At 41.3% G+C, this 115,343-nt stretch carries 100 protein-coding genes and 1 tRNA gene (2 of these 101 cut by a window edge); 32 read left to right on the top strand and 69 right to left on the bottom strand.

Going from position 1 to position 115,343, the window contains the following annotated elements; genetic code table 11:
- The 6 genes in view from G529_RS0103320 to G529_RS0103295 are tightly spaced (at most 6 nt apart) and all read left to right on the top strand, a layout consistent with a single transcriptional unit that may run on beyond the window.
- On the top strand, positions 1 to 578 hold the 3' portion of the coding sequence (locus tag G529_RS0103320) for a M23 family metallopeptidase (RefSeq protein ID WP_026914190.1). It extends 400 nt beyond the left edge of the window; only the last 578 of its 978 coding nucleotides appear in the window; its start codon lies off the left edge, out of view; it ends in the stop codon at positions 576 to 578.
- The gene (locus G529_RS0103315; RefSeq protein WP_026914189.1) at positions 578 to 907 is read left to right on the top strand and encodes a MerR family transcriptional regulator; all 330 of its coding nucleotides are present in this window, start codon (positions 578 to 580) and stop codon (positions 905 to 907) included. The genes G529_RS0103320 and G529_RS0103315 overlap by 1 nt, the downstream gene beginning before the upstream one ends.
- A gap of 1 nt (position 908) precedes the next feature.
- Complete coding sequence (locus tag G529_RS0103310) at positions 909 to 1,502, top strand: LemA family protein (RefSeq protein ID WP_026914188.1); 594 nt, start codon at positions 909 to 911, stop codon at positions 1,500 to 1,502.
- A 4-nt stretch (positions 1,503 to 1,506) separates the two neighbouring features.
- Positions 1,507 to 1,950, top strand: a complete 444-nt coding sequence (locus G529_RS0103305) for a TPM domain-containing protein (RefSeq protein WP_026914187.1) — start codon at positions 1,507 to 1,509, stop codon at positions 1,948 to 1,950.
- Complete coding sequence (locus G529_RS0103300) at positions 1,904 to 2,743, top strand: TPM domain-containing protein (RefSeq protein ID WP_051201326.1); 840 nt, start codon at positions 1,904 to 1,906, stop codon at positions 2,741 to 2,743. The genes G529_RS0103305 and G529_RS0103300 overlap by 47 nt, the downstream gene beginning before the upstream one ends.
- Positions 2,744 to 2,749: 6 nt before the next feature.
- Positions 2,750 to 3,328 (top strand): pentapeptide repeat-containing protein, encoded by a 579-nt coding sequence (locus G529_RS0103295; RefSeq protein WP_051201325.1) that lies wholly within the window; start codon positions 2,750 to 2,752, stop codon positions 3,326 to 3,328.
- A gap of 52 nt (positions 3,329 to 3,380) precedes the next feature.
- On the opposite strand, the gene clpX is transcribed toward G529_RS0103295, so the two are convergent.
- From clpX to G529_RS0103255, 8 genes are all read right to left on the bottom strand, one after another.
- Positions 3,381 to 4,613, bottom strand: a complete 1,233-nt coding sequence (gene clpX / locus G529_RS0103290; RefSeq protein ID WP_026914184.1) for an ATP-dependent Clp protease ATP-binding subunit ClpX — start codon at positions 4,611 to 4,613, stop codon at positions 3,381 to 3,383.
- A gap of 44 nt (positions 4,614 to 4,657) precedes the next feature.
- Complete coding sequence (gene clpP / locus G529_RS0103285) at positions 4,658 to 5,335, bottom strand: ATP-dependent Clp endopeptidase proteolytic subunit ClpP (RefSeq protein WP_026914183.1); 678 nt, start codon at positions 5,333 to 5,335, stop codon at positions 4,658 to 4,660.
- Between the two features lie 110 nt (positions 5,336 to 5,445).
- A complete protein-coding gene (gene tig, locus G529_RS0103280; protein WP_026914182.1) occupies positions 5,446 to 6,768 on the bottom strand; it encodes a trigger factor in 1,323 nt (440 codons plus the stop codon).
- 85 nt (positions 6,769 to 6,853) lie between these two features.
- Positions 6,854 to 7,195 carry a phage holin family protein gene (locus G529_RS0103275; protein WP_026914181.1) on the bottom strand — a complete coding sequence of 114 codons (342 nt, stop codon included), beginning with the start codon at positions 7,193 to 7,195 and terminating at the stop codon, positions 6,854 to 6,856.
- A gap of 86 nt (positions 7,196 to 7,281) precedes the next feature.
- A complete protein-coding gene (locus G529_RS0103270) occupies positions 7,282 to 8,841 on the bottom strand; it encodes an SGNH/GDSL hydrolase family protein (protein ID WP_026914180.1) in 1,560 nt (519 codons plus the stop codon).
- A gap of 8 nt (positions 8,842 to 8,849) precedes the next feature.
- A complete protein-coding gene (locus G529_RS0103265) occupies positions 8,850 to 10,109 on the bottom strand; it encodes an OmpP1/FadL family transporter (protein WP_026914179.1) in 1,260 nt (419 codons plus the stop codon).
- Positions 10,110 to 10,229: 120 nt separating this feature from the next.
- A complete protein-coding gene (locus G529_RS0103260; protein ID WP_026914178.1) occupies positions 10,230 to 10,991 on the bottom strand; it encodes an alpha/beta fold hydrolase in 762 nt (253 codons plus the stop codon).
- A 1-nt stretch (position 10,992) separates the two neighbouring features.
- A complete protein-coding gene (locus tag G529_RS0103255; RefSeq protein WP_026914177.1) occupies positions 10,993 to 11,706 on the bottom strand; it encodes a pyridoxine 5'-phosphate synthase in 714 nt (237 codons plus the stop codon).
- An 89-nt stretch (positions 11,707 to 11,795) separates the two neighbouring features.
- Here G529_RS0103255 and G529_RS0103250 point away from each other — a divergent pair, with 89 nt between their 5' ends.
- The 8 genes from G529_RS0103250 to murI all read left to right on the top strand — a co-directional run bounded on the left by G529_RS0103250 (position 11,796) and on the right by murI (position 19,758).
- Positions 11,796 to 12,452, top strand: coding sequence for a CBS domain-containing protein (locus G529_RS0103250; protein ID WP_026914176.1), 657 nt, complete (start codon positions 11,796 to 11,798; stop codon positions 12,450 to 12,452).
- 4 nt (positions 12,453 to 12,456) lie between these two features.
- A complete protein-coding gene (locus G529_RS0103245) occupies positions 12,457 to 13,341 on the top strand; it encodes an NAD kinase (RefSeq protein ID WP_026914175.1) in 885 nt (294 codons plus the stop codon).
- A gap of 100 nt (positions 13,342 to 13,441) precedes the next feature.
- The gene (porG, locus tag G529_RS0103240; RefSeq protein ID WP_026914174.1) at positions 13,442 to 14,140 is read left to right on the top strand and encodes a type IX secretion system protein PorG; all 699 of its coding nucleotides are present in this window, start codon (positions 13,442 to 13,444) and stop codon (positions 14,138 to 14,140) included.
- Positions 14,141 to 14,881 (top strand): isoprenyl transferase, encoded by a 741-nt coding sequence (locus tag G529_RS0103235; RefSeq protein WP_026914173.1) that lies wholly within the window; start codon positions 14,141 to 14,143, stop codon positions 14,879 to 14,881.
- A 7-nt stretch (positions 14,882 to 14,888) separates the two neighbouring features.
- A complete protein-coding gene (locus tag G529_RS0103230) occupies positions 14,889 to 17,513 on the top strand; it encodes a BamA/OMP85 family outer membrane protein (protein WP_211220648.1) in 2,625 nt (874 codons plus the stop codon).
- Positions 17,514 to 17,545: 32 nt separating this feature from the next.
- Complete coding sequence (locus G529_RS0103225; RefSeq protein WP_026914171.1) at positions 17,546 to 18,355, top strand: OmpH/Skp family outer membrane protein; 810 nt, start codon at positions 17,546 to 17,548, stop codon at positions 18,353 to 18,355.
- 31 nt (positions 18,356 to 18,386) lie between these two features.
- The gene (locus tag G529_RS0103220) at positions 18,387 to 18,896 is read left to right on the top strand and encodes an OmpH/Skp family outer membrane protein (protein ID WP_026914170.1); all 510 of its coding nucleotides are present in this window, start codon (positions 18,387 to 18,389) and stop codon (positions 18,894 to 18,896) included.
- A gap of 70 nt (positions 18,897 to 18,966) precedes the next feature.
- A complete protein-coding gene (gene murI / locus G529_RS0103215; RefSeq protein WP_026914169.1) occupies positions 18,967 to 19,758 on the top strand; it encodes a glutamate racemase in 792 nt (263 codons plus the stop codon).
- On the opposite strand, the gene G529_RS0103210 is transcribed toward murI, so the two are convergent.
- Complete coding sequence (locus tag G529_RS0103210; RefSeq protein WP_340139870.1) at positions 19,755 to 20,852, bottom strand: PorP/SprF family type IX secretion system membrane protein; 1,098 nt, start codon at positions 20,850 to 20,852, stop codon at positions 19,755 to 19,757. The two genes, murI and G529_RS0103210, sit on opposite strands and share 4 nt — an antisense overlap.
- Before the next feature lie 10 nt (positions 20,853 to 20,862).
- Between G529_RS0103210 and G529_RS0103205 the strand changes: the two genes are divergently transcribed.
- On the top strand, positions 20,863 to 21,777 hold the full coding sequence (locus G529_RS0103205) for a NifU family protein (protein ID WP_026914167.1): 915 nt from the start codon (positions 20,863 to 20,865) through the stop codon (positions 21,775 to 21,777).
- A gap of 59 nt (positions 21,778 to 21,836) precedes the next feature.
- Here G529_RS0103205 and G529_RS0103200 read toward each other — a convergent pair whose 3' ends face one another.
- A complete protein-coding gene (locus G529_RS0103200) occupies positions 21,837 to 24,107 on the bottom strand; it encodes an inorganic phosphate transporter (RefSeq protein WP_026914166.1) in 2,271 nt (756 codons plus the stop codon).
- A 152-nt stretch (positions 24,108 to 24,259) separates the two neighbouring features.
- Between G529_RS0103200 and G529_RS0103195 the strand changes: the two genes are divergently transcribed.
- Together G529_RS0103195 and G529_RS0103190 are read left to right on the top strand one after the other, a co-directional pair.
- Entirely contained in the window at positions 24,260 to 26,296 is a 2,037-nt protein-coding gene (locus tag G529_RS0103195; RefSeq protein WP_026914165.1) for a thioredoxin domain-containing protein, read from the top strand.
- A 77-nt stretch (positions 26,297 to 26,373) separates the two neighbouring features.
- Positions 26,374 to 27,240 carry a mechanosensitive ion channel family protein gene (locus G529_RS0103190; RefSeq protein WP_026914164.1) on the top strand — a complete coding sequence of 289 codons (867 nt, stop codon included), beginning with the start codon at positions 26,374 to 26,376 and terminating at the stop codon, positions 27,238 to 27,240.
- On the opposite strand, the gene tsaB is transcribed toward G529_RS0103190, so the two are convergent.
- The 23 genes from tsaB to G529_RS0103075 all read right to left on the bottom strand — a co-directional run bounded on the left by tsaB (position 27,241) and on the right by G529_RS0103075 (position 55,164).
- Positions 27,241 to 27,900 carry a tRNA (adenosine(37)-N6)-threonylcarbamoyltransferase complex dimerization subunit type 1 TsaB gene (gene tsaB, locus G529_RS0103185; protein ID WP_026914163.1) on the bottom strand — a complete coding sequence of 220 codons (660 nt, stop codon included), beginning with the start codon at positions 27,898 to 27,900 and terminating at the stop codon, positions 27,241 to 27,243.
- Between the two features lie 11 nt (positions 27,901 to 27,911).
- Positions 27,912 to 29,195: an efflux RND transporter periplasmic adaptor subunit gene (locus tag G529_RS0103180; protein ID WP_026914162.1), complete on the bottom strand. Its 1,284-nt coding sequence runs from the start codon at positions 29,193 to 29,195 to the stop codon at positions 27,912 to 27,914.
- Between the two features lie 3 nt (positions 29,196 to 29,198).
- A complete protein-coding gene (locus G529_RS0103175; protein WP_026914161.1) occupies positions 29,199 to 30,635 on the bottom strand; it encodes a TolC family protein in 1,437 nt (478 codons plus the stop codon).
- A gap of 61 nt (positions 30,636 to 30,696) precedes the next feature.
- Positions 30,697 to 31,815, bottom strand: a complete 1,119-nt coding sequence (locus G529_RS0103170) for an efflux RND transporter periplasmic adaptor subunit (protein ID WP_026914160.1) — start codon at positions 31,813 to 31,815, stop codon at positions 30,697 to 30,699.
- Between the two features lie 26 nt (positions 31,816 to 31,841).
- Positions 31,842 to 33,104: an ABC transporter permease gene (locus G529_RS0103165; protein ID WP_026914159.1), complete on the bottom strand. Its 1,263-nt coding sequence runs from the start codon at positions 33,102 to 33,104 to the stop codon at positions 31,842 to 31,844.
- 1 nt (position 33,105) lies between these two features.
- Complete coding sequence (locus G529_RS0103160) at positions 33,106 to 34,350, bottom strand: ABC transporter permease (protein ID WP_026914158.1); 1,245 nt, start codon at positions 34,348 to 34,350, stop codon at positions 33,106 to 33,108.
- Positions 34,343 to 35,044: an ABC transporter ATP-binding protein gene (locus G529_RS0103155; RefSeq protein WP_026914157.1), complete on the bottom strand. Its 702-nt coding sequence runs from the start codon at positions 35,042 to 35,044 to the stop codon at positions 34,343 to 34,345. The genes G529_RS0103160 and G529_RS0103155 overlap by 8 nt, the downstream gene beginning before the upstream one ends.
- A 123-nt stretch (positions 35,045 to 35,167) precedes the next feature.
- On the bottom strand, positions 35,168 to 35,404 hold the full coding sequence (locus tag G529_RS0103150; RefSeq protein WP_026914156.1) for a hypothetical protein: 237 nt from the start codon (positions 35,402 to 35,404) through the stop codon (positions 35,168 to 35,170).
- Positions 35,405 to 35,445: 41 nt separating this feature from the next.
- Positions 35,446 to 35,973 carry a DUF420 domain-containing protein gene (locus G529_RS0103145; RefSeq protein ID WP_422678722.1) on the bottom strand — a complete coding sequence of 176 codons (528 nt, stop codon included), beginning with the start codon at positions 35,971 to 35,973 and terminating at the stop codon, positions 35,446 to 35,448.
- 8 nt (positions 35,974 to 35,981) lie between these two features.
- Positions 35,982 to 36,716, bottom strand: coding sequence for an SCO family protein (locus G529_RS0103140; RefSeq protein WP_026914154.1), 735 nt, complete (start codon positions 36,714 to 36,716; stop codon positions 35,982 to 35,984).
- Positions 36,716 to 37,360: a hypothetical protein gene (locus G529_RS0103135; RefSeq protein WP_026914153.1), complete on the bottom strand. Its 645-nt coding sequence runs from the start codon at positions 37,358 to 37,360 to the stop codon at positions 36,716 to 36,718. The genes G529_RS0103140 and G529_RS0103135 overlap by 1 nt, the downstream gene beginning before the upstream one ends.
- A gap of 82 nt (positions 37,361 to 37,442) precedes the next feature.
- Positions 37,443 to 37,802 (bottom strand): cytochrome C oxidase subunit IV family protein, encoded by a 360-nt coding sequence (locus tag G529_RS0103130; protein ID WP_026914152.1) that lies wholly within the window; start codon positions 37,800 to 37,802, stop codon positions 37,443 to 37,445.
- A gap of 17 nt (positions 37,803 to 37,819) precedes the next feature.
- On the bottom strand, positions 37,820 to 38,800 hold the full coding sequence (locus tag G529_RS0103125) for a cytochrome c oxidase subunit 3 (RefSeq protein ID WP_026914151.1): 981 nt from the start codon (positions 38,798 to 38,800) through the stop codon (positions 37,820 to 37,822).
- Positions 38,801 to 38,845: 45 nt separating this feature from the next.
- Complete coding sequence (locus G529_RS0103120) at positions 38,846 to 39,427, bottom strand: cytochrome c oxidase subunit 3 (RefSeq protein ID WP_026914150.1); 582 nt, start codon at positions 39,425 to 39,427, stop codon at positions 38,846 to 38,848.
- A complete protein-coding gene (gene cyoE / locus G529_RS0103115; RefSeq protein ID WP_026914149.1) occupies positions 39,418 to 40,320 on the bottom strand; it encodes a heme o synthase in 903 nt (300 codons plus the stop codon). The genes G529_RS0103120 and cyoE overlap by 10 nt, the downstream gene beginning before the upstream one ends.
- Before the next feature lie 88 nt (positions 40,321 to 40,408).
- Positions 40,409 to 42,532, bottom strand: coding sequence for a gliding motility protein RemB (locus G529_RS0103110; RefSeq protein ID WP_026914148.1), 2,124 nt, complete (start codon positions 42,530 to 42,532; stop codon positions 40,409 to 40,411).
- 105 nt (positions 42,533 to 42,637) lie between these two features.
- Positions 42,638 to 43,360 (bottom strand): energy transducer TonB, encoded by a 723-nt coding sequence (locus G529_RS0103105; RefSeq protein WP_026914147.1) that lies wholly within the window; start codon positions 43,358 to 43,360, stop codon positions 42,638 to 42,640.
- A gap of 111 nt (positions 43,361 to 43,471) precedes the next feature.
- A complete protein-coding gene (locus G529_RS0103100) occupies positions 43,472 to 44,185 on the bottom strand; it encodes an energy transducer TonB (RefSeq protein WP_026914146.1) in 714 nt (237 codons plus the stop codon).
- 25 nt (positions 44,186 to 44,210) lie between these two features.
- A complete protein-coding gene (locus G529_RS0103095; RefSeq protein WP_245566884.1) occupies positions 44,211 to 44,609 on the bottom strand; it encodes a VanZ family protein in 399 nt (132 codons plus the stop codon).
- Positions 44,602 to 44,982: a glycine cleavage system protein GcvH gene (gene gcvH / locus G529_RS0103090; RefSeq protein ID WP_026914144.1), complete on the bottom strand. Its 381-nt coding sequence runs from the start codon at positions 44,980 to 44,982 to the stop codon at positions 44,602 to 44,604. The genes G529_RS0103095 and gcvH overlap by 8 nt, the downstream gene beginning before the upstream one ends.
- Before the next feature lie 61 nt (positions 44,983 to 45,043).
- Positions 45,044 to 52,198: a T9SS outer membrane translocon Sov/SprA gene (gene sov / locus G529_RS0103085; RefSeq protein ID WP_051201324.1), complete on the bottom strand. Its 7,155-nt coding sequence runs from the start codon at positions 52,196 to 52,198 to the stop codon at positions 45,044 to 45,046.
- A gap of 5 nt (positions 52,199 to 52,203) precedes the next feature.
- Complete coding sequence (gene ruvA / locus G529_RS0103080) at positions 52,204 to 52,785, bottom strand: Holliday junction branch migration protein RuvA (RefSeq protein WP_026914142.1); 582 nt, start codon at positions 52,783 to 52,785, stop codon at positions 52,204 to 52,206.
- 84 nt (positions 52,786 to 52,869) lie between these two features.
- Entirely contained in the window at positions 52,870 to 55,164 is a 2,295-nt protein-coding gene (locus G529_RS0103075) for an NADP-dependent malic enzyme (protein WP_026914141.1), read from the bottom strand.
- A 122-nt stretch (positions 55,165 to 55,286) separates the two neighbouring features.
- Between G529_RS0103075 and G529_RS0103070 the strand changes: the two genes are divergently transcribed.
- The gene (locus G529_RS0103070) at positions 55,287 to 56,057 is read left to right on the top strand and encodes an energy transducer TonB (RefSeq protein ID WP_026914140.1); all 771 of its coding nucleotides are present in this window, start codon (positions 55,287 to 55,289) and stop codon (positions 56,055 to 56,057) included.
- Here G529_RS0103070 and queG read toward each other — a convergent pair.
- The 3 genes from queG to G529_RS0103055 are packed head-to-tail and all read right to left on the bottom strand — an operon-like array spanning position 56,054 to position 58,028.
- A complete protein-coding gene (gene queG, locus G529_RS0103065) occupies positions 56,054 to 56,983 on the bottom strand; it encodes a tRNA epoxyqueuosine(34) reductase QueG (protein ID WP_026914139.1) in 930 nt (309 codons plus the stop codon). The genes G529_RS0103070 and queG overlap by 4 nt on opposite strands.
- A 44-nt stretch (positions 56,984 to 57,027) precedes the next feature.
- Entirely contained in the window at positions 57,028 to 57,570 is a 543-nt protein-coding gene (locus G529_RS15405) for a hypothetical protein (protein WP_026914138.1), read from the bottom strand.
- Positions 57,571 to 57,590: 20 nt separating this feature from the next.
- Positions 57,591 to 58,028 carry a cupin domain-containing protein gene (locus tag G529_RS0103055; RefSeq protein ID WP_026914137.1) on the bottom strand — a complete coding sequence of 146 codons (438 nt, stop codon included), beginning with the start codon at positions 58,026 to 58,028 and terminating at the stop codon, positions 57,591 to 57,593.
- A 72-nt stretch (positions 58,029 to 58,100) separates the two neighbouring features.
- Between G529_RS0103055 and G529_RS0103050 the strand changes: the two genes are divergently transcribed.
- Entirely contained in the window at positions 58,101 to 58,691 is a 591-nt protein-coding gene (locus tag G529_RS0103050) for a TetR/AcrR family transcriptional regulator (RefSeq protein ID WP_026914136.1), read from the top strand.
- Here the strand turns inward: G529_RS0103050 and G529_RS0103045 are convergent, their stop codons facing one another.
- From G529_RS0103045 to G529_RS0102995, 11 genes are all read right to left on the bottom strand, one after another.
- Entirely contained in the window at positions 58,692 to 60,026 is a 1,335-nt protein-coding gene (locus tag G529_RS0103045; protein ID WP_026914135.1) for a cytochrome P450, read from the bottom strand.
- Positions 60,027 to 60,035: 9 nt separating this feature from the next.
- Entirely contained in the window at positions 60,036 to 61,058 is a 1,023-nt protein-coding gene (gene ruvB, locus G529_RS0103040; RefSeq protein ID WP_026914134.1) for a Holliday junction branch migration DNA helicase RuvB, read from the bottom strand.
- 3 nt (positions 61,059 to 61,061) lie between these two features.
- A complete protein-coding gene (locus G529_RS0103035) occupies positions 61,062 to 62,243 on the bottom strand; it encodes a S41 family peptidase (RefSeq protein WP_026914133.1) in 1,182 nt (393 codons plus the stop codon).
- A 110-nt stretch (positions 62,244 to 62,353) separates the two neighbouring features.
- Positions 62,354 to 64,177: a cytochrome c oxidase subunit I gene (locus G529_RS0103030; protein ID WP_026914132.1), complete on the bottom strand. Its 1,824-nt coding sequence runs from the start codon at positions 64,175 to 64,177 to the stop codon at positions 62,354 to 62,356.
- A 38-nt stretch (positions 64,178 to 64,215) separates the two neighbouring features.
- Positions 64,216 to 65,409, bottom strand: a complete 1,194-nt coding sequence (locus G529_RS0103025; protein ID WP_026914131.1) for a cytochrome c oxidase subunit II — start codon at positions 65,407 to 65,409, stop codon at positions 64,216 to 64,218.
- Between the two features lie 33 nt (positions 65,410 to 65,442).
- Positions 65,443 to 66,849, bottom strand: coding sequence for a hypothetical protein (locus tag G529_RS0103020; protein WP_026914130.1), 1,407 nt, complete (start codon positions 66,847 to 66,849; stop codon positions 65,443 to 65,445).
- An 18-nt stretch (positions 66,850 to 66,867) separates the two neighbouring features.
- Positions 66,868 to 67,560, bottom strand: coding sequence for a c-type cytochrome (locus G529_RS0103015; protein ID WP_026914129.1), 693 nt, complete (start codon positions 67,558 to 67,560; stop codon positions 66,868 to 66,870).
- 5 nt (positions 67,561 to 67,565) lie between these two features.
- A complete protein-coding gene (locus G529_RS0103010; protein WP_026914128.1) occupies positions 67,566 to 68,093 on the bottom strand; it encodes a DUF3341 domain-containing protein in 528 nt (175 codons plus the stop codon).
- Between the two features lie 5 nt (positions 68,094 to 68,098).
- On the bottom strand, positions 68,099 to 69,913 hold the full coding sequence (gene nrfD, locus G529_RS15400) for an NrfD/PsrC family molybdoenzyme membrane anchor subunit (RefSeq protein WP_084509728.1): 1,815 nt from the start codon (positions 69,911 to 69,913) through the stop codon (positions 68,099 to 68,101).
- A 33-nt stretch (positions 69,914 to 69,946) separates the two neighbouring features.
- Positions 69,947 to 73,006, bottom strand: a complete 3,060-nt coding sequence (locus G529_RS0103000; protein WP_026914127.1) for a TAT-variant-translocated molybdopterin oxidoreductase — start codon at positions 73,004 to 73,006, stop codon at positions 69,947 to 69,949.
- A 48-nt stretch (positions 73,007 to 73,054) separates the two neighbouring features.
- A complete protein-coding gene (locus G529_RS0102995) occupies positions 73,055 to 74,410 on the bottom strand; it encodes a c-type cytochrome (RefSeq protein ID WP_026914126.1) in 1,356 nt (451 codons plus the stop codon).
- A gap of 225 nt (positions 74,411 to 74,635) precedes the next feature.
- Here G529_RS0102995 and G529_RS0102990 point away from each other — a divergent pair, with 225 nt between their 5' ends.
- Positions 74,636 to 75,025 carry an SPOR domain-containing protein gene (locus G529_RS0102990; RefSeq protein WP_035695415.1) on the top strand — a complete coding sequence of 130 codons (390 nt, stop codon included), beginning with the start codon at positions 74,636 to 74,638 and terminating at the stop codon, positions 75,023 to 75,025.
- A 630-nt stretch (positions 75,026 to 75,655) separates the two neighbouring features.
- Here the strand turns inward: G529_RS0102990 and infB are convergent.
- The 3 genes from infB to rimP are packed head-to-tail and all read right to left on the bottom strand — an operon-like array spanning position 75,656 to position 80,233.
- Positions 75,656 to 78,475, bottom strand: coding sequence for a translation initiation factor IF-2 (gene infB, locus G529_RS0102985; protein WP_026914124.1), 2,820 nt, complete (start codon positions 78,473 to 78,475; stop codon positions 75,656 to 75,658).
- A gap of 51 nt (positions 78,476 to 78,526) precedes the next feature.
- Positions 78,527 to 79,759 carry a transcription termination factor NusA gene (gene nusA / locus G529_RS0102980; protein WP_026914123.1) on the bottom strand — a complete coding sequence of 411 codons (1,233 nt, stop codon included), beginning with the start codon at positions 79,757 to 79,759 and terminating at the stop codon, positions 78,527 to 78,529.
- A 12-nt stretch (positions 79,760 to 79,771) separates the two neighbouring features.
- On the bottom strand, positions 79,772 to 80,233 hold the full coding sequence (gene rimP, locus G529_RS0102975) for a ribosome assembly cofactor RimP (RefSeq protein ID WP_026914122.1): 462 nt from the start codon (positions 80,231 to 80,233) through the stop codon (positions 79,772 to 79,774).
- 162 nt (positions 80,234 to 80,395) lie between these two features.
- On the opposite strand from rimP, the gene G529_RS0102970 reads away from it, so the two are divergent.
- Positions 80,396 to 81,223, top strand: coding sequence for a universal stress protein (locus G529_RS0102970; RefSeq protein WP_026914121.1), 828 nt, complete (start codon positions 80,396 to 80,398; stop codon positions 81,221 to 81,223).
- Here G529_RS0102970 and G529_RS0102965 read toward each other — a convergent pair.
- Positions 81,220 to 82,779 (bottom strand): hypothetical protein, encoded by a 1,560-nt coding sequence (locus G529_RS0102965; RefSeq protein WP_026914120.1) that lies wholly within the window; start codon positions 82,777 to 82,779, stop codon positions 81,220 to 81,222. The genes G529_RS0102970 and G529_RS0102965 overlap by 4 nt on opposite strands.
- A gap of 148 nt (positions 82,780 to 82,927) precedes the next feature.
- On the opposite strand from G529_RS0102965, the gene G529_RS0102960 reads away from it, so the two are divergent.
- The 3 genes from G529_RS0102960 to G529_RS0102950 all read left to right on the top strand — a co-directional run bounded on the left by G529_RS0102960 (position 82,928) and on the right by G529_RS0102950 (position 84,315).
- Positions 82,928 to 83,140, top strand: coding sequence for a hypothetical protein (locus G529_RS0102960; RefSeq protein WP_026914119.1), 213 nt, complete (start codon positions 82,928 to 82,930; stop codon positions 83,138 to 83,140).
- Positions 83,141 to 83,219: 79 nt separating this feature from the next.
- Positions 83,220 to 83,837, top strand: coding sequence for a metallophosphatase domain-containing protein (locus G529_RS0102955; protein ID WP_026914118.1), 618 nt, complete (start codon positions 83,220 to 83,222; stop codon positions 83,835 to 83,837).
- Positions 83,838 to 83,985: 148 nt separating this feature from the next.
- Positions 83,986 to 84,315, top strand: coding sequence for a hypothetical protein (locus G529_RS0102950; protein ID WP_026914117.1), 330 nt, complete (start codon positions 83,986 to 83,988; stop codon positions 84,313 to 84,315).
- A 48-nt stretch (positions 84,316 to 84,363) separates the two neighbouring features.
- Here G529_RS0102950 and G529_RS0102945 read toward each other — a convergent pair whose 3' ends face one another.
- The 8 genes from G529_RS0102945 to G529_RS0102910 form a co-directional block, all read right to left on the bottom strand.
- Positions 84,364 to 84,750, bottom strand: a complete 387-nt coding sequence (locus tag G529_RS0102945; RefSeq protein WP_026914116.1) for a response regulator — start codon at positions 84,748 to 84,750, stop codon at positions 84,364 to 84,366.
- The gene (locus G529_RS0102940) at positions 84,747 to 87,098 is read right to left on the bottom strand and encodes a PAS domain S-box protein (protein ID WP_026914115.1); all 2,352 of its coding nucleotides are present in this window, start codon (positions 87,096 to 87,098) and stop codon (positions 84,747 to 84,749) included. Before G529_RS0102940 ends, G529_RS0102945 begins: the two co-directional genes overlap by 4 nt.
- Positions 87,099 to 87,194: 96 nt before the next feature.
- Positions 87,195 to 88,211 carry a dTDP-glucose 4,6-dehydratase gene (gene rfbB / locus G529_RS0102935; protein WP_026914114.1) on the bottom strand — a complete coding sequence of 339 codons (1,017 nt, stop codon included), beginning with the start codon at positions 88,209 to 88,211 and terminating at the stop codon, positions 87,195 to 87,197.
- A complete protein-coding gene (gene rfbA, locus G529_RS0102930; protein ID WP_026914113.1) occupies positions 88,208 to 89,083 on the bottom strand; it encodes a glucose-1-phosphate thymidylyltransferase RfbA in 876 nt (291 codons plus the stop codon). Before rfbA ends, rfbB begins: the two co-directional genes overlap by 4 nt.
- A gap of 35 nt (positions 89,084 to 89,118) precedes the next feature.
- A complete protein-coding gene (gene cysQ / locus G529_RS0102925; protein ID WP_026914112.1) occupies positions 89,119 to 89,907 on the bottom strand; it encodes a 3'(2'),5'-bisphosphate nucleotidase CysQ in 789 nt (262 codons plus the stop codon).
- 20 nt (positions 89,908 to 89,927) lie between these two features.
- On the bottom strand, positions 89,928 to 90,944 hold the full coding sequence (locus G529_RS0102920) for an NAD-dependent epimerase/dehydratase family protein (RefSeq protein WP_026914111.1): 1,017 nt from the start codon (positions 90,942 to 90,944) through the stop codon (positions 89,928 to 89,930).
- A 114-nt stretch (positions 90,945 to 91,058) separates the two neighbouring features.
- Positions 91,059 to 91,532: a UpxY family transcription antiterminator gene (locus G529_RS0102915; protein WP_026914110.1), complete on the bottom strand. Its 474-nt coding sequence runs from the start codon at positions 91,530 to 91,532 to the stop codon at positions 91,059 to 91,061.
- 1,017 nt (positions 91,533 to 92,549) lie between these two features.
- A tRNA-Gln gene (locus G529_RS0102910) sits at positions 92,550 to 92,622 on the bottom strand.
- Between the two features lie 212 nt (positions 92,623 to 92,834).
- Between G529_RS0102910 and G529_RS0102905 the strand changes: the two genes are divergently transcribed.
- Both G529_RS0102905 and G529_RS0102900 read left to right on the top strand, forming a co-directional pair.
- The gene (locus tag G529_RS0102905; RefSeq protein ID WP_026914109.1) at positions 92,835 to 96,143 is read left to right on the top strand and encodes a glycosyltransferase family 117 protein; all 3,309 of its coding nucleotides are present in this window, start codon (positions 92,835 to 92,837) and stop codon (positions 96,141 to 96,143) included.
- A gap of 46 nt (positions 96,144 to 96,189) precedes the next feature.
- The gene (locus G529_RS0102900; protein ID WP_026914108.1) at positions 96,190 to 96,849 is read left to right on the top strand and encodes a polysaccharide deacetylase family protein; all 660 of its coding nucleotides are present in this window, start codon (positions 96,190 to 96,192) and stop codon (positions 96,847 to 96,849) included.
- Here the strand turns inward: G529_RS0102900 and G529_RS0102895 are convergent.
- From G529_RS0102895 to G529_RS0102855, 9 genes are all read right to left on the bottom strand, one after another.
- Entirely contained in the window at positions 96,821 to 97,117 is a 297-nt protein-coding gene (locus tag G529_RS0102895; protein ID WP_026914107.1) for a thioredoxin family protein, read from the bottom strand. The genes G529_RS0102900 and G529_RS0102895 overlap by 29 nt on opposite strands.
- 69 nt (positions 97,118 to 97,186) lie before the next feature.
- Positions 97,187 to 98,413, bottom strand: coding sequence for a metallophosphoesterase (locus tag G529_RS0102890; RefSeq protein WP_026914106.1), 1,227 nt, complete (start codon positions 98,411 to 98,413; stop codon positions 97,187 to 97,189).
- 124 nt (positions 98,414 to 98,537) lie between these two features.
- Positions 98,538 to 99,308, bottom strand: a complete 771-nt coding sequence (locus G529_RS0102885; RefSeq protein WP_026914105.1) for a 3-hydroxybutyrate dehydrogenase — start codon at positions 99,306 to 99,308, stop codon at positions 98,538 to 98,540.
- Positions 99,305 to 100,096: an alpha/beta fold hydrolase gene (locus G529_RS0102880; RefSeq protein WP_051201322.1), complete on the bottom strand. Its 792-nt coding sequence runs from the start codon at positions 100,094 to 100,096 to the stop codon at positions 99,305 to 99,307. The genes G529_RS0102885 and G529_RS0102880 overlap by 4 nt, the downstream gene beginning before the upstream one ends.
- A 20-nt stretch (positions 100,097 to 100,116) precedes the next feature.
- A complete protein-coding gene (locus G529_RS0102875; protein ID WP_026914103.1) occupies positions 100,117 to 102,594 on the bottom strand; it encodes a TonB-dependent receptor in 2,478 nt (825 codons plus the stop codon).
- A gap of 130 nt (positions 102,595 to 102,724) precedes the next feature.
- Positions 102,725 to 104,161 (bottom strand): hypothetical protein, encoded by a 1,437-nt coding sequence (locus tag G529_RS0102870; RefSeq protein WP_026914102.1) that lies wholly within the window; start codon positions 104,159 to 104,161, stop codon positions 102,725 to 102,727.
- Positions 104,161 to 105,087, bottom strand: a complete 927-nt coding sequence (locus G529_RS0102865) for an alpha/beta fold hydrolase (RefSeq protein WP_035695413.1) — start codon at positions 105,085 to 105,087, stop codon at positions 104,161 to 104,163. The genes G529_RS0102870 and G529_RS0102865 overlap by 1 nt, the downstream gene beginning before the upstream one ends.
- Positions 105,065 to 106,582: a class I adenylate-forming enzyme family protein gene (locus G529_RS0102860; RefSeq protein WP_026914100.1), complete on the bottom strand. Its 1,518-nt coding sequence runs from the start codon at positions 106,580 to 106,582 to the stop codon at positions 105,065 to 105,067. Before G529_RS0102860 ends, G529_RS0102865 begins: the two co-directional genes overlap by 23 nt.
- Positions 106,579 to 108,060: a sodium/pantothenate symporter gene (locus G529_RS0102855; protein WP_026914099.1), complete on the bottom strand. Its 1,482-nt coding sequence runs from the start codon at positions 108,058 to 108,060 to the stop codon at positions 106,579 to 106,581. Before G529_RS0102855 ends, G529_RS0102860 begins: the two co-directional genes overlap by 4 nt.
- Before the next feature lie 206 nt (positions 108,061 to 108,266).
- Between G529_RS0102855 and G529_RS0102850 the strand changes: the two genes are divergently transcribed.
- Both G529_RS0102850 and polA read left to right on the top strand, forming a co-directional pair.
- Complete coding sequence (locus G529_RS0102850) at positions 108,267 to 109,241, top strand: glycosylasparaginase (RefSeq protein ID WP_026914098.1); 975 nt, start codon at positions 108,267 to 108,269, stop codon at positions 109,239 to 109,241.
- Positions 109,242 to 109,315: 74 nt separating this feature from the next.
- Positions 109,316 to 112,141, top strand: coding sequence for a DNA polymerase I (gene polA / locus G529_RS0102845; RefSeq protein WP_026914097.1), 2,826 nt, complete (start codon positions 109,316 to 109,318; stop codon positions 112,139 to 112,141).
- 85 nt (positions 112,142 to 112,226) lie between these two features.
- On the opposite strand, the gene G529_RS0102840 is transcribed toward polA, so the two are convergent.
- Positions 112,227 to 112,796, bottom strand: coding sequence for a DUF5004 domain-containing protein (locus G529_RS0102840; protein WP_084509727.1), 570 nt, complete (start codon positions 112,794 to 112,796; stop codon positions 112,227 to 112,229).
- A 349-nt stretch (positions 112,797 to 113,145) separates the two neighbouring features.
- On the opposite strand from G529_RS0102840, the gene rplM reads away from it, so the two are divergent.
- The 4 genes from rplM to tsf form a co-directional block, all read left to right on the top strand.
- The gene (gene rplM, locus G529_RS0102835; RefSeq protein ID WP_026914095.1) at positions 113,146 to 113,601 is read left to right on the top strand and encodes a 50S ribosomal protein L13; all 456 of its coding nucleotides are present in this window, start codon (positions 113,146 to 113,148) and stop codon (positions 113,599 to 113,601) included.
- Complete coding sequence (gene rpsI / locus G529_RS0102830; protein WP_026914094.1) at positions 113,601 to 113,987, top strand: 30S ribosomal protein S9; 387 nt, start codon at positions 113,601 to 113,603, stop codon at positions 113,985 to 113,987. Before rplM ends, rpsI begins: the two co-directional genes overlap by 1 nt.
- Positions 113,988 to 114,153: 166 nt before the next feature.
- Positions 114,154 to 115,050 (top strand): 30S ribosomal protein S2, encoded by an 897-nt coding sequence (gene rpsB, locus G529_RS0102825; protein ID WP_026914093.1) that lies wholly within the window; start codon positions 114,154 to 114,156, stop codon positions 115,048 to 115,050.
- Between the two features lie 89 nt (positions 115,051 to 115,139).
- Positions 115,140 to 115,343, top strand: partial view of a translation elongation factor Ts gene (gene tsf, locus G529_RS0102820; protein WP_026914092.1) — the 5' portion only. It continues 621 nt past the right edge of the window; only the first 204 of its 825 coding nucleotides appear in the window; its start codon is at positions 115,140 to 115,142; its stop codon lies beyond the right edge, outside the window.

Raw genomic sequence — 115,343 nt, 5'->3', positions numbered from 1 at the left:
CCGAAACTACTAAGAGGATGGATATCCTTACGAAAAGACTGGTGGTTCAATCAAAATCGCTGGACGAGATCGCTGAACTGGCAAAAGAAAAAGGGGAGTTATTAGAAGCTATTCCCGCCATTCAACCAGTTAAGAACCAGGATTTAAGCAGGATCGCTTCCGGATACGGCTGGAGGAATGATCCATTTACCAAGGTTAGAAAATTCCACTATGGCATGGATTTCACTGCTCCCAGGGGAACTCCTGTGTATGCCACGGGTGATGGCAAGGTTGTACGAGCAGATAGCAGGTCTACCGGCTATGGAAATCATATAAGAATAGATCACGGCTATGGCTATACCAGTCTTTATGCCCACCTGTATAAATACAATGTACGCCGGGGACAAACCGTAAAAAGAGGGGATGTGATTGGATTTGTAGGCAGCACCGGAAGATCTGAAGCGCCACATTTACATTACGAGATCTTTAAAGATGAAGACAGGATCAATCCCATCAATTTTTACTACGGAAATTTATCTCCTGAAGAATTTGGTGAAGTACTGGAAAGAGCTCAACGCGAAAACCAATCCCTGGATTAATGCATATCGAACTTCCTGAAAAACGTTATTATGGAATTGGTGAGGTCGCCAAGGCATTCAACGTCAATACTTCCCTGATTAGATTTTGGGAAAAAGAATTTGATGCGATTAAACCTAAGAAAAATGCCAAGGGAAATCGTAAATTTACCCCTGAAGACATTAAAAATCTGGAGCTGATCTACCACCTGGTAAAAGAAAGGGGTTTTACACTGGAAGGTGCCAAAATCCATCTGAAAGAAGAAAAAAATAAAACCCTAAGCAACTTTGATATCATTCGAAAATTAGAAACCATAAAAGCTGAACTAGTTAACCTAAAAAACCAATTATAACATGAAAAAGTGGCTTCCGATAGCAATCATAGTAATTCTTGTAATCATCGTGTGGCAGGTAACTGCGGGATTTAATAACACGGCAGTTACCAAAGAGGAAAATGCCAAATTAGCCTGGTCCAATGTTGAAAGCAGTTACCAGAGAAGAAACGATCTTATTGGTAACCTGGTGAAAACCGTGGAAGGCGCAGCAGACTTTGAGAGAGGAACTTTGAAAGATGTGATAGAAGCCAGGTCCAAAGCAACTTCAGTAAATGTAGATGCTGAAAATCTTAGCGCTGCACAAATTGAACAATTCCAGCAGGCGCAACAGGGAGTTACTTCCGCCTTATCACGATTACTTGTAACCGTAGAAAGATACCCTGAACTAAAAGCGAATCAAAACTTCTTACAGCTACAATCCCAGCTGGAAGGAACCGAAAACCGAATTAATGTAGCCAGAGACCGCTATAACGCCGCGGTGACTGACTTTAACACCTATATTAGAACATTCCCAAATACACTATTTGCCGGAATGTTCGGTTTTGAGAAAATGGAGCGCTTCCAGGCAGACGCCGGAGCAGAAAATGCGCCAGACGTGGAATTCGATTTTTAGACCTATGAATAAGGATGTAGAATCTTTCCTCAGCAAAAGGGAAGAAGAAGAAATCGTGGAAGCCATAAGGAAAGCTGAAAGAAAAACCAGTGGTGAGATTCGGGTTCATATCGAACCAAGCGCTGGTAAACTGGATATCTTCGACCGGGCAATGGAAGTATTTCATGCTCTTAAAATGGATAACACCAAACAGGCGAATGGCGTCCTCATCTATGTGGCAGTGGAAGATCGAAATTTTGTAATCTACGGCGATAAGGGAATCAATGATGTAGTGCCGGATAAATTCTGGGAAAGCACTAAGGATATGATTGTTGCTCAATTCAAAAAGGGCGATTTCAAGCAGGGTCTCGTTGATGGAGTTCTAAAGGCCGGCGAAGAACTACAAAAACATTTCCCATGGGATGAGATGGATACGAACGAACTTTCAGATCAAATTTCAAAAGGTTAGACTTATCAAACAACTACTACTTTTACTCGGCTTCATTTGCACATTCACTATACAGGCCCAGCGGGAAATACCCCCAAAGCCAGCAGTGGAAACCAGTGTTTTTGATGAAGCTGATATGCTAAATGCTTCTGAAGAAAAAGCCCTTGAGCAGAAGCTTATCAATTATGCAGATACCACAAGTACCCAAATAGTAGTGGCTACGATTGAAAGCCTGCAGGGAGAGTATATTGGAACGTATGCGGCAGATTGGGCCCATGAATGGGGTATTGGAACAAAAGGGAAAGATAACGGACTTCTAGTACTGGTAGCTGAACAGGACCGAAAAATCTGGATCACTACGGGCTATGGCGTAGAAGGATATATGACCGATGCCAAGTCCAAGGAAATTGTTGAATTAATCATACTACCAGAATTTCGAAATAACAATATCTATGCTGGCCTTGATAAGGGAACCAACGCTATGTTTCAGGTACTTGCCGGCAGCTATGAAGGTGTTCCCCAAACTAGTAACAACGGTGGCGGCATCCCTATTCGAGCAATCGTCTTCCTTGTGTTGTTCGTGATTGTGATCATCTCCATGTTCAATAAACGTGGCGGTGGACGCAACGGCGGGCGCAGAAATGGCGGCAGTCTTCTTTGGGACGCGATCATTCTAAGTAGTCTTGGAAGAGGCAGCTTTGGTGGCGGTGGCAGTTTTGGAGGTGGCTCTGGTGGAGGATTCGGCGGTGGCGGATTTGGAGGCGGCTTCGGCGGCGGTGGATTTGGTGGAGGCGGTGCTGGTGGTAGCTGGTAAAGCTTAATGATGGAACATCGAATATTTTTTGAGCAGACTTTCGAGAATGCCACATTTTACAAAAAAGACCTCCTGGACGCTGAATTCGAACAATGTCGGTTTATAAACTGTAACTTTCCCGATAGCGACCTGTCTCATGTACGCTTTATTGAATGTGACTTTGATCAAATTGATCATAGCAACTGCAGGATTTTTAAAACGTCCTTTCAGGAGTGTACATTTATCACCTGCAAATTGATGGGATTGTCTTTCGATCAATGTGAAATGTTTGGTCTTAATATTAAAGCACAAGATTGTATTTTTGATCACGCCAGTTTCTACCAGGTCAAACTACCAGGTTTCCAGGGAGAGAAATGTAGCTTCAAAAATGTTGATTTTACTGAAGCCATTCTGAAAAGCGCCAATTTCAATGGTTCAGATTTCAGCAATGCAATTTTTGAACGCACAGAGCTTCAGAAAGCAGATTTTTTAAACACAACCAATCTTAGCCTTGATCCTGAGAATAACCTTATAAAGGAAGCTAGAATAAATTTAGAAGCGCTGCCAGGCTTACTTACGAAGTTCAGCCTACATATAAAACAATAAAAAAACCGCCAAACAGGCGGTTTTTTTATTTTATCTAATCATTTCAAATTACCTACGAAACAGCTTTAAGCTTACTCATGGTAGACTTATTCAATTTATCTTCAGCATATTCCCTGGTGACGGTAAAATGATCCTGATCACTTTCCGGCATCTCGAACATGGCGTCGGTCAGGATAGCTTCGCATAAAGACCGAAGTCCACGAGCACCCAGTTTATACTCTACTGCCTTATTCACGATATAGTCAAGAGCATCTGAAGTAACATCAAATTCGATATCATCCATCTCGAACAATTTCTTGTACTGCTTGATAATGGCGTTCTTAGGTTCCGTTAAAATCGCTCTAAGCGTTTCACGATCCAGCGGATTCATATAAGTAAGAGCCGGCAGTCTACCAATGATCTCAGGTATCAAACCAAATTCCTTCAAATCCTTTGGAATAATGTACTTTAACAGATTCTCGCGCTCGATCTTATCTTCACTCTTAGAAGCACTGAAACCAACAGCCTGCATGTTCAAACGCTTGCTAATGATCTTATCGATGCCATCAAAAGCACCTCCGGCGATAAAAAGGATATTCTCTGTATCTACCTCGATGAATTTTTGATCTGGATGCTTTCTACCACCTTTAGGCGGCACGTTTACCGTTGTTCCTTCCAGCAATTTAAGTAACGCCTGTTGAACACCTTCCCCAGAAACATCTCTGGTAATAGAAGGATTATCACTTTTACGGGCGATCTTGTCTATCTCATCGATAAACACGATTCCGCGCTGAGCTTTCTCTGTATTGTAATCTGCTGCCTGTAAAAGCCTGGTAAGTATTCCTTCCACATCCTCCCCTACATAACCTGCTTCGGTAAGGACTGTAGCATCCACGATGGCCAGCGGCACATTCAGCATTTTCGCAATAGTTCTGGCCATCAGGGTTTTACCTGTACCGGTTTCCCCAACCATTACTATATTACTTTTCTGAATCTCTACATCATCATTCTTCTCCGGTTGTAAAAGCCTTTTGTAGTGATTATAAACTGCAACAGACATCACCTTCTTCGTCTCCTCCTGCCCTATGATATATTCATCCAGAAAGGATTTGATCTTCTTAGGTTTACTAAGCATAAGATCTGAAGAAAGTTCTTTTGCCTCTCCCTGTTTCGACTCCTCGATTACGATCCCATGAGCCTGCTCGATACATCTGTCACAGATGTGCGCATCAAGGCCTGCGATCAAAAGATTGGTCTCAGGTTTTTTTCTACCACAAAAGGAACATTCTAAATCTTCTTTCGCCATTATTTAAATTTTCAGATTTTGACTTCTAAGGAAGTTGTGCACAATTATGCGTCTCTTTTTAGTACTTCGTCGATCATCCCGTATTCCTTCGCTCTTTCAGCTTTCATCCAGTAATCACGGTCACTATCCTCGTGGACCTTCTCATAAGATTGTCCTGAATGCTTTGCAATGATCTTATATAATTCTTCTTTTAAGGTTACGATCTCTCGTGCTGTAATTTCAATATCACTTGCCTGACCTTGTGCGCCACCCATAGGCTGGTGAATCATCACCCGGCTGTGAGGCAAACCACTTCGCTTGCCAGCCTCACCTGCACATAATAGAACAGCCCCCATACTCGCAGCCATTCCAGTACAAATCGTCGCCACATCAGGCTTTATAAATTGCATGGTATCGTAAATCCCCAATCCGGCATACACACTACCTCCCGGCGAGTTAATATATATCTGTATATCCTTGGAAGCATCTGTACTCTCCAAAAACAACAACTGGGCCTGTACAATATTGGCAACCTGCTCATTGATTCCTGTTCCTAAAAAGATAATTCTGTCCATCATCAATCTGGAAAAAACATCCATTGCTACGGCATTCATTTGTCGCTCTTCAATGATATTAGGAGTCATCCCCACAGGAAGCATACTGCTTACTATTTTATCGTAATAATTGCTGTTGATGTTATGATCTGAAACAGCATATTTCTGAAATTCCTTTCCGTAGTCCATCAATTTTTTTGAATTTTTCTAATCTTAAACAATTTCCCGTATAAAACCAAAAAAGGCGTTACTCGGGTTGAGTTAACGCCTTAAAGATAATTAATATATCCTAAAAAGGCTTACTTATAGATTGCTTTCACAAATTCTTCGTAAGTCACTTCCTTTTCGTCAAATTTCATGTTTTCCTTATAAAATTTGAGAAGTTTCTCGTTCATTAACTGCTCTGAAAGTCTTTTAACCTCATCCTGGTTAGAAAGAATTCTTGCAGCGATATCGTCGAGCTCTTTTTCTGAAGGATCCATTTGACCAAATTGCGCCATTTGCTCTTTGATCTTCTGAGTAGCAAAAGCTTTCAGATCATTGAAGTCCACACTAAGATCGTTATCGTTCACCACTTTACCTTCGATTAACTGGTAACGTAGACCTTTCTCACTTTTTTCGTACTCTTCAGCAGCTTCCTCATCTGTTAGTGGTTTCTCACCAACTGTCTGTATCCATTTCTGAAGAAATTCCTTCGGAAGTTCGAAATTCGTGTTCTCGATCAATTTTTCAGTAATGTCATTCATTAATTGCTGATCGCTCTGCTGCTCGAATTGCTTCGCTGCATCTTCCTTGATCTTATCTTTTAACTCAGTCACTGAAGTTACCTTGTCCTTACCAAAAAGTTTGTCGAACAATTCCTGGTCAAGATCTGCAAGTTCTCTTTCGTTGATTTCTGAAATGGTAAATTTCACTTCGGTATCAAGATCCTTCGCTTTTTCCTGGTCTATGTTAAGATGGTTTACAAGAGCATGCTCATCTTCGAATAGATTTTTAGTTTTCAGGCTTAGAGTATCTCCAACTTTCGCTCCTACAAATTTTCCAAGATTTCTTTTTCCTTTGATAGCTGTAAGTTCGATAGTGGTATCATTCTCAATACCTTCTTCTTCATTTTTAAAGGTTCCCGCAACGGTATCCCCTTCCTCTACTTCATCTTTGGTTTTAAGCTTACCATATTGCTTCTGAATATTTTCTACCTGATCGTTCACCATTTTATCATCAGCAACAATATTGTACTTTGTTACCGGATCTTTCAGATCAAGGTCTACTGAAAATTCAGGAGCAAGTCCCAATTCGAACTCAAAAGAATAGTTATCACGATCCCAGTCGAAATTCTCCTGTTCCTTCGGAAGTGGATTTCCAAGAACATCCAACTTTTCTTCCGTAAGGTATTTATTCAAACTATCCTGAAGAAGTTTGTTCACCTCATCCACCAAAACAGCCTGCCCGTATTGCTTTTTGACCATTCCCATTGGCACATGACCTTTTCTAAAACCGGGAATATTGGCATTCTTACGGTAATCTTTTAAAATCTTATCTACTTTACCGGCGTAATCTTCTTTTGCGATATCAACTTTTACTACCGCATTTAATTCATCAATATTCTCTCTGGTAATATTCATTTTGATCTTATATAAAAATTGGAGTGCAAAATTACGCTTTTTCTTAAAGTCTGCAAACTTTCAATTTGTTGAAATTCAGTTAAATCTAATCTGATTTCAGAATAGAAAATAGTACCGACTGGAACAGGGAAAGCAATAAACTGAAAATTATCGCCATAAACCATCCACTTACATCAAAGCCGTCAATAAATCCATCTGCCATAAATATGATGATCGCATTGATGATTAGAAGAAATAAGCCCAGAGTTAATATGGTAACAGGCAATGTAAAAAGCACCAGGATTGGCTTTACTATAAAGTTAAGCAAAGAAAGGACTATTGCAACGATGATTGCCGTCCAGTAACTATCTACAGAAACACCTGGTAAAATCTTGGCCAATATGACCACAGCAACAGCTGTAAGTAAAAGTCTTAATAATAATTTCATGGTTTTGTTGATTGATTTGCTGGTAAAATTGCAAAAAAAAGACCGGGCAAAACCCGGTCTCTTTAATATTTATGTCAATTTTAATATTACTGCACGTCCTGGCTTAGGGTTACAGTTCCATAAGCTCCAACATTGGCCTTAGGCACGTTAGAACCATAAGTTGCATTAATTTCATCAATGATTGCATTGGCGATGATCGCATAACCTCTTGGTGTAAGGTGCACACCATCCAGGGAAAATGCTCCACCTGTTACAAAATTAGAATTCACACTACCACCATCGAAAGAAATGCCTCCGTTATCCAATTGCGTTAGCAATGCATTTGCGTCTACATAACCTAGACCAAATTGATCTGCGTAGGTTTGGATCGAGTTATTGAATTTAGTGGTTGCATCCTTAATGTTTGCAAGCTCTTCACTATCCAGCACATCCTTGTCATCGATACCGCTTACCGCACCAAATAATGTGTTCACCTGAGCTTCAGTTGGCATTCCACCAGCTTGTAGCACCGCAATTACTTCACCTACAGCCTGAGTGAACTGTACAGATCCATAACCACTTGCAAGAGCGCCCTGATCAATGGTTAGGACTAATAATTCTTCTTCAGTCATTTGACGGAATCCCAAAGGATTTGTTTGAGTCACAGGAGTATCGATCAAAAATCTGTTAGGTCCTTCATTGAAAGTGATCGCATACTGTCCTGCTAATGCTTGAGCCTGTGGAGCAGGAACACCCTGACCAATTAGCACCTGAGTTAAAACTCCAGATACAGCCTGGAAATACTGAGTTAATTGTGTTGCTGTTGCAGCGTCTAATGCCAACGCATTGTTAGGCACTGTTGTAAAAAATGGAACTGAAGTCACATCTGGTATATTAATGAGTACACCATCAGCCGTTTCAGCTAAAGAGCTCGCTAATTGACCATATACTGCATTAAAGATTACTGGGTTTGTGATATCCCCATCTGCATAAAGTGCAGGATTGGTTTCAGTTTCCTGGTATTCTCCTACACCACCCGAGGTCGCATATCCTAATACATCATTGTTTCCTATCCACAATGTAAAAAATGTTGGATCCTGAGCAAGAGCATCCTGAAGAACCGTAGCACTTTCAGAACTTGAAAATCTTGCAAAGTATGGATTTGCAGTACCCGCAGCAACTCCGGCTACGCTACCATAATTTGGCGCTCCAAGGTGATAGGATTTAGCTCCAGGCACACCCATGTTATTGAAAGGCCCTGATAGCTTATTACTTACTTCGGTTGTAGGCTGAGCTCCAGTGTATCTTGCTGGAGATGGACCATTTGCTCCTACCGCTAATACAAATCTATTTTGAGTAATCTGGTTTCCACCCAAAAGCAAACCTCCTGTATTATCGTTTACGAGAGGCTGAAGGAATTCACCTGTTTCCTGTACCATGCTAAACTTCTCAGCAAGAATGTTCGGAAAAGAGTTTTGCTGCCCGGTGACATAAAGTCCGCCATCAGCATATCCTGCAGTTAACGAATTTCCAAGTGCAACATAGTTGGAGAAATCTGCTTCGCCATTCGTATAAACATCTCCGTCCTCAATAGAATTTTCTAGTTCTGGCTCACAGGAAACGATTCCCAGTGCCAGAATTGCCATATATTTAAAATAGTTCTTCATTTTATCAATTAAATTTTAATAGTTACACCAAGACCTGGTACAAATGCGCTAGACTTATAAGTTCCTCCAAAAGGTGCTCCTTCATAATCAGGAAATTCAGATGGATCTGGAGAATAAGTAGCGTCTATTTCTTTAAACCTGCTATATAGGAATGCCGCATCAATAGCCACATTATCGGTTACATTAATGGAAAGACCTCCTGTAAAGTTGTTGGAATCATTACGCGGAGTTTCTGGCGCGAAATATCCATCCTGTACTGGAGAACCATCGAAATAGTACCCTGCTCTCAAAGTAAAAGTTTCATTTGCCGTATACTGAACTCCAAATCTATAATTGTTGGAATCTTCATAAGCTCTTGGGTTAAATGAATCTGGAATATTTGGGTTTGCAAAATCTACGTCCAGTGAATTGTATACATCCCAAAAAGTTCTGTTATAATCGAAAGCGAATAACCACTGCTCGTTCAATTGATAAGAAACACCAATGCTCAACTCTGCTGGAAGCGGTAAGGTCGCATCAAATTGTGTGTCACTAAAAGGAGTTAAAGGAGAATTTGGAACATTTTCAAAATCTGCATCACCATCTTCAGCTTCCACCAATATTTCTGAGCGGTAGTTTACTCCAATTCGAAGGCTGTCTACCGGACTCCACATAGCTCCTGCAGACCATCCAAATGCACTCACATTAGAAGCATCTATTGTAACATTCGTACGGTTTCCTTCAAAGTCACTTAATGTTCTGTCCAGGTTTCTGTTAAAGTTTACAGAGCCGCTAACATAGATTGGTCCTCCACCTACAGCTAAATTATCTGTGATTTTAAAAGAAGCTAACGCCTGCACATAAATAGCAGCCAGTTCAATATCATTCACAAGGTGAGATCCTGCCCAATCCTTATCCCACTCAACCGCACTTCCATAAGGGGTATAGGCAGCAAGTCCAAGACTAAGCCTGTCATTCAACTTATAAGAAAAATACGCATAAAAAGGCGTTCCAACAGGGCTATCTGTTCTTTCTACCTGCCCGAATTCATCATTTTGCCATACTACATCAGAGAATACGGCACTTACACCAACAGAGGCATTGATCTTGTTCTCAAGGAAAACCAGTCCGGCAGGGTTAAAGAACGCAAGTTCTGCGTTGTTAACAACTGCAACTCCGGTGTGCCCCATAGCGAGACCACGCTGACCCTGTAGACTTACCCTGTAACCTCCGGCATAGGTTGTAGCCGCCGCCAACATAAACAGGCTAAGTAAAAATAGTCTTTTCATAATTTAAGTAGGATTATATTTAATATATCTTAAAATGCTCTTGCCAAAAATAGCATAAAATAGATATTATGCAACAATACATTTAATTTTATTATGCATACATAATAAAATACCGCAGATTTAAAGAAATTCTGATACCCTTACATAAAAGTCTTTCATATTCTCAGCATGCACCCAATGGCCCGCTCCAGATATCGTGGAAACTTCAGCTTCTGGAAAATGCTCCTTGATCAACTGCTGATCTGCCTCCGTGATATAATCAGACTTCTCTCCATCTATGAACAAAACTGGCCCTTTGTACATGGCTCCAGAGTATAAGGCTTCACCTAAATTATTAATTTTATCCTTCAGAACATCGAGATTCATTCGTAGTGAAAGTTTTTCCCTGGTTTTCCAGTACAGATTCTTCAGAAGAAATAATTTCACTCCAGGCTCCTTAATGTATGCTCCCAAAAAGTCTTCGGCATCTCCACGGGAGCTAAGTTGTGCCTGATCCAGAGCCGTTAAGCCTTTCAGAATTTGTTGATGATGCGGCGCATAATATTTAGGTGCAATATCCACTACAACCAGTTTCTTTACGAGTTCCTCATTTTCACAAGCTGTAAGCATTGCGGTCTTCCCTCCCATGGAATGCCCCATTAGATATATATCCTTAAGACCATGCTGCCCGCAGTATTCCACAATATCCTGCGCCATGGAACTATATGAAAACTCATCACTATGCGGTGACTTTCCATGATTCCTCTGGTCAATCAAATGAACCTGAAAGCCGTCGTCGGCAAATTTTTTACCCAGAGTTTTCCAATTGTCAGACATTCCCAGAAATCCATGCAATATTAATAAGGGTTGCCCTTCTCCCAGTATAACCGAATGTAATTTCATCTTAGCGCAGTAATTTTAAATATTGCTGAATCGTTTTTTCCAGACCCATATATAATGCTTCGGAAATCAAAGCATGACCTATGGACACTTCATCCAGATGTGGCACGTTTTTACTGAAGTACCCGATGTTCTCCAGCGAGAGATCATGACCCGCGTTAACTCCCAGCTGAAGCTCATGAGCCAGCCTGGAACAGGCAGCGTAAGATTTTGCGGGATCTTTCACTCCTTTAGCGTAATCTAAGGCAAATTGCTCTGTATAAAGTTCGATTCTGTCTGCACCGGTTTTAGAAGCACCTTCAATGATCTTTAGTTCTGGATCTACAAAGATCGAAGTACGTATTCCATGTTGTTTAAATTCTGAAATTACTTCACGCAAATAATCCCGATGCTTTATCGTATCCCATCCCGCATTGGAAGTAATGGCATCCTCAGCATCTGGAACCAGGGTGACCTGTGCAGGCTTTACCTCCAGGACAAGATCTATAAACTGCTGAATTGGTTTTCCTTCAATATTAAATTCTGTAGTAAGTACAGGATTCAACTCCCTCACATCTGCATATCGAATGTGACGCTCATCTGGTCTGGGATGAACCGTGATCCCTTCAGCCCCGAACTTTTCGATATTTTTCGCTGCCTCCAGCACGTTGGGAACATCCCCTCCTCGTGCATTTCTTAAGGTGGCGATCTTGTTGATATTTACACTTAATTGCGTCATTTTCGCTTATTTTTATTAACAAAAATACAAAGTGCAGCCTGCTTCATTGAATATTATTTTGATTAATTTGCACAAAAGGAATGGAGCATATGAGTTTGCAGGAATACATTTTAAATGATGTGGAGATCTTAAGCCTTTCAGAAAAGATTGGAGATGTTCACAGATTGTTTAATCAGCTTACCTACACACATCTTCCCGTAGCGGAAAACGGTATTTATATTGGTTGCATTTCAGAAAATGATGTTCGTTGTTTCGATAATGAAAAGACACTTGGCGATTATCGTTACGCGCTCGAAGGATTTTTTGCCAGGGAAAGCAATTACTGGCTGGACAGCCTGGAAGCCTTTGCCCAGAACAATTCCAACATATTACCTGTACTCAACGATGAGAATCTTTATATTGGTTATGTAGAGTTGAACGAAATGATTTCCTTGTTCAAGGAAACACCTTTCTTACATGAGCCCGGGAATATTCTGGTGGTTGAAAAAGCATTTAAAGACTACACACTTGGGGAGGTTAGCCAGATCGTAGAATCCAATAACGCATATTTACTGGGAACATTTGTTTCCAAAATAGAAAACGATATGGCCCAGATCACCATGAAAATATCACCTTCGGGAATGACAGAGATCATTCAATCATTTAGAAGGTACGGGTATATTATAATTTCGGAACATCAGGAAGACACCTTTAATAAGAATTTAAAGGACAGGTCAAAATATCTTGACAAATACCTGAATATATAAGTTTATGAAAATAGGTATTTACGGCCAGTTCTATCATGAAAATGCAGGCTACTATATAGGACAACTGCTTAATTTGCTTGATGAGAAGAATGTAGAGGTTTTGATCGAAGAAAACTTTCTTCAAATGATCCACGATCATAATTCCATCGAAAAGGAGTACCGACAATTTAGCGCATTTGAAGAACTGGACAATTCCTTTGATCTTTTCTTTTCCATAGGTGGAGACGGTACCATACTAAAATCCATTAACTACATTAGAAATCTGAATATTCCCATTGTGGGAATAAACACTGGAAGACTCGGTTTTCTGGCTACCATCCAGAAAGAACAAATAGAAAGCACGCTAAACGAGATCCTGGAAAAGAAATTTACATTGTCACCGCGCTCTGTACTCACGATCAAAACCAATACTAAAGATCAGGATCCGGTTTTTTCCCAGATTGCATTGAATGAAATTGCTGTAAGCAGAAGAAACACCACTTCCATGATCACGGTAGACACCTGGTTGAATGACCAGTATCTTACTTCTTACTGGGCAGATGGTCTCATTATTGCAACTCCCACTGGCTCCACCGGATATTCTCTTAGCTGTGGTGGCCCGGTGATCACACCAGACGCAGACTCCCTGGTGATCACGCCCATTGCACCACATAATCTGAATGCGCGCCCCCTGGTCATTAAGGATGGCACCAGGATCAAATTAAAAGTATCCGGCCGTGAGAAAACACACCTGGTATCTATGGATTCCCGTATCGCCACCCTGGAAAATGATACTGAAATAGAAATTTCAAAAGCACCCTACTGCATTAATTTCGTAGAATTAACCGAAGACAGCTTCCTTAATACACTGCGAAAAAAATTATTATGGGGCGAAGACAAACGGAATTAAGCAATAAAAAAAATCATTTGTTGTTTATACGTATGTACAAATCTGCTCAAATTATTGCAGGGCAAGTAGAATTGTTATATTTGCAAACTTTTGAAAACCTATGAGGTACCTGATCGCATTTATCATAATGGCTTTTATTACCGGAAATTCCTACTCTCAAAAATATGAAGTTGGAGTTTTTGCAGGTGGTGCCAATTTTATAGGTGATGTTGGAAAAACAACTTTTATACTCCCAAATACTCCTGTTGGTGGTTTTATGGCTAAGTGGAATGGCAGTCCCAGACACGCCTGGAGATTATCCTTATTATATGCCAAAATTTCTGCAGATGATGCAGAATCCAATGACACCAGGAGACAGCAGCGAGGTTATTCTTTTGACAATACCATTGCTGAAGCTTCGCTGGGACTGGAATTTAATTTCTGGGATTTCGACCTCTCTGAGCCACTCCCACAAAAAACACCTTATATATACACCGGTATCACTTATTTCAAGGCAGATCATGTCTACCTGAAAGATGGCCGAGCTGGTAATTTATCTAATGAGGGTACAAACTGGGAATTTGCTATTCCAATGGTATTTGGCTATAAAGAGGCTATTACTGAGCATATTATAGGCGCGCTGGAAATTGGTGCGCGCTACACATTAACCGATAATCTGGATGGAAGCTGGCCTGAAGAATATTTAGACCGAAGAGAGCCTGCACTGGAATTTGGTAATAGAAACACGAACGACTGGTATGTATTTACCGGTTTGTCATTCACATTTACTTTTGGGCGCAAGCCATGTTACTGCTTTTAGATGAACTATAAAGACAAATTAAACCTTGACAAATTACCCGCACACGTGGCCATTATTATGGATGGCAACGGTAGATGGGCGAAACAAAAAGGTTTTCTGAGAGCTTCAGGTCACAAAGAAGGCACCAAAGCTGTTAGGGATACTGTAGAAGGCTGTGCTGAAATTGGCGTAAAAAATCTTACGCTCTATGCATTTTCTACGGAAAACTGGAACAGGCCAAAATTGGAAGTTGATACCCTTATGAAACTGCTGGTTTCATCCCTTAAAAAGGAAATTAAAACACTTCAGGACAACAATATTCGCCTGAATTGTATAGGGAATATTTCCAATCTTCCGAAGAAAGCGAAAAAAGAATTACTGGATGTCATAGAAAAAACATCATCCAACACAAGAATGACCCTTACTTTGGCGTTAAGCTACGGAAGCAGAGAAGAAATCACCAGCTGTTTCAAACAAATTGCTGAGAAGGTAAGCAAGCGGGAATTATCCATTGAAGCTATTGACGAATCAGTTATAAATAAGCATCTTTACACCCAAAATTTACCAGACGTTGATCTATTAATCAGGACCAGCGGCGAGCAACGCATTAGTAATTTCCTTTTATGGCAAATTGCTTATGCTGAATTGTATTTTACGAAAATCTTATGGCCAGATTACAGAAGGGAAGACCTTTTTGAAGCCATATACAACTATCAAAACAGAGAAAGACGATTTGGAAAAACAAGTGAGCAACTCAGTTAGTGCATCCATGACAAAAAAGATTTTTACACTTTTCGCATTTTTTTTCATTTTCAGTATAGCTGCCAAAGCACAGGACCTGCCACTGGGAGATTCTAAAAAATACACCATTGGAGAAATAAAAGTTACCGGAACCACCACCTACAACGAAAAGACGGTCCTTACCTATACCGGCCTAAAATCTGGACAGGAGATCTATATTCCGGGTGAAAAGTTGAGAAATGTCATCAATAAGCTCTGGTCTCTGGATCTGTTTAGTGATATCAACTTCTATATCACCAATGTTGAGGGCAACGTAGCAGATCTCGAACTGGAGATCAAGGAAGTTCCTGTTCTTAATCAAACAACATTCACAGGTTTAAAGAAGAAAAGTGACCGTGACGAACTTATAGATGAAAACAGCCTTAAACCCGGCGCCAAAGTAACAGAAAACCTAATTACCACAACCAGGAATTATATTCAGAATAAATATAAGAAAGAAGGTTATTTTAATACCGATGTTTACATACAAACAAAACCTGTAGATGATACTACCGGCGCCAACAAGGTGAATATGCTTGTAAATGTAAACAAGGGAGATCGTGTTAAGATCAAGAGTATCGACTTCACAGGCAATGATGAGCTATCAGACGCCAAGCTGAAGAGAAACATGAAAAACACAAAACAAAAGAACATTATCAGGTTCTGGAAGCGATCCAAGTTTGTTCGCGCAGATTACCAGGAAGACAAGACTTCTCTTATTAACAAGTACAAAGAAGAAGGCTTTCGGGATGCTCGAATTCTATCAGACACCCTTATCAAGAACGACAAAGAAACCATCAGCCTTAAGCTCGATATTGAGGAAGGGAATCGTTATTATGTTGGCAATATTGATTTCCTGGGGAATGCTGCTTATACAGATGAACAGCTTAGTAAGGCTTTGGGAGTTGAAAAAGGCGATGTTTACAACGGAGTGCTTATTGATGAAAGAATTCAAAGTAGAGAACCAAACAAAACGTCTATCGCCAATATCTACCAGAATAATGGATACTTATTCTCTAATATCGATCTTGTAGAAACGAATGTCTATAATGATACGATCGATTTTGAAGTAAGGATCCTTGAAGGAAAAGAAGCTTTTTTCGATGAGATTAGAGTTACTGGAAATAACAAGACCAAAGATCATGTGATCTATCGGGAGATGAGAACCAAGCCAGGACAGAAATATAGTCAGCAGGCTGTGGTTTCCACCATTCGTGAATTGGGTGCACTGGGATTCTTTGATGCAGAACAATTAAATCCTGAATTTGTAGATCCAGATCCAAGGGAAGGAACTTTAAGCCTGGAATACCAGGTGGTGGAATCGGGAGCCAGCCAGATCGAACTACAAGGTGGTTACGGAGGTGGTGGTTTTATTGGAACCCTGGGATTATCCTTCAACAACTTCAGCATTCAAGGCTTGTTTGACAAAGATGCTTACGACCCTATCCCCATGGGAGATGGACAGACCTTATCTTTAAGGGCACAGGCCAGTACATTCTACCAGACTTACAGCTTATCCTTCAGAGAGCCGTGGTTAGGTGGTGAAGAGCCGGTTAGTTTATCTACTTCCTTCAGCTATACCAGACAGTTTCTATTCGATTATGTGGAGAGAGAAGCAGATAAGACCAGAAGTTTCGATATTCTTGGGGTAAGCATAGGTCTTGGAAAAAGACTTAGAGAGCCAGACCAGTACGCTACGATCTCAAACGTAGTTGGTTTTCAGAGATACGATCTTAACAATTACAATACTGGACTTTTTACCTTTGGGGATGGTCACTCAAATAACCTTTATTACCAGTTGGGAATTACAAGGGACAATACAGCCTTTAACCCAATATTCCCAACACAGGGATCTAAATTCGACTTTACCGCGAAATTCACTCCTCCTTACTCTCTTTGGAATGGTGTAGACTACGGAAACCTTGAAAATGATCCGGAATACCAGTTGAGAGACGACAACGGCAACCTGATCGATAACAACGGAAACAGGGTGACTTCTGAAAACTCTGTTCCAGACCAGGAGAAAGTAGATCAAAAGAAATATAACTGGCTGGAGTTCTATAAAATTAAACTTGCTGGAAGCTGGTATGAGACTTTGGCTAACTTTGGTCCAAGCAGTGATCTTGTACTTCGTACGCATGCTGAATTTGGATTCCTTGGAGCTTACAATAGTGAGAGAGGTATTCCGCCATTTGAACGTTACTATCTAGGTGGTGATGGTCTTGGAGCCTTCAGTCTTGATGGAAGGGAAACCATACAGTTAAGAGGATATCCAAACCAGTCGGTTGTGCCAATCGATAGAGGTATCAATGATAGAGATGATGGAGCTGTGATCTATAACAAATTTTCGCTTGAACTTAGATTCCCCATTACCTTGAAACCAGCTGCTTCCATCTATGCATTGTCATTCCTTGAAGCAGGTGCGACGTATGATAACTTCAGAGACTACAACCCATTCCAGTTGAACAGATCTGCCGGAGTTGGACTACGAGTATTCATGCCAACCTTTGGATTACTAGGGATTGACTTTGGATATGGTTTCGACGAGATCGTAGGTGGTCAGCCTGGTCCTAATGGATGGGAAACACACTTTATCATAGGTCAACAATTTTAAAATTGGCACGATATTTTCTATATTCGATCTGAATGAAAAAAAGAATACAATTCATACTGATATTTCTGTTGATAGGTCTTACTACAGCGACGGCTCAAAAGACCATTCGATTAGGCTATATCGATATGGAATATATTCTTGAAAACGTTCCGGAATATCAGGAAGCTTCAAAGCAACTGGAAAGCCGTGTTCAGGAATGGAAAGCGGAAGCAGAAACTAAAATGCGCGCTGTTGAGGCCATGCGTTCCAAACTTGACAATGAGAAAGCTCTTTTAACCAGAGAACTGATCGAAGAGCGTGAAGATGAAATTTCTTATATGGAGCAACAGGTCCTTGACTATCAGCAAAAGCGATTTGGTCCCAATGGTGATTATATGATTCAAAAGAAGCAATTGGTAAGACCAATTCAGGATCAGGTTTTCACAGCGGTCCAGCAAATTGCTGAAAACAGAAATTTTGATTTTATCTTCGACCGGACTTCAGACGTTGGAATGATCTATGCAGACAGGCAGTATGATGTAAGCGAAACGGTATTACGAACCATTAAACGTACCGCAAATCGTGAGCAGTTACAGGGCCGTAACGAAGTAGAGCAGTTTGAACGTGAAGAGAACAGAACAGTGGAACAGGATGCAGAAATTACTGAACGTGAAGAACTGGTTAAAGAACGCCAGACTGAACGTGAAGCCCTGATCGAAGCCAGAAAAAAAGAACGGGATTCTTTAAAGCTTGCCAGGCAAAAGGAATTTGAAGAAAGACGTGCAAAAATTTTGGCCGAGAGAGAACGTAAAAGGGATTCTTTGCTGAAAGCACGCGAAACTAAGAATGATACTATAAACTAAATTTAAACTTTAATTTTTAACGACGATTACAATGAAACAATTCAGAACACTTTTTATAGCTTTAGCTTTAATGATTGGCGCTACTGCTTTTACAAACGCACAGTCTAAAGTTGCTCATATCGCTACTCAGGAGTTGGTACAGTCACTCCCGGAATACAAGAGTGCAATGGATCAACTTCAGAAACTTGAGAAAACGTATGATGCTGAGATCAAGGATATGTTATCTGAAGCTCAAAGTACCATGCAGCGTTACGAAGCTGAAGCTAACACAAAATCTGATGAAGAGAATCAGAAAAGAGGAGCTGAGATTCAGGCTGCTCAAAGAAGAATCCAGGAACATAGCGCAAAAGCAAGACAGGATCTTCAGAAAAAAGAAACTGATCTTCTAAGACCAGTTCTTGAAAAAGTTCGTGCCAGCATTCAGAAAGTAGCAAGAGCGAAAGGATACGATTACGTACTGGACTCTACAACTGGAACAGGTGTGCTTCTAGCTGATGGGTATGATCTAACTACAGATGTAAAGAAAGATTTAGGACTGTAATTGAATTACATTTCAATAAAATTTTTGAACTGCGTACACTTAGTGCGCAGTTTTTTTATTTTAGAAGTCTATGAATAAGATGCAGCCTATAGGTATATTTGATTCGGGAGTTGGAGGAACTTCCATCTGGAAAGAGATACACGAACTCCTTCCCTATGAGAATACCATCTATTTATCTGATAGCAAAAACGCTCCTTATGGATTAAAAACCCAGGAAGAAATCATAGCTCTTTCCGTCAAAAACACGGAAAAACTTCTGGAGCTCGATTGCAAACTTATTGTCGTTGCCTGCAACACTGCCACTACCAATGCTATTAAAGTTCTTAGAAACTCCTACAAAGTTCCATTTATAGGCATCGAACCGGCGATTAAACCTGCCGCATTAAAGAGCACCAATAAGGCCATAGGGATTCTGGCAACCAGGGGAACTCTTTCCAGTGAACTTTTCGCACAGACCAGTGAATTATATACCAAAGATATACAGGTAGTCGAAGTGGAGGGAAACGGACTCGTGGAACTTATCGAAGCCGGAGAAACGAATAGCCCGGAGATGAAAGATCTTCTGCTCTATTTACTACAACCAATGCTTGAAGCCAGAATAGATCATCTCGTTCTAGGCTGCAGCCATTACCCTTATCTTATTCCAGTGCTGCGAGAAATATTACCCAATTCGGTACAGATCATAGATTCTGGAGAAGCAGTGGCAAAACAAACCAAAAGTATTCTTGCTGCTCAAGATTTGTTAAATGAAACATCAGCAAACAGCAGTAACCTGTTCTATTCGAATGCTAACCCACTGGTGCTCGCTTCCATTATTTCTTCGGAAGTGCACAATTACAAGGTAGATACCCTGGATTTCTAATTATTGATTGCCGGGCATTTACAGTCATAACGCTGACGGCTTTTTCCGAAGTTATAGCCCAGAGTGATCTGATGGAATCCTGTGTTGCTTAGCACGAGAGAATTTAGCTGGTAACTGAAGGTGTAGCCAAAGACAAACTTTTTATAATCTATTCCAACAAACGGGCTAATGTAACGCAATTGCTGATTGGCAATGGCCTCCCCATCTCCTGTAATCTCAGCACTCTCGAAACTGTTCCGGTAAGAAACTCCACCCCACAACCTGCTATTATCAAGTTGATAGTAGGCTTTGATATTTGCATCTATTGCCATTTCCTCGGTAGCTTCCCTGGCCTGAAACAGGATCGAAGGCTCATAACTCCAGTCACTATTACGGTCGAAGCTAAAAACATATCCGGCAGAGAATAAATACTTTCTCATATTACTAGGCACCGCATCTGAATAAAACAGATCTCTGCTAACCGATAGTATATTTTTTGCAGCAAGGTGAAAATATAGGTCATTAACGTAATAGGAAGCTCCAACATCTATGTTCCCGAATAGGTCAGACTGGTTATTGCCAACCAGAGGATCGAACGTTGTAAAACCGCTGGTATCCAGTCTATGCTGAATAACACCTGCACTAATTCCAAAAGACAATTGGTTTAGATCGACGGTACTACGCGAAAACATCAAATGATAGGCAAAAGTAGCATAGGCACCCAGTTTTGAATAGTTCCCGTTTTCATCTCTGAACATGATTCCTCCAAGACCTATTTTATCGGTAGCACGCATATTAATTGCGGCGGTCTGTAAGTTGGGAGCGTCCTGTACGTCGAACCATTGCGTTCTACCGGTGATGCGCAGTTGATCATAGTTTGAAGCGCCAGCCATGCTGGGATGAATAAGGTAAAGATTATCGGTTAAATAATCTGAATAGGTGGGGATCACTTCCTGGGCATTCAGCTTCGTGGAATTCCACAATGCAAATGAAGCAAAAGTGCATAAAATCATTTGATAAGAGAGCCGTAAAAGACCTCTTGTAAGAGTTCCCCAATTCGCCATAAAGGCTGTAAATATATGTATTACGTAGTTTTTCTTTAGTATTTTTGCCAAAAATTTTGAGATGAAAGATTTTAATATCAACATAGTCCCTACAACCACGGCTTCCATTGTAAAATTTGAAGCCAACAGGTTCCTGACGCGTCATGAAAATTTCGAATTTAAGAATATCGACGAGGCGAAGCGTTCTCCCCTAGCCCAGCAATTATTCTATCTTCCATTTGTTAAAACGGTATATATCGCGCAAAATTTTATTGCTATTGAAAAATATGATATCGTGGAGTGGAGCGATGTACAGCAGGAAGTAGCAGATCAAATTGAAGAATACCTCAACAAAGGTGGTGAAGTGATCAGAGAAGAAAAGACCTCCACCGGTAAAGTCCCAGTAACAGTCTATGCTGAAAGCACGCCCAATCCGGCAGTAATGAAATTTGTTGCGAACAAGAAACTTGTATTAAAGTCGGTTGAATTTAAAAACATCGACGACGCGAAGAATGCGCCTTTAGTTCAAAAATTATTTCATTTTCCTTTCGTAAAGGAAGTCTTTATCGACGAGAACTATGTTTCAGTCCATAAGTACGATATTGCGGGATGGGATGAGATTACCATGGAACTGCGTGAGTTTATTCGAAATTACATTGAAGATGGAAATGAGGTTCTCACTGCAGAGACTATTAAAACGCAGGAGACTGAGAAGGTGCAGGAAGAAAATGATGATGCTGCCTACAAGGAACTGGACGATACCAGCCAGCAGATTATCGCAATTCTTGACGAATACATCAAACCTGCGGTCGCCAGTGATGGAGGAAATATCCTTTTTGACAGCTATAATGAAGAGAATAAGACCGTAAAAGTGATCCTGCAGGGTGCGTGTAGTGGATGTCCATCTTCTACCATGACCCTTAAAAGCGGAATTGAAACAATGCTTAGAGATATGCTTCGGGATAAAGTGCAATACGTGGAGGCCATCAATGGCTAGAACGTTTTTACACTATCCAGTAATATTTAAAAATCCCTTCAGTTGAAGGGATTTTTATTTTAGTAACTGGTTTTTCTTGCCTCCTGATAAAATTCCTGAAAGAGCTGTAGCAAATTCATCGTGGAACCAATAAGATCTTTTGTTTCCAGTAATATCCCAAAGTAAAGCTTGGTATTTCTTGGACTGGACTCAGAAGTTCTTATTCTTTCGATCTGCTTCTGAATAAGGTCACTTACATAATCCAGCAATTCCTGTTTTTCATCCAGCAATGCATCGATTTTATCAAACTCATTATGATTAAAAGTCACCATAAGCTCATCGAAAAGAACCTGCAGACGATCGTCTACCTTTTTAAGGTCTCGAATCTGGTTAAACTTAAGGTTCTTATGATTGTTATGTACGTGGTTGTAACTGTTCCTGGCGATAAAGCTAATCGACTGAACCATATCCTGAAGGTAATCCAGCGTTAGGATATAAAACTTACTGGCTTCAATAGAATTTTCATCAAGAGATTTAATGAAGTAAAAAATATTGTCTTTCAGCTCATCCACTTCCACTTCCAGTTTCTCGATTCGCTTGTAATTCTTCTTCAGTTTACCCAGATCATAATAGCCCAGATGATCCACACTTTTAGAATACACTTTATCGATACCGCCAATCACCCTGGAAATATTTTCTGAAGTTTCCGCAGTGATTTCATTGATCGTAATGATGTCGCTTTTATTAAATTTCTTTTTCTCGTTCTCTTTCTTCGTTTCCCTGGAATGCAGAATACTGCTTCTTACCACCACCACGAGAGCTGCGATGATCAGGACCACCAGGGCGATTGTACCTCCATAGAAAATAATAGAGGCAAAAATTGCGGCGGCGGTAAAAGCAACGATCGCGGTTACAAACCAGCCACCAATAACGTTAAGTACTCCAGCCACACGATAAACGGCGCTTTCCCTATCCCATGCTCTATCTGCAAGCGAAGTACCCATGGCGACCATAAAGGTGACATAAGTTGTGGAAAGCGGCAGTTTCATGTTGGTTCCAATAGAAATAAGCACACTGGCGACTACAAGGTTCACTGAAGCTCGAACCATATCAAAAGCGGGGGCATCCACCCTCCTGCTACGTAAATGTGAAGCCGGTTTGCTGAATTTATTCTCGATCTTGTTTTTCAATTCGCTGGGTAAAATGGCACTTACCCCGCCACCAATCATTACAGAATATCTTACGATTCCTCTGGAAAGCCAGTTTGGCTCAAACCTTTCTACTGAATCTCCCTGCCTGGATAAATTGATTCCTGTATCTACCACTGTTTTGGCTTTACTGGAAAACCATAATGTGATGACCATAACAGCTCCGGCACAGACTAATAACAACTCTGGCGTATTGACCTTTCCTGAAAGGCCGGTCATCAAAAATTCTGATGGCATGGCACCGGTGGCATTGTAAGCCGACTGCCAAAGATCGAAAGACTGCCATGCGGCAATGGGAACTCCAATAAAATTCACGAGATCATTTCCAGCAAAGGCCAAAGCCAGCGCAAAGGTTCCAATGATGATAATGATTCGTAGAATATTCAGTTTAAGAATACTCATTAAAAATTGTGAGATCAGCGTGAAGATTATGAAGCCAATCAGGACAATCAGCCAGGTATTCTCATTGATAAAAGCCAGCGTTTCGGGAGCAATGAATGAAACACTTTTCAAGCCTTTGATCACAATAAAATACAGAATTGCCGTAAGTGAAAACCCGCCAAATGCAGCTCCCACGTATTTCACCTTCTTCTCGAACTGAAAGGAGAATATGAGTCGGGAAATATACTGGACAAAAGCTCCAACGATAAATGCGATGACAACAGCGAGCAGAATTCCTAGAATAATCTCGGTTGCCTTGGATGAATTTATATAATTCTGAAGTAAGCCCAAGTCTCCATTATCCTGGGTATAGATCTTGATCACCGCCATACAAACCGCGGCACCTAGTAATTCAAAAACGATCGAAACCGTGGTGGAGGTTGGCAATCCCAGGGAATTGAAAAAGTCGAGTAGCAACACGTCTGTGATCATCACTGCCATAAAAATGATCATGATCTCTTCAAAATAGAATTGGCCCGGCATGAAGATCCCTTTTCGGGCAACTTCCATGAGTCCGCTTGAAAATATCGCTCCCACGGCAACTCCTATACTTGCAATGATCATGATCGTACGCATAGAGACCGCTTTGGATCCTATAGCTGAATTCAGGAAGTTTACAGCATCGTTGCTAACTCCTACTACAAGATCTGTAATGGCGAGGGCGAAAAGCGCCACAAGCATTACGATATAAATGTCCTCCATATGATAGATCTGTTTTCAGTCTGCAAAACTCCAACAATTTGCTGGAATTACAGAGGTGTTAAAGTTATTAAAAGATTAAGAATAAGCGGCATCTGCCGCCACAATCGTCTTAATTTTAGCTTTTTGTAGATCAAATCTATCCTCACACAATTATGAAAAACCATAAGCATACCAATCAGCTTATCGATGAAAGCAGTCCATATCTCCTGCAGCATGCACATAACCCTGTAGACTGGCGTCCCTGGAACGATCGCTCTCTGGAGGAAGCTGTAGAGAAGAATAAACTGCTTTTAATAAGTGTAGGATACTCAGCCTGTCACTGGTGTCATGTAATGGAGCATGAGAGTTTTGAAGATCCCGAAGTAGCTGCCATCATGAATGAAAATTACATCTCTGTAAAGGTAGATCGCGAGGAGAGACCCGATGTAGACCAGGTTTACATGAACGCGGTACAGGCAATGACCGGGATGGGAGGCTGGCCAATGAATGTGGTCGCCTTGCCCGATGGAAGACCGGTATGGGGCGGTACTTATTTCCAAAAGGAGCAATGGAAATCTGCGCTTACTCAAATCGCCCGATTGTTTGAGCAGCAACCAGAGAAACTTCTGGAATATGCCGCCAAACTTGAGGACGGGATGTCTCAAATGCAGATCATCAATACGCCTGAAGTACAGAAAAATCTGGATAGCTCTCTTTTTGAGGGGATTCTATCAAAATGGAAATCTGTCATGGATCATCAAAATGGCGGGTACAACAGGAGTCCTAAGTTCATGATGCCATCCAACTATGATTTTTTATTAAGATTTGCCCGTCAGGAAAAGGACTCAGAACTTCTAGGATATGTGCAGCATACTTTTAATAAAATATCCTGGGGAGGCGTTTACGATCCCCTAGATGGAGGTTTCTCGAGGTACTCTGTAGATGAAAAATGGCACGTACCGCATTTCGAGAAAATGCTTTACGATAATGCGCAACTGGTAAGCTCCTATGCAAATTTGTATAAAATCACGAATAACAGGTGGTATGCTCAGGTGGTTGAAAACACACTCAAGTTTGTAGAAAATGATCTTCAGGATGAATCTGGAGCATTTTACTCTGCGCTGGATGCCGATAGTGAAAATGGTGATGGACGATCTGAAGAAGGTGCTTTTTATGTTTGGACCAAAGAACAACTAAAGGAAATTCTTCAGGATGATTTTGAATTCTTCTCCCAGGTTTACCGTATTGATTCCTTCGGAATCTGGGAAAAAGATCAGTACGTCCTTATTCGAACTCAGAGCCTCGAGGAACTTTCAGCCCAACTCCAACTAAGTTGGGATGATCTGAACATCAATCTGGAAGAGCTTCAGAAAAAATTAAGGTCTGAAAGATCTAAACGGTCGAAACCCGGACTTGACGATAAATCCATTACTTCGTGGAATGCGATGATGATTAGTGGATATTGTCATGCTTTTCAGGCACTTCAGAAGAAAGAGTATCTTAAAAAAGCTGAAGCCGCCATAAAGTTTATTCTGGAAAACCTCGTTCAGGAAGATAACCGACTCTTCCATACCTATAAAAACGGCACTAGCAGGATCAACGGGTATCTTGAGGATTATGCTTTTGTGATTCAGGCGCTACTGGATCTTTACGAGGCTGGCTTCGATGAAAAATTTCTCGACGTAGCGAAAACTTTGCTTGGCATAGTGGAGCAGGATTTTAATGACGATAAAACCGGGTTATTTTATTTTACCTCCTCCAGAGATCGGGCGTTGATCAACAGGCTCATCGATGTACAGGATAATGTAATTCCCGCAGCCAACTCGGTTATGGCGCATAATTACTACAGGCTGGGTAAACTTACTGGCAATACAGCCTATGTTAACCGGGCCGAACAAATGTTGCAGGCGGTACTACCAGAGATCAAGGATTATGCACAATCCTACTCCAACTGGCTGATGTTATTACTGAATTTTACTCATCCTTTTTACGAGATCGCGATCACTGGAAACAATGCAGAAAAATTGAGTGAAAATTTCCAGCAGTATTATGTACCAAATAAAGTGCTCGCTGCTACCAAAAAAGAGTCTGAGCTTGGCATTTTAAAAGAACGGTTAAAAAGCGGCGAATCATTGATCTATATTTGTGAAGAGGGTAAATGCCAGCTTCCAGTTCGTAGCTTCAGGGATGCTTTGGAACAGATGATTTAATTTTTAACAAAAAATAAACAGGATATGCCCTCTAATTTTTTAGAATAGGGGCTTGAACTTAAATTAGATAAAAAAGAATGGACAAGTTGAACAACTACGGCGAAATCGCGAAAGAATACGCTAACAAATTTATCGATTATCTCCCTACGCTAATCGGTGCGATCGTGCTGCTGCTTGTAGGACTTTGGGTGATTAAACTCATTGTAAAATATTTAAAGAAACTATTCGACAAGAAGGATTATGATCCTACACTTGAAAAATTTACTGTAAATGCAGCTAGCTGGGGTCTAAAAGTACTTTTATTCGTACTGGTGATCACGCAGCTTGGAGTGGAGAGCGCTTCTCTTGTCGCCGCAATTGGTGCCGCAGGTCTTGCCATTGGTCTGGCCTTGCAGGGTTCGCTGTCAAATCTCGCTGGTGGAGTGCTTATCATCGTTTTAAAACCCTTTAAGGTTGGAGATTGGATCGAAGCACAGGGAGTTTCTGGAAGCGTTGTGGAAATCTCCTTGTTTTATACCAAACTGGATACCTTCGGGAATCAGAGAGTTGTGATCCCAAATGGAGAACTAAGCAATGATAATATTACGAATTACAGCTTCAATAAAACTCGTAAAGAAAACCTAAGCTTCGGGATTTCTTACGATGATGATATTAAGAAAGCGAAAGAAGTCCTTACCAATATGGTGATGGAACAGGAAAAAATTCTGAAAGATCCGGCACCACAGATCATTGTTTCTGAACTTGGTGACAGTTCAGTAAACTTCTCTGTACGTTATTTTGCTGAATTACCAGATTTCTGGGATCTGCACTGGTATATGATCGAAGAAGGTAAAATAAGACTCGAGGAAGCCGGAATGACCATTCCTTATCCACAAAGAGATGTTTACCTGTATGATCAAACGAAAATGAGAGGAACTGAAAGAGACAGGAGATCGGCAGAATAATTAGCCAATCAAAAAATCCTTGAGGTAATAAGGCTCAAAATATGCGACATCTTCGGTGTCGCTTTTTTTGTACTTACTCTCTGCGATTTCTGCCATTTCTGAAGCTGAAGGGAATTTTTGTTCGTGGAATACAGCATTTTCAGAAGAGATGATCTCGCGGAACTTCGCCACGCCATTCCCAATGAAATGCACCCTGGACTTCTGAAGGTAATCTGCAAAAGAATTTTCATCCAGGATTTCAGCATTCGTATCGCGTACCTGCGTTAGATCTTCAGAAAAAACAGCAGCATAGACTTCCATTCTTCTGGCATCCAGCATGGCGATCTTCATTCCAGGTTCGCTCTTTAATTGTTGTGCCAGTAAATCCAGGGTTGGCACAGAGATCATTGGAATGTTAAGAGAAAAACATAAACCCTTGGCAGCTGATACTCCTATTCTCAAACCTGTATACGATCCCGGACCTTTGCTAATAGCGATGGCGTCTAGATCCTGAAGCGTTTTCCCAGAATCCTTTAATACATCCTGAATAAACAGATGTAGTTTTTCAGCATGGGAATACCCTTTGGTATTGTCTTCTTTGAGGCTAATTAGTTTTCCATCCAGAGAAAGACCACCTGAACAGTTGGTCGTAGCCGTTTCAAGACATAAAATAGTTGCCAAATCTTAAAAGTTTATTCGGCCTCTTCTTCCTCCGTTTGTTGCTTTTTCACCTCGATATCATCTCCGGTATTAAGACTTTTGGTAACGGTATTGTAAGGGCCGGTGATTACTACATCACCTTTCTTCAGGCCTTTGGTGATCTCGATCTGAGCATCGTCCTGAATGCCGGTTTCCACGACGCGAAGTTTAGCTTTTTGTCCGTCTTTTACAAACACACATTCAAATTTTTCACTTCCTTCGCTGGCAGGTGCCGTTCCATAAGTTTTCTTGGTTGCCGTAGTATCAGATTTGATCACGATCGAACTAATAGGCACTCCTATTACTTTCATTCGTTTATTCGTGATAATATCTACAGTTGCAGTCATTCCCGGTCGAAATGGTGAATAACTCTCTGGCTTTCCTTCCATCAGGTCCTCGTATGATTCCTTGAGAATACGAACTTTAACCTTAAAGTTTGTAACCTGATCTGTGGTAAGAGTATTATCTGCAGTATTGCTAATTTCAGTAACGATTCCTTTGAAATCCTTGCCTAGATATGCATCAACCTCCACCATTGTGGAATCTCCCACGCTTACTTTAACGATATCATTTTCATTTACATCTACCTCAACTTCCATGTTGTCAAGATTCGCCACACGAAGAATTTCGGTTCCCGCCATCTGCTGAGTACCTACAACCCTTTCTCCAAGCTCGGCATCCAGTTTAGAAATCGTACCGCTCATTGGAGCATAAATATTGGTACGCCCAAGGTTATCTGTCGCCTCGGTCACCGTAGCAGCACTACTTTGCATGCTGTAATAGGCAGATTCTTTGTTAGCCTCCGCCATTTCATAATTGGAAACAACACCATCCCATTCAGCTTTTGAGATCACTCCTTTTTCAAACAGGGTTTTGTTACGATTAAAGTCGGCTTCAGCCTGCTTCAAATTCGCCTGCGTCTGTGCATAATTCGCTTTGGAGTTTGAATAACTTGCTCTGGCTCTCTGTACGCTGGACTGGTAAATATCAGGATTTACTTTTACCAGCAGATCTCCTTTTTCCACAAGCTGACCTTCAACTACCGGTAGTTCAATGATCTCTCCGGAAACTTCAGAAGAAAGTTTAACTTCCACCTCCGGCTGAATTTTTCCTGTCGCCGAAACGGTTTCGATAATGTCTACCGGTTCAATTTCAGTGATCTCCACTTCTTTGATATTGGCTGAGCTACCAAACCAACCGGCTTTCTTACCAGCTACTAAGACAACGATTAAAACGATGATGATCCCAAGGATGATGAAAAGCTTCTTCTTATTCATTATTTACAGTTTTAAATCCCTAACCGGAATTCCAAAATAAAGTTCTACAACTTTCAGTTTAAAAATATAATCGTATTTGGCTCTTAACGCCTCTCTTTGCGTATTCTCAAAACGGATCTTAGCCTGGCTAAAATCAAATGCGTTGGTAAGACCAACATCGTAACGCTCTGTAGCATATTCAAAAGCTTTTTCCTGCGCTTCGGAAGCTACTAAAGCAGCCTCATAGGCTTCAAAAGCTCCTTTAGCATCTGTATACGCCTGGTACACATTAGCTTCCAGATCAAGTTCTGCCTGCTCCAACTGGAACTCGGCTCTTTTTACATTGATCTCGTTTCTTTTTACTGCATTTCGTGTGGAAAACCCGTTTAAGAACGGAATACTCAACTGAAACCCATAACTAATCCCGTCATTTCTGTATAACTGATCGAAAAATGGCAGCGGACTTCCAAGTGTTGGTATCGTATTGGGGGCAACCACAATTTGTTCTGTATCCTGCACCAAACCAATTTGTCTTGTAGGCTCTGTAGGATCCAGTACTGCCCCGGTGATTCTACCCTGTCCTGTTTCCCTGGTATTATAGTTAAAGAAAGCTCCTAAAGTTGGCAGGTAAGCTCCTTTCGCCAGAGCAACATCCTGTTCTGCCAGGTCTCGGTTAGCTTCAGCTATTTTTAATTCTGATCGTTCCTCCTTAGCCTTTTCAATCACATCATACACAGAGTTCGCCAGGATCTCGTTTCCGAAGACCGCATAATCACGATCTACAATATCAAAATTCTGATAATCTCTAAAACCTAAGGTTTGAGCCAGGCTGATAAGAGAAATCTGGATCTGGTTTTCTGCAAGAATGATTCGCTGTTTCTCATCTGCCATGGTAGCCCTGATTTCCAGTAGATCACCCTGCGGCAACACACCGGCTTCCACCAGGTCTTCAGTACGCTGTAATTGTTCTCTGGTCACTTCATTCTGTGCCTGTAGTACATCAAGGTTTTGTTTACTGAATAATACCTGCAAATACGCATCTGCCACAAACAGGGCGATATCATCCTCCATCTTATCCAGCGAATACTGGCTGGCCAGTCTTGAAATCTTAGCTCTTTGAAGTTGTTTGAAATTTCGTAGTCCGTCGAAAATAGTAAGACCCGCAGTTAAATTTGCAGAGAAGTTTCTTACCGTTTGATTCTGAAGAATTCCAGTGGTCACGTTCTGAGTAAGACCGGTATTCCATGCATTGGTGGCCTGCCCGTTGATACTTGGAATGAAATTGCCCAAAGCATCCAGCTTCTCTATTTCAGAGAGTTCCAGATCAAGTTCAGATTGTTTAACCTGAATGTTATTCTGCAATGCGTACTCCACACATTCTTCCAGTGTCCACTCTTTCTGCTGCGCGCTCATCATTCCGCAGAAAAGAAAAAAGCTAACAAGTAAACTATAATTTTTCATAATATAATTCTGTATGATATGTCTTTAAAAGGTACAGGTTGTTACACCTAAAAATTAAATTCTAGTTTTGAGCAAGATTTTGGGGAGCTTTAAGCTGATTCCATACCTTGATTTTATCATTCATTTCCAGTCCCTGGGTAACCTCCACATGAATACCGTCGCTTACCCCAAGTTCAATTTCCCTGCGTTCAAATTCCTGATCTCCGGTCATGATCTCCACAAAAGGTTTCTTGGTCTCATCATCAAACTGAACCAGAGCCTCCTTAATGGCCAGTACATCTGTGGCCTTTGCCAGAATAATAGAGGCATTGGCGCTGAGTCCGGCTCTAATAAAGGTTGTATCTGCTTTGTTCAGGGTTCCTTTGATCTCAAACTGGATGGCACCGTTCTCCTCTACTCCTTTGGGAGCAATGTAGTCCAGTACTGCATCGAAAGATTTATTCTCGATGGCACCAACGGTTACTTCAAGAGGGAGATCTTCTTTGATCTTTCCAACTTCACTTTCATCCACTTTCCCTTCAAAGATCATTTCATTCACATCTGCCAGAGTAGCAATGGTAGTACCATCATTAAAATTGTTGCTTTCGATCACCTGGTTTCCGGTCTTCACCGGAACATCCAGCACCATTCCTTCAACCGTGGAACGTATGAGGGTATTCGCCGCACTACCTATACCACTGGTGGTTCCGGTTTTGACGATCTCGTAATTTTGCTGTGCTGAGCGAAAATTCTGCTGACTTCTTTGATAAGAAACTTCAGCAGCATCATAATCATTTGCAGAGATCACGCCTTTATCGTACAGTTCCTTCTGTCTTTGATATACTTTCTTTTCGTTATCAAGGTTGATACGGGCAGTGGCCACGTTATCTTTCGCGCTTTGTAGTGATGAAACATTTGGTATAACGCGAATTTTGGCAATTAGATCCCCTTGTTTGATCTTATCTCCAGCCTCGATATATATTTCATCGATAATTCCTGAAATATTTGGCTTGATGAGCACTTCTTCCTTCGGAACGATCTTCCCGGTTGCTACGGTTTTCTTGATAATAGTTTGTTCTGAAGGTTCTTCGGTCTGGTAGACAACTGGAGCTTCTTCACTTTTTTGATAGAGATAATAAAGCGCCCCAACGAAGGTCACCGCTATTAACACTAAAATTCCGATGGTTACAAATTTTTTCATTTCTTGATTGTGTTTCTATTTACTAACTATTCAGTACGCAGCGCATCCACAGGTTTTACCTTGATGGCGTGCTGTGCAGGTATAAGGCCGGCCAGAAGACCAGAGATTATTAAAATACTAAGGGCGACGATTACCACTCCCAGGTCTACGGAAGGGTTTAAAAACATCATTTCTGAAGTATCCATCTGCTCCAGTTGGAAATTGACCAGCCAGATCACCCCGGTAGCCAGAATGATTCCACTCATACCTGAAATGATGGTAAGAAAGATGGACTCCATTAGGATCTGCCCTCTTATAGACCACGGAGTTGCTCCAAGCGCTCTTCGCACACCAATTTCATTGGTTCGCTCTTTCACTACGATGAGCATAATATTACTAATCCCGATAATTCCTGAAAGTAATACCAGCACACCTACGAAATATGCCACAGCTTTGAGCGCTACGAACAGTCCGTTTACTTTAGAAAACTCCTGGTATAGATCGAAATTGCCTACGGCACGATCATCCTCTGGATGAATTTTATGACGTTCCTTGACCAAATCGATGATATCTCCTTTTAGTGCGGTTATACTATTATTGTCCTGGGCAGTAATGGCCATCCAGCCTACTTTATTCCCGCGATTGAAAGCCTGAGAAAATGCGGTAAAAGGAACAAAAATTTCTTTCTGTCCTTCCTCGGCATCACCACCCCGACTTTTCTTTTTGTAAGTTCCAATAACCATGAAATTCACTCCGCTAATCTTGATATAAGTTCCTAGCGGATCTTCACCCTTATCGTAAAGCGCAGCCTGTACCCCGGTTCCTATAACCGCAACCTTCCTTTTCTGTTCGATATCTGAATGATTCACGAACCTGCCAGAAGTAATATCCATGGGTTCCTGCTGAATGATTTCCGGATAATCACCATAAACATTGAAAGCTCCGGTATTCAAGCCACGTACCACATTATTCTCTCCACCAAAACCACCCAGCTGATTCCTGGGAGAAACAAACCTGAGATCTGGTATTTCCCGCTCGATGGCTGCCACATCTTCTACTTCAAAGCTGTAGAATCTACCTTTCGGCATACCCTTATAAGGTCTTGACGCTACTTGTGTCCACATGAACATGGTATTGGTGGCAATACCGCCAAATCCCTGTTTTACGCCGTTTTCAAGTCCCTTCCCGGCAGCAAGCAGAATTACCAGTATGAATATCCCCCACAGGACTCCAAACGCGGTCATTAAGGTTCTAAACCAGTTCGAGGTTAACGCTTCTATAATCTCATTCCAACGATCTCTACTAAACATACTATTCGTCTCTTAGTGCTACAATTGGTTTGATCCTGGCTGCTCTCCAGGCCGGGAAGAATCCCGCCAGTGCTCCTGCAATTACCAGGATAAACACCGTATTGATCGCTACCGTAAAATTAACGGTTGGGTTATAAATATATTGAGTTTCGATCATGGGCCCTACAAACTCCAGTAAGGCGAGACTAAATATGAGCCCCAGGAAACCGGCAATGGCCGTCACAAAAATCGATTCATGAAGCACCATTCCAATAATTGAAAGTGGCTGAGCTCCCAAAGCTTTCCTTACGCCAATTTCACGGGTGCGCTCTTTTACGATAATAAGCATGATGTTACTTACCCCCACTACACCCGCGATGATCGTGCAAACACCAACACCCCAGAAGAACAATTTGATCATGTCCATCAAAGTGAAAAAGCGTTTTGCATTTTCAAGAGAGTTATTGACGTAGATCGCACTGTTATCATCTGGCGCAACAGTATGTCGTTCCTTTAAGAATTGGTCCAGTTCTGCTGTAAACTGCGTGGAAGCGGCTACAGACTTGTCAAAATTGTCTTCAGGTTTAAGTGTAAGATACATTCGGGCTATATCATTTCCACCTCCAAAAGCTTTTTGCGCAGTAGTAATGGGAATGATGGCACGGGATTCTTCACGTTCCCCGCCAGGATCGGTATAAACTCCAACAATTTTAAAGTTCACTCCAGAGACCTGAACGTATTTGCCAATAGGATCTTCATCTTTAAAAAGATCAAGCTTTATACGCTGGCCTATCACCATATTCTTTTCTGAATTGTCCAGGTCTGAAATATTGATAAATCGTCCTGTAGTCAAGGTGTTATTCTCCAGAACCTGGTAGCTGGGAAAACTTCCGTAGACCTGGTAGGAACCAGACTCTTTACCATAAGTAAGCACCTGTCCCCACTGCTGGTATAAGGAGGCGCTTTTATCAAGTTTATCCCCATATAGTCGCAGGATTTGATCATAGTCTTCATTCTTAAACTGAATGCGCCTTCCCGGGTTCAATCCCTTATACTCCTTGGAGGTCATTCCAGGATACACCAGCATCAAATTTGAAGCATCCTGCTCAAATTCACGGGCAATTCCATTTCTCATCCCTTCTCCAATTCCAAGTAGAATCACCAGGATAAAAATTCCCGATGCGACTGAAAGTCCCGTGAGAAAAGTTCGAAGTTTATTTTTACGGATGGTCTCGAAGATCTCATCCCAACGATCCAGATCAAACATGGTCTAATGCTCTTACTTGTGAAACCGGGCTATCTTCGATAATTAAACCGTCTTTTAAATTCACGATCCTTTTGGTCATCTGGGCGATGTCATTTTCATGCGTCACTACCAGTATGGTTCTCCCTTCGTCATTAATCTTCTGGATCAAATCCATCACTTCGTAAGATGTTTTAGTGTCCAGTGCACCGGTTGGCTCATCTGCCAGTAATACTTTGGGGTCACTCGCCAAGGCCCTTGCAATGGCCACACGTTGTTTCTGTCCACCTGAAAGTTCATTTGGTAAATGTCCCGACCACTTGGCCAGACCAACTTTCTCGAGGTAGCTCATCGCCCTGTCCATACGTTCGCCTCGGGCAAGTCCCTGGTAATACAAAGGAAGAGCGACATTGTCCAGAGCAGATTTGTAGCTGATCAAATTGAATGACTGGAAGATAAAACCCAGAAATTTATTTCGGTATTTGGCTGCCTGTTTTTCACTCAGCCCTTTTATGGGTACTCCGTCAAGCATATAGGAGCCTTCATCAGCTTCATCCAGCATACCCAGGATATTCAATAGTGTAGATTTTCCGGATCCTGAAGAACCCATGATGGAAACGAGTTCACCTTCAGCAACATCGAAATTGATCCCTTTGAGTACGTGCAATGAATTCGCACCCATTTTATAGGATTTGTGAAGATTGGTAATATTGATCATGATTGATGGTTATTAAACAGAAGAACCTGTCTTCCATTCAATAAGACTATCAAAAAAATGAATTGTTACAAAAACGTTAGGGAAATTGTAATTCTTAAACTTAAGTTTACATGAGGTTGTAACCTAGACCTGCTCTTTGTCTTTGCGTTTCCAGCTGCGGTAAATAAAATATCCAATGCCACCTATAAGCAAATAAGGAAATACCATTAGATACAGGATCCCATCATTAATCCCTTTTGCGGTGCTTTGATCACCTTCACTTTCCAGCACAGCTCTGCACATGGAACATTGTGCTTCCGCATTATCAGGAACCAGGAAAAATATTGTGAGCAGTATGCTAAAAATAAATATCTTCTTCATCTTCAGTCCTTTGACTCTAACGGAAAAGATTTCCGTAGCGATTAATAATATGGCATCATAAAAAGGAATACCAGAACTCCGGTAACAGCAACATAGAGCCAGATAGGAAAGGTCCATCTCGCGATCTTCGCATGCTTGCCATATTCCCCACTCAAACCCCGGTACATGGTAAACAGAACCAAGGGTACAATGATACCAGACAAAATTATATGGGAGATCAATATGAAAAAATAAACATACCGAAGAACCCCTTCTCCACCATAAGGCACCGGCTCATTGCTAATCTTCGAGAGCACATAGCTTACCAGAAATACAGCCGACAAACCAAATGCTGCGATCATGGTATTTCTATGGGCAATGAAATTATTGGCTTTCATGAAGTAATACCCAACTACCAGTAAAATAGCAGTTAAAAAATTCAGTACTCCGTGAAAAAGCGGAAAAGTGATCGAATCGGTCCCAAAAATATTATACCGCTCCGGTAGCAGCATAAGAATTACTACAATGGCAGGGACAGCTATAGACAGCCCTATGATAACAGGAACAGCGATCTTGTCGGAACTATTCATGGTAGTTTTCAAAGTAAATTATTTATGTCTTCAATTAGTATTTCTATCTGCGGTTCTTCCTGGTCGCCAGTAACCGACTTGTTACGTTCCACAGAACCCCGGTAATAAATGATTGGATTTCCAAAATCATCGGTTCTTGAGCGAATATAACCTTCCTGATCCACCAGCGCGAACCATCCCTGGTGAGCGAACCCCCCGGCAACAGAGGCATCTTCACCGGCATATATACCAAAACCTTTATTGGCCACCTCGTAGATCTTCTCACGATCTCCTGTAAGCAAGTTCCAGTCTGGATCTGTGATCCCATACTTCTCTGCATACTCAGTGAGCACTTGCGGGGTATCATGCTCTGGGTCTATAGAAAATGAAGCGATTCCAAAATTAGTAGCATTCTTAAATTCATTCTGAATTTCTACCAGATTTTTATTCATGATCGGGCAGATGGTTGGGCAGGTTGTAAAAAAGAATTCTGCCACATAAACCTTTCCGGCGTAATCCCTGTTGGTGATCGTATCCCCGTTCTGGTTTATAAATTTAAACTCAGGTGCTTTCTTTCGCTCTCCGTCAATCTCCAGATACACTAGAGGAACATCTGTTTTAGAACGCTTTTTATTCGTCGGTTTATTCAAACGATCAGCTTTAACGATCTCATTGTCGCTAATCCGGTCTATGATCTTTGGAATGAAAATGATCCCGAAAACCAGGATGATCAGTGAAATTCCTATATATGAGTAATTTTTCATTAGATCTTGTTATCGCGATTGTTACGTTTTAAAGCCAGCCGGTATTCAGCAAGAATGACCTTCACATCATCATTCATCTTATTATTGAGCTCTGCGACATCACGGGAATCGTAGCCATACAGTTCCCCATGATCTTCATCATCGTCCCGTCCACGAAGATTGCGATCTTTATCTACAATATAAACATATGGAGTATACTGGTCCTGATCAAGTTGGTGCGGGCTCTCAAAACTCTCAAATACAGTTTCTATTTCTTCGGAAGTTGCGTAAGCAATTTTCCATTTTGAGGATTCACTGATCTTTTTAAATTCTTCAATGAAATTGCCAGTCTCTTCTTTGGTTTCAGAAGGAAGTATTAACACAAACTGGAAGTCATCAAAATCGTAGTATTTCTCGAGGATCTTTTTGTCAAGATTAAAAGTGTTGCCTTTGATCTTCTCCAGGTCTGAACCAAAAAAAGCAACCACGGTAATATGTTCATTAAAACTAAGTGTAGTATCGGTATTGGTTTCCATACCATCGATATCGCGTACGTTTTCTGTGAGTACAGGTAGCCGTGCGAAATTATTCTTACCAGAGGCAAAGAACAAATATGCGGTAATTGGAAGAGCGAATAATATACCAAGAACTAGAAACTTCTTCATAGCAATGAAATGCTTTACAGACGGGTACAAAAATAAAAAGACGGTTTTATAAAACCGCCTTTTCAATTGCTTTTAACTTTTGTTAGAAGTCCCAGGCTACATGCCCGTTCTTATACACTTCGTAGATATATCCACCCTCGGTAAGAAGGATGAAAATAAGGTAGGAAATAAGAAATATAGACGTCCATACAATCGCTCTTCTAAGTCCTTTGGTTTCATGCTCCAGGTGCATGAATGACCAGGCGATATAGTACGCCTTATAAATTGTAAGTATGATAAAGATCCAGTTAAGCAACCTCATCCCAAGAAACATAGTATCGGTTAAGAAAGCAGGTTTAATAATTCCCAGAATTACTTCTGCGATTGTTACTACTGAAAGGATTCCAAAAACAAACCAGATCCTTTTAGTTGCAGATCCTTCGTGCGTGGTATTGTGAGCCATAATAATTTATTTCAGAATTAAACCAGGTAAAAGAATGTAAATACAAATACCCAAACTAAATCTACAAAGTGCCAGTAAAGACCAACCTTTTCTACCATTTCATAACTTCCTCTTCGTTCATAGGTTCCAATAACCACGTTGAAGAAAATGATAATGTTGATAATGATTCCGGAAAGTACGTGAAAACCGTGGAAACCAGTGATAAAGAAAAAGAAATCTGCGAAAAGTGGCGGCCCGTACTCATTATGAGTAAGGTTAGCACCTTCTACAGTTCCCACAGCATCAGCGTTAAGCTTAGCCAGCGACTCATCTCTGCTTAAAATGGTTTTCTCATTTTCTTCGTTGAAAACCTGTGTCCTGATAAGAAGATCTTCATTAGCTGCAAAGCCAGCTTTGATCTCATCCAGAGAATATTTTGGCAGCTCTGCGCCAGAATCAAACCAGATCCCATTGTTCGCTTCGTGCTCTACTCTATCTCCCTGCATAGGAATAGCAACTTCAGATAAAGCCACACGATGTCCTTCACCATCAACAAACTGAAGAATGTTTCCTCCTTTAGTAGTTACTGCTCCATATTCCCCACTAATAAAATTTTTCCACTCCCAGGCTTGAGATCCCACGAAGATGATTCCACCAATAATGGTAAGAAACATATACAAAGTAACTTTCGCCTTATTCATATGATGTCCTGCATCTACAGCAAGTACCATAGTTACAGAAGAAAAGATAAGAATAAAGGTCATTAAAGCCACATAATACATTGGAGCGTCTACTCCATGTAAGAACGGGAAGTGATTGAAAACCTCATCGGCTATTGGCCAGGATTCAATAAATTTAAAGCGTGAAAAACCATAAGCGGCAAGAAACCCTGAAAATGTTAAAGCATCAGATAGGATGAAGAACCACATCATCATCTTACCATAACTAGCTTTTAGTGGATCATTACCACCACCCCAGGTTTTTCCTTCAGTGCCTGTTCTAACAACAGTAGCCTCCATAGAAGTGTTTTAATGTTAAAGGATGCGCAAAAATACGCAATTTTATTATTTAAAGAAATATAAAAAGATAATCAGGTAAATCCACAGGAAATCAACAAAGTGCCAGAATGTTGCACCAAGCTCAAATCCAAGCATTTGACCTTTATTATAACGTTGTTTAAAATGGTTATAAATTAATACCAAAAGCACGATCAATCCTATGGCCAGGTGGGCCAAGTGAGCCAGTACCAGGACATAGATAAACGAGGTTGTAATCGTACTCTCACTACCCGTGAAATAATACCCGGATTCCACAATTTCTGAAAAGCTATAAAATTGAAAAACAACAAATAAAATTGCAAGAATCAGTGTCCCTATGAGGAATGCCGAAGCGTTCTTTCGATCACCAGATTTGATTGCCTTTTTAGCTAGCCAAAGCGTAATACTACTCCCTACGATAACGAGTGTGCTCCATAGAAATGAAACAGGAAGCTCAAAATCTGTCAACCAGTCTGGCCTGTTCTTACTTACTACATAAGCACTGGTCAAGCCAGCGAAGGTCATAACCATGCTTATGATCCCAAACCAAAGCATCATTTTCTTTGCCCTGGCCTGTTTAATTTCGTCTGATCCCTGTGTTAAATCCATTGTCTAATAAATTTATCAAGTACATATACAATTTGAAGCAGCGTGATGTAAGACACACTGGCAAACATTAATTTTTTTGCCGCTTCCGCGGTTTTTTCTCTGAAAAGCCTGATGGCATAATACATCATACCAAGTCCCAGCAGCAAAATGATTACTCCAGAAACCGGAGTTAGATATAACTTACCTGTAACACCGAATACCGGGATCAACGAAACCATGATCGTCCAGCAGGTATACAGGATGATCTGCACCGCCGTACCCCGATCACGTTTTCCGGTAGGAAGCATGAAGAATCCACCTTTTTTATAGTCGTCATACAGCCACCAACCAATTGCCCAGAAATGCGGGAACTGCCAGAAGAACTGGATCATAAACAAAGTTCCAGGCTCAATACTAAAGCTTCCTGAAGCCGCTACCCAACCCAGCATAAAAGGAATTGCTCCCGGAAATGCTCCAACGAATACCGCCAGAGGAGTTTTTGTTTTCAAAGGCGTGTATAAGCTCACATACATGAAAATGCTGATTGCGCCAAACATAGCCGTTTTTGGGTTGATGACGTATAAAACAACCAATCCCAAAACCGTAAAAATACTTGCAATGCTAAAGGCCGTGGTAACAGACATTCTTCCTGCTGGCAGTGGACGGTTTTTCGTACGGTCCATAAGGCTGTCCAGGTTTCTTTCAATGATCTGGTTATAAGCATTACTTGCTCCCACCATGAGGTAACCACCAATCGCAAGCAAGGTAACGGTAACAAAGTCTATGGAATCGGCACCTAAAAAATAACCCGCCACAGAGGAAAAAACCACACTAATGGCCAGCCTCATCTTAGTAATTTCCTTAAAATCTGAGAGTATGGAAGCGCTGGAATTATGTACGCGAGTGTTGCTCAAAAAAGCTTTTTTTTAACTTGTGCAAAGATACTCCTTAATTAGGTTTTGGCAAGGCTGGCAATGTGTTAATTTTCAGGCGTAAAAAAGCCTAGTAATCAAAATACCAGTTGAATATATCTGTACGTAATCCAAAGTTGATCCAGGTCGTGGAAATTTCAGAATTTAAAGCAGTATTCACCTGTGGATTAAAGTCCCTGTATATAAAACTGGCGAACAGTTTTAAGTTCGTGGTTGGGTTTACGATATATCCTGCTTCCAGTTCGGAATAGAAAGAATTTGTAGTGTTCCCCTGCCCTATTTCCACACCGGTTTCAAAGGGCCGGGCCTCTTCACTCCTGTAAAGATCCTGGCCGTAGTACGCTCCATCTTCAGAAAAATCAAAACCGCGTTTCCCCAGAATCAGCTTCGCACTGCCATAATAGCGATCCTTTCGATAACGGGCGATCCCGACGAATTCCCGAAAGTTCGCACCCCATAAATGAGACATTGACTGGTTATTGTGAGCATAATTCAGCGTAATGGAATTATGGGAGTACGTATATGGACGAACCTGATTATATTCAGCCTGAAGGTAAAGATCATCTACCTTAAAAGCATCAAAGTATTTTAAACCCAGCTGAAAACCGAGCTTATTCTTCCAGCTTCCTTCCCCTCCAAAGACATCTGTTGAAGAAAATTCGTCAATCAGCCATTGCCCATACGTATACATCTGGTTAGAGATTTTATATTTTCCTGTTAACCCAATAATCGCATTTCCGCCATCGGCACCAGTAGCAAATTCTATCGCGCGATAGAAAATTACCGGATTCAGATAATTAAGATCAAAACCGCGATCATTGTCATTTTCCCACATGACCGACTCAAAAAAGCCAAGATTTAAACGTTTGGTGAGATTAAGACTCAAGTAATGATTAGCTATGTATTTTGTACGGAAAGAACCACTGTTGGTTACCTCGGGACGAACATCCCTTAAAGACATCCAGGTGTTTGTATATTTTATCTTCCAGAACTTCGTATTCAGCTTTAAATATGGATAAGGAGAAGGATTATCACTCAGCAGGAGGGATCGGTAGCCATCACCTATAAAATTGTTACCATGCCCGAATTGTATATTGATAAATTCTGAAGGAGTAAATGACAGATAACCTTCTGCAACCGGGTAGTCATACCCATCATTCATAAAAGTTTTGGCGATCCCTCTACCCGGTACGATCGCCGGATCACCTCCTGCAGGTCGTATGGATTCTGCAAAATCATTATAATACTGCGCAAACCTTCCCTGGCTCTCATAAATGACCGAATAAAAATTGAACTTTTTACCCAGACCACCCTGAATGATGAATTCCCGGGTATTGTTATAGGTAAATTCATGCTCTATCTGCTCGAAATCCTTTCCAATTTGCAGGTCAAATCCTGGATCTATGGTAAACCAGTATTTATCTGTCTGGAACCTGACGAGGTGTTCATTCCATAATTTTCGCCCGGCATAGGTACTTCGATCCTGAAGCAAATTCTTGCGTTCAGCATCAAAATCGTAATAGTCGCCAATCTCTGAGAACATGAGTGGTTTGGAAGCCGAGTGAGAATTGAGACCTATTTGGTTGATCTCAGCATCAAACCGGCTATAATACTCATGAGATAACGGGATATTGATCTGGCTGCTATATCGTGGTTGTGTAAAATCATCAGATTGTATGCTTTCATATTCATCAAGTATATTGGACTCTACTTCCTCTTTTCGGTCCCGTACTACTACATCCTGTTTCTTTTCTTCGGAAATTTCTTCGACCGGATATAATGCGGGATTGGAACCTAACGGAAGTTGCAAAGGCATTTTAAATTGCATATGGATCGCCCGGCCATTGTAGGTAGCCGGTTTCAATTGCGGCAGCTCATTAAAAACCCTTCTCACTTCTGTCTTCAATTCTTCGTATGCGGCATCCAGATAGATCACCTGAAACAGTCCGTCTTCATCAACCTCAAAAACTATGGTGATCTTCCCGGTGTAGTTTTCCTGCTCGAAAGACTCCGGCAATCTGAATTCATCTTTAAATTTTTCGAGCAACGTGTTTTTAAAGCAATTTTCCTGGTTTGTGTAACTAACATTGGAGCATTCGTCAAATTCCGGATAGATTTCAGAAACCGAACTCGCATCCTGAGCTGTCACGTTGAAACATAGAATTGCAAAAATCAGAAGCAGGCAGTACCTCATAGGTAAGTAGCAGGTTAGTTGGTGCCGTAATATACACAAAACAGAAGTATCCTAAAATAAAAAATCCCGGCCATGGCCGGGATTTAAATGATATTGAGAGAAAACTTAGTCCTGTACTTTGAAAGCAATAGGAAGGGAGTACATAACACCTACCGGCTTTCCTCGCTGCTTACCAGGCTTCATTTTAGGAAGACTGTTAATTACTCTGGCAGCTTCTTTCTCAAGTCTAGGGTGTGGAGCACGAGCTCTTACCTGACCAATATTCCCTTTTTCATCGATTCTAAACTGAACAATCACACGGTTGATACCAGAAAGGCCTAACTCAGATCCAAGATCTGTATCGAACTCCTTGTTCACGTACTTGCTGATCTTTTCACTCATACAAGCTTTACGCTCATTATTGTTTTTTAGATTTTCACATCCAGGGAAGATTGGCACATCTTCAATAACCGCGAAAGGTACATCCGCTACCTCTTCTTCTTCAACAGCCTCAACAACTTCTTCTACTTCCACGATCTCATCAAGATTGGTCTCTGTAGACTGGATTTCATCCTCTTCTACTTCTTCCTCATCTTCAACAACCTCGATCACTTCCGGTGCCGGTGGTGGCGGTGGAGGTGGTGGAGGTGTGTTCATCATTTCTGTAATTGGCACATCCTCTTCATCAAGTTCGTCCATATTTAACTGCCCGATATCTACAGCTTCAGGATCATATGTCTTCCACTCTATTGCCTGCCAGGTAATTAGCAGAACAAGAATAAGACCTAGCTGCAAATAAAGAGTTCTGTTTCTATTTAAATCAGCTTTTGGATTTTTCTTAGGTTCCATAATGCGTTTAGTTGTTAAGGGTTGCTAAAATAAAGATTTTTTCTAAAAAACTAAATTAATCTGACAGAATAAGTAATTAATCTACCGCTAATTTTCAGTTTAAGCTCAAAACTATTGAACTTTAAATCGTATCGGGATGGCATAGGAGACGGGCACAGCCTTCCCTCTCTGCTTTCCAGGTTTCATTTTCGGTAATTTCGAGATCACACGTTTGGCCTCTTCTTCAAGCTTAGGATGAGGAGCCCTTGCCTGCACCTGCTCGATCTCACCTTGCGTATTCACAACGAACAATACCGTGACCAGGTTTACACCGGTAAGGCCCAGTTTCTCTCCCAGCCTGGTGTCAAATTCTTTTCCAACAAAACTGCTTATCTTCTCACTCATGCAGCTTTTTCTTTCTGAATTATCGTCAAGATTTTCACAACCGGGAAATAAAGGCACATCTTCGATAAATTTGAATGGTACTGTCACCTCTTCATCGGGTTCAGCATCTATGATCTCTTCTGGTTCCACGATATCGTCCAGATCTACTTCAGTGGATGCAATATTATCTTCTTCAACATCCTCATCATCCGGAGCAATTTTAATTTCTGGCGGATCTACGGGTGGCGGAGGTGGCGGTGGTGTTTGATCGTGTATGGTAACGGGCACATCTTCCTCCTGCAGGTTGTCTATTGCCATAGTTTCACGACTTGCCTGCTCGGGATTGTAGGATTTCCACTGGAATGCCTGCAGGGTAATGAATAAGGTAACAATGAGTCCAATTTGGAGAAAAAGGACCCAGCTCCGACGAAGGTCGGCTTTCGGGTTTTTTTTCGGTTTCATAAAAAGCGAGGTTAATAAAGGTTAATTACAAAGAATACCTGCTTTTCAACTTTTTAAAGGTTGGCGCCATAACCAGGAAAAAGATGACTGCAAGCATCACACCAGTTGAATTTGCCAGGCCATCCCACCAATCGGGTGTCCTGTAACTGGTTAGAGTTCCCTGTAAAACCTCAATTAACATACCAAACAGAAAACAGGCGAACGCAACCCCGTAAAGATTGGGACGGTAACGCCTAAAATCAGCACTTTTCAGAATAAAAAATAATTTCCACAATAGGGTCAAAAACAAATATGCTCCGGCATGGAGCATTTTGTCTGTAGGATCGAAACCACCTACACTTACTTTAAAGTTCATCACGATCAAGGAAAAATACGTGATGGCAGCAGTATAAAGAAGCGCTAAAACTAAAACTATTTTATGCACCTACTACTTCCTGATATTCTTCAGCAGAAAGAAGACCTTCAACTTCAGACGGATCTGATAATTTGATCTTGATCATCCATCCATCACCGTAAGGATCATTGTTTACCTTTTCTGGCTCATCTTCAAGACTATCATTAAATTCGATGATCTCTCCTGAAACTGGCATGTAAAGATCTGAAACTGTCTTAACAGCTTCCACGGTTCCAAAAACCTCTTCTTTTTCCAGAGTTTCATCGAGTGTCTCCACCTCAACATATACGATATCCCCAAGCTCACCCTGGGCAAAATCTGTAACTCCGATAGTCGCAGTATCTCCTTCAATTTTAACCCACTCGTGGTCTTTTGTGTACTTTAATTCTTGTGGAATATTCATGTGCTTATTTTATCTTTTGACAAAGTTAATTTTTTCGCTGAATTGTTCAAATATGGCCTCGTTAATTTCCGAAATTATAGATAAGTGTAAAACCAGATCGAATCGTTGTTTGCGGGAAGGCTGTAGAGACAGCATATTCCGAGAATGTATGGTCATAATAGAACCTCGCCGTTAAGTTCCTGGTAAACGCATAATCTGCCTTAAAATTGACAGACCAGATATCCTGTCCCGAGATTGTCTGGTTGTTGGCAAGATCCAGATATCTTACGATCGTACGGTTTTTACGGTAACTAACATCGGTCCTGAAATTAAGATCACTGCTAAGCACCCTTCTTCTTCCTCCAAGCGCCGTGGCTATCTTTAAATCCCTTAACCTGTAACCGAGTCCAAGAGTATATTCATTCCCACTGTATTCTGTAAGCAGGTTATTATCAAAGCTGAATGCAAGCGAGCGATCTTTCTCCATTTTCGCCATGATCTGTATACTGTTCTTGGTTTCAAAATCGATAAGCGCAAGCGGAGTAAATAATTCGGTCAACACCAGATTTGAGAATAGAACAGGATTCTTAAAGTCACCTGCCTGGTTCAATGCTTCAGGATCTGCAGGATCATAATCCAGGTTTGTCTGATACTGATTCAAGGTATAATCTGCACGATACCCGTGATTTATGGAAAATCTTCGGAAGTTATCACGAAACCATTCCAGGCGCATCAAACCGGTATACTTGAGATTCCAGTTTGGAACAGGGACGTTTCTGAAGGCGCCAAGTTTCACTGAACCTGCATCCTGTCCTGAATAAGCTGCAATAAATGCCGGCAAAAGTACTGCCTGGTTTGTTTTTCCAATACCTCTGGGAAAACCTTCCTCGTCGACATCTGTAGGATCCAGACCTCGTTCGCTGGCAATTCTTCTGGCTACCTCAATCCTGTTTGCTCTAAAATTCTGAAAGGCTTCAGAACTCGCTTCATTGGATTGCTGGAAACTGGTAGCGATCAATAAAGTTGAAATATTGAAGTTTCCGTAGCTGTATGGAGTAAGTGACTGGTACTCCAGGCTCACAGGATCAACCCTGAAATTTTCAGAATAATTCTCAGCCTCATTCTTTCTACCGGTAAGCTCGATGGTGAGATCTGGTATAAAACTGAAGCCGGCCTGGTAATCCAGCTGCTCATTCTTCACTGCGGAAAACTGCTGATTAAAGTTCTGAAATAAAGTAAGCCAGCCTCTCTCTGCCGCCATCTGCCTGATATCATCCTGGAAACCAAACGTAAATCCTGCAGTTGGCCTGAAAGTTCCCATAAAGCCAACACTTTCTGTATAACCTGGAAGGAAAATCCCGCGGCTATTGCGATAATTGACCTGGAAAGTTTTGAATCCTGTAGCGATCCCGATAAGTGTATTATAACCTTTATTAGATTTTGGCTTCGGTTTTTCCTCTACGACTTCATCTTCTTCGGAAGGTGGGCCCAGTGTTGGAATTCCTCTGCTTCGTTCCTGAATAGTTTTCCAGGCACTATTGTTCTTCTTCTGAACCAGTCCTACATAATTGTAAAGATCCTGAAGATTTAAACTGGCATTGATCTGGTGCGTATTGGAATTCTGAACGCTGTTTCCTATCTCTGGAATATCTTCCAATTGCTGAAAACGCTGCGAACCCCGTTGCCATTGAAAATCTCCGGTATAGGAGTAGGTTGTATTCACAAATTTTAGAACTGGAATCTTTTCAAATGGCAGGTCATAATTTACCTGAAGGGTTTGAAAATGCTGATTTGGCTCTCCAATATTGAAGAAGTCGTCCCACACTCCTATAGAATCATCTGCAAAACCTTCATCATCTATATAATTTCTTATGATCCTGTTGTTGCTGGCGTTAAAAGCAAAGTTTAGGGATCGAGTAAGGTTATAATTGATACCATACTGCCAGTCGAACAAAAAGTTTCGCTGGTATAGTGTTGGTATCCCTATATCGCTGTCACTAAGATCCAGAGATCGAAACCTTTGCTGATTGTACTGCCGGAAAATATTGGAACTCGCATTGATATTTGTTGGCAGGTAATTGATGTTGAAATCTCTAAAAATCGCCAGGTAATCGCTGCTATCCAATACTGCCAGATTCTTTAAAGGCTCCAGGCTTTTCTGCGGGAAACTGAATTCATAGGTTCCTCCTACCCGTACACTTTGATCGATGCTTTCCTCGATCTCGAAATCCCGATGGTCTACCTGGTTATAGGAAGTGGCGAAAGCAAAATTCTCAATATCATAAGGCATGGGCGTTCGTTCCCCGGTACGCTCTTTCCTTAATCCTATGACGTTAATGCTTTGTCTTTTAGTATAGGATTGCGATTGCTTTTTTACAGCATCCCGCTGGGCAGGATCCTCAATATTATCAAGTCGTGTATCCAGCTCCACATCCAGAAATTCCTGGTCATATTTGGGAGTGATCAACTCTTCGCCCCTGCTATAGTTTACCGGGATTTTTACGCCCCACTTTTCGGGTAGCAACTGCCCCATATTAAGGTTGGTCACCACATCGTATTGTTGCAGATCTTCCCTGCTTCTCTGGTTAGGACCCTGTCCAAGTGCACCAAAACCTACCGTACTTCGTCGTCCCGTGGCAGATATATTTGCAAAATCGGCAAGGTTACTATCCATACTTACCACTCCGGCCCATCCACCTTCATTTTTCAGGTCTGATAGTCTTAATTCATTAAACCATACTTCCCCGCAAAGATCGGTCACGCCGTCTTCCCTGGTGCCATTCTTCACTCCCACCATTAATAACCTGATGTTTCCAAAACTTGGATTTCCTTTTACTCCAATACGCAGTCTGCCCATATCGTAAGGAGCTTCAGCATCTACTTCCTGCAGGTCTTCAGTAAAGAAATTTAAGTCGGTTGAATTTAAAGTTGGATCTCCCAGTACAGAAGTTTTCACCTGTTGCAGCAGGTCTAGTTCCAGGTTCATTCTATTGACTTCAGGCCAGATCTCTTCTGCAGTGGTAGCTCCAAAAAGCGTAGGTGATAAGGGAATTTCTATCTGGTAAAAGTTGTCACTAAAATCTGTTCCCATTCTAACGAATGCAACTAATTGACCCTCTTTAAGCGGCTGGCGATTAATGACAGATTCTGCATGTAAAAACATTTCAAGATTCTTATACTGTCGCATATCGATCTGGAAATTTTTGTAAACCGCACGGGCATCCTGAGGCTCGAGATCACAAACACTTAAAGAAAGCGATTGTTCGTTCTGGCGTAAGCTGGTATTATTTTGATACAGCTGCTCTCTTTGAACTCCTGGAGGTAGTCGATATGGGATAGGCTGTCTATTTTCATTTTCTTCAATATTCACAGCGTTTACCTCGAAAGAAGTGTTTGGATTTTCCAGTTGACCGGAATCTTCGAATAAACTTTGGTTATACCTCCTGTAATCTCCTCTTACCAGGTCCATCGTCCCGAACCTCAGGATGGTTTCATCCTCAAAGTCACTAAGGAACATTCGTATAAATCGAATGGATCTAAAATCTGCAATACCACCAATGGCATTGGTAGGCTCAAATATTGGCACTTTAAACTGTACCCAACGTACCGGCAGATCCTGGCCGTTTCTAAGAGTAGTCGTTAATTCCTTAACATCGGTAATATACTGGTTGTTATCAATATTCATCCCACGGAAAAACGGAATCTTATACTCGAAATAACTATTGATGGTATTCATCGTGTTATCCCTGTTAATATCTTCAGTAGTAGGCAGCGTGGTATTTCCGCGATTGGTATCTGTCACATCTGTGGGCGAGTTACCTTCTGTTCCATTATAATCCAGGTAACGATCCAGCAGACTGCCGTCACGATTGAGAAAATACTGGTAATTATCTGCGGAAGGATCGGCAAGGTTTCCATAATCAGGAAATTTCAAAGCTTCATCAGCATCAAGCAGTCCATCGAATCCTGCATCCTGCAGCGTTCTAGCTGCTCCTTCAGAATCGAATGCGTACACCAGCGAATTATCTGCCGGAGTATTTCCATAGGCAGACGTGATCACGTTGGCTTCTCCTTCACCTTCCGGAAGTCCGTTCTCATATTGTTTTCGCCCGTCCTTCAGCACATCCTCAGAAATATTCCCAAGGTTGAAGTTGATGAGTCCGTCACTTTTACCGGCATTTTCAGCATAGATATAAGGATCCATTACCCAGAACTGTATGTACTCGACATTGGTTTGCTCGAAATTGGTCGTATTGATAGGCCTTGTAATTCCGGCGAAATTATTCCCTGGTACAGGAAGCGTATTTCCACCAGCCGCCGCAGGATTATAATTGTATGGTCCTCGTACCGATGGTTTATAATTAACGTCCATGGTATAGATCACCTGTGGCTGCCCCTGGACTACATCAGTATTGGGGAAGATCTCGTTGATGGCTACTCTCCTGGTTGCATAACTTGAAATATCTGAATCGCTGATCCCATCTGGACGGTTATTGCTATAGAAAATAGGATCTATGGTATACCAGCTCATTTTAGCCCTTCTGTAGCCGGCACTCAGATCTCCGTTGGCAAGCTCACCGCCAAAACCAATCGGAACACTGGACAGTTCCCAGGCCAAAGGATTATTGATATCAATAGCGGTTTGTGCTGCTTCAAAATCATCTATATACGTGGTAGCCTCACCATCAAAATCATTGGAATTAGGCGAGCCAGGTAACAAATAGGCAAATTCTCCCCGCACAGAAACGTTGGACATCACATCTGTATCAATATTAGGAAGTTTGTTTACCAGCCTGGTCAAAAATGGAACTTCTGTGCTATAATTCAGATTCAAACCAAGAATGGTATTGTTGATTGGCTCGTAACTATAATTCGCTTTCTGGGTTAAAGGGCGTTCTTTTAGATTGATAAAAGTACCTCCTATAAGGAAGTTTTCATTGAACTGATGTTCTACATTTAATCCTGTAAATCGTTTGGTTTGCTGACCGAATAAGGCATTGTTTTCAGTATTTACCTGGATTGGAATATTGGAAGCCAGCAAGCCTTCATCCAGGATCTGCACTCTTCCCAGCTCGTAGTTCACCACGTAGTCCACACCTTCCTGAAGGATCCTTCCCCCCGCCGTGACGGTGACCGATCCCGGTGGCAAATTGAAACCAATTGGAATCCCCTCTACCTCAGCGCTTTTATATCTACCCTTTAACTGGAACTTGTTCTTATCTGCCTCTTCCTGTTCAGCCTGGGTCTTCGTTGTACGATACATGGCACGAAAAACATATTTTTTCTGGTTAGGGTTCCAGGTTTCAGGAATATTATAATTCTCACTCCCGGCATTGGGATTGTCATCCAGCTTTCGGAAAAGGTGCTCCCCAAAAGGTTCCACGGTTGTAAATATGATATTTCCGTTTTGAGGATCTATCGTGATCTGTGGGACATAATCAAAGAAACCGTCTCCGTCATTGATGGGATCATTATTCACATTCAATTCATCCAGCCTGAAGACTCTTAATAGTGGCGTTTCGTTCACATCTGCAGGCAGTGTGGTTCCTTCAACAGGTTTGATATAATTTAATGGCTGAGGGTCTGTATACAAAATGTTCATTCTAAAATCTTCACGTTCCAGCTGGTACGCGTTTAGACTATAGATGTTTTTCATCATCAGGTCCCAGATAGGCTCCTGTACATTGGTGATCGTACTTTTCAACAATTTTACCACAAGATTCTGGCTGGCCCTGGAATTGGTTCCGGTTGCTGGCTCACTGGTTCCGGGATCATTGGTAGCATTCACGCCATCATTCGCAAATTCACCTACCTGGTAAACCTCGCCGTTGATCGTATATTGAAAGGCAACCCCAAGTACCTCATCGTTGCTTAAACGTTGATTCAGGCTAATATATCCAAGTTGGGTATTAACGGTATATTCTGAAGGTTTTAGTTGTCGCGCGTTTTCGAGCTTTGCATAATCGGTTCCTTCGGAAACTGTTACTGCTCCAAAGCCCTGGTCTACTGTAGCAATGTCCCTGATAGCCGGATTTAGCACAGATTCACCGTTACCGTTTATTCCGAAGGGATTGAAGTCATTCACCAGGTTATCTGGAAAAGCTCCTGCTGGCTGGTTAAAAAATCCACCCGGCGGCGTATCCAGTCCTATATTTCCCGGAATATTGGATTCTCCAAGATCCTGGATCGCCACGATATTGCGTGTATCCTGAATATTCTGAATATTATTGGTTCTGTTCGTTACCCAAACCTGTATTCGCTTGATCTGGATATTGGTATTGATAAAAGGATAATTTCTCAGCGCTTCATCATAAGTATCACGAAAGTAATGGGCGAGGAAAAAGTGGCGGTCTGCATCGTAATCGAGCGCGAACTTTGCGAATTCCTCTACGGTCGCTCCTCCCTCGACATTTACCGTACGCCGCTCAGACTGCTGTTCTGAAAATACTCCGGTGATCCTTGTTTTTCCAAACTGCAGTTCGGTTTTAAAACCAAAAAGACTTTGCGCACCTTGAATAAGAGCATTGTTCAAAGGCATATTCACGTTACCTACTTCAATTTTCTGAACAATATCATCCTCATTGGGTGTATACTCCAGTTTTAACTGATTTTGAAAATCGAATGTGGATTCGGTATCGTAATTGGCGGTGACCTGAAGGCGCTCCCCAATTTGCCCCAGCATGGAGAGGCTGATTCGCTGGTCAAAATCAAAGGAAAGATTGCTTCTGTTCCTTGGAGAAAATGCCGGGTTGTCCTGTTTGGTATACAGCAGTCCCAGGTCGATCTCCACCGATCCCTGCGGAACGATATTGATCTCAGATCCACCGAAAATACTTTCAAATAAATTGTTGTTGACGTAGAAATCTGGCAATAAATCCCGCTGAATGTCTTCAGTGCCTTCCTTTCTACCTGATAGCGCATCATTCTTCAGTTTAAAATAATTGCGCATTTCCTCTTCCAGCACAAGGTCTTCATATTCCTGCGGAGTAAGCACCAAAGGCAGTCCTATATTGATCTGGCCTACTCGTTCCCTGTAGAAGTAACGGTTGAGGATAGGATCATATTCGTAACTGGACTCTATGGATTGTGGATCGGGAAGCTGAAGCTCTCCTAGAGCATAGCCCGCCTGGATGGTGTCCTGAGGAGTCTCCTGAGAAATGGCGTCTATGGAATACACCATTAAAAAGAGAATAGTCAGTCGTACCGGTAAAGACAATTTCAGGTAATTGTTCTTCAATTTAATTACAGCTTTTTAAGAGCCATTTTTATAATAGATTCTACGGTGGATTCAGGTTCATCCTTCAGAATCTTTTCTACAACCTTGCCAGCCTGGCGTCTATTGTAACCCAAGATCTCTAAAGCTGATAACGCTTCTTCCTTGTTAGTATTGTTCGGAGTCATTAAAACTTCGTCGTCGCCCATTACCTTAAGCACTTTGTCCTTGAGGTCAAGAATAACTCTTTGAGCCGTCTTGGCTCCTATTCCTTTCACACTCTGTATGGTAAGGACATCGCCGGTCGCGATCGCATTGATCACTTCTTTTGGCTGTAACGAGGACAACATGACCCTGGCTGTGCTCGTGCCTACACCAGATACGGAAATAAGCAATTTAAAGATCTCTCTTTCAGATTTTTCTTTAAATCCATACAAAGTATGCGAGTCTTCTTTTACCTGTAAATAGGTATAAAGGCTAATCGCTTCAGATTCAGGAATGAGTGAAAAAGTATGAAGGGAAATATTTACGGTATAGCCTACGCCATTACAATCAATAACCACATACGTGGGATTTTTTTCTATTAACTGACCCTTTAGGTGATGAATCATGAAAGAAAGTTGTGTTGAGTTCCAAATGTAGTAAAATAAAGCAAAGGCGGAAATCATCCTTCCGCCCTTTACTTCAATGCAATATTAAGCTTTTTTCTTCGCCCTTTTTTCCTTTTCCTGTGCATCTATGACCGCAACTGCTGCCATATTCACCATTTCCTCCACGCTTGCTCCAAGCTGAAGAATGTGAACAGGTTTTCTCATTCCCATCATGATTGGCCCAATTGAATCCACATTGTTCAGTTCCTTGATGAGTTTATAAGTGCTGTTTGCCGAGTCCAGGTCTGGATAGATGAGGGTGTTCACCTTTTTACCGGCAAGTTTGGAAAACGGGAATTTATTCTGAAGCATCTCCCTGTTAAGCGCAAAATCTGCCTGTAATTCACCGTCTACACTAAGATCTGGATGAGTTCTATGTAAATAAGACACCGCGTCTTTAACTTTTTTAGCCCTTGGATCTTTTGAAGAACCGAAATTGGCATAAGAAACCATAGCGATCACAGGTTCCATCCCGAACAATTGTACCGTACGAGCCGTCATTTGCGCGATCTTGGCCAGATCTTTCGCAGATGGATCGATATTGATAGAGGTATCACTAATAAATAACGGACCTCTGGAAGTATTCATTACATTCGTCGCGGCTACCCTGGAGACACCATCGGCCAGTCCAATAAGTTCCAGCATAGGTTTGACCACTGTTGGATATGCCCTGGAATATCCTGAAAGCAATGCATCAGCATCGCCTTCATTCACCATCATCGCGGCAAAATAGTTACGTTCTCTCAGTAATTTTTCTGCATCATATTTAGTGACGCCACTTCTATGCCTGGTCGTCCAGTATTTGTAAGCATAGTTTTTACGATGCATCTCTTCCTCATCAGATTTTGGATCGATGATGACCACGTCTTCCTCCTGAAAATCGATTTCTGCCATTAATTCCCTGATCACTTCACGGCGACCTAAAAGAATAGGAAAACCAATCCCTTCGTCATGTACGATTTGTGCTGCTTTAAGAACATCAAGATGATCTGCTTCAGCAAAAACGATTCGCTTAGGATTTGTCTTGGCTCGATTTTGTAAAAGGCGAGTAATCTTGTTTTCATTACCCATTCTTTCCAGCAACTCTTCTTCATAACGTTGCCAGTCATCGATCCCTTCCCGGGCGACACCACTCTCCATGGCAGCTTTGGCCACTGCAGGTGGAACTTTAGCGATCAATCTTGGGTCGAATGGCTTCGGAATGATATAATCTGCCCCAAAATTAAGCCTGGTTTCACCATATGCGATATTTACCTGTTCCGGCACCGCTTCCTTGGCAAGTTCTGCCAGTGCCTTTACCGCAGCTTTTTTCATTTCTTCATTGATCTTGGTAGCTCTTACATCCAGTGCACCACGGAAGATGAATGGAAAACCAAGAACATTGTTCACCTGGTTTGGGTGATCACTTCTACCAGTCGCCATGATGATATCCTTTCTCGTATCCATGGCCAGGTTATAATCTATTTCCGGGTTTGGGTTGGCCATGGCAAAAACGATAGGTCTCTTGGCCATGCTCATTAACATTGCCGGGCTAACGATATTTGCGATTGAAAGACCCACGAAGACATCGGCGTCTTTCATCGCTTCCTCCAAAGTATCGATCTTACGCGCGGTTGCAAACTCTGCTTTTTCTTCGGAAAGATTAGGTCTATCCTTTCTAATGACGCCTTTGCTGTCCAGCATAACGATATTTTCAGCCTTGGCCCCAAAAGCTTTGTAGAGTTTCGTACAGGAAACGGCAGCCGCTCCAGCGCCGCTTATTACGATCTTGACTTTACCAATCTTCTTTTTAGCCAGTTCCAGGGCATTCAGCAGTGCTGCTGCTGAAATGATCGCAGTCCCATGCTGGTCATCATGCATTACCGGGATGTCCAGCTCTGCTTTTAAACGTTGTTCAATTTCAAATGCTTCAGGAGCTTTGATATCTTCCAGGTTGATTCCGCCGAAAGTAGGCGCAATATTTTTTACCGTTTCTATGAATTTATCTACGTCTTTGGTATCTACTTCAATATCAAAAACATCAATATCTGCAAAGATCTTGAACAACAGGCCTTTTCCCTCCATTACCGGTTTGGATGCTTCGGGACCTATATCCCCAAGACCCAGAACGGCAGTACCATTGGAAATCACTGCAACCAGGTTTCCTTTAGTAGTATATTTGTAAACATTCTCCCTATCTTTTTCGATCTCTAGACATGGCTCAGCTACACCTGGAGAATAAGCCAGAGACAGATCTCTTTGGGTGGCATATTTCTTGGTTGGTACAACTTCAATTTTCCCGGGCTTCGGTTTAGCGTGGTAAACCAGTGCCTCTCTTCTTTTTCTGGAAGTGTTACTCATAATTTTAAGTTTGCGCTAATCAGCAAAGTTAAGAAGGCTGCTGTCCTTAGAGAAATAAAAAGAACAAAAGCTTCGACGGTGTCTCTAAGATAATTTATACTTTGGAAACCTAAATTAAATTGATGATCAAAAGTCTCATTCTAGCAGTATTCCTGATGCCTGTATATACGGTTGCGCAAAACTTATCTATAAACGAGGTAGATAGTCCTCCAATAATAAAGGGTTTTTGTGAAGGAGACCCTTCCGAAGAATGCTTCAGTATTTCTATTAGTCAGTTTATGAATAGTAATGTGAATATCGCAGATATCATCAAATCGAAAGAATCTGGAAAGGCGTACATACAGTTTACGGTAAGCGAAAAAGGGGAAGTCATCAATGTACGATCACGATCTAAATTTGCGACAATTGCAAGGGTAGCCGAAGACGCAATTAAAGAATTGACGATCGCCGAGCCGGCAATGTTAAACGACCAACCCGTAGCGATCACTTATACCCTGCCGTTTAAATTTAGAAGCCTTGAAATTGGGAATGATAGCGCCAGGATTTCAGGAGAAGGTGATTTCGCGAACATTAGTGATGTAAAGGAGGTTGCAACGCCTCCTGAGTTTCAAGGTTACGAGACGGGAATTAGAAATATAGTTGATCGTTATAAGTATGATCTTGGAATGAAGCTCAGACAAATGAATTATACAGACAAGCAAATTGACCTGCTGAAAATTTCATTGATCGTCGCAGCGAATGGAGAGATCTCCAGGAAAATGGTAATTCATCCTGATCGTAAACTTCAGAATATTGTAAAAGCCGAAGTAGATAAGATCGTGATCAAGGAGCCAGCGAAAAATAAGAAGGGAGAGAATGAGAAAGTGATCATTTCGTATGATTTCTCCAGTTAGTCGGGCATTAAAAACTCTATATTTCGTTTTAAACCTTCATATTTAGTCCGTTTTACGGCAGATTTTCTAAAAATCTCATTGAAAGTTTCCCTGGTAATCTCCTCCCAGTCTTTTTTTGAGTTCTCCAGAAGTCCAGGATGAGGATTGAATAGCGGCTCCTGGTGAGGTTTGGAAAATCGATTCCACGGGCATACATCCTGGCAGACATCGCAGCCAAACATCCAGTCATCAAAATTGTTCTTCATACTCTGTGGAAGCTCATCCTTCAGTTCAATAGTAAAATAGGAAATGCATTTACTACCATCTACCTTATAAGGTTCCACGATCGCTTCTGTAGGACAGGCATCTATACAGGCGGTACAGCTTCCGCAGTGATCGGTCACCGGAGTATCGTATTCCAGATCAAGATCGACGATCAATTCAGCAATAAAATAAAAAGAGCCGGTTTTTTTTGATAGCAGATTGGAATGTTTTCCAATCCAACCGAGTCCGCTTTTTGCTGCCCAGGCTTTGTCCAGTACCGGTGCCGAATCCACGAAAGCTCGACCGTGAAAATCGCCGATTTCGTCCTGTAGCGTGGTAATCATTTGCTTCAATTTATTTTTGATCACAAAATGATAATCTCTACCATAAGCGTATTTACTGATCTTATAAGATTCTGAATTTTGAGTTTCTGAAGGATAATAGTTCAGCAACAACGAAATGACACTTTTAGAACCCGGAACCAGCAAGGTAGGATCCAGACGCTTATCGAAATAATTTTCCATATAGCGCATTTCTCCGTGCATGTTATTCTGAAGCCATTTTTCAAGTCTTGGTGCTTCCTCTTCCAGAAATTCAGCTTTTGAAATTCCGCATGACAAAAAGCCGAGGCGTTTTGCTTCGGCTTTAATTAGTTGTGAATATTTTGCTGCTGAAGGATTCAAAGAATGACTTTAGAGCAGCTAATGTAAAAATTAATTGGCTGAGATCATTGAAGTCTGGGATTAAATGGAGCGAAAACTCCATCTGGGTTTTCGAGTCCCACCCAGGCGTGTAGCGTCCATCCACCGGCATCGCAATTTATTTTCCAGTAATCATTGTTCCCTATAAAACCTTCATTTGGCTGGGGAAGATCGGCATCCGGCTCACAACCTGGGATTGGTATCAAATATTCTGCAGCTACAAATTGCATTTCCCCGTTTTCATCTGGATGGTACACCAGGATCTCAGGTTTAAGCAAATCGAATTTCGCGTCTACATACTCTGGTTTGGCATAATGATAACCCATACCGGTTACTAGCGGACTCACCTGTACATAGCCCTGGTCAACAGCCACATCAAAATTGTGGAATCTTCGCATTGCTTTGGTAAGCATTTCCAGCTGATCCTCCAGCGTCTCTGCCTTCTCAAGCTTAAAATCATAGCTGCTGAGGGTCTCTTCTTCCAGGGAATCTGAACTACAGGAGCTAATAAGCATCCCGGTAAACACGATCCCGAGCAGGTAAATTTTCCCTAATAATGTCGTTTTCATATGTTTTGATTTATTGGTTACTACTCCATTTTGATGATCATATCATAATCGCCTGCAGTTTCTAAGACCTGCTGAATGATTTCTGGCGAAACCGACTTCTGCATCGCATTTTCTTCGCTGGCAGGAATTCCATAATTATGAAAGAATTCCCCGAATCTTTTAGGGCTGTGTATATTGACCCACTGGCAATCTGCATCTTGAGAATTCACAAACGTATGCAGCGTTTTAGGGGGAATATCTATGGACTCCCCCGCTTTTACTTTTCTCTGTTCGCCATTGATGATGAAATCCATTTCTCCAGTCACGATATAAAAAGATTCGTGAAGATTTTCGTGGTAATGTGGTGGTGGTCCTGGAACCTGGCTAAGAGATTCGCCAATAGTAAGATCGTAGTCCCCGGAAAGATTCTGGACCGAAACCTTGTGACCTAACACCCATGTTTCTAGTTTTTTACACATCTTATGAGATTTTAGTCTCGTAAATATATAATTCAATTTTGGATAATCAAAGTTTTATAAGATATTTGTCTCATGAGCAGGCAATACATACAGAGAGGAAGAAAGACACAAAAACTCAAAACACGGGACAAAATTCTTAGAAGCACACAGAAATTACTGGAAAGAAATAAAGATCTAAGCCTCGAGGATGTAGCCAAAGAAGCAGAGATTTCCAGGGCAACGATCTATCGCTATTATTCCAGTATCGATGTGCTGGCTGCAGAGGCCGTTCTGGACCTGAACACAAAAAGCTCAGAAGATCTTTATGAGGAAGTTGCCGGGAAGGGCCTGGAAGATGCGATTTTTAGTATACAGGACTATTACAACCAGCTAACCATAGACAATGAATCTGGCTTTCGAAAATATATGAGTGTAATCCTTAACAATGAACATAGCGATAAAATGCGTGGTGCCCGCCGTAAAAAATCCCTGATGATGTTGCTCGAGAACAAAGCTGAGCACATGAGCGCTCAGGAAAAAGAAAACCTGGCCAACATTGCGACCTTACTTATGGGTGTGGAAGCTTTCGTAGTCACTAAAGATGTATGTGGTTTAGATAATGAGGCTTCTAAGAAACTATTAAACTGGGGAATGGAGAAATTACTGCAATCAATTTTGAAATGATTATCGCTTCATAAACTTAAGGATCGCTTGGTCGGGCTTCAGAGTAATCAGCGGTTTGATCTCGATTTGATTGTTGACCGGCTGTAACTTGTAATCGTTCATCATTTCTGCCACAGCTATGATCATTTCAAACATCGCAAAATTATTACCAATACATTTACGAGGACCCGCACCAAATGGGAAATATTGCGAGCTGTATTGTCTACCGCCATCTGCAAACCTTTCCGGCTTAAAATCATCTGGATCTTCCCATAAATCTGGGTGCCTGTGCACCTCATGCAGCGAAAACAGCAAATTGGAACCCGGCTCAAAATACTTGCCGTCAAATTCAAATTCTTCAATGTTCACCCGATCGATAAAATATGCCGGTGGATACATGCGCATGGATTCTTCCAGGACCATTTGAGTAAACGGCGCATTGGTCACCAGATGCATAAGATCATCACTTTCTTTCTTTAATGCGGAAACCTCCTCATAAATCTTTTCCTGCCACTCAGGGTGAAATGCAAGTAACTGAGCAGTAAATGTGAGTGAATTCGAGGTGGTTTCATGTCCTGCGGTAAAAAGGATCAAAATTTCATCGATGAGCTGTTCTTCATCCATAAAATTACCGTCATCATACTTCGCGTCCAGAAGCATATCCAGAAGATCGTCATATCGATCTCCTGAAGCCTGTCGTTCGTGGACAATGGTTCGCAAGATACTTCTGGCTTCCTCGGTAAGTTTTAGATAACTATCAATTTTACCACTAAGGCTAAACCACCAGCCCAGGTAAGGTTGTCGTAATTCTTTTACCAGCATTTGCTGAGTAGCTTCAGTAATATACTGGAGCCGGTTGATCTCCGTTTGATTAGCGGCGCTGCTAAAAAGTGATTTTACGACCGTCTGGAAGGCAAGATCGTTCATGATGGGAAAAATATCGATCTCTTTCCCGGTCTCTATATGCTCATATTCGGCACAAATGGCTTCCTTAATAGAATCGAGTAAATTGGCCAGCTGTTTTTTGTGGAAGGCCGGCTGGATCAATTTTCGCTGTTTTTTCCAGTGTTCTCCTTCTGAAGTAAGCAAACCTTCTCCAACATACTTTACCAGGTCTTTAGTTTGTATCTCAGACTTTACAAAGTTCTTCTGGTTCTTCTGAAGTACATATTCAACCAGGGCAGCCTCCCGTGAAAATATGACCGACTTGTTAAAACCTATTTTCAATCGAAAAGTATCGCCTTTTTCCTCGAAGTTCTTTTTATGAAAGGGTAACGGGTTCTTTAAAATATTGGCGGAATGTTTTAAAAATTTAACCAGTGATACTTCAGGTATACTCTGCTCTTTTTCCTGCATGATTTCTTCTTAAAACAATTCGTTCTGGCCTGGAGTCTTGGTTCTTCCAAGATGGCGATAGGCATGTTCGGTCACTTCTCTTCCTCGAGGCGTGCGATATATAAATCCCTGCTGAATCAAGAATGGTTCATAAACCTCCTCGATGGTCTCAGCGCTTTCACTTACTGCAGTCGCCAGTGTCGTAATTCCTACCGGACCGCCTTTGAATTTATCGATAATGGTTTCCAGGATCTTGTTATCCATTTCATCCAATCCATGAGCATCTACGTTCAGTGCCTTTAAGCTATACTTCGCAATTTCGATATCGATTTTCCCATTCCCTTTGATCTGTGCAAAATCCCTAACTCTTCTTAGCAAAGCATTCGCAATTCTGGGCGTACCACGGCTTCTGCCTGCGATCTCGATAGCGGCGTCCTGTGAAATTGGAACCTGAAGAATTTCTGAACTTCTTTCCACGATCCCAGACAACAATTCTGTTGAATAATACTGTAGCCTGCTGGAAATACCAAATCGCGCACGCATGGGTGCCGTGAGCAGGCCTGAGCGGGTCGTAGCACCAATCAGGGTAAATGGATTTAAATTGATCTGTACCGTTCTGGCATTAGGACCGGTTTCCAGCATGATATCGATACGATAATCTTCCATGGCTGAATACAGGTATTCTTCCACTATTGGACTCAACCTATGAATTTCATCTATAAAAAGAATGTCGCGTTCATCAAGATTGGTAAGCAAACCAGCAAGATCTCCGGGTTTATCCAGGACGGGACCTGAAGTGATCTTAATCCCTACGTTAAGTTCATTGGCAAGTATATGCGCCAGGGTGGTTTTCCCCAACCCGGGAGGGCCATGAAAAAGGGTATGATCCAGGGCATCTCCACGCATATTTGCAGCCTGTACGAAGATTTGTAAATTCTCCAGTACCTGTTCCTGCCCCGCAAAATCATTAAAGCTTAATGGCCTTAACGCTCTTTCTATGTCAAATTCTTCAGGAGAAAAGTTGTCCCCGCTGGCATCCAGGTTTTCATTCATCATTTAGTTGCTTTTCGCAATATATTCTTCAGTCTGCTTTATCCAATCCTCGGAATTATCCAGTTTGATGTCTGGGTGCACTCCTGAAGTTTCATATTCCAGATATTTTTTGTGGTCTTTAAAAGTAAAGAATCCTTTGAAGTTATGGCAGGGAAAATCGTAAGAATTACCAAGCTCATAAGCGATAGTACCGCTGGTTGTACTACCCAGCAACTTTAAGTTCTGAAACTTCTGGAGTCTTAGTGCAAACTGCTCTGCATTGCTTACGGTAGTACCATTTATTAAAACGTATAAATTCGCATTCCTGTAGTTTTTCCGTAGATATTTATAAAGAATATCTGAATTTCTGTTCCCACCGCCACCATTGTCCCGCAGATCCAAAATCAGGTTTTTGGTAACAGCTTTTTCTTCCAGGCTTTGATAGAAGTTTTCTGCATTTTTTAAAACGGGATTGTATCCGGAAAAACTTCCAATTCTTAGATAGGTAACATCGTCATTTCTGGAGTGCAAATAAGTCTCGCTGGCTTTAACCCTGGAATGATCTTTCCCGGCAGTTGATTTAGAAAGTTGTAATTTCGGGATGTGCCCATTTTTTACTTCAACTGGCAGATTAACAAGTGTCTTATCATGAAACTTCCCGATTGCTGCCAGGTAACGTGCATTATCATATTTCAGGAATCGACCTATGATTTCCCCTTCCTGCCATACCTCTTTTCCTCCGCTAAGATTTACCACTGTTAAATGATCTTCCGAAGCAATCAGGCCTATGCTAAAACCATTTCTGGAATAGATGCCCTGCACATCCTCGAGTGGCATGTTTTTAAGCTTTGCTCTTAAGCTATCCAGGTCACCTTGATACCTTGGAAACCGGTGATACAAAGTATCAGTTCCTTCGACATCGAATCCAAGTTCAGAATAGATCATATTGTGCCGATCATTCAGCGTCACAAGAATATTGCTCATCTGCTGAAAACATTGATATGCCATGTTGGTTCCGGTATAATCATAACTTTCGGCCAGGCTCAAGGCCTCGTTGTAAGCCGTGAGGTCTTCTGTGTTCCGATAGACCGGCAAATCCTGTAGTGTTTGATCCAGCACCCTGATGTTCTTTGCGCAATCGCAATTGCTTTGGGAAAAACTACTTAAACTGAAGATCAGGATAAGAAAATAGACGACTAACTTCATGATTCTTGATTTCCCAAAAAGATAACAAATTCTAAACTAGTAAAACCACTAAACTAAAAAAGCCTTTTCCAAATTGGAAAAGGCTTCTTGTATATAAATCTTGAAATGATTTAGTGATTCAATTCTTCCTCACCTTCCTGAAGTGGCATGGTTTGCGGCACAAAATCCTGTCCGGCAATTACATACTCACCATCTTCTCCAGTTTTAGAATAATCATAAGGCCATCTGTATACCGATGGAATCGCACCAGGCCAGTTTCCGTGTACGTGTTTTACAGGAGTTGTCCATTCCAGTGTATTCGATTTCCAAGGGTTCATTACAGCTTTCTTTCCGTAGAACATAGAAGAGAAGAAGTTATAGATAAACACCAACTGAACTAACGCAGTGACAATGGCAGCTACCGTAATAATAACGTTCACATCTGCATAGTCATCGAAGTATGGAAATTCAGTATTAGTATAGTAACGTCTTGGAAGACCCGCGATCCCGATAAAGTGCATTGGGAAAAAGACTCCGTAAGCACCTACCGCAGTGACCCAGAAGTGGATATAACCAAGATTCTTGTTCATCATTCTACCAAACATCTTTGGGAACCAGTGGTAAACCCCGGCGAATAGTCCATACAGTGCAGAGATACCCATCACCAGGTGGAAGTGAGCAACCACGAAGTACGTATCATGCACGTTAATATCCAGTGTAGAATCCCCAAGGATAATACCTGTTAAACCACCTGTAATGAATGTAGATACAAGACCTATCGAGAATAACATTCCCGGGTTCATTTGTAAATTACCTTTCCAGAGGGTCGTGATATAGTTAAAAGCTTTTACTGCTGAAGGTATCGCAATTAGTAATGTGGTAAATGTAAATACCGATCCAAGGAACGGGTTCATACCAGATACGAACATATGGTGACCCCAAACAATCGTAGATAAGAATGCGATAGCCAGAATCGAAGCTACCATTGCACGATATCCAAAGATTGGCTTACGTGAGTTTGTAGCGATAATTTCTGATGTGATCCCAAGTGCCGGAAGTAATACGATATAAACTTCAGGGTGACCCAGGAACCAGAACAGGTGTTCGAAAAGTACCGGAGAACCTCCCTGGTGACTTAATACCTCTCCTTTGATAAAAATGTCACTTAAGAAGAAGGACGTACCAAAACTTCTATCCATGATCAATAACAATGCTGCTGAAAGTAATACCGGGAACGATACCACTCCAATAATAGCAGTTACAAAGAACGCCCAGATCGTAAGAGGAAGCCTGGTCATAGACATCCCTGCAGTTCTAAGGTTTAATACTGTAACAATATAGTTCAGGGATCCTAGTAAAGAAGAAGCTATAAAGATCGCCATGGATACCAACCATAATGTCATCCCTGTTCCAGAACCACTAATTGCTTCCGGGAGTGCAGATAAAGGAGGATAAATTGTCCAACCTGCCATCGCTGGTCCTGACTCCACGAACAATGAACATAGCATGATCACTGAAGAAAGGAAGAACAACCAGTAAGAAACCATGTTCAGGAATCCAGAGGCCATATCCCGGGCACCAATTTGCAACGGAATTAATAAGTTCGAAAACGTACCGGAAAGTCCGGCAGTTAATACGAAGAATACCATGATCGTACCGTGAATGGTAACAAGAGCCAGGTAAATACTTGGTGACATAACACCTTCCGGTGCCCAGCGTTCTCCTAATAATGCCTCAAATACCCAGAATGATTCTTGTGGCCATGCTAGCTGAATACGGAAAAGGATAGACATTCCAATCCCTACGATTCCCATTAGAAGACCTGTAATAAGATATTGCTTCGCAATCATCTTATGATCGGTACTGAAAATATACTTTGTTATAAAAGTTTCCTTATGATGATGTCCGTGATCATCGTGGTGATCGTGTGCCGGTGCTGTTGCAATTGCTGACATATCTCTAATTCTTTATCTTAAAATTGTACGTTCGTTATCTATTCTACTGAAGCTACTGCATTCTCACCTTCCGGTGCATTTTCTGTCTCCATCTCCCCTTCAGAATCTTCCTGCATTGACTCTGGCGTGCCATCTCCAGCAGTGTCTTCTGGTCTATCTACATCCTGACTACTTTCTTCCATAGTACTTCCAAAAGTTGGCTGCTCTGCCATCCATGCATTAAAATCTTCTTCAGACTCAACTACAATCTTCATTTGCATATTATAATGTGCCTGTCCACAGATCTTGTTACAAAGAAGGAAGTATTCAAACTCATACTCATCAAGTGTAGGTTCTCCCTGTGCTCTTAATGCTTCGTTACGTTCATTTCTTACTTCATTTACGCTACGAACTTTATCTCTCATGTACTCACTTTCACGCATTTCTTCGGAAGTGATCGTTGGAGTAAAACCAAACTGAGTGATCATTCCAGGTACCACGTTCATTTGGGCACGGAAGAATGGAAAATAAGCTGAATGCAATACATCCTGAGATCTGAACTTGAAAAGTACTGGTCTGTTTACCGGTAAATGTAATTCAGTAGTGATAACGTCATCTTTCCCGTAAGAATCAGATTCATCCACCCCTAACTGGTTCACACCTTCGATAAAACGAACATTGGCTTTTCCTAAAGTATTATCTTCTCCGGAATATCTTGCTCTCCAGTCAAACTGGTAAGCGTAAACTTCGATCACCAATGGATCTTCGTCTTCGTTGATATTCATGATATCACTCCAGGTAAACAATCCGTAGATGATAAGACCAGCAAGAGTGATTACAGGAATGATCGTCCAGATAAATTCCAGCTTGTCATTATCTGCATAGAACAATGCTTTCTGAGTCTTCTTCCCTTTGTATTTAAAGGCAAAGTAGTGCAACAGACCCTGAGTAATGATTTGTACGAACATGATAAGTCCAATAGACACAAACATTAAAGTGTCATATTCTGAACCATGTTCAGAAGCTGCTTCCGGAAGGTAGAATTTACTGTATTCCCAGAAACAGAATATGGTAATAACATAAAGGAAAATTACAAATGCTAGCATCAGGATCCCGTGGGTACGGTTATCCTTATCGTTTGCAACCTGTGAAGTATCCTCATCTGATCCCTTGGATAACTGAAAGATCTTAGAGATCTGCCAACCTGTTACGGCCAGAAGTGCGAGTACTATGATTACTAAAAATACGGTCATTTTATAAGTTCTTCTTTAAACAATCAATCTTTATTAATAGTGGTAATGTTTACTTTCCTTCAAGTATGGGTTACCTTTTACCAGTAGTGGAGCCTTCGTCAGCGCATTGAACACTATGAAAGAGAATAGACCTCCAAACAATAGCACTGCACTTATTTCAGGAACACCAATAAACCAGGACTCTCCAACCGTTGCAGGCATTACAAGTACGTATACATTGATATAATGACCACAAAGGATTACGATTCCAGTCATTACTACGAACCAGTTTACTCGCTTGTAGTCGCTGTTCATCAATAACAATACCGGGAACAGGAAGTTCGTAATGATCATTCCCCAGAAAAGTAACGGGTAATCATTCATTCTCTGGATAAAGTACACTACCTCTTCAGGAATGTTTGAGTACCAGATTAGCATAAACTGAGAGAACCAAAGGTAAGTCCAGAAAATACTGATCCCGAACATGAATTTCGCCAAGTCATGAATATGACTGTTATTAACAAATTCCAGATAACCTCTTGACTTTAGGTAGATCGAGATAATAGCAATGGTAGTAATCCCAGATACGAACATACTTGCAAATACGAACCATCCAAATAATGTACTAAACCAGTGCGGATCCAAACTCATGATCCAGTCCCATGACATCATAGACTCGGTCACGATAAAGAATACCAGGAAGCCTGCAGATAATTTAAAGGTCTTTGTAAAGATGGAAAGATCTGTTGCGTCATCCATCTTTCTGGAATTCTTCACGATCAAATGTCTGAAGAAAGCCCATCCACCCAGATATATCGCCGCTCTAATCAGGAAGAACGGTACGTTTAAATATGCAGTTTTATTCTGAATAATCTCATCATGTGCAACCACTTCAGGATCCATCCATACAAACAGGTGGTTTAAATGTAAACCTGAAAGAACAAGTATTACGAAAACGATAAGACCTCCGGGAAGTACATAAGCAGTGATCGCTTCCATCACTCTAAATAGTACCGGCGACCAACCTGCCTGAGCAGCATATTGGATCGCGTAAAATGCAAGTACCCCAAGAGAGATCATAAAGAAAAAGAAAGCAGCTACATAAAGTGCAGCCCATGGCTTGTTCTGTAACTGGTGTAGGATATGCTCCATATGCTCAGCATCATGAGATGCTTCTTCACCATGGCCAGCTTCAGCATGATCTGCAGCTGTCGCATGTGCCTCATTGTCTTCTGTATGTTCTATGTTATCAACTTCAGTGTTACCTCCGGGAATCTGCTCTACATTCACTTCATGAGTTTCCTCAGTAGCATGCTCTTCGCCGTGATGTTCAGAAGCCATCATTGCCTCCACGTCCTCGACTGTGTCAGGAGCAGCGATAAACCCGTAAACGAGACCTATTGCTCCCACAACCATACAAATGATTGCTGCTAATTTTATTTTACTGGATAGCGTATACATATTGATAGATCTAAATCTTTATTCTTGAGTTTCGGTTTGGTTGTTTTCAGTATCACCTTCAGCAGCGGTATCACCAGCATCCTCATAGATGTTGGCATCTGCTCTGGAAGGAAGAAGGCTGGTTTGCTCTTCTTCAAATTCTCTTTCAGGTTTACCTTCCAACTTATCTTTTAAGCTCATCACATAGTGATCGATCTGCCAGCGTTCTTCAATGGAAGTCTGCGAAGCATATGAACCCATGTTATTAATCCCGTAGTACATTACGTGATAGACACTACCTTCAGTAATTGCTCTACCAGCATCATCATAAGATGGTACACCAAGGATCTTCTCTCTTTCAACAAGAATACCTTTTCCATCTCCTTTATCGCCGTGACAAACCGCACAATAAATAGTGTACAGACTTTTACCTTCGGCAAGGTTATCCTGAGTATAAGGAATTGGATTGTTCAGGTTTGCTTTGGCATTGGCAAGTCCGGCTGCAGAATTTTCGTAATCATAAGGCATCCACCCTCTTGGAATAGATCCTTCTACCGGTAATTTAGCCTCCTGAGCATTCTCAAATACCCCGTATTCACCGTAAGTTTCGTAACCTACAGACTCATACATATCTGGCATGTACTGATAGTTTGGATCCTCCTTGTCATTGCAGGAAACAACTGCAAAGCCAAGCAGACAAAATCCTATAGTTTTATGGAACAAACTTCTCATTATCACTATTTATTATCTATTAATCTAATTTCAGATGCACCAGTATCGTAAAGAAACCTGGTAAGATCATCTATGTTATGGTTCGCAGCGTCTACTTCCATAAGAAACAGGTCATCTGTAGTTCTTACATCAGGGTTTTCAGCTTTTTTAAATGGCCACAATCTACTTCTCATATAGAAAGTGATCACCATAAGGTGAGCTGCAAAAAATACGGTAAGCTCAAACATGATTGGAACGAATGCTGGCATATTCTGAAGAAAGCTAAAACTTGGCTTACCTCCGATATCCTGTGGCCAGTCTTCGATCATGATAAAATTCATCATAGCAACTGCTACTGAAAGGCCTACCAGCCCATAAAGAAATGCTGTGATGGCAAGTCTTGTTGGAGCAAGTCCCATTGCTTTGTCCAGTCCGTGAACCGGAAATGGGCAATAGATCTCTCCAATATGATAGCGTGCTTCACGAATCTGCTTTACAGCCTGTAAAAGCAGGTCGTCATCTTGGTAAATAGCGTGTAAAACTTTAGATGCCATCCTGATTATTTATTTTTTAGTTTGTTTGCCTGCTCGGTCCATCCAGCTCTGTTCGCCTGGATAGGGAAGTTCTCGATGACTTCGTCAAGCAGGACAAAATCCTGTTCTGTCAATTTACTAACCTGGTCGAAAAGGTAGATACCAACCTGGTGGAAATGCTGTTGTAATAATGGTCCAACATTCTTAAGTCTGGTTAGATCATCTGCAGACTGTGTTGCAGGATCATAAGTACCAATTCTTCCTAACATCTCATCAATACGGTCTTTCATCACTTCTGAAATTACCATACCATCAGCATTCACAGTATCCTCATGAGGATGATCTGCTTCTACTGTTTTCTGATGTTCTGTATCTTCAATTTTATGGTGAATCCCATCCTCTTCGTTCTGCATAGGATTTCTTCCTACTGCCTGAGGGTCGTAATGCAATACATCATCACCATGCTGAGCTCTTAGTTTTTTATACTTCTCTCCGGAAGCCTTCAGAATTGTCTTCACCTCTGCCTGAGCGATTACTGGGAACGAACGGGCATATAAAAGGAACAATACAAAGAAGAATCCAATGGTGCCTATAAAGATTCCAATATCTACAAAAGTAGGCGAGAACATCGTCCATGAAGATGGAAGGTAATCACGGTGAAGCGAAGTCACAATAATTACAAAACGTTCAAACCACATCCCAATGTTTACAACGATCGAGATAAAGAAAGAGAACATGATGCTGGTACGCAATTTCTTAAACCACATGAACTGCGGAGAGAATACGTTACAGGTCATCATACTCCAGTACGCCCACCAGTAAGGTCCGGTAGCCCTGTTAAGGAATGCATACTGTTCGTACTCCACACCAGAGTACCATGCGATCACCAGCTCAGTAATATAAGCAGTACCAACGATAGAACCTGTGATCATGATCACGATGTTCATTAATTCGATATGCTGAATAGTAATATAATCTTCAAGATTGGAAACCTTTCTCATGATGATAAGCAGAGTATTTACCATGGCAAATCCAGAGAAGATCGCACCCGCAACGAAGTAAGGAGGGAAAATAGTCGTATGCCATCCCGGTATTACTGAAGTTGCAAAGTCAAAAGATACAATCGTGTGTACAGAAAGTACAAGTGGTGTTGCAAGACCTGCAAGAACAAGAGATACTTCCTCAAAACGTTGCCAGTCCTTGGCACGTCCACTCCATCCAAAAGATAGAATTCCGTAAACTCTTTTTGTAAAGGGCGTAATTGCTCTGTCACGAATCATCGCGAAATCAGGTAGCAATCCAGTCCACCAGAATACCAGTGAAACAGAAAGATAAGTAGAGATCGCAAATACATCCCAGAGAAGGGGCGAGTTAAAGTTTACCCACAGTGATCCAAACTGGTTTGGAATTGGAAGCACCCAATATGCCAGCCATGGACGACCCATGTGAATTAGCGGGAAAAGACCTGCCTGCATTACAGAGAAAATAGTCATTGCCTCTGCAGACCTGTTAATAGCCATTCTCCACTTTTGACGGAAAAGTAAGAGTACCGCAGAAATAAGTGTACCGGCGTGACCAATACCTACCCACCATACGAAGTTGGTAATATCCCAGGCCCAACCTACGGTTTTGTTTAATCCCCAGGTACCAATACCTGTAGAAATTGTGTAAACTATACATCCTACACCCCAAAGAAAGGCAACAAGGGCAATAGAGAAAACTATCCACCAGGATTTGTTAGCCCGTCCTTCCACCGGAGCAGCAACATCCACCGTCACATCGTGATAGCTTTTGTTCCCGGTAACTAGAGGCTTTCGTATAGGTGCTTCGTAATGAGACATATCCTTCTAATTGATTCTTAGTTATTCGTTATTTTAAGCTTCGGTTGTATTTCTAACTTTCGTCTGGTACATCACGTTTGGTTTTGTACCCAGATATTCAAGAAGATGATACATCCTGTCATCATTTTTCTTTTCAAGAACTTTTGAGTCTTTGTTATTCACATCCCCAAAGACCATTGCACCTTTATCACATGCAGCAGAACAAGCAGTCTGGAATTCCCCATCTTCGATCGTTCTACCTTCTCTCTTCGCATCAAGAATGGTTTTCTGAGTTTTTTGAATACACATAGAACATTTCTCCATGACCCCTCTGGAACGTACAGTAACATCAGGATTAAGAACCATTCTACCTAGGTCGTTGTTCATATGATAATCAAACTCATCATTCTGAGCGTAGTTGAACCAGTTGAAACGACGTACTTTATAAGGACAGTTGTTTGCACAGTATCTAGTACCAACACATCTGTTATAGATCATTTGATTCTGACCCTGTCTACCATGAGAAGTTGCCGCTACAGGACATACTGTTTCACATGGAGCATGGTTACAATGCTGGCACATTACCGGCTGGAAGATAACCTGAGGATTATCTGCAGCAACTTCCAGTTCACCAAACTCAGAAAGGGAACTTCCCAGACCTTCTATACTCTCTTTCTTCTCAAGGTCTTCAGTAAAGCTATTTTCAGAAGAGAAATAACGGTCAATACGCAACCAGTGCATATCTCTGGACTTTCTTACTTCATCCTTCCCTACTACAGGAACGTTGTTTTCAGAATGACAGGCAATCACACAAGCACCACATCCGGTACATGCATTGAGGTCGATACTTAAATTAAAGTGAGGACCTGTAGACCTGTCGAAACTCTCCCAGATATCAACTTCTGGAGAAGTAACCGCTGTTTCCTGGTGATCCAAAGAAACTTCTGGAAGAGCATTCCATACGTGAGCATCTTTGGTATTGAAGATCTCAAGCGTTGTTTCCTTGATGATATCCCCACGACCCATCAATGTATTATGAAGCTGAACACAGGCGAACTCATGAACACCCGGTGCTTTTTCTATCTTAACTTTCTGAACAGATCTGAAGTCCTTATATAAAGGATAAGCATTCACACCTGTTTGCATTTCTTCCTGAACACCAGCTTTTCTACCATATCCAAGTGCAAGACCTACAGATCCTTTAGCTTGTCCTGGCATGATGTATACAGGAACATTCTGAACCACCATATCGCCAACGCTAACGTTTACATAGCTACCGTTAAGTCCGCCATTTGCAACATGCTCATTCATTACACCCATTGCCTCGGCATCTGCCTTAGACATGGTAATGTAATTATCCCAACTTGCTCTGGTTAACGGATCTGGCATTTCCTGCAACCAGGGGTTGTTTGCCTGCTGCCCATCTCCAATCGCAGTATTGGTATAAAGACTCAATTCAAATCCTTCACCATCAAGATCATCAATGCTATACGTAAGAGAAGACCCACTACTTCCAGTTGAAGCTGGGAGTGCTACTGGTGAACTGGCTTCAAAAACACCATCATGAAGCACCTCGCTCCAGTTACGATCTCCAAGGCCGCCAGACCAGGTTTCCTGAATATATTCGTAGTAAGACTGGTCATTATCTGTCCATTTCAATAACGCATCCTGAAATTGTCTGGTATCAAATAACGGTCTTATTGTTGGCTGCATAAGACTGAAAGCCTTTTCGCTATACTGAATATCTCCCCAGCTTTCAAGGTAGTGCGGAGTTGCAGCAACATATTTACTTAATTTAGAAGTCTCATCTGTTCTCGTAGCAAAATCTACTACAGTTTTCACTTTCTTTAGACCTTCTACAAAATCTTTTGAGTTTGGAAGTGTATGAACCGGGTTCAGACCAGCGATCACAAGAGCGCCGATACTTCCATTATTCATATCCTTAACCAGTTGCGCCACTTCACCGGCATTACCCTGGCGAGTTACACGTGCATTTGAAGTATCCATCACCTGGCTACCCAAAGCTTCGTTAATCTCCAACGCCCAACCCTGTGCCTCTTCATCTGGAATTCCACAAACAACTACTGCAGCACTTCCTGCTTTTCTTAATTGTCTGGCAGCTTTAACCACCGCGTCATCTACTTTTTCTGAAAGACTACTGGTAGAACCACCCGCGATATAACCCTTAAGAGCAGCCAGCACAGCTTTCTGCTCAGATGGTTTAACCGGAACACGCTTATCTGCATTCGCCCCAGTTAATGACATATTCGATTCAAACTGAATATGACGTGACATCTTTCCGTTTTCAGGAATTCTGGTTTTCGCAAAAGCAGCATCAAAACCACCACCCTGCCAGTCACCAAGGAAATCTGCACCAACACCAACAACTGTTTCTACTTTGGAGAAATCGTAGTGAGGCAGTGCTCGTCTTCCATATTTAGACTGGAAAGCATTCAGTGCAGCATCTTCTGAAACAGTATCGTACACCACGTGGCGTACATTCCCAAATTTCGAAGAAAACTCCTGAATTAATTTTGTAGTTGAAGGACTGGCAAATGTTTGCGTAAGCAGTACGATCTCACCATTGACGTTTTCAAGCTCAGAAACTACCTGACGGTCGAACTCTTCCCAGGAAACGTTTCTTCCTTCAATCATTGGGCGCTTAACCCTTTTTGTATCATACAATGAAAGTACCGAAGCATGAACACGGGCATTTACTCCACCCTTAAACTTCGAAAGATCATTATTTTCAATTTTTACCGGACGACCTTCACGTGTTTTAACCAACACACTTGCGAAGTCAAAACCATCAGCAATAGTTGTCGCATAATAGTTAGCAACACCAGGAACGATCCTGTCTGGCTGAACCACGTAAGGAATGGACTTTACCACCGGGCCTTCACAGGCAGCCAGTGATGCCGCTGCTGTACTGAAACCAACATACTTAAGGAAATCACGTCTTGAAGTTTTAGAGTCTGCAAGATTTTCTTTATCCCCAAGGAAGTCTTCCACCGGGATTTCCTCGGCGAATTCCTTTTGCTGGAGCGTCTCAACAACAGAGCTTTTATCTTCCAGCTCTTCAACACTTTTCCAGTATTTCTTGTTTGATGACATATTATATCTAGATATTAGCTTCTTAAATTAAACCTGAATCTCAGGGTTTTAATAGTGACACTTACCACATTCGAGACCACCCATTTGAGCAGCTGTAAGCTCTTCTACACCATATTTTTTAGACAACTCTTCGTGAATCTTTTCATAGTACTCATTGCCCTCAATTCTGATATTTGTTTCACGGTGACAGTTGATACACCATCCCATCGTTAAAGGGGCATTCTGGTAAACAACCTCCATTTCCTCGATAGGACCATGACATTTCTGACATTCGATACCAGCAACACTTACGTGCTGTGAGTGATTGAAGTAAGCGAAATCTGGCAGGTTATGAATTCGAACCCATTTAACTGGCTTCTCTTCTCCAGAATACGTCCTGGAAGCAGGATCCCAACCGGTCGCTTCATACAGCTTAGCGATTTCTTTATCGTAAAATTCTTTAGAATATTCTTCAGTAGCCGTTTCAGGAGAGACTTCAGCAATAGCTTTGTGACAGTTCATACACACATTTAAAGAAGGAATACCGGAATGCTTTGAGGTGCGTGCAGAAGAGTGACAGTATTTACACTCGATCTGGTTATCACCTGCATGGATTCTGTGTGAATAATGAATTGGCTGAATTGGCTGATAACCCTGATCAACACCAACCTGCATCAGGAATCCGTAAGCGAAGTAACCCACAGTAAGCAACACAACAATAGATGTTACCACCATAAGGAATTGATTTTCTACGAAAGACTGATATAAAGGTTTTGTTTTAGGCTTTTCAGGAATAGTAATTCCGGACGCAGTAGCAAAATTTCTTAAAGTTTTATTCACAAGGAATAGCACTACGAGTAGCAATACCAGTACGAAAGCCAGAATCCCTAAAATGATATTTACAGAAACACCTCCTGAGCCTTCACCTCCACCTGACTGAGCAGCACCAGTTGTAGCCGCAGTTGGCTCTGGTTTTGGCTGCTCAACATAAGCAAGAATGTTATCGATGTCACTTTCTGTCAACTGAGGGAAAGCAGGCATCGCCGTTTGATTCCATTCATTGTAAACCGCATTGGCTTCTGCATCACCACTGGCGATCAAAGCAGCAGAATTCTGGATCCAGTCATACAACCACTCCATTTCATGCCTATCTGTCGCACCATTAAGAGCAGGACCAATAGAATTAGAATAGGGTTTGTGACAGGCTGCACACAATGAATTAAACAACTCTTTACCAGCAGCAGCATCCCCTAGTGAGGAAGCGGCCGCAGCACCGGCATCAGCTGTCTGGGCAGTCTCAGCCTGAGCTGTGCTATCCTGCGCCATCTGATCCTGTGCTTGCGCGAACAGAGAAAATGTAAATAAGAAAGCTACGCTTAAGAGTAGTTGTCGCGAAATTGAATGGCGGAAAATCACCTTTTTCATATTTTAAGTTCGATTAACGTCTAAACTTTGGTACGGTTTTTACACTCAGTATTTTAGGGCTAAATACCTAAAAAGGTACCTTTAAATTCAGGCACAAAAGTAATACTTATAGACGATTCTAGGAATGTTACATAAGTGTTAATGGGTAATTTATAATTGTTCTAAATAATATTTTACAAGCTGTTTAAGTTATTATATTTTACATTTGTCAAAAGATCATTAGCTATGAAAAAATCCACTGTTAAGTACACCTACGCAATTGCAGCCTTTTTCCTTCTTTTCCATATCGACACATTTGCCCAACAGGCAACTGTACAGATTCAACAAAGCAAAAAGATCGATAAACTCGTGGAAATTAAGAAAGAATTAAGTGAAAATAACAAAATAGGTGATCGCTTTGTGATACAGTTATTTTATGGTGATAATGGCCAGGCCAATGAGGTGATTCAGAAATACCGCAACCTATATGAATATCCTTCCAAAATTGCCTACGAAGCACCAAATTATAAAGTCTGGGTAGGTAATTTCAGAAACAGACTGGAAGCAGACAGAGCGCTTTTAACGCTGAAAGATGATTTTCCGTCAGCTTTTATTCCGAAGCCACAGCGAAAATAAATTCCCGGATCAAACAAATAATCAAAGCGGCTCCAAGAGTCGCTTTTTTATGCGCAAACTTCAAACCTACAGACCAAAGATTCTTAGTTACCATTCTGTGTAGCCTAAAACCATCAGTGTTCTGAGATATTATATAATATTTAGAGCAACTTACCAATAAGCTTGTAAGGTTTCGAGTCCACCAGCATCGCACACTACGGAATCTGATAGGGAAATCTTCATATTTATAATTTAAAGCTCAGAACCGCTTTCATCCATTAAGATAGCCCGCAGGAAATTTAAATCTCTGAACCACTATAAGACACAGAATTTTACCAGCGACCAAATGCCATTCTGCAAGAGCTGCAGAACCAAGTCGGGAGTACTTCAGCACTTGTGCTAATGATTCAGATTCAAGCCTGATAACTGCGAACTTTGGCTGTCTTTACATTTACATGCTTTAATCTGAACTTTCAGAATAAGACAACAAAAAAGCTCTTTTCACAGATTCTGACTGCTGCAATTATAAACCAATCTTAGAAGCTTTCAATTTGAGGCTCTCACTATCGACCTGAATCAAGTATATCCGGAATTAAAATAAAAAAAGCGGCTCATTGAGCCGCTTTAAATTTATCTGATCGAATGGACAGACTATTTTGATTTCAAGGTTTTCTTCACCTCTACTTCTCTAAAGGCTTCTACCACGTCACCTTCTTTGATGTCATTGTAGTTCTTTATCTGAAGTCCACAATCGTAACCTTTCTTAACTTCCTTCACATCGTCTTTGAAACGTTTCAATGAGGCTAATTCACCTGTATAAACAACCACACCATCTCTGATAAGTCGTATTCCGGCATTTCTATAAATAGTTCCTGCTGTAACCATACAACCTGCAATGGTACCAACTTTAGATATCTTGAAAGTCTCTCTAATTTCCGCGGTACCGGTGATCTCTTCTTTAAGCTCTGGAGAAAGCATTCCTTCCATCGCATCTTTCAGATCATTGATCGCATCGTAGATGATCGAGTACGTTCTGATATCGATTTCTTCCTTATCGGCAACCATTCTTGCATTTCCTGCTGGTCTTACATTAAATCCTATGATCACCGCATCTGATGCTGAAGCTAAGAGCACATCACTTTCAGTAATGGCACCAACTCCTTTATGTATGATATTTACCTGAATCTCTTCCGTGGAAAGCTTCTGGAAGCTATCTGTAAGTGCTTCAACTGAACCATCCACATCCCCTTTCAGGATGATATTAAGTTCTTTAAAGTCTCCAAGTGCGATACGTCTACCAATTTCATCCAGCGTAATATGACGCTGAGTTCGAACATTCTGCTCACGTTGCAGCTGGGTTCTTCTTGCTGCGATATCTTTAGCCTCACGCTCATCTTCCATCACTTTGAAAGTATCACCCGCCTGAGGAGCACCGTCCAGTCCTAAAATAGATACCGGGGTAGAAGGACCTGCTTCTTTAACCTCATGACCACGTTCGTCGTGCATTGCTTTTACCTTACCACTATTTCTACCGGCAAGTACATAATCTCCTACTTTGAGCGTTCCTGCCTGAACAAGGATCGTCGCAACATAACCACGTCCTTTATCAAGGAATGCCTCTACTACAGTACCTTTGGCAAGTTTCTTAGGATTCGCCTTCAGCTCCAGAATCTCAGCTTCCAGAAGCACTTTTTCAAGCAATTCTTTCACTCCAGCTCCGGTCTTTGCAGAAATATCGTGTGACTGTATCTTACCACCCCAGTCTTCTACCAGAAGATCCATTTGAGCAAGTTTCTCTTTGATCTTTTCCGGATTCGCTGTTGGAAGATCAGATTTGTTGATTGCGAAGATAATTGGAACTCCTGCTGCCTGTGCATGGGAGATCGCCTCTTTTGTTTGAGGCATCACATCATCATCTGCCGCAATTACAATAATCGCGATATCTGTCACCTGGGCACCACGGGCTCGCATCGCCGTAAAGGCTTCGTGACCTGGAGTATCCAGGAATGCAATTTTTTGTCCGCCTTCAAGTTCCACTCCGTACGCACCAATATGCTGAGTGATCCCTCCACTCTCACCGGCAATAACATTCTCTTTACGAACATAATCCAGTAAAGATGTCTTACCGTGGTCAACGTGACCCATAACGGTTACGATAGGAGCTCTGGTTACCAGATCCTCCGGATTCTCTTCTACTTCTTCAACAGTTTCCTCAACATCTGCCGTTGTAAATTCTACTTCGTAACCAAATTCTTCCGCTACAATGCTTAATGTTTCAGCATCCAGACGTTGATTCATGGTTACCATCATTCCAAGAGACATACATGCCGAAATGATCTTGGTCACCTGAACATCCATCATGGTAGCGACTTCACTTACCGTAACAAATTCGGTTACTTTTAAGATCTTATCATCAGACTCCTGCTGTGCAAGATCGTCTGCAGAACGCTGCCTGTGTTCGTCTCTCTTCTGTCTTCTGTATTTTGCACCCTTACCTTTAGATGATTTCCCCTGAAGTTTTTCAAGCGTTTCACGTACCTGTTTCTGTACTTCCTCTTCGGTAGGCTCTTCTTTGGTAATTGGTTTGCTTCTTGCTCTTCCGCCTTTCTTAGCAGCTCCACCACGTGGGTTATTACCACCGCCTTTTACATCTTTGCTAATGCGGCGACGGCGTTTCTTACGCTTATCCTTATCGTCTTTGGATTCGTTTTTCTTCTCGTCCTTCTTCTTTACAGGCTTCTTGAACTGCGAAAGGTCAATTTTTTTACCGGTAAAATTAGGTCCGTCGAGCTTGGTATAGTTGGTCTTGATCGTGTCTGAACCTTCGTCTTTCTTCTCTTCGGTCGCTTCAGGAGCTTTTTCAGCTGGAGCTTTCGACTCAGCTTTGACTTCAGCCTTAGTTTCCTGTTTCTTCGCTACTGGAGCTTCCTCTTGTTTAGGAGCGGGAGCTTCTTTTTTCTCAGCAGGTTTTTCCGCAGGAACCTCTTTAGGTTTCTCTGCAGATTTTGCTGGTTCTTCTTTTTCTGGCGTGGTCTTCTCCGTTTCTTTGACAGGTTCAGCCGGAGTTTCTTTTTCCTTGGTCTCTTTAGAGGTTTCTTCCACCGGAGTTTGTTCTCCAGGCTTCTTGTCCAGGTCGATCTTACCAACAGTTTTAGGACCAGCAAGCTTGGCTCTGGAAGTAGAAACTTCTTCTTTCTTCACCTCTTCCGCTTTACGCTTTTCCTCAATTTCCTTGCGAAGTTCTTCCTTCTCCTTCTTTCTCTCTTCTCCTACCTCTTTGGAAGCAACCTTCTTACTCTTATCGGTCTGGAACTCGTCAGAAAGCACCTCGTAGATTTCTCCCGAGATCTTGGTAGTTGGACGTGCATCAATCTCGTAGCCTTTGGAAGTAAGATATTCCACAGCCCTGTCTAACGAGATATTGAACTCACGTAGAACTTTATTTAATCGCGTTGTTTTCGCTTCTGCCATAAATTGCCCTCTAAATTAACCTCTTTTAATGTATTCTATATTAAAAAAATATTATTCTTCAAATTCTGAGCGAAGAACCGACATGACGTCTTTGATGGTTTCTTCCTCAAGATCTGTACGACGCACAAGATCATCAACATCCTGTTCCAGTACAGCCTTCGCAGTATCCAGACCAATTTTTGAAAATTCGGCTATTACCCAATCTTCAATTTCATCTGTAAACTCCTTTAATTCCACATCTTCTTCAACACCTTCACGATAAACATCAATTTCATAACCCGTCAATTGACCAGCTAATCTAATATTATGCCCACCTCTACCAATCGCTTTGGAAACTTCTTCCGGCTTCAGCATAACCTCAGCAGTCTTAGCTTCTTCATCCATCTTAATGGAAGTTATTTTCGCCGGACTCAGTGCACGGGTGATAAATAACTGCTCATTATTGGTGAAATTGATCACATCAATATTCTCATTCCCCAGTTCACGTACGATACTATGAATTCTGGAACCTTTCATACCTACACAAGCACCAACAGGATCGATTCTATCATCATAAGAATCTACCGCTACTTTCGCTTTTTCACCAGGAACACGAACAACCTTTTTGATAGTAATTAAACCATCAAAAACTTCAGGGATTTCCTGTTCGAATAACTTCTCAAGGAAACCTGGTGCGGTTCGCGACATGATAATGGTTGGCTTGTTACCCTTTAATTCCACGCTTTCAATGATCCCGCGTACATTTTCTCCTTTTCTGAAGAAATCTGAAGGAATCTGGCGGTCTTTAGGAAGCACGATCTCATTCCCCTCGTCATCAAGGAGAATAATGGCTCTGTGCCTTATATGATGAACTTCTGCAGTGTAAATTTCTCCTTCAAGATCTTTAAACTGCTTGTAAATATTCGTGTTGTCATGCTCATGAATCTTTGAGATGAGGTTCTGGCGTAATGCCAAAATAGCTCTTCTTCCAAGATCAATAAGCTTTACTTCTTCTGAAACATCTTCACCAACTTCAAAATCGGGTTCGATCCTTCTGGCCTGAGTAAGAGAAATTTCCCTGTTGGAATCTTCCACTTCACCATCTGCAACGACGATCCGGTTTCTCCAGATCTCAAGATCTCCTTTGTCAGGGTTTACAATAATATCAAAATTATCGTCCTCTCCATACTTTTTCTTTAAAGCATTTCTGAAAACGTCTTCCAGGATCGCCATGAGCGTTACCCTGTCTATAAGCTTATCATCCTTGAATTCTGAGAATGATTCAATCAACGCGATATTTTCCATATCAATTTGTGATTAAAATGTTATTTTAACTTTCGCTTCCACAATTTCATCATAAGACAATGTTGCCTCTTTATCCACTGTGACCTTCCCTTTGCCTACCGGCTTGGGCTCCCTGGCTTTCCAGGCTAGCTTGATCTCCTTTTCGTCTGCAGCGATAAGATCCCCTTCAAACTTATCGTTCTCAGTTTTCACCTTAAGCCTGCGACCTATGTTTTTGCTGTATTGCCTTGGCATGCTCAGAGGTTCAGAAACCCCTGCAGAAGTCACTTCCAGAGAAAAATCCTCCTCTTCCCTGTCGAGATTGTGCTCGATACCGCGACTTACTGTGATACAATCATTTACTGAAACTCCTTCATCACCGTCTATTACGATCTTAATGTGATTAGCGGAGTTTATCTCAAGGCTTATTAAAAATAAGTTTTTATTTTCTTCAAAAACCTGCTCTGCTAATTTTTCTACTTTATCCTTCAGCATATGTTTATAAAAAGAGGGGACTTCTGTCCCCTCGCTGTACCAAAATTTTAGTTTCAACGCTGCAAATATAGCAATATTTTTCAAGTATAAAAACGCCAGGGGAAATGAAATATTCTTCGTAAATTTAATAGAGACTTCATCTTCAATCTATTACTTCGAATTATGAAAAATATCCTGGTTCCCACAGATTTTAGCGATCAGGCTGAAAAAGCCCTCAAGGTCGCGGCGCAGCTGGCTCGAAAATTCGACAGTGAGATCTATCTGCTGCACATGCTGGAACTGCCCATGATGCTTATAGACCCAGTCCACGGCAGCAGCCATAACGTGCCTGAAGCCTTGTTTTTCATGAAACTGGCGCATCAACGATTTTCAAGCCTGAAAAAAGCAGACTACCTTGAAGGAATCCGCGTTCACGAAACGGTACAGTTCCACCGGGCTTTCGAAGGTATCATTGAAATTAGCCAGGAGAAGAATTGTGAAATGATCGTGATGGGTTCCCATGGTGCAAGCGGCTATCAGGAGATGTTTATTGGATCGAATACAGAGAAGGTCGTTCGTAATTCTGAAATTCCTGTACTGGTGATAAAAAACGAAATCCCCGACTTTAGAATCGAAAACTTTGTATTTGCTACAGATGCGACCACAGACCAGCAAAATGTGCTTTCCAGAGCAATGAAATTTGCGCGTGCGATCGACACACAAATGCATCTTTTATTTGTAAATACACCCAATGATTTTTTAAGTACTGCGGAAGCCACCAAAAGGATATTGAAACTTACCGAAGCATTTCCTGAACTGGAACCCAATATTCATATCTATAATGACTTAAGCGTAGAAAAGGGCATCCTGAATTTCGCACGCAAGCGCGGAGCAGATCTTCTTGGAATTGGCACTCACGGTCGCAAAGGTCTCGCTCACTTTTTTAATGGAAGCATTAGCGAGGATCTTGTAAACCATGCCAACCGCCCGGTGGTGACCTTTAGAATTTAAATAAACGCTTTTAAAGCTCCGTTCTTGATCATATTCCACAGATAATTCCAGAAAGATTTTGTTCGATCTCGCTCCACAGTGATATCCTTATGATTGGCCTTGCTATTCTGCGCTTTGTTTTTCACAATGAGATTTGCCAGGGCAGAAACCACTTTATTCTTCTCCTGGCCATCCTTTTGAAGCACTTCAATCTTAAAATCTTTATACTCCAGGCGCATATCACCTTTGGCAGTATAAGGACCTCCTGAAAAATTGAAATACAGATCTTCAATTTCCCCGTGTGCCTGTACGTTCATGGCTGGTTTCATAAATTCATTGATCTGTTCTGCTGCGATCCTGCCAAGTTCCCCGCGAATATTAAATCGATCCTGAGTATCTGCAATATTAAAAGTCCAGCGAACATTCAGGGAAGCAGACTCCATAAAATCTGCCTGTGCCCTGATCATGGTTTCGGGGAAATCCTTGCTGTCCATTCCTACATTGGAAATATGATTGATCTGGAAATTCATATTGGAGAAATCTACAGTACCCGGTTCGCGGTCTGCATGGATCTTCTCCTCATACTTAAGATATCCATTAGTCAGACTCATACTGTCAATTTCAATAAGTACAGGCATCTTACGCAGCATTTCACTATATAAAGGCTTGATACTGGTATCGTCTGATTGCAGTTTGTCCCGGTAGATCACAAAATTGAACTTATCTATGCGGGTAAGGGAATTTCCAATTTTCAAACTGTCATTTTGCAGACTCCATGTAAAATCACTGATGCCAATACTATCGATCTCGAGATCATACCAATCTGTTTCCTTGCTGATGTTTTGCTGATGTTCACTTCTGGAAAACTTAGGCTTTAACTGAAGATCTGCCACCTTTACATCATTGTTTCGTATCACCAGATCGCCAACATATAATTTCTGAAGATCATTCAGGTCGTAATACAGGCTGTCAATATTAAGAAGGATGAGATCATAATTAAAAGGAACCGATTCCTTTAAGGAAGAAGAATCGATACGTACCTGCTCCATGCTGATGTCCCGAAGTTTGGAGTAGAACCTATGGTTAGCACTATCTTTCTCAAAGATCTTAAGTCTTCCTCCGGAAACTTTTACAGATTTGATCCTGATCTTATTTTTTAAACTACTCTGTTTTTTGGAATTGGAAGAATCCTGGTCTTTCTTCTGAAGTTTAAAGATCTTAACTTCAGGATTGGCGATTTTCAGATCACCAATGATGATATTCTTTTTCGTAAGATATTCGAGGATCTCTATATCATTAAGCCTGATCGTATCCACTTTCAGCATCTTACCACGAATATCAATCGCGGCATTGATCACTTCCGCAGAGCGATCCAGGAGTTTTACGTCCACCTTTTCATACACAGCGTTGGCAGAGTCCAGATTTTTCTCAATACCTTTTTTGATCCTGCTCTCCAGAATATTGTTTGCCACGATTAAAAGGATAGCCAGAACACCAATTCCTATCAAAACTCCAAGAGCGATTTTGTTTGACTTCTTCAATTTACCAGGATTTAGGTGCGCCAAAATACTATTCATGAAGCATGATTCTACCTGAATTAAGAATATTTAACTTAAAAGATTGTGAGCCAGAAGTTACCAAAGTTAAATATTCGTCAAACTTGCTTCCAAACTTTCAACCTAAGCTTTTCTGAAGCTATATTTGCAGAGTAATAATCAGAAAAAAATGTTTTTAAAGGTCGGTGTAAAAGTATTATTTGTAATGGTCGAGTTATTCCTCGGGTTTTACAGTCTTGTAATCAGTGAAAGTTTGCTGGTGAAATTTATATTTTTCGTAGTTACAGCTGCGATTGTCGCCTTTGGAATTTTGAAAACGATCAATAAAGTCTTACCAATCAATGGAGAGACGCTCCAGTTTGGATCGGAAGATGAAGAATAATAATTGAGAAAGAAGAATTAAATCCGTTGATTTGCATCAACGGATTTTTTTTGTTTATAACTCAACCAATCGAAAAAACATGAGACTGGTTTGTCTCGCAGACACCCATAATTTGCATCATCATCTCCCGATTCCGGAAGGAGATATCCTCATACATGCCGGTGATTGTACCGACGGCGGTACTAGAAATGAGACCAACGATTTTTTAAAATGGATGAATGAACAACCTCATCCACGAAAGATTCTCGTCCCTGGGAATCATGATTTCTATTTTGAGAAAAAAGACTTATTAAAAGCAATTCCTGAGGGCATAGACGTATTACTGGACCAGGAATTAATCATCGAAGAAAAAAAATTCTGGGGATCCCCGGTAACTCCAGGGATGCAAAACTGGGCTTTCAATCGCGAAAGAGGCGTTTCAATGCGCAGGCACTGGAATAAGATCCCGAAAGATACAGATGTTCTTATTACTCATACGCCTCCTTACGGCATTATGGACCAAATTGCTTCCGGAGAGCGTCTTGGTTGCGAAGAATTGTTGAAAACATTACACATCGTTCAGCCTCAAATCCATTTGTTTGGACATATTCATTACTCTTCCGGCTACCTGAAAAGAGAGAACACTTCTTTTTACAATCTTTCCATTCTTGACGAGGCCGGCCGCATCATGCGTTCACCGATAGTTATGGATTTATAAGCTATGATCCTTAGCAGAAACAGGGAGCGAAGGTTAAAAATTTATTAATAAGACAAGTATTAGATTTTTATTAACAGCTTTTAGGCTGTCTAATAGTAATTTAGCCATGGAAGTCAGTACAACAATACACCTAAACAACATGCTTAAAATGAACAATTTTACTACCCCGGAGTTAATTGATGAAGTAAAAAATCTTATTTCTTTTAGCATTTCCAATAAAAATCAGGATGGTTCGAACTTTGAACTAATGCACAGAGCCATCGTCAAAAAGTATTTTGAAGCTAAAAACGTAAAGATTAATTACGCTGAGCAAACCATCGAGCTACAACTACCGGTTGGACAGAGAAAATATACCAATATCACTTTCGAGTGCATGGACCTGGAGAGATTTTTGAAGTCCTGCCTGAAGAAAGATCAAAAAAGCATCTTTTTCTATGAAAGCATTTTATCTCATTACAATATTACCTCAGCAGCCTAATAACGTTCCCCTGTTATTTATAAAGTTTCGGTCCCTACACCGGACTTTTTATTCTTCATTTCTTCCCAGTTCTCTTAATTTATCTACATTCAAAGGTTTCGAAAGAAAACCTGCTAGTCCCGGAAAATTTTCAAAACGCTCCTTGTCTGAAAAAGCGATCGAGGAAGTAACTATATAAATCCTGGTATGTTCATAAACATCAGGAAATCTGGATTGTAGCGCTTCCAGGAACTGCCAGCCATCCATCAAGGGCATATTGATATCCAGTAACATTACGGAAGGTAAGTTATCTTTTGTGTCAGTATAGTATTTTAGAGCCTCTTGCGGAAACTGGTAATATTCTGCCTGCCTGTAAACACCAGATTTGTCAATATACCTGCTAATGATCATTTGATAGACCTCGTCATCGTCTATCACTGCAATTTTATCTGTCATTTAAAATAAACTTTAAAAGTTGACCCCACTCCGGGCGTACTGGTTACTGCTACCGACCCACCCATCGCTTCGATCTGATTTTTAGTAATAAAGAGGCCAACGCCACGACCGTCCTTTCTACTTGAAAATGTTTTATAAAGGCCAAAAATCTTATCACCGTAGGCATCCAGGTCTATTCCAATCCCGTTATCCTTTACTTCCAGCACCCATCGCTTATTCTCCTGGTATCCTGAAATAACGATTTCGGGAGTTCTTGAACTATCGGTATAACGCAATGCGTTGGTTAGAAAATTCAGCAATACACTTTCCATATATGCAGCATTAAAGGAAACCTGCATGGTTTCTGGAACATTATTGCGTATCCTGGCATCTTTTCGATTGATCTGCGGAATCAGAATTTCCAATGTTTTCGCCAGTGTTTTGCGCACATTGATATTCTGTACCCCAATGTCCATGTTCGTACTAATGGAAACCACCTCATTGAGATCATGCAGCGACTGGTCAAGGTTCCCCGATACCTTCTGAAGCAATTGTATATAATGATCTTTTTCTTCTACAGAATCTTCTTCAGCATACAATTCCAGAATAGACTGCATGTTACTGGCGTGTGATCGCAGGTTGTGGGATACGATATACGCAAAATTCAGCAGTCGTTTGTTCTGTTCCATCACCAGCTCGTAGGATTTCACCAGGTTCAGTTCTGCCTCACGCTTTTCGGTAATATCCCGAAGATTCACCACGAAACCATTTACATTCTGCACATCCAGCATATTGGTAAGTGTCGCATTTACCCAGAACCATTGATCTTCAGCGTTCTTTACGCGCAGAATAATATCTGCGATAGGCATATTGGGTTTCGTATAAGAATATTCGATCTTCTGCCGTAAAAGATCATGATCTTCCGGATGAATATAGTGTAATACGCCATTTGCAGTAAAATCGATCTGCTCATATTTGGAAACCTTGGCCAGAGACGGAGAGTAATAGCGAACACTATTTTCAGTATCAACAATTAGAATGATCTCGTCGCTGTTTTCCACGAGCGCTCGAAAGCGATTTTCATTATCGATCAATAATTGCTTTGCCTCCATCCTGGCAGAGATATCTTCTATAAGCGCGATCTGAGACGTGGCCTGTTCACCTTCTGCCCATAGTGGAGATACGCTCAGGTTGATCCAGATGATCTTTCCATCGCTTCTTATCAGGCGTTTTTGAAGGCTGTAATGATTGATCTCATTATTTCGAAGTTTCTCAATGAGTTCAATGTTTTTCTCATTATCATCTGGATGTGTAATGTCTATATGAGACTTTCCTACCAGGTCATCTTCAGGATAACCCAGTAATTGCTGGAATTTCTTATTGGTTTCAAGAATGATCCCGGTATTGGTATCGAGACGGGCCATCCCAATCGCCGCCTGGTTAAAGATCGTTCTGAACCGTTGTTCACTTTCAGCAAGCTCCCCGGCCTGGGACTTCATTTGCTCCTGCATGATCACAGGTCTTTTTAGCACCTGGTAAACAATATAAGCTATGGCGCCTCCCAGAAAAATGATAAGCAAAGCCACCGGAATAAGTCGTAGGAATGGCTGATGTTGTGACTGCGGAATAATGTACAAACGCCACTCGCCATCTGGCAAAGTAATTACTTCGGAATAACTTTCATGCAGATCTGGCCGTGATTCCAGGAAAAATTCTTCTTGGTCTGAAACCGGGTTTATCTTGGAAAACTGAAACTCATAAGCGTCCCCTGATAATTCATGGATTCCTGATTGATGGATGAGATTATCGAATTTGATGATGACCGCCACAAAACCCCAGAATTCATTACTTATAAAAACCGGGAGCCGACCAACCACCGCAAGACCACCCTGTTTTAATTCAAAAGGCCCGGCAAAGAACATGCGCTTGCGTTCGATGGCTTCAAAAGCTTCTTCATTCCTGGCCGGATCTTCGAGAATATTGTAATTAATGACGTTCCTGTTCTCTTCAAACGGATACACTTTGGTAATAACGCCGTCGGGTACGATCTGGATCGCATCGATATTTGGGTTATTATCCACAAGCTGCGAAGCGATCAACTCAAAATTGTCTATCTCTCCTTCTTCATCGATCTGCAAGGCCAGAGACAGCGCTGCAGAGTAAGAATATTTAAGAGACTGGTCAATATTCTGGCCTACCACATCGATCATATGAGACATTTCTGTCTGCCGGTCATCCAGCAGGATCTGGTAGCGCTGCCAGAGAATAAAAAAGCCAAGCACCACCAGTACGAAAGCACTCAACAGGGAGATCAGCAAAAGCTTCAGGTTTAAACCTGACAGGTTCGGGTTGTGGTTAGTTTTTGACATTCAGTAAGTTCAAGCCAGCTGAACGAGGCTTTGAAATGTTAAGATTCAAATATAACCAAATATGAATAACTTTTTTGCTGGAGGTTGATGGCTGATCTACGACCCAAAATACCAATCCAAAGTTATTCTCAACGCTTCCTCAAAACCAGATGTAGCTTTCCAGTTCAACTGGGATTTAATTTTACTGGCATCGATGGCATATCTTAGATCATGACCCGCCCTATCCTTTACAAAGGTGATCTGGTCGCTGTAACTACCCGAAGCCTTTGGCTGCAATTCATCCAACAGGCTACATATTTTGTGAGCAATATCGATGTTACGCATTTCCTGGTCCCCGCCGATGTTGTAAACTTCTCCGGCTTTCCCTTCCGCATAAACCAGACTGATCGCTTTTACATGATCCAGTACGAACAACCAGTCACGCACATTTTTTCCATTACCATAGATGGGAATCTCCTCCCCGCTAAGGGCTTTGCTAACGATGGTAGGAATCAGTTTTTCAGCATGCTGTTTTGGTCCGTAATTATTGGAGCAATTGGTGATCACCGTATTCATGCCATAGGTATGGTGATAGCTACGTACAACCATGTCTGATGCTGCCTTGCTGGCTGAATACGGGGAATTCGGTGCATACGGAGTTTCTTCTGTAAAATGACCTGTTTCACCAAGACTTCCATATACTTCATCTGTGGAAATATGATGGAAACGGCTATTCTCGTATTCTTCTTTATATTCGAACGGCCCTTTCATCCAGGTCTTGAATGCCACGTCCAGTAGATTAAAAGTTCCATTCACATTCGTCTCTATAAAAACTCCCGGGTTATTGATCGAATTATCCACATGGGATTCCGCAGCGAAATGTATGACTCCAATAATATGATATTCCTGAAAGATCTTTTCCAGCAGTTCACGGTTACGAATATCTCCTTTTATAAATGTATAACGGGGATTGGCTTCCACTTCACTAAGATTCTCCAGATTCCCGGCGTAGGTAAGCGCATCCAGGTTGATGATCTCCACCTCCGGATATTCCTCCAGATAATAGGCTATAAAATTGGAACCAATAAAACCGGCACCACCCGTCACCAGGACCTTCTGCTCTAAATCATTCATTTTCCTGCTCTTTTTAACAAATACTCTCCGTAAGATGATTTCCCCAGCTTTTCTGCCAGTTGCGCCAGATCCTGCTTGCTTATATAGCCTTTTTCATAGGCGATCTCTTCCAGACAGGCTACTTTAAGTCCCTGTCTTTTTTCAAGGGTATGAATAAAATTCCCTGCTTCCAGCATAGATTCATGGGTCCCTGTATCCAGCCAGGCGTAACCACGATGCATGATCTCCATTTTCAAATTTTGATCCTCCAGATATGACTGAATCACGGAAGTGATTTCCAGTTCACCTCTTTTGCTGGGCTTTACATTTTTTGCGACTTCCACGACCGAATTTGGGAAAAAATACAGACCTACGATCGCATAATTGGATTTTGGTAATTCCGGCTTCTCCTCCACGCTGAGTACATTTCCTTCAGCATCAAATTCTGCCACTCCATACCTGGAAGGCTCGTTGACATAATATCCAAATACCCCGGCTTTCTGCTCCTGCTCCACCGTAGCAACCGACTTCCGTAGCAAGCTGGTAAATCCATGCCCATAGAAAATATTATCTCCAAGGATCAAAGCAACATCATCGCCAGCAATAAATTTTTCTCCAATGACAAAAGCCTGTGCAAGACCATCTGGTGATTCCTGTACCGCATATTGAAAGTCCATGCCGAGATCTTTTCCATCACCCAGCAGTTTTTCGAAATTGCTGCGATCCTCAGGGGTCGTAATAATCAAAACTTCCCTGATCCCGGCCAGCATCAATACTGATAATGGATAATAGATCATGGGTTTGTCATACACATTCAGCAGTTGCTTGGAAACCCCTTTGGTAATAGGATACAATCGGGTGCCTGAACCTCCGGCAAGAATAATTCCTTTCATTTTCTATATTTTAGATCGCCTCGCTGCAAAGCTAGTTATTTCACGAGAAAACAGTTATTCAGCAGGTTTTCGCGATTGTACAACATTTCCTCTCCGGTTTTATGATCGTATACGGTCTTGCCGGCAAAAGTACAGATCGCCTGTCCCGCAGCTGTATCCCACTCCATGGTAGGAGCAAAACGAGGATATTCATCGGCCTTGCCCTCTGCGACCATACAAAGTTTCAAAGAACTTCCTTTGGAGATGCTTTCTACTTCTCCATGCTCGTTTTTCAGCTTTTCGATATAGTCTTTGGTTTCTTCGGAAAGATGGGATTTACTCGCGACCACCGTAAACCTTTTATTCTCATTTTTCTTCGGAAGTTTTGCTGCGGAAGCTTCCAGACTTTCCATTCCGTCAAAATCAATAATGCTCTCTACCTTGAATGAGCCAACATCTTCTGAAGCATAATACAATTCCTGAAGTACGGGAACATAAATGACTCCCAGCACAGGTTTCTGATCTCTTACCAGGGCTATATTCACGGTAAACTCACCATTCTTTTTGATGAATTCTTTGGTGCCATCGATGGGATCCACGATCCATAAGCTGGACCAGTTCTTACGTTCCTCATACGAAAGATCTCTGCCTTCTTCTGAAATCACCGGAATATCTGTCGCAGAAAGATGTTGCATAATGATCTTGTGTGAAGCCAGGTCAGCTTTTGTAAGCGGAGAGTCATCTCCTTTAAAGTCCACTTCAAAATCTTCATGCTCGTAGATCTCCATGACCCTTTTTCCCGCTTCCAGGGATGCTTTGATCGCAAGCTCTAAATTCTTCTGCATATCTTTTTTTTCAAGCATCTTTAATTGTCATAAAATATCTCAAACCATTGCAGGTATTGTTTGATTCCTTCTTTGATATCCACCCTGGGTTGATATCCATAACGTTCCATGAGCGGCCGGGAATCTGCCCAGGTTCTGTTCACATCTCCCTGCTGCATGGGCATTAAATTCTTTTTAGCCGTTACTCCCAGCTGTTTTTCGATCTCCTCGATAAAATCAAGCAGTTTTACCGGCTGACTATTACCAATATTAAAGATGCGGCATAAGGAATTTTTATCTGCAGCAGCATCATTGATCACTGCGCTCACTCCATGAATGATATCCTCCACAAAGGTGAAATCCCTTTCCAGCTTTCCTTCGTTAAAAACGCGAATAGGCTCCTCATTTTTGATCGCATTCACAAATAAGAACATCGCCATATCTGGCCTTCCCCAGGGTCCGTAGACCGTAAAAAATCGTAGTCCCGTGCAGCGTATTCCGTAGAGATGACTATAGGTATATGCCATTAGTTCACTGCTGCGTTTTGTTGCCGCATACAGACTTACGGGCTCGTCTACCCTGTCTTCTTCGGAAAAGGGAATTTTTTTATTCTGTCCGTAAACGCTGGAAGAACTGGCATACACAAAATCTTTGATATTATAAAGTCGGCAGCATTCCAGAATGTTTGCAAAACCCACAAGATTGCTGTCTATGTATGCCTGGGGATTTTCGATGCTGTAGCGCACTCCAGCCTGAGCAGCCAGATTGCACACCAGGTCAAACTGATAGGTTTTAAAAAGCGCAGGCAAATTTTCCCGATCCTGAAGATCCATCTTATGAAAAGTAAAATTGGGATACTGCTGACTCTTTACTGGCAGATGATACCCGGAGTCTGCTTTTGTAATGATTCCCAGTTCTGCCAGTCTTGCTAATTTTAAGGAAGTGCAGTAATAATCATTCAAATTATCCAGGCCAATTACGGTATGACCTTCCTGTAAAAGTTTTTTACACAGATGAAATCCAATAAATCCGGCTGCTCCGGTAACTAATATCTTCATAAAGATTATAAGCTCATATATTAAGAAACCAGAGTAATAACGCGTTTACTGCCAGCTGGCTGCTAAAATATTGGAATTAACCGATAATTTATAATTTTAAGGAACTTAGTATTCCTAAACCACGTCGTGAACACTGGCGGTTAGTATCCAGCCCAGTTCTTCCAGGATAAGTTTCAGTTTTTTGTCTCCTACCTCTTTGATCACTGCGGTTTGATTCGCCATTTTACCCGATTTTAGCTTTACCTGGTCTCCGGGTTTAAAATCGCTGACCTGTAGATCTGATAGTTTATCATTATTAAGCCAGGATCTTATGGCTTCGATCTCTGCATCCCTGGCAATGGCCGGTTTATTGAGCCAGTTTAAGAAACCAAGAACCCCGGGAGCATCGAACACCCTTGACCTTTCACTTTCACTGACCTTTACGAAAATATAAGACCTGAATAACGGAACGGTTACTTTCTTCTTGCGATCGCTCCATTGGCGGACTTCCACGATGGTGGGACAGAATACCTCTACTCCTGTTCTGGATAGATATTCTGAAGTTTTGATCTCATGTTGTGATTTTGTTCTGGCTACATACCACGGCATACTGCGATAGATTTAAAGATTGTTCGATTTCACAGTAGGGTCATTAAATTATGAGTATGCAAGTTCGGCATTTTAAATCTGCGGAACAATTTTTTATAAGTCTGAATCCCATTGCCTCAGAACAGCGGTTATTAAATGATTGATTCTAAATGGATATTTAGCAGAAATTTTCAGAGTTAAAAAAACGAATTTGCCTCAACCTGAAGCTTCTATAGAATGTCTATAAAAGTTCAGCATTCGACTCCTTCCGAAGAAGTAAGAAGAAGAATTTTGATAGATTGGTTAATCTGCATTATTTTTTTGACTTCGACAGCACCTTTCGACAGGCTCTCTTCGACAGGCTCAGGGTGGTAACAGATTAGTCTTTTTACTTTTTATCTATGATGAGCTAGTTTAAAACATGACATTCTTCCAAACCCTTCGACAAGCCAGGGTGGTAACAGATTAGTCTTATACTTTTATGTATGGTGAACTTGTTTAAACAAGACAATCTTCCAAATCCACCCTTCGACAGGCTCAGGGTGGCATTAATATGATATTGAGAAAACTGAAAATATTTCTCAGTACAGATTTATGCATAATTAAATCGGAAGCACATTAGAATTATACTTTTGGATTTTTTAAGGATAAACATCCATCGACAGGCTCAGGGTGGTAATAGGTTAATCGGATACTTTTTATATATGATAAGCTTGTTTGAAAAAAGACATTCTTCCAAATACACCCTTCGACAGGCTCCCTTAGACAGGCTCAGGATGGCATTAGATTGTCCATTACAAATTTTGCGATAAGACTAATTACTAAAGAGCTGGTGGGATCGAGATTGGATCAGGATTTGAGGTGAAGTACTTTACTTTTAAATAAACCGACCATAAGAATGATTGGATAACACGCTGTTGACGTACTTAAGCTTCGCTCGACAGGCTTGCTGGAATAAGCTCAGAATAAGCTTATCATCCTGAAAATTTGTAAACAAAAAAAACCCAAACTTTTCAGTTTGGGTTTTTAACATTTTAGTTGGCCTACTAGGGCTCGAACCTAGACTCTTCTGGACCAAAACCAGACGTGTTGCCAGTTACACCATAGGCCAATGCTTAAATGCGGATGCAAATTTAAGACAAAATTTCTATCGCACAAACTTTTTCAAAAAGATTTTTATTAAAATTTCGATTTTTTTCTGAGCAGATATTATTTACATTCATTTCCAGGCACTTCCAAAATATTTGCTTTTCCATTCCGTTTGTAAAGCATTCAGCATATTATTATTAAATTCGCCACTTTAGTAGAATTACACGAGTATTTATGACAGATTTCAACTTTAGTAAGTGGAATAAGATCCTGGGATGGCTGGTATTTCTTATTGCCTTAACCACCTATACACTTACTCTGGAACCAACGGCAAGTTTCTGGGATGCCGGTGAATATATTGCTACCTCTGCCAACCTGGAAGTTGGTCACCCGCCGGGAGCTCCATTCTATCAAATGATGGGCGCATTTTTCGCCACTTTTGCCGCAGACAATACCCAGGTTGCCCTCATGGTCAATTTTATGTCTGGTTTTGCCAGTGCTGTAGCTATCATGTTCATGTTCTGGTCTATCAGCCTGCTCGTTCTAAAGATTGCCGGACCTCGTGAAACTCTTACCGATTCCAAAAAAATAGCCGTGCTGGGTAGTGCGCTGGTTGGCTCGCTTGCATTTACTTTTACCGATAGTTTCTGGTTTAATGCTGTGGAAGCCGAAGTTTATGCCATGGCCGCATGCTTCATGTCTGTCATGTTCTACTTAGGCCTGCTCTGGGAGCGGGATATGTTTACTCCCCGAGGCAACCGCTGGATCATTCTTATATCTTTGGTCATCGGACTCTCTTTCGGGGTTCACTTCATGGGTCTGCTAACCTTACCGGCCATCGGATTCCTTTATTTCTTTAAAAACTACAAAAAGGTAACCGTTAAAAACTTTATCATCGCCAATGTGGTCGTGGTCGCAGTTCTGATGTTTATCTTCAAACTTCTTTTACCATACACTCTTACGTTCTTTTCTGCTTCTGAATTATTTTTTACCAATTCGCTGGGAATGCCGTTTAATACGGGAACAGTGATCGCTCTTCTGGCGATTATCGCCGTATTTTATTTCCTCATTAATTTCACTCGCAAGCGTAACCTGTACCAGTACAATACGCTTTTGCTCTGTGTTTTATTCGTTTTGATTGGTTTTTCCAGTTGGGTGATGCTTCCGGTACGAAGTAATGCGCCTACCGTGATCAACGAAAACAGTCCGGATAATGCGCGTGAGCTGCTAGCCTATTATAACCGTGAGCAATACGGGGAAACGCATTTGTTTTACGGCCCGCAATGGTCTGAAATGTATTCCGGGCTGGATGAAAACAATCCTTATCGCGATGGAAAACCTCAATATGAGAAAGACGAGGAACTTGGTAAATACGTGATCGTAAATGAATACAAGAACGCACGCCAGAACCTGGACGATGATCATAAGGCTGTTCTCCCAAGAATGTGGAGTACTGAACATGCCACCAATTACATGGAATTCACCGGTCCTTTGGAATTTACCATCAAACCAGAATTCCAGAGCGAAGAAAGACTGATAAGCGCGGTAAATGCATTCCGCACCCAGTTTGCACGTGGTGAAAGGGATATGGAGGATTACCATAATTTCCTGCGACAATTCAGCGATTATATCAATGTGGAGAAACCCTCCTTCTCGTCCAACATCAGTTACTTCCTGGAATACCAGGTGGGCTATATGTATTGGCGCTATTTTATGTGGAATTTCACCGGAAGACAGGATGATATCCAAGGTAAATTTGGTGATCTTCATGGCAACTGGATTAGCGGCATCGATTTCATTGATGAATGGCATATTGGTTCTCAGGAAAATTTACCTTCAGATGTAAAAAATAACAAAGGCCGAAATACCTATTATTTCCTGCCGCTCCTACTCGGACTCATCGGACTCATTTTTCAGCTGAAAAGAGATCAGAAGAATTTCTGGGTGCTTATGGTGTTCTATCTTTTCACTGGAATTGCGCTAAAAGTCTATTTGAATGAAAGACCTTTTGAGCCTAGAGAAAGAGACTATGCGCTGGTAGGATCCTTTTATGTATTTGCGATCTGGATAGGTTTTGGAGTCTATGCGATCTTCGATAAATTAAAAGGTAAAATAGGTCCTAAAATTCTGGCTCCGGCTGTAGTGATCGCAAGTTTGCTGGCTGTGCCTACACTGCTTGCTTCGGAAAACTGGGACGACCATGATCGCTCTGGCAGAGACACAGCGCTTACCATGGCCCGGATGTACCTGGATTCCATCGATGAAAATGCCATTATATTTACCATTGGGGATAATGATACTTTTGCGCTCTGGTATGTACAGCAGATTGAAAAATACCGAACCGATGTTCGTGTGATCAATACCAGCTTACTGGCTACCGACTGGTATATTGACCAGATGAAACGAAAGGCTTTTGACAGTGATGCGATCCCGTCCCAATTACCACAGGACTGGTATAATGGGAAAAATGACGCGATCTTCCTGCGCGAAGTGACCCAGGACACTGTGGGCATCAAAACCTGGATGAATTATATTCAGAATGAAGATCCAAGAACGATGGCTGAATTGCAAAGTGGCTCCATGATCAACACTTTCCCTTCTAAATTTGTTCGAATTCCGGTAGACAAGCAAAATGTTCTGGATAATAATATCGTAGATCGCTCTGAAGCCGATGAAATCGTTGATCATATAGATATCGAGATTGGTGACCAGGTGCTTTACAAGAACAGACTGTTAATGCTGGATATCATCGCCAATAACGACTGGAAAAGGCCTATTTATTTTACCGGTGGAAGTTTTGGTGATGATGATTATCTCTGGATGAAGGATTATCTTCAACTGGAAGGAGTTACTTATAAACTGGTGCCTATTAGGACACCTCTAGACCCTCGAAATCCATTCGATATGGGACGCGTGAATACAGAGAAGATGTACAATATCGTTAAGAACTGGGACTGGGGTAATATGGGATCTTCAGAAATCTATCATGATCCGGAAACCAGGAAAAACTCCATTACCTATAGAAGCAACCTGGCCAGGCTTACTGAAAATCTTTTAAACGAAGGTGACACGATCCATGCGGAAGAGATTCTTGACCTGGGAATGAAGCATATGCCGGTAGAGTATTACGAGTATTACACCCTTCTTGAACCCTTTATTACCGGTTATTACGAAGTGAATAAACCTCAGAAAGCACGAGAGATCTGGGAGAAAGTGACCAAAAAGTACCAGGAGAACCTGGAATTTTATAGCAGCTGGGAAGTAGAGCGTCAATACAGGTATGCTGATGAGATCATTACCGATATGGAACGTTACCGCGGCCTGGTAGACATCATGATGGTTTACGAAGATCGTGAGACCGCACGGAAGAAGGCCGAAGAATTTAACAGCTACCTTAAAAAATTCAGGCATTTCTACCGCGAAGATGAAGAAATAGATGCCGAAGCCAGATCTCCTCAACAGGAAATACTGGAAGCGCTGGACGGGGCAATGCCTATACAGCAACCCGGGGATTCGGTTTCGCTGGAAGGTGACCAGCAATAAAATGAAACCCGGCCAATTGCGCCGGGTTTTTTATTTTTGAATTCTGATGAATCTATTCCTGCCCAAATATCCTTCCCTCCTAAAACTTCTTTATCCAAAACGCATTTCCAGGATACAGGATGAAAATGCCATCTATCTGACTTTCGATGATGGCCCGATTCCAGAAATCACCCCATGGGTACTGGATCTGTTGGATGACTATTCCGCGAAAGCCACCTTTTTCTGCATTGGAGAGAATGTCGTAAAAAATCCAAACATTTTCCAAAGCATTTTAAAGAATGGACATGCTGTAGGAAATCATACCTATAATCATTTGAACGGCTGGAAATCCAGTAAGGCTGTTTATACTCAAAATACAGAAAAAACCCAGCAGGCTTTCAAAGACAATCATTATCATCCAGAAACCAGGTTTTTCAGGCCGCCATATGGCAGAATCAAAAATTCCCAGGCAAGCGCACTTGTGGAAAGTGGGTATAAAATAGTGATGTGGGATGTGATAAGTGGTGATTACGACCACAATCTTTCAGCAGAAAAATGCTACCAGAACGTTATAGAAAATGCTGCCTCTGGAAGTACGATTGTCTTCCATGATTCAGAAAAGGCGTTTAAAAACCTTCGGGAAGTACTACCGCGGGTGCTGAGGTATTATTCTGAAAAGGGCTTCACCTTCAAAAGTCTTACTGATGTTCCTTTAGAAGGCCAATAAGCGTATTTGCATTCTGCTCGCCGCTTTGTCGCCATTTCATTTCACCATCCTTGTAGATCATAAGCGTGGGCAAACCTTTTACTCTCAGTGCTTCAGCCAGCTGTGAATTCTTATCCACATCGATCTTGATCACTTTGGCTTTGTCACCTAATGCTGCCGCGACATCCCTCAATACCGGATGCATGGCTTCGGAAGCTTCGCTCCATTCAGCATAAAAATCCAGAAGTACCGGAATATTAAGATCTACTAGTTCACCAAATTTAGACATAATTCAGTATTTAATTTCGGTTGTTTACCGTGTTTGCCAGCCATCATCAAATATAGGAAAATCTTTGGTTTAAGCTGGTTTAGGTCCTTTTTTCAGTTCGATTACGCTAATTTCAGGCCATATTCCTATTCTACCAGGATACGCCAGAAATCCGAAGCCCCTGTTTACATTAATATAGCGTCCTGCTTCTTCATAAATTCCAGCCCAGTGCTTGTAACGATACTGCACAGGACTCCATTTTAGCCAGCCCGGGATCTCGATCCCAAATTGCATTCCATGGGTATGGCCACTAAGGGTTAAATGATAAAGTTTTTCGTCTTTCTTCACTTCTTCTTCCCAATGCGAAGGATCGTGGCTCAGCAAAACTTTAAAATCTTTGCTGGAGAGTCCGTTTCCGGCTTTTTGAAGATCACCGGCTTTTTTGAATCCGCCAATTCCCCAATTCTCTACTCCAACCAGCGCTATCTTTTCTCCGTTTCTCTCAATAAGACTGTGATCGTTCAGCATTAGCTTCCAACCCATTTCTGCATGAGTATCCTTCAGGCGTTGTAAATTCTGCTTTTTTGCTTCCGGACTTTCCCACTGCGTATAATCTCCATAATCATGATTCCCAAGAATAGAATATACACCGTCCCTGGCATTTACCTGTGAAAATACATCTTTCCAGTTCTCCATCTCCGAAGCTTTGTTATTTACAAGATCTCCGGTAAAAACCACCAGATCACTTTCCTGCTCTTTCAAGAGGTCAACACCATACTGTATCTTTTCTTTATTATCGAAACTTCCACTATGTACATCACTAATCTGGCTGATGGTATAACCATCAAAAGCCTCGGGAAGATCATCGAAATAAAGTGTATATCGCAACACCCTGAAGTTGTATCGCCCCTTGACCATCCCATACAGCAATCCGGCAAATGGAATAGCTGCAAGACCCAGAGCAACAGTACTTATAAATTTTCTTCTTGACGGAATGGAAAAACTTTCTGAAGAACCAAATAGTTTCTGGAAACCTGCGAATGGAAGCCTCAAGAAATCTTCACCCAGAAGTACCAGGGCAAGTACAATTTTAGCTACAAAAAATGCCAGAAATATTCCTATGGCATAGCCTCTTCCACCTCCAAAACCATCGTTAGGATTTGGCTGATTGAATTGATAGAAAAGATTAGCAATTACTATGATCGAAATCAGGAAATAGAACGAGGTTACCCAAACATTCTTTGAAAATATCCGTAAAGCCTGAAAAGCGTAAAGATCTACGATAATGTAGATAACGGCAAGAATCAACCAGCGCATTAAGTAGTTTTTTGCGAAGATATTGGGAATCCTGCGGTTGCCACAGATTTTTAGTTCATTTTAACTAATAAAGACAAAGGCAGAATAAATAAATATCCTACCTCTGTCCAACAAACTATTAAATTTACTGTGCGCTCCAGCCGCCGTCCAACACGTAGGCTGATCCTGTAATTGCTGAAGCATCTTCCTTCGCTAAGAAAAGAGCTAATTCTGCGATCTTTCTTTCCGGGATGAATTCTTTGACGGCCTGCTTCTTAAGCATCACCTGTTTTACTACCTCATCTTCGGTAAGACCATGAGCTTTCGCCTGGTCTTGGATCTGCCCTTCCACCAAAGGAGTTTTGACGTAACCAGGGCAAATAGCATTACAGGTAATATTATGGCCTGCACCTTCCAGACCCAGAACTTTCGTTAGACCTATAACCCCGTGTTTTGCAGAGACATAAGCCGACTTATATTCTGAAGCCCGGATGCCGTGTACAGAGGAAATATTGATGATCCTGCCAAATCCATTACTTTTCATAGAAGGCCAGACGGCTCTGGAAGCAACAAAAACAGAACTCAGGTTGATGGCTATGATATCATTCCATTTATCCAGTGGAAATTCTTCTACTTTGGAGACATATTGAATTCCGGCATTATTTACGAGTATATCGATCTTTCCAAATTCATTTATTGTTGTTGCAATAAGTTCTTTAATAGCCTCCTGATCCTTCAGGTTAGCATTGGAAAAATTTGTTCGTACCGAATGTTTTTCACAAATTTTACCGGCGATCTCTGCGCCATTCTTTTCCAGTCCATGAAACATAATATCGTATCCAGCATCAGCAAATGCAATCGCAATAGACTTGCCAATTCCACTGGTACTTCCGGTTATCAAAGCTACTCTGTTCATGATCTAAAAAATTTTAGAAGTGCTTTATTAAATTTTTCTGGCTGATCCATGGTTACTCCATGCCTGGAATCATTAATTACTTCCAATTTTGCATTTATCATTTCTGAAGTGTAAGATTGCTTTAAAGTCACCGGTGTATAATCCAGTTCTGATGCAACTACCAGAGTTGGTGTCTTTATAGTTTTAATCTTATCTCCAATTCCCCACTCCATAAGTGTGATAAAAGAATTGTAATAAGCCTCCAGATCGTTCTCTTTTGCTCTCGAATAAAAAGCTGTTCTCAGATCTTTCTGATCCTTTTCAGGAAACATTCCTTCAGCTACTTTTTGTGCCATGGCATCCATCCCCCGGGACCTCAACATTTCAGTTCGTTCTGCGACCATTTGCTCTCCCATCTCTCCTAGCGCATTAAAATCTGGCGCGGTATTCACAATGACAATTTTCGAGATTCTTTCACTGAACCTGGTAGCCATCTCAAATGCGATCGCGCCACCCATTGAAAAACCTACTATGATGCAATCTGCTATCTTCAATTTATCCAACAACAGCTTCATGTCTTCTGCACACTTTTGAACTCCGTAATCCTCTTTTAGCTTAGGTTTTGAAGAGTTTCCGTGTCCCCGAAGATCTGGCGCTATGATCCTAAATTCTTCTGAAAACAATTCCTTCTGAAGATCCCAATCTGCCTTTGTAGATCCCAATCCGTGAATAAAAAGAATTACTTCTCCTTCTCCCCGATCAAGATATTCAAGGCTAATCCCATTTTCTAATTCTGCTTTACAGATCATCTGTTATACAGGATTTAATCTTAATTCTTTCCTATTGGCAGGTGATATTTCAGCTCTACCATAAACAGTCTTCCAATTTCCGGAGAAGCCACAAATTGTCTTACTTCAGAATCAAAAAGATTGGTTACAGAAACTCCAACGGTCCAGTTATCGTTCACGTGGTAACCAGCGTTAAGATCCATATTGAAGAATCCTCCTAGTGGACCATAATTCCAGGTTCTACCGTTTCTCGCATTTTCGATGACGTCATCTACTCCATCACCATTCAGGTCCTGAGTTTCAGCAGCGATATTGATTCCTGAAAAGAAGTCGTATTCCTGTACATAACGGCCATATAGAGATCCAAAGAATTTAGCTCCGGTATAGTAATATCCAATCCCAAATTTATTTTCTGGAGTATTGATAGGAAGATCTGTCTCCAGTACCTGTCCATCTCTGTTTGCATCGTTTGCCGGATCATTCTCATCCAGTTCATATCCAAAATATGAGTAGTTAAATGAGAGTCGGTTTTTATCATTAAGGAAGTAGTTGATTCCAAGATCTGCACCATAAGTATCCACTTGCCCGAAGTTGAGATATGTAAGTACAAAAGAACCATCTGAACCTGCGATCACATCTCCAATTGGAGTCTCTCCCCTGGTCGCAACCGGAGAAGTCGCTGAAATGTTGATAAGCGGACTTAAGAAATCTTCAGATTTATTGTAGTATGCATTCGCTTCGAAAAATGTCTTTTCTCCAAACAATTTTCCTTTATATCCCATTTCCCAGGATTTTATAGTTTCAACTTTTAGCTCAGGAATTTCTGTACCATCCTGTAACGTGAAACCTTCTCCATTACCCAGCACAAGACCCCCAAAAAGGTTTCCGCTAAGGTTTAATATCGATGGAGCTGCAATACCTTTTCCATAAGTTAGCCTGAAACTACCAAAGTCAAAGTTCTTCACGATCGCTGCTTTCGGAATAAAGTTTCCTCCATATAGTTCATGATCATCATATCTACCTACGAATAAAAGATCCACTCCTGCATCCTCAAAACTATATTCCAACTGGCCATAAACTCCAACCTGATCAATTTCAATGGTTCCTTCTTCATCTAAAAGATAAGTACCATTAGAATCAGCATTATCTTTCTGGTATTGAGCGCCAACCACGTAAGTAAGATTTCCGAAGTTATTATTATACTGCGCTTCTGCATTCAACCTTGTAGAAGCATCCTCAAAGACAGATCCTCTTGGAAGGCTAATTCCTCCATTCGGAGCTCCTTCAATTGGGAACCACTGCTCGGTAAAAGATCTTGCTCTTGCTTCCTCATCTGTAAATCCATTATTGATAAAAGAAACATAGTTTTGTGTACGCTGATTGATCGCGTAGGTATCTTCAGTTTTACTCCAGGTGTGATATAAGTTTCCGTAGAAATGCGGGGAGACATATTTTAACTGTAAATAATCTATAGACCAGTCCTTAATCTGGTTTCTACCAGCATTCGTAACTCCAAGGTTTGAGTTATTACTGTGCCCGTAAGAAGCGATCAAATCACTGGTTTCATTAAGACTGAAATAAGTAGCTGCACCATATTTTGTTGTCGAAAAGTCTCTATCCAGATCCAGTTCATTATATGCTGTAGTTCCCACGTAAACTGAATCTACATAATCAAATTCCTCTCCCTGAGTTCTTTCTGCCCAGACTTTAAAAGCAAATTTATCGCTCACCTCCATGGCATAGCGCCCACGAACTGTGAACTGCTTCTGGTTACCAGCTCCAACCACAAGGTCCAGACCTTCAGAAGTTCTTGGGTCTTTGGTAAGTGTGTTTACGAGTCCGTTATGCGCATTAGGACCATAAAGAGCTGCATTAGGACCTAAAATGATCTCGACTCTTTCAATATCCTCCTTAGTGATCGTCGTAAAAGAGCCAAGCGGCAAACCTGTAGCTACCAGCGAAGAAATTCTCCCATCTTCTATCTGAAGGTTTTTAGAGTTGAAAGCCGAATTGAATCCTCGAATATTGATTCCGGTTCCCTGCACTCCTGTTCTAATAAAATCCACTCCTTTTTGTCTGGCGGCTAATTCACCCGGATTGGGACCAGGAAAATCAGCGATCTGCTTTGCAGAGATTACATTGACTGTTGCCGGTGCTTTAGTGATCTTCTGTGGTCTTCTATTTGCTGAAACCACAACTTCATCCATTACCGAGGATGATGGATTTAAACTAAAATCCATGGTCATGTTCTGCCCTTCAGCGATGCTAATATCCCTGGTAAGAGTTTCGTAACCCATAAAGAAAACCTCAATGGTATAATCATCTGGTTCAAGATCCAGTTTATAATTTCCATTCTCGTTGGTGGTAGCACCGGTGTTGGTTCCTCTTACTACAATATTAGTTCCCAGTAAAGGTTCCCCGGTAGCGGCATCTGTAACTGTCCCGCTAATGCTTCCCGTTTGAGCGTATGCAAAAACGCCGAATAGCATGCTCATAATGGTGAAAAGTCTGATCTTCATAAAAGATAGTTTTTGATTGTTTTAAGACGAAATTAACAAGAGAATGCAGTACTGGGTGGGCTGAGTCAAGATTGTGAAGTATGACCGTTAAAAATTCTGGCTACCACCAGTATTAAAAAATCGCAGAGTTTTAGTAATTAAGGGAACTCTCCTCAAAGTGCGACTTTAGTTTTGAAAAGAAGCCTGGAAGAGAAAAAGCCAGTCGATCTATAAATTCATTTAGCCTTTCTAATCCTTCTGTATTGAGATTGGAAGCCTCAATGCTTTCCACCAGCCTTTCGAATAATTTATCCTCAGAATACTGACCATTGAGGTAGTTAGCCAGATAATAGTACCAGTGAATCTTGGGTACAAGATTTTCCCGACCCATTTCCTCTGTTTCACGCTCAAGAAGATTATACTTTTTGGTGATCTTGATCACTTCAGCAGGCTTCTCTGCCGTAGTTAGCAACATGAGGTAGTTTGAGAAAAACCTGCCCCAACGATGTTCAAAAACGTGCTTGCGATTCTCATACAGGAAGTTACCCGCAAAGGTTTCTGCAATATTCAGTCGTTTATTCCTCACCAGGGTACGAACGTAATGCGTGGCGAATCCAAGTTTTTGATGATGGTTATAGGAACTTTTAAAAAGTTTATAATTTTCAGTCAGAAGATCCAGCGCTTCCCTGTTCTTATTCTTTTTCAGCAGGATCGCTACGAGATTATTCAGGTAGAAAAGCTTGTCGCTATTATCCTGTTTCACCGACAGATGGGCATAATACTCAGCCTGATCCAAATCCTTTAAATTCGAATGCAGGATCACCCGGTTTGCATAATAATTAAAAAGCACACGCCTGGAATACATCAATCCATGTTTAAAGCAATCATCGATATAATCGAAAACCTTGCGTGCTTTCTCATATTCCTTGTAATTAAAATAGAGAAAAACCAGCCTGATAAAGGCATGATATTTATTGCGACCATCTAGCTTATCATCATAGAGATACTCCAGTAATCTGGACTCCCAATGCTTTGTATTGATCTTTTGTGAGGTGTATTGTCGGGTCAGATCCTTGGTTGCATGAAAAATTTCATCTTTTACAGCTAAAGAGCGCTGATAGGCTTCCAGGTTTTGTTTTAAAAAAGCTTCGGTAAGCTCACAATCCTGATATCTGAATCTTACCAGCAAATAATCCTGGTATTCACGAACAAGTTCATAGAATTTCTGGAAATAGAACGAGGTTTGATCGTAGACATTAATATTCTCCAGCAGTTCCTTTTCTTCTATGGAAGTAATAGTATCTGTCAATACCTGTTTTTCTATAAAACTCAGGTATTCGAGATGTGCATCGACATCGGCTCTCTCGAGTTTATGTGCTATCCACTTTTTGATATAAGCATATTTGCGTTTATCAATCTCTTCATCAAAGTCTTCTGAAGTAAAAAAGCGTTCGGCATTTCTACAAACCTTATTTAAAATTTCCTCCTTCTCTTCATCACGTATCCTGTTGGCCTTCTGAAGAAATGACGCTTCATGAGGCAAGACCCCTTCAGAAAAGTCGGTGAATATTTTAAGTTTAGACTTCATCAATCAAGAAAAGTTTTTATTTGTGCGTTAACAGCTTCAGCTTTTTCAAAATTCACAAAATGTCCCGCTTCATCGATCACCTCAACTTCCAGATGCTGAAATTTTTCTCCGGAAGTTTCTATCAAACCTTCTATACTTTCTGAAGGATGAAAATATTTGTTTGGAATCAGCATATCATTCTTTCCGAAGATCATTAGAACAGGGATTTCAATGCTCTGAATCTCATCGATCACCGGCTCTTCCAGCATTGCATGAATGTTATTGACTACTGTTTCAGCATAATCTGGAAAATCTTCTGCCTCTTTCATGGCGATCCTATCATCTACCATAGATTGAGCTTCTTCAGGAAAACTGTAAAAATTCAGCTTGTAATTTGCCAGAATCTGATCATCTGAAGTATTTACAACCATCGCTGGAGTGTATGCAGATTTCATGACTGCAGCCTCCTGCTCTGTAAAAGTTTCAATTCCGGCTGGTGCGATAAGTATCAATTTTTCATAAGTCTGTGGATATTCCAATACCGAATGCATCGAGATCTGCCCGCCCATGGAATGACCAATAAGCACAACATTCGATAATTCCATCTTATCAACCAGATCATTTAGAACCTTGGCATATTCAGCTAAGCTATAATCAGTTTTGCTACGGGAAGATTTTCCATATCCCGGAAGATCTATTGCTATACAGCGGTAATTTCCAGTTAGTCCCTGAAGGTTCTTCTTCCACGAATCCAGATTACTGGACAAACCATGAACGAAAACTAGAGTTTTGTCTCCATTACCTTCATCGGTATAGGCAATTGTTTCCTGATTGATTTTGATAGTTTTCACTGGAAGTTCGTAGGTTGCTAATTCACTAATAGTTTGCTGTGCACTTAAGGAGCTGAGAACAATACTAAACAGACTAAATAATATTCCTTTTTTCATCTTGTAGAAACTTATACATTTTCTTTAATTGTTTACGGTCAATTTTCCCGATCCCGGACTTAGGTAAGGAATTGAGAAATACAATATGCCTGGGAATCTTGTAAGATGCTAGATAGTCTTTAAGCTTTTCCTGCAGTTCTTCTTCGTTTAAATTCTGAATATTTCCAACCAGAAAAGCTACTCCAGCTTCCCCCCAGTTTTCATCTTCAACACCTATAACTGCCGCCTCTTTAACGAGATTCTTCTTCAGCAATACATTTTCGATCTCCAAAGGATAAATATTCTCTCCTCCCGAGATAAACATCTGGTTCTTTCTTCCCACCATATATAGAAAACCTTCAGGATCTATTCTTACAATATCACCGGTTTGAAACCAGCCATCTTTTATTTTTTCAAGAGTATAAGCTGAATTGTTCCAGTAACCGGGAGTGACAATATTTCCACGCAGGTACAGCTCTCCAGCTTCACCAGCCAGCACTTCCCGATCTTCATCATTTATAATTTTATAGTCCACGTAAAAATTTGGTTTCCCAATCGAACCTTTTTTCCATAGAGCATCATGATGATGCAGGGAGGTGATACAAGGCCCCGCTTCGGTGAGTCCGTAGCCCTGCCGTAAAAGAATCCCTTTTTCTGCCCATTTATCAATAATTGAAATGGAGAGATCTTCTCCTCCTACCACAATATATTTTAGCTCTGGTGCTTTAAAACCCTGAAAAGCCTGGTGTTGAACCATCATTCTAAGCATGGTGGGAATAGCAAGAAACAGACTTATGGAATTATTCTGAATATAATCCAGCACTTTTTTAGGCTTAAAAGCTTTCAGAAAATCTACCCTTGCACCGCGATGCAACATTGGTAACAGCAATACATTCCAACCGGAAGTATGGTAAGGCGGCAACGCATTCAGTGTAAAATCTGCGGAAGTGATTTCTAATTGTACCGAAGTATTTAAACTATTCCAGAAGAGCATTCGGTTGGTGTATAAAACACCTTTTGGTTTTCCGGTTGTTCCTGAAGTATAAAAGATAAAGACCGGTTGCTCAGGTTCAATTTCAGCAGGTATTGCTTCTGAATTTTCTCTGGATGCCGCTTCATAGATTTGGCTTATTTCGACCTGATTAAAAAATACTTTTTCTCTTAGTTGAACTTTTTTCGGCTGATATACCTTTTCATAAATGACCAATGATGATTCTACGTCCTTAATGCAGTATTCCAGTTCTGAAACTGAAGCTCTGTAATTAAGCGGAACAAGTATTGCTCCCATTCTTTGAGCAGCGATAAAAAGTATGAGGTATTCTGGCGAATGAGAGGCAAGCACTGCAATTCTATCTCCTTTCTCAATAGAATATTCAATTCTCAAGTGATTCTCGAGCCGAACCGAAAGATCATTCAGCTCCCTGTAAGTATAAGCTGTACCCGTGTCTACAGATGCTACCGCTTTCTTATCTGGAGTATAGACAGACCATTTTCCTATCCAATCAAAATAATTCATGTTTTCTTTCTACTAATTAAATATAGAGAATTACCAATAATAAAAGATGCGACAACAGCGATTGCTGCTGAAACTCCCGGGTTGTTCACCGGCTCCTGCATATACGGGGTAATCCTTCCGTAGTAAATAATAAAATGAAGTGCTACTGCTGAAAAACTTGCGATGAATACTGCATTCTTGCTAACTTTCTTGAAATAGATCCCAAAAAGCACCGGCACGAAGGCAGCAGCGAAATAGGCATAGACCCCATTCTGTGCAAAAATCGCCACACTTACATTTGGATCTACGATCTGGTCGTAACTTAGAAAGAAGCTCACGATTGCCAGTATAATGATCACAATTTTATTTAATCCTACTTGATTAAAAGTCTCCTTTTTACTTAATGGTGCTATTAGATCTGTTGTGATCGTGGTGGAAAGGGACTGTATCAAAGCTTCTAAAGTAGAAAGCCCAGCTGAAATCAAACCAGCAACGATTATTACTCCGATTCCCGCTGTAAAAGTTTTCACTACATAAGCCGAAACCAATTCGTCCATCTTCAAGGCAGTTCCATCAAGGCTTAGATCTGGAAAAGTGAGTCTTGCATAAAGACCAACCACTACTACCAGGAAGAAGATACTCATGCAACCAATTGCTACGGTAAGATATTGATTGATGGACTTCTCACTTCTAAGAAATAATGTCTTTGTAATTATATGTGGCTGGCAAACTATAGCGATCCCAATGATAATCTGGCATACGATGATCTCAAAATAATCCCGGAAAAGAAAACTTTCAGGGTTTGTGGTTTTCGTCAAATTAGGATCGATCTCACTTAGCAGACTGGCAAACCCTTCGAAACCATTAGAAGAATACTCTGATCCTGAAGCTAACAGGATCACTGCTACCACAAACATGATAATCGCCTGTACGGTATTGGTATACACCATGGAATTGGCTCCACCAAACATGGTATATCCAAAGACAAAGGTGATCAACCCCATTAGAACATAGAAAGGCTCAAGATTCAATGACTTCGAAACGATTTGGGTAAGTCCCACGCAAATGAGAACGATGAAAGTGATTAATAATAAAGACAGCATTGCAAAGAAAATTGTGAGTGCTTTGGAATCATAACGCTTACCTATCCATTGTGCCATGGTTAAGGCTTTGACAGTAGAACCATGTTTTTGAAATGCTTTGGTAAAGAATATGAGAGAAGCAAAAATTGCAATGGGCATCACTACACCGAAAGATATAATCCCGGAGAAACCATATAAAGCTATAAAGCCAGGATTTATAATGAATGTTGCGGCACTCGTCATGGAAGCAGCAAGACTCAATCCAACCGCCCATGCGGGAAAGCCATTACTTCCAATTGCAAAGTCATCCATATTCTTCGTTTTCAGATTTCCCCTTATCACGAAAAAAAGGATGATAAGAGCATAGACAACTAGAAGAATAGTAACGTAAAGTGACCAGGTTTCTGAAGCGAACATATATGATTGATTACAAAATGTGAATGTAGAACTCTACATGAACAGATTAACATGAATTTATGAAATAAAAAGTAAGACTTAAACCATAATAAAAGAATTTTATTCATAAGCCATTACCAACAAAGACTTCATCAAAGTGCGACTTTTTGTATACAGATTTTCATCAGGCTTTTTGATACATTTAGGGCAGTATTAATCCATTTATGATGAAACGTCGACAATTTATTCAGAAAACCGGGATCAGCGTAGGAGCACTTAGTGTAAGTTCCAGCCTGTTCCCAAATAATATACTGGAACCTATGAACAACCAACCGAAACCTGTTGCGGTCGCAACCTGGAATTTTCAAAATGCCACCAAAAAAGCAGGATCTATGCTGGAAAACGGCGCCAATGCTCTCGATGCCGTGGAGCAAGGAGTGATGGTAGAAGAGGCCAACCTCAAAAATACGACCGTGGGAGATGGCGGAGCACCAGACCGGGATGGAAATGTCACTCTGGATGCCTGTATAATGTCCCCCAATGGCGATGCCGGTGCAGTGGTCTACCTCAAAGAAATCGCACATCCCGTACAGGTTGCCAGAAAGGTGATGGAAGATACCCCACATGTGATGCTCGCTGGTGAAGGTGCTTTACAATTTGCCATTCAACAGGGTTTTAAAAAGAAAAATCTGCTAACTGAAAGTTCTGAAAAGGCATGGAAGGATTGGCTGGAGCATAAAGAATATCGCCCCATCATCAATATTGAAAATCATGATACCATTGGAATGTTATGTATGGATGAAAAAGGTGATATCGCAGGCGCCTGTACCACTTCAGGACTTTCGTACAAAATGAATGGTCGCGTGGGAGACTCTCCAATCATTGGTGCAGGACTTTTTCTTGATAATGAAGTTGGTGGAGCTGTTGGCACAGGGATGGGAGAAGCGATCATGAAAAGTGTGGGCAGCTTCCTGATCGTGGAACTGATGCGACAGGGAATGTCTCCACAGGATGCCTGCAAGGAAGCGGTCATGAGAACCGTTCGTAAAGCTCCTAATCACAAAGATTTCCAGATTGCTTACGTAGCCCTGAACAAGGCCGGGGAAATTGGCTCTTACTGTATCCATAAAGGCTTTAGTTACGCCAAGTTTCAGGATGGCCTTAGCAGTGATAACCTCAGCCCTTCATATTTGGATTCTTAGCATGATATCATTCTGCGGAACGAGATAATCTTTGTAATTTTGAATGAATCACCAATCTTTATTAAACATTTCAAATGGCCGATCAAAAACGCCTTTTTTTACTGGACGCATACGCATTAATTTTCCGTGGATATTATGCATTTATTAAAAACCCCAGAATCAACTCCAAAGGTTTCAATACCTCTGCGATCATGGGTTTTACAAATTCACTCTTTGATGTTATAAGAAGAGAAAAACCAGATCACCTGGCGGTTTGTTTCGATAAGGATGGGAGTGAGGCCCGAACTGAAATGTTTTCAGACTATAAAGCGAACCGGGATGAAACTCCTGAACCTATACGCGAATCTATTCCTGTAATCCAGGATATTCTTCGCGCCATGCTTATTCCAGTAGTGGAATGTGCCGGAATGGAAGCAGATGATATTATTGGAACTCTTGCCAAACAGGCAGAAAAGGAGAACTATAAAGTATATATGGTAACGCCAGATAAGGATTTTGCCCAGCTGGTTTCTGAAAACATCTTTATGTACCGCCCGGCAAGAATGGGAAATGGCATAGAGATCTGGGGAATTCCGGAAGTTCAGAAGAAATTTGAGGTAGAGCGCCCCGAGCAGGTGATTGATTTCCTTGGAATGATGGGTGACTCTGTAGATAATATTCCGGGATTACCGGGAGTTGGTGAAAAGACTGCCAAAAAGTTTCTGAAGAAATACGGAAGCATGGAAGGTTTACTGGCAAATACCGATGATCTTAAAGGGAAAATGAAGGAAAAGGTCATTGAAAATGCGGAATTAGGACTTTTATCTAAAAAACTGGCCACCATCTTCGTAGACTGTGATGTGAAATTTCATGCTGAAGATTATGAGCTTTCCATGCCAGATGGTGATAAAGTACAGGAGATCTTTGATGATCTCGAATTCAGAAGGCTAAAGGATCAGTTTCTAAAGCTGTTTTCAGGAGAAGAAGAAAGCACCCCTACCCAGGTCACCAATTCACCTTCAGCAAAACAAAATGCCCAGACGGCTGGAGCCGGACAGTTTTCCCTGTTCGGAGGAGATGGAGAGGAGATAGAGCGAACTTCTTCCAGAACCAATCTTGCCGATACTCCGCATTTTTATCAGCTGCTTGAGACAGAAATGTCACAAAGATTATTTTTTGAGCGATTACAAATGCAGAAGAGCGTTTGTTTTGATACTGAAACCACGGGATTAAATCCGCTTGAAGCAGAATTAGTAGGAATTGCATTCTCCTGGGAAGCGGGAAAAGGCTATTACCTTCCATTCCCGGAAGATCGTGAGGCAGCTCAAAGTTTAATTGAAAAATTAAGACCATTTTTCGAGAATGAGGCTATAGAGAAGATTGGTCAGAATCTTAAATACGACATCAAGGTACTGGACAAATACAATATCGAGGTAAAAGCACCGGTATTTGATACCATGATCGCGCATTATCTAATCAATCCAGACATGCGTCACAATATGGATGTTCTGGCAGAAACCTATCTCAATTATACTCCGCAGCCAATTACTGAACTTATCGGGAAGAAAGGAAAGAATCAAAAAAGCATGCGGGATGTTGATTTGAAGGCTCAAACTGAATATGGCGTAGAAGATGCCGATATCACCTTTCAGCTTAAAACGCTTTTCGAAAAAGAGCTGGAGGAAGCCAACACCAGAAAATTATTCAATGAAATAGAAATTCCGCTGGTGGAAGTACTGGCAGATATGGAACTGGAAGGTATCAAACTGGACGAAAATTATCTGCAATCCCTTTCTGAAGCCTTAAGCAATGATATTAAGGACCTGGAAGCTAAAATTTATAAGGAAGCAGGCGAAGAATTCCTGATTAGTTCTCCCAAGCAACTGGGGATTATTCTTTTTGAAAAACTGGAACTTTCCAAAAAACCCAAGAAAACGAAAACGGGACAATACAGCACCAGCGAAGACGTGCTATCTGTTCTGGCTGAGGAAAACCCGATCGTTCAGCATGTACTGGATTACCGCGGACTCGTAAAACTTCAAAACACCTACGTCGATGCCTTGCCTAATCAGGTAGAAAAAACGACCGGTCGCGTACATACCGAATATGTGCAAACCATTGCAGCAACGGGAAGGTTAAGCTCCAACAACCCGAACTTACAGAATATCCCGATTAGAACAGAAAGAGGGAGACAGGTTAGAAAAGCTTTCGTGCCCCGAGATGAAAATTATGTCCTGCTTGCCGCCGATTACTCCCAGATAGAATTGCGTATCATAGCCGCTTTAAGTAAAGAGGAAAATATGATCAAGGCTTTCCAGGAAGGCGAGGATATCCATGCCTCTACCGCCGCAAAAGTTTTCAACGTGCCACTGGAAGAAGTTACCAGGGAACAACGAAGCAATGCCAAAACGGTAAATTTCGGGATCATCTATGGTGTTTCGGCTTTTGGATTGAGTAACCAGACATCACTTTCCAGAAGTGAAGCAAAAGATTTGATTGACACCTATTATAAGACCTACCCCAAACTGAGCAGTTATATCGCAGAGCAGGTGGAGTTTGCAAGACAGCATGGTTACGTGAGCACCGTACTAGGCCGAAGACGATATTTAAAGGACATCAATTCCCGGAACCAGGTAGTTAGGGGCGCTGCCGAAAGAAATGCGGTAAATGCACCTATACAGGGTAGCGCAGCAGATATCATTAAACTCGCCATGATCAATATCCATAAAAAACTGAAGGAAGGTCACTATAAAACTCGAATGCTGTTACAGGTTCATGATGAACTGGTGTTCGACGCTTTTAAAGATGAACTGGAAGAGGTGAAAAGCATGATTCAAACAGAGATGGAAAACGCTTATAAGTTAGAGGTGCCGTTGGAAGTGGAAATTGGAATTGGACAGAACTGGCTGGAAGCTCATTAGAAGAAAACAAGAATTCTGAACTAAAAAACCTCGTTAGCAATACTAACGAGGTTTTTTGACTAACACTATAAACTACTTCTTCATATTATTTGACCCTGGTATACTCCAGCATTAAAATTCTGATTTCTGAAGCCCTTGTATTCCCTGGATCGTTCACATATTGATCTGATTCAATTTTGGTCACGTCGAATGCAAAAGTATCAGCTCCAAGATCGATCTCTTTCTCATGTATAAAAGTCTCCTCATTGATGGTTAGCTCCAGAACAAGTTTGTTGTCACTTACATACCATAGTCCTGAATCCATTCTATCTGAGAGACAGGTAAAATCATTTCCATCTCCATCTTCAAAGGTCATCATGGCATTGTTACTTACAAACGAGCTATCAGCATTAAATGTTATACTCATTGTGTTAAAACAATCAGTTTCATCCAAAAGGTTCTGACTTCCTCCCGGCAGAGAATCAAGATCCACTTCCACATCTGCCATCATTTTGCTAAGATTCCAGCTACCAACCATATCTGCAGTAGTCACGGTAGTAGCGTTACTAATCTTCAGGTTTGATTCCTGTGCAATGTCATCAGTACTACAACTTTGTAAAAATAATCCTGCAAGTGCCAAGCTTACAAACAACCTCAGGTGCATTAATCGTTTCATATTATAGATTTAGGGACTACAAACATACACTAGAATCCAGAAAATTAAGGAATTCTTAACATGAAAAATTAATCTTAATCGCACAAAAATGCACTTTATCGGTAGATTAATTTAAGTTTTTCGCTATTTGAAGTCCGTTTCCTACCTTTTTACCAGAATTGATGTCTGAACATCGCAAATAAATTCCGCTCATTTATAATCCTGAGAACCAGCTGATTTACCATGGATTAAATTTTGATAGTGCTATTTGCTATATGAATTTATAATTGTACATTTGCACCCCTGTTTTCCCGATTGAGATTCGGGTAAATGGGATTGGAATGTTTAATAATTAGTAAAATCAATTGGTGTGGACACATTAAGTTACAAAACAGTATCGGCTAACAAAGCCACCAGAACCAAAGAATGGGTTGTGGTAGATGCTGACGGACAAAATTTAGGTCGTCTTGCTTCAAAAGTAGCATATCTACTTAGAGGGAAGCACAAGCCTAACTTCACCCCACATGTTGATTGCGGAGACAATGTTATTGTATTGAATGCGCAGGGAATCAACTTAACTGGAAAGAAATGGGACTCTAAAGAGTACATCCGTCACACGGGCTATCCAGGTGGTCAAAGAAGTCTGACAGCTTCAGAACTTTTCGCAAAAAGTCCTGAGAGACTTGTAGAAAAGTCTATTAAAGGGATGCTTCCTAAGAACAAACTTGGAGCTGAACTATTCAGAAATTTAAAGGTTTACGTAGGATCTGAACACGATCATGATGCTCAAAAACCTAAAACTATTAACTTAAACGACATTAAGTAATGGAGGTAATTCACAAAATTGGCCGTAGAAAAACTGCTGTGGCCCGTGTATATGTTTCACAAGGAAGTGGAAACATTACCGTAAACAAGAAAGACCTTAAAGATTACTTCACAACTGGACCACTTCTTTACAAAGTGAACCAGCCAATGATGCTTACCGAAAATGAAGGAAACTTCGACGTTAAAATTAACGTTTACGGTGGAGGTATCACTGGACAGGCTGAAGCAATTCGTCTGGCCCTATCCAGAGCTATGGTAGCGCTAGACCAGGAAAACCATGGCGCACTTAAGCCAGAAGGTCTTCTTACCAGAGATCCACGTATGGTAGAACGTAAGAAATACGGACAGAAGAAAGCCCGTAAGAAATTCCAGTTCTCTAAACGTTAATCTTATTACCGGATTGATTTCCGGGGAGTTCATAAAAAAATTAATTTTTTGTTGTTATTCTGTTCATGCCGGGCAGAAGTTAGTTTAGCATCTAAACAGTCAGGGCCATACTATTAAGTAGCCACCTGGTTGTTGCTATCTCAACAGAACGTAAACTATTACAAAAATGGCAAACAAAGTAGAAGTAAAAGAATTACTTGATGCTGGTGTTCATTTTGGACACTTAACCAGACGTTGGAATCCAAATATGGCTCCATATATTTATATGGAACGTAACGGGATCCACATCATCAACCTATATAAAAGTGCTGCTAAAATGCAGGAAGCAGGTGATGCTCTTGCAAAGATCGCAGCAAGCGGAAGAAAGATCCTTTTCGTAGCTACAAAGAAACAAGCGAAAGAGATCGTTGCTGAGCAGGCTGAAAAGGCAAACATGCCTTATATCACTGAGCGTTGGCCTGGTGGTATGCTAACAAACTTCGTTACTATCCGTAAAGCTGTGAAGAAAATGGCTTCTATCGATAGAATGAAGAAAGATGGAACTTTCAACTCTCTTTCCAAAAAAGAGCGTTTGCAGGTAGATCGTCTAAGAGCTAAGCTAGAAAAGAACTTAGGTTCAATCTCAGACATGTCAAGACTTCCAGCTGCGCTTTTCGTTGTAGACACTACACGTGAGCATATTGCGATCAAAGAAGCACAAAAACTAAACATTCCAATTTTTGCGATGGTAGATACCAACTCAGATCCACGTGAGGTTGATTATCTAATTCCATCAAATGACGATGCTTCTAAATCTATTAGCAAAGTTGTTTCTTACGTTGCAGACTCTATCGTAGAAGGTCTTTCAGAAAGAAAATCTGAGAAGCCAGCTAAGAAAAAGGAGGATTCTAATGCTTCAGGAGAGAAAAAAGCCAAAGCTGCCGCTCCAAAGGCAGAAAAAGCTGAAGTTCCTTCAAAAGATGCCGAAGACAAAAAGGCTATGAAAGAAGCTAAGAATGATGTAAAGCTTGAATCTAAAAGTGAAACTTTAGATAAAGCTAAATCATCTAACGAAGAAGAATAAAATAACGTTTACATAAATTCTAAAAGTCGTTTAGTTTCTTTCTTTATAGTGAGTTTCTAAACGACTTTTTTCAATAAAAAAACAATATTATGGCTAAGATATCCGCCGCTGAAGTAAATAAATTAAGAAAAGCTACCGGTGCAGGAATGATGGACTGCAAGAAAGCATTAGTGGAAGCTGATGGTGATTTTGACGCTGCAATCGAATTGCTTCGTAAGAAAGGTCAGAAAGTAGCTGCAAAGAGAGCCGACAGAGATTCTTCTGAAGGTGCTGCAATTGCTCAGGTGAATACT

The organism is Christiangramia portivictoriae DSM 23547, from assembly GCF_000423045.1.
Taxonomy (GTDB): domain Bacteria; phylum Bacteroidota; class Bacteroidia; order Flavobacteriales; family Flavobacteriaceae; genus Christiangramia; species Christiangramia portivictoriae.
Note: the sequence above shows the minus strand (reverse complement) of the source record. Positions and strands in the feature narration are given on the sequence as shown.

What these genes read in the sequence shown, in the direction of transcription:
- G529_RS0103315 (WP_026914189.1), top strand. Translation starts at nt 578, where the DNA reads ATGCATATCGAACTTCCTGAAAAACGTTATTATGGAATTGGTGAGGTC.
- G529_RS0103310 (WP_026914188.1), top strand. Translation starts at nt 909, where the DNA reads ATGAAAAAGTGGCTTCCGATAGCAATCATAGTAATTCTTGTAATCATC.
- G529_RS0103305 (WP_026914187.1), top strand. Translation starts at nt 1,507, where the DNA reads ATGAATAAGGATGTAGAATCTTTCCTCAGCAAAAGGGAAGAAGAAGAA.
- G529_RS0103300 (WP_051201326.1), top strand. Translation starts at nt 1,904, where the DNA reads ATGAGATGGATACGAACGAACTTTCAGATCAAATTTCAAAAGGTTAGA.
- G529_RS0103295 (WP_051201325.1), top strand. Translation starts at nt 2,750, where the DNA reads ATGATGGAACATCGAATATTTTTTGAGCAGACTTTCGAGAATGCCACA.
- clpX (WP_026914184.1), bottom strand. Translation starts at nt 4,613, where the DNA reads ATGGCGAAAGAAGATTTAGAATGTTCCTTTTGTGGTAGAAAAAAACCT.
- clpP (WP_026914183.1), bottom strand. Translation starts at nt 5,335, where the DNA reads ATGGACTACGGAAAGGAATTTCAGAAATATGCTGTTTCAGATCATAAC.
- tig (WP_026914182.1), bottom strand. Translation starts at nt 6,768, where the DNA reads ATGAATATTACCAGAGAGAATATTGATGAATTAAATGCGGTAGTAAAA.
- G529_RS0103275 (WP_026914181.1), bottom strand. Translation starts at nt 7,195, where the DNA reads ATGAAATTATTATTAAGACTTTTACTTACAGCTGTTGCTGTGGTCATA.
- G529_RS0103270 (WP_026914180.1), bottom strand. Translation starts at nt 8,841, where the DNA reads ATGAAGAACTATTTTAAATATATGGCAATTCTGGCACTGGGAATCGTT.
- G529_RS0103265 (WP_026914179.1), bottom strand. Translation starts at nt 10,109, where the DNA reads ATGAAAAGACTATTTTTACTTAGCCTGTTTATGTTGGCGGCGGCTACA.
- G529_RS0103260 (WP_026914178.1), bottom strand. Translation starts at nt 10,991, where the DNA reads ATGAAATTACATTCGGTTATACTGGGAGAAGGGCAACCCTTATTAATA.
- G529_RS0103255 (WP_026914177.1), bottom strand. Translation starts at nt 11,706, where the DNA reads ATGACGCAATTAAGTGTAAATATCAACAAGATCGCCACCTTAAGAAAT.
- G529_RS0103250 (WP_026914176.1), top strand. Translation starts at nt 11,796, where the DNA reads ATGAGTTTGCAGGAATACATTTTAAATGATGTGGAGATCTTAAGCCTT.
- G529_RS0103245 (WP_026914175.1), top strand. Translation starts at nt 12,457, where the DNA reads ATGAAAATAGGTATTTACGGCCAGTTCTATCATGAAAATGCAGGCTAC.
- porG (WP_026914174.1), top strand. Translation starts at nt 13,442, where the DNA reads ATGAGGTACCTGATCGCATTTATCATAATGGCTTTTATTACCGGAAAT.
- G529_RS0103235 (WP_026914173.1), top strand. Translation starts at nt 14,141, where the DNA reads ATGAACTATAAAGACAAATTAAACCTTGACAAATTACCCGCACACGTG.
- G529_RS0103230 (WP_211220648.1), top strand. Translation starts at nt 14,889, where the DNA reads ATGACAAAAAAGATTTTTACACTTTTCGCATTTTTTTTCATTTTCAGT.
- G529_RS0103225 (WP_026914171.1), top strand. Translation starts at nt 17,546, where the DNA reads ATGAAAAAAAGAATACAATTCATACTGATATTTCTGTTGATAGGTCTT.
- G529_RS0103220 (WP_026914170.1), top strand. Translation starts at nt 18,387, where the DNA reads ATGAAACAATTCAGAACACTTTTTATAGCTTTAGCTTTAATGATTGGC.
- murI (WP_026914169.1), top strand. Translation starts at nt 18,967, where the DNA reads ATGAATAAGATGCAGCCTATAGGTATATTTGATTCGGGAGTTGGAGGA.
- G529_RS0103205 (WP_026914167.1), top strand. Translation starts at nt 20,863, where the DNA reads ATGAAAGATTTTAATATCAACATAGTCCCTACAACCACGGCTTCCATT.
- G529_RS0103200 (WP_026914166.1), bottom strand. Translation starts at nt 24,107, where the DNA reads ATGGAGGACATTTATATCGTAATGCTTGTGGCGCTTTTCGCCCTCGCC.
- G529_RS0103195 (WP_026914165.1), top strand. Translation starts at nt 24,260, where the DNA reads ATGAAAAACCATAAGCATACCAATCAGCTTATCGATGAAAGCAGTCCA.
- G529_RS0103190 (WP_026914164.1), top strand. Translation starts at nt 26,374, where the DNA reads ATGGACAAGTTGAACAACTACGGCGAAATCGCGAAAGAATACGCTAAC.
- G529_RS0103180 (WP_026914162.1), bottom strand. Translation starts at nt 29,195, where the DNA reads ATGAATAAGAAGAAGCTTTTCATCATCCTTGGGATCATCATCGTTTTA.
- G529_RS0103175 (WP_026914161.1), bottom strand. Translation starts at nt 30,635, where the DNA reads ATGAAAAATTATAGTTTACTTGTTAGCTTTTTTCTTTTCTGCGGAATG.
- G529_RS0103170 (WP_026914160.1), bottom strand. Translation starts at nt 31,815, where the DNA reads ATGAAAAAATTTGTAACCATCGGAATTTTAGTGTTAATAGCGGTGACC.
- G529_RS0103165 (WP_026914159.1), bottom strand. Translation starts at nt 33,104, where the DNA reads ATGTTTAGTAGAGATCGTTGGAATGAGATTATAGAAGCGTTAACCTCG.
- G529_RS0103160 (WP_026914158.1), bottom strand. Translation starts at nt 34,350, where the DNA reads ATGTTTGATCTGGATCGTTGGGATGAGATCTTCGAGACCATCCGTAAA.
- G529_RS0103155 (WP_026914157.1), bottom strand. Translation starts at nt 35,044, where the DNA reads ATGATCAATATTACCAATCTTCACAAATCCTATAAAATGGGTGCGAAT.
- G529_RS0103150 (WP_026914156.1), bottom strand. Translation starts at nt 35,404, where the DNA reads ATGAAGAAGATATTTATTTTTAGCATACTGCTCACAATATTTTTCCTG.
- G529_RS0103145 (WP_422678722.1), bottom strand. Translation starts at nt 35,973, where the DNA reads ATGAATAGTTCCGACAAGATCGCTGTTCCTGTTATCATAGGGCTGTCT.
- G529_RS0103140 (WP_026914154.1), bottom strand. Translation starts at nt 36,716, where the DNA reads ATGAAAAATTACTCATATATAGGAATTTCACTGATCATCCTGGTTTTC.
- G529_RS0103135 (WP_026914153.1), bottom strand. Translation starts at nt 37,360, where the DNA reads ATGAAGAAGTTTCTAGTTCTTGGTATATTATTCGCTCTTCCAATTACC.
- G529_RS0103130 (WP_026914152.1), bottom strand. Translation starts at nt 37,802, where the DNA reads ATGGCTCACAATACCACGCACGAAGGATCTGCAACTAAAAGGATCTGG.
- G529_RS0103125 (WP_026914151.1), bottom strand. Translation starts at nt 38,800, where the DNA reads ATGGAGGCTACTGTTGTTAGAACAGGCACTGAAGGAAAAACCTGGGGT.
- G529_RS0103120 (WP_026914150.1), bottom strand. Translation starts at nt 39,427, where the DNA reads ATGGATTTAACACAGGGATCAGACGAAATTAAACAGGCCAGGGCAAAG.
- G529_RS0103110 (WP_026914148.1), bottom strand. Translation starts at nt 42,532, where the DNA reads ATGAGGTACTGCCTGCTTCTGATTTTTGCAATTCTATGTTTCAACGTG.
- G529_RS0103105 (WP_026914147.1), bottom strand. Translation starts at nt 43,360, where the DNA reads ATGGAACCTAAGAAAAATCCAAAAGCTGATTTAAATAGAAACAGAACT.
- G529_RS0103100 (WP_026914146.1), bottom strand. Translation starts at nt 44,185, where the DNA reads ATGAAACCGAAAAAAAACCCGAAAGCCGACCTTCGTCGGAGCTGGGTC.
- gcvH (WP_026914144.1), bottom strand. Translation starts at nt 44,982, where the DNA reads ATGAATATTCCACAAGAATTAAAGTACACAAAAGACCACGAGTGGGTT.
- ruvA (WP_026914142.1), bottom strand. Translation starts at nt 52,785, where the DNA reads ATGATTCATCACCTAAAGGGTCAGTTAATAGAAAAAAATCCCACGTAT.
- G529_RS0103075 (WP_026914141.1), bottom strand. Translation starts at nt 55,164, where the DNA reads ATGAGTAACACTTCCAGAAAAAGAAGAGAGGCACTGGTTTACCACGCT.
- G529_RS0103070 (WP_026914140.1), top strand. Translation starts at nt 55,287, where the DNA reads ATGATCAAAAGTCTCATTCTAGCAGTATTCCTGATGCCTGTATATACG.
- G529_RS15405 (WP_026914138.1), bottom strand. Translation starts at nt 57,570, where the DNA reads ATGAAAACGACATTATTAGGGAAAATTTACCTGCTCGGGATCGTGTTT.
- G529_RS0103055 (WP_026914137.1), bottom strand. Translation starts at nt 58,028, where the DNA reads ATGTGTAAAAAACTAGAAACATGGGTGTTAGGTCACAAGGTTTCGGTC.
- G529_RS0103050 (WP_026914136.1), top strand. Translation starts at nt 58,101, where the DNA reads ATGAGCAGGCAATACATACAGAGAGGAAGAAAGACACAAAAACTCAAA.
- G529_RS0103045 (WP_026914135.1), bottom strand. Translation starts at nt 60,026, where the DNA reads ATGCAGGAAAAAGAGCAGAGTATACCTGAAGTATCACTGGTTAAATTT.
- ruvB (WP_026914134.1), bottom strand. Translation starts at nt 61,058, where the DNA reads ATGAATGAAAACCTGGATGCCAGCGGGGACAACTTTTCTCCTGAAGAA.
- G529_RS0103035 (WP_026914133.1), bottom strand. Translation starts at nt 62,243, where the DNA reads ATGAAGTTAGTCGTCTATTTTCTTATCCTGATCTTCAGTTTAAGTAGT.
- G529_RS0103030 (WP_026914132.1), bottom strand. Translation starts at nt 64,177, where the DNA reads ATGTCAGCAATTGCAACAGCACCGGCACACGATCACCACGATGATCAC.
- G529_RS0103025 (WP_026914131.1), bottom strand. Translation starts at nt 65,409, where the DNA reads ATGACCGTATTTTTAGTAATCATAGTACTCGCACTTCTGGCCGTAACA.
- G529_RS0103020 (WP_026914130.1), bottom strand. Translation starts at nt 66,849, where the DNA reads ATGTATACGCTATCCAGTAAAATAAAATTAGCAGCAATCATTTGTATG.
- G529_RS0103015 (WP_026914129.1), bottom strand. Translation starts at nt 67,560, where the DNA reads ATGAGAAGTTTGTTCCATAAAACTATAGGATTTTGTCTGCTTGGCTTT.
- G529_RS0103010 (WP_026914128.1), bottom strand. Translation starts at nt 68,093, where the DNA reads ATGGCATCTAAAGTTTTACACGCTATTTACCAAGATGACGACCTGCTT.
- nrfD (WP_084509728.1), bottom strand. Translation starts at nt 69,913, where the DNA reads ATGTCTCATTACGAAGCACCTATACGAAAGCCTCTAGTTACCGGGAAC.
- G529_RS0103000 (WP_026914127.1), bottom strand. Translation starts at nt 73,006, where the DNA reads ATGTCATCAAACAAGAAATACTGGAAAAGTGTTGAAGAGCTGGAAGAT.
- G529_RS0102995 (WP_026914126.1), bottom strand. Translation starts at nt 74,410, where the DNA reads ATGAAAAAGGTGATTTTCCGCCATTCAATTTCGCGACAACTACTCTTA.
- G529_RS0102990 (WP_035695415.1), top strand. Translation starts at nt 74,636, where the DNA reads ATGAAAAAATCCACTGTTAAGTACACCTACGCAATTGCAGCCTTTTTC.
- infB (WP_026914124.1), bottom strand. Translation starts at nt 78,475, where the DNA reads ATGGCAGAAGCGAAAACAACGCGATTAAATAAAGTTCTACGTGAGTTC.
- nusA (WP_026914123.1), bottom strand. Translation starts at nt 79,759, where the DNA reads ATGGAAAATATCGCGTTGATTGAATCATTCTCAGAATTCAAGGATGAT.
- rimP (WP_026914122.1), bottom strand. Translation starts at nt 80,233, where the DNA reads ATGCTGAAGGATAAAGTAGAAAAATTAGCAGAGCAGGTTTTTGAAGAA.
- G529_RS0102970 (WP_026914121.1), top strand. Translation starts at nt 80,396, where the DNA reads ATGAAAAATATCCTGGTTCCCACAGATTTTAGCGATCAGGCTGAAAAA.
- G529_RS0102965 (WP_026914120.1), bottom strand. Translation starts at nt 82,779, where the DNA reads ATGAATAGTATTTTGGCGCACCTAAATCCTGGTAAATTGAAGAAGTCA.
- G529_RS0102960 (WP_026914119.1), top strand. Translation starts at nt 82,928, where the DNA reads ATGTTTTTAAAGGTCGGTGTAAAAGTATTATTTGTAATGGTCGAGTTA.
- G529_RS0102955 (WP_026914118.1), top strand. Translation starts at nt 83,220, where the DNA reads ATGAGACTGGTTTGTCTCGCAGACACCCATAATTTGCATCATCATCTC.
- G529_RS0102950 (WP_026914117.1), top strand. Translation starts at nt 83,986, where the DNA reads ATGAACAATTTTACTACCCCGGAGTTAATTGATGAAGTAAAAAATCTT.
- G529_RS0102945 (WP_026914116.1), bottom strand. Translation starts at nt 84,750, where the DNA reads ATGACAGATAAAATTGCAGTGATAGACGATGACGAGGTCTATCAAATG.
- G529_RS0102940 (WP_026914115.1), bottom strand. Translation starts at nt 87,098, where the DNA reads ATGTCAAAAACTAACCACAACCCGAACCTGTCAGGTTTAAACCTGAAG.
- rfbB (WP_026914114.1), bottom strand. Translation starts at nt 88,211, where the DNA reads ATGAATGATTTAGAGCAGAAGGTCCTGGTGACGGGTGGTGCCGGTTTT.
- rfbA (WP_026914113.1), bottom strand. Translation starts at nt 89,083, where the DNA reads ATGAAAGGAATTATTCTTGCCGGAGGTTCAGGCACCCGATTGTATCCT.
- cysQ (WP_026914112.1), bottom strand. Translation starts at nt 89,907, where the DNA reads ATGCAGAAGAATTTAGAGCTTGCGATCAAAGCATCCCTGGAAGCGGGA.
- G529_RS0102920 (WP_026914111.1), bottom strand. Translation starts at nt 90,944, where the DNA reads ATGAAGATATTAGTTACCGGAGCAGCCGGATTTATTGGATTTCATCTG.
- G529_RS0102915 (WP_026914110.1), bottom strand. Translation starts at nt 91,532, where the DNA reads ATGCCGTGGTATGTAGCCAGAACAAAATCACAACATGAGATCAAAACT.
- G529_RS0102905 (WP_026914109.1), top strand. Translation starts at nt 92,835, where the DNA reads ATGACAGATTTCAACTTTAGTAAGTGGAATAAGATCCTGGGATGGCTG.
- G529_RS0102900 (WP_026914108.1), top strand. Translation starts at nt 96,190, where the DNA reads ATGAATCTATTCCTGCCCAAATATCCTTCCCTCCTAAAACTTCTTTAT.
- G529_RS0102895 (WP_026914107.1), bottom strand. Translation starts at nt 97,117, where the DNA reads ATGTCTAAATTTGGTGAACTAGTAGATCTTAATATTCCGGTACTTCTG.
- G529_RS0102890 (WP_026914106.1), bottom strand. Translation starts at nt 98,413, where the DNA reads ATGCGCTGGTTGATTCTTGCCGTTATCTACATTATCGTAGATCTTTAC.
- G529_RS0102885 (WP_026914105.1), bottom strand. Translation starts at nt 99,308, where the DNA reads ATGAACAGAGTAGCTTTGATAACCGGAAGTACCAGTGGAATTGGCAAG.
- G529_RS0102880 (WP_051201322.1), bottom strand. Translation starts at nt 100,096, where the DNA reads ATGATCTGTAAAGCAGAATTAGAAAATGGGATTAGCCTTGAATATCTT.
- G529_RS0102875 (WP_026914103.1), bottom strand. Translation starts at nt 102,594, where the DNA reads ATGAAGATCAGACTTTTCACCATTATGAGCATGCTATTCGGCGTTTTT.
- G529_RS0102870 (WP_026914102.1), bottom strand. Translation starts at nt 104,161, where the DNA reads ATGAAGTCTAAACTTAAAATATTCACCGACTTTTCTGAAGGGGTCTTG.
- G529_RS0102865 (WP_035695413.1), bottom strand. Translation starts at nt 105,087, where the DNA reads ATGAAAAAAGGAATATTATTTAGTCTGTTTAGTATTGTTCTCAGCTCC.
- G529_RS0102860 (WP_026914100.1), bottom strand. Translation starts at nt 106,582, where the DNA reads ATGAATTATTTTGATTGGATAGGAAAATGGTCTGTCTATACTCCAGAT.
- G529_RS0102855 (WP_026914099.1), bottom strand. Translation starts at nt 108,060, where the DNA reads ATGTTCGCTTCAGAAACCTGGTCACTTTACGTTACTATTCTTCTAGTT.
- G529_RS0102850 (WP_026914098.1), top strand. Translation starts at nt 108,267, where the DNA reads ATGAAACGTCGACAATTTATTCAGAAAACCGGGATCAGCGTAGGAGCA.
- polA (WP_026914097.1), top strand. Translation starts at nt 109,316, where the DNA reads ATGGCCGATCAAAAACGCCTTTTTTTACTGGACGCATACGCATTAATT.
- G529_RS0102840 (WP_084509727.1), bottom strand. Translation starts at nt 112,796, where the DNA reads ATGAAACGATTAATGCACCTGAGGTTGTTTGTAAGCTTGGCACTTGCA.
- rpsI (WP_026914094.1), top strand. Translation starts at nt 113,601, where the DNA reads ATGGAGGTAATTCACAAAATTGGCCGTAGAAAAACTGCTGTGGCCCGT.
- rpsB (WP_026914093.1), top strand. Translation starts at nt 114,154, where the DNA reads ATGGCAAACAAAGTAGAAGTAAAAGAATTACTTGATGCTGGTGTTCAT.